Genomic DNA, 114,279 nt, shown 5'->3' on the forward strand with positions numbered 1-114,279 from the left:
GCCAAGATAACCTCCGCAAAAGCTATCTTGAATCACATCTCGCAGCGATTGTGAATCCAGTTTGTCAACAGGGCCTATCTAAATGGGGGTATAATGCTTAAAACTGTTCACGCGCTCGCACTCGCGGGTGCAGCCGTTTCGCTCGGCGGCTGTGCTACCGTTCTCAATGGCGTCAACCAGGAGGTCGCGTTCGATTCCGATCCTGGCGGGGCTGTTGTCGCGCTTAGCTCGGGCCAGACCTGCACCACACCGTGTGCATATGAACTTCGTCGCGGCGATGATCTGCGTGTCGACTTCAATCTTGCAGGTTACAAGCCCGAATACGTCTATGTGCAGAGCCGCATGGGCGGTTCGACCTTCGGAAACATTATCGCCGGTGGGGGCATTGGGGCCGTGGTCGATGGTAGCAACGGCGCTGCCAATCACCTCGCACCCAACCCGGTCTATATCCGCCTGGCGCGTATTGGTTGCGACGAGGAAGCCGTGTTGCTCGACAAGAAGGGCGAAGTCGTAACGACCGTCGCCGAACATAACGCCAAGGTCGGAGAAGACGTTCGCAAGGGTCTCGAAGAACAAGGCGTGGTCGCGAAGGATATCTGACTTCTTCGACGATCATCGAAAGCGGCCCGCCTGTGCAAAAGCGCAGGCGGGCCGCTTAATTTGCTTCTTTGCGCCAAATTAGACGCTGACGGGCGCTTCATCATCATCATCATCGTCTGACACAAGCAGAACAATCATCCCGATGCCAGCTATAGCGGTGATTATAGCTGCTCGAACCAGGTCACTTCCGCCTTCTTCCTCGTAGGAGCTGGTCTGGGCAGTGGCGGCTACTGGTGCCAAAGCGAGCGAACCGGCTGCTGCTGCTAGTGCAATTTTCGGAAATCTCATGTGCGATCCTTTCAATTCTCTAGGGACATCAATATGATTTGTCCCATCAAGCTAATCACCAATCACCCTGGTATGTTCCTGATTCTATCGAGGATAGAGAACCGGTTGGCTATCAATCATGCACATTCGGTGGAACGGGCTCGGGTTTGAGAGCCTTCGACTGGCTTGTCTTCTGCTGCATTTAAACAGGGTTCAGTGCTGCTTCAGTTCGCTTTCGCCAAATTCGAACTCATGATGAAATTTCTGGTTTCTTTTGTGCTCGCGCTTCTCGCTATTGGGCTTGGTGCTGAAACCAGTACCGCCAATTCGGCCACCAACGCATGGCAGATCGGACCTATCATCGATGGCCGGAGCTACTCGAAAAATATGCCTCTCTATCTGTACGAGGGCAGGGATGGTCCTTGGTTCGACTTTCCCGGTCCTAGAAAGAGTGACGGCCATGTCCATTATGTCACCATAGCCTCCGGTCCGCTGAACAGGGCAAAACGCATTACGATGCGGTATCGCATTGATTCGCCGCCGGATGTAAAATTCAGACCTCAGGAAGCTCCGGGCGAGGAAGCGACGATGTCGTTGTATTTTCAGCGTCACGGTGACCGCTGGACGCGAGATTATCCCCATTATCGATGGTATTCCCCTGCTGCTCGCGTCGTAAAGTTGCGCCCTGGTGTGCATGAGATCAGCATTGGGCTTGACGAACCGTGGATCGCAATGATGGGCGGGAACAGCCACACCCTGCCCGGGCCTTTTGCAAAGACTTTAACCGATACTGCTCGGATCGGGTTTACTTTCGGCGGATCGACGGGTCGCGGGCATGGAGTTTACGCGACAAGGCCGGCTCGCTTCACCCTTCTGGAATTTGAGGTCCAGTAAGGCTAATCTCCAGTATCCTTTGAGGCTTTGAGATGCGATCTGCGAATACGATCACCCTCAAGAGATTTTGATCGAAAGTCATCGGCCCTCGGTAAGCCACTTTCCCCCGGCACCATTCCCGCTTGTCGCACGCGTGCCTATTGCCTAACTGCGGCACTATGACGTCGACTAACGAAATACGCCGCTCCTTCCTCGACTATTTTGCATCGAAGGATCATGCCGAGGTCCCGAGCGCACCACTCGTTCCGTTCAGCGATCCTACGCTGATGTTCGTCAATGCGGGGATGGTACCGTTCAAGAACGCTTTCACCGGTCTTGAAACACCACCCGCCTCGCGCGCGGTCAGCGCGCAGAAGTGCGTTCGGGCCGGGGGCAAGCACAACGATCTCGACAATGTCGGCTATACAGCCCGGCATCACACATTCTTCGAAATGCTGGGCAACTTCAGCTTCGGCGACTATTTCAAGGAACAGGCGATCGACAATGCCTGGAACCTGCTGACGAAGGAGTGGGGCCTCAATCCAGAGCGGCTGTTGGTCACGGTCTATCATACCGACGATGAGGCCTTCGACCTGTGGAAGAAGCGCACCGGTTTCGCCGACGAGAAGATTATCCGCATTCCTACCAAGGACAATTTCTGGGCCATGGGCTCCGACGGACCATGCGGCCCGTGTTCGGAAATCTTTTACGATCACGGCGATCATATCTGGGGCGGCCCTCCGGGATCGCCGGAAGAAGACGGCGATCGTTTCGTCGAGATCTGGAATCTCGTCTTCATGCAGTTCACGCAGGAGAACGACGAAATCGTCGGCGACCTGCCCAAGCCCAGCATCGATACCGGCATGGGCATCGAACGTGTCGCTGCTGTCATGCAGGGCGTCCATGACAATTACGATACCGATACCTTCAGAGCTTTGATCGGTGCCAGTGAAGCACTCACCGGAGTGAAAGCGGAAGGCAACCAGACTGCCAGCCATCGGGTCATCGCGGACCACCTGCGCTCGACGAGCTTCCTGCTGGCCGACGGGGTGCTGCCCAGCAATGAAGGCCGCGGCTACGTTCTGCGCCGCATCATGCGCCGCGCCATGCGTCACGCCCACTTGCTGGGGGCGAGTAAGCCGCTGATGCATCGCCTTGTTCCTGAACTCGTAAGCGAAATGGGGGCTGCCTATCCGGAGTTGGTACGCGGCCAGGCGCTTATCCAGGAAGTCCTCGAACGCGAGGAAGCGCAATTTCGTCGCACGCTCGAAAAGGGCCTCAAGCTGCTCGACGAGGCGACTGGCGAGATGGGTGAGGGTGGCACGCTGGATGGCGGAACTGCGTTCAAGCTCTACGACACATATGGATTTCCCTACGACCTCACAGAAGACGCATTGCGCGCACGCGGAATAGGCGTGGACAGGGCCGGCTTCGACAGCGCGATGGCTGAGCAGAAGACGGCCGCGCGTGCTGCGTGGAAGGGATCCGGGGAAGCGGCCAGCGAAGATGTCTGGTTCGACATTGTCGAACGCGAAGGTTCGACCGAATTCACCGGCTATTCGTCCAGCACGGGTGAGGCGGCGGTGGTGGCGCTGGTGAAAGACGGCAAGGAAGTGGACACTGCGTCCGCGGGCGATGAGGTAATCGTTCTCACCAATCAGACGCCGTTCTACGGCGAGAGTGGCGGCCAGACCGGTGATGCCGGACGAATCTGGACGCCCGAGGGCCTTGAGATCATCGTCTCGACAACGAACAAGCCGCTCGGACGACTACACGCTCATGTGTCGAAGGTCGGCAAGGGCAGCGTGAAAGTCGGCGATGCAGTGCATCTCGAGATCGACGCCGAACGCCGTGACCGTATCCGCGCAAACCATTCGGCGACGCACCTGGTCCACGCGGCACTGCGTAATCGCCTGGGCGGACATGTGACACAGAAGGGTTCGCTGGTTGCCGACGATCGCTTCCGGTTCGACTTTTCGCATCCCAAGCCGCTCAGCGACGAGGACATTGCCGCGATAGAAGCAGAGGTGAACGAGGAAATTCGCGCCAACGAGACGGTTGGCACGAGGCTCATGACGCCGGATGATGCAGTAGCCGCGGGTGCCTTGGCCCTTTTCGGTGAAAAATACGGCGACGAGGTTCGCGTCCTTTCCATGGGCCGCAAAGGCGGGGGGGGGCGTAATTACTCGGTCGAACTGTGCGGCGGCACCCATGTCGAAGCGACTGGTGACATCGGCCTGTTCAAGATCGTTGCCGAAAGCGCGGTCAGTTCGGGTGTGCGCCGTATCGAGGCATTGACCGGCGAAGCCGCACGCCAGTGGTTGCTGGCACGGGATGATGCCGTGCGGGCCATTGCCGGGGCGCTCAAGACTTCTCCCGATGAAGCAGCAGCGCGAGTCTTGACCTTGGTCGAGGAACGTAAGCGACTTGAAAAGGAACTTGCCGAAGCAAAGCGCGCGCTCGCCTTGGGTGGGGGAGGTTCTGCCAATTCTGGCTCCGCCGATGAGGACCTCGGCGGGGTCACATTTTCAGGTCAGATCATAGACGGACTCGATCCGAAGGAGCTACGTCCACTGCTCGACGAGGCCAAGAAGCGCATGGGTTCCGGAATCGCTGCAATCTGCGCTGTGAATGACGGCAAGGGTGCCTTTGCGGTTGGCGTGACCGATGATCTTACCGACCGGTTTAGCGCGGTCGACCTGGTACGCGTCGGTGTGGAAGCGCTCGGCGGCAAGGGCGGCGGCGGTCGGCCCGATATGGCCCAGGGCGGTGGACCGGACGGTTCGAAGGCCGAAAAAGCTATCGCCGCTGTGCGCGAGACTTTGACAAGAGAAGACGCCTGACCGGCACTAACGGTCAGGTATTACCCTGTTCTACTCCATTTCTGCGGAATTGATCAGGCGCCGGGCGTCTTTTTGGTTACGCCGCTCGAACCTTGTTCGATGTCGTAGCCTTCAGTGTCGCCGGGTTTGCCGCGATCTTCGTTCGGTGCCTTGTCCTTTCGTGGATCGGCAACGTTCTGGGGCTTGAATTTCTCGTCATTTGGAAGTGGCTTTGTCGGGTCGATGTCACTCATATCCTTTCCTTTCGCCTCATCAACGCATAGGGAAAGGAAGGGTTCAACCGTCCAACGTACTCGAACGCAGCTTCGGCTTGTAGGCAAGTGCGCCCTCTTTCTCGATCAGATCACGGAACTCATCCCGCTTTTCGTGGATCGAAGCGATTACCGGACCCATGGCAACACCGATGTCGACCAATACGGCTTCCGAAAGCTGTAGCGCCGCTTCGAGTGTTTCGGGAACGGCGTGGCTGGCACCGGCGCGATAAAGCTCGGCAGCATGGGCGATGTCGCGGGCACGAGATACAATAAGCAGATCCGGATATTCGCTACGAAGCTTGGATACCAGACGTGCGGCAAGCACCGGTTCGTCCATGGTAAGCACGATGGCTGGAGCATTTTCGACGCCCAATCTGGCCAGCGATCCACCGCGAGCCGCATCTCCGAACGTCGCCCGATATCCCTTACGTTTGGCAAATTCGATAAGGTCGGCATCGGAATCTATTGCGATATAGGGTTTGCCATGCGCCTTGAGCATTTGCGCCACCAATCGGCCAACGCGCCCTATTCCCACAACTATGACTTTCCCGTCGCCTTCGTCGTCAGGTGGAAGCTCCGGCGCTGGTTCGACGCGGCGGGCGACGATACGACCGAGGCGTGCCAGGAGCGGTGTGAAGGTCAGGCCGATTGCGGTCACAATCTGCCAGAACTGCGCAGTGCCAGGTTGAATCAGGAGTGCCGAGCTGGCGGCGGCAAGCACGATCAGAGTTGTCTCGGATGGGCTGGCCATCAAAATCCCGGTTTCGGCTGCCGTACTACGCCGTGCGCCCATCAATCGCAGGAGTACGCCCGTCAGGATTGCCTTGAACAGGAGTACGCCAACCACCGCAGTCGCGATCATCCCGAGGTATTCCCAGATGGTCGCCAGATCGATGCTCATCCCCACAGTAATCAGGAAGATGCCCAGAGCGAGCCCTTTGAACGGCTCCATAATGCTTTCGACTTCCTGATGATACTCGGTCTCGGCAATCAGCAGGCCGGCCAGCAACGCACCCACTATCGGTGACAAACCTACGGCCGCCGTTGCAAGGCTGGCCCCGATAACCACCAGCATTGCAGCGGCGAGAAACAGTTCAGGACTTTTGGTCCTTGCTGCCTGGGCAAACAGACGCGGCAGGGCGATACGGCCGGCGATCATCATGACCGCGATCACTGCCGCGCCTTGCCACATCGTGGTAAGCAGACCCTCCCAACCCTCCGAAGCGGCATTGGGCGCCATTGCGCCGAGGATGAAGACGATCGGAACGATCATGATGTCTTCGAACAACAACATCGAGAGTGCAGCGCGGCCAACGGGACTCGCGGTGCCTGAAATTGGCAGGACGATTGCAGTCGAAGAGAATGCGAGAGCAAAGCCGAGCGCCAGCGCTCCGGTCCAGAACTGGCCCATCATCGAGAGCACTATTGCAAGAATCACACCGCCAATGAGTAATTCCGCTGCCCCAAGTCCGAAGACTAGCCTTCGCAACTGCCATAGGCGCTTGAAGGACAACTCCAGCCCGATTGCGAACAGCAACAGGATGATGCCGAACTCCGCAAAAGGTTCGAGCGCCTCCGGATCGGATATCGTTATGTGTTCGAGCCAAGGTCGCTCGAATACGAGCTGACCCAGGCCATAGGGACCCACTGCGATGCCGATAAGGATGAACCCGATAACGGGAGTAATCCGGAAGCGCGTAAAAACGGGTATGACTAGTCCCGCCGCGCCGAGGATCACGAGCGCGTCGGATATTGCCGGAGATGCTAGGTCGCCCGAAGCCATGAATAAGCTCTAGCCAGCCATCATTGCGAAGTCACGAATGTAGACGATGTTAGCCTCCACCAGGGTGTGCGGGGCCGAGCGGTTCGCGGCGCGGGCGAGGCTTGCCGGGGTGTCTTCGGTCTTCATCCCATTCGATTCGGTAAAGGTCGAAGCGACGATCGGCCAGATTGCGCACGGTACCTTCGGCCCGGGCCCATTGGAGGTCGGCCAGGTTGATATCGCTGATCGTCAACGTTTCCACGTTTTCGGTCGCCTCGGCAGCTATGCCATCGCGGGCGAAAGGAAAATCGCACGGTGTCAGAATGCAGCTTTGCGCATACTGGATGTCCATATTGCCCACGTTGGGTAGATTTCCGACATTGCCGGACAGCACGACGAAACACTGATTTTCGATAGCCCGAGCCTGTGAGCAATACCGAACGCGCAAATATCCCTGACGACTATCGGTACAGAAGGGCACGAAAATGATGCGAGCACCTTCATCGGCAAGGCGGCGGCTGAGTTCGGGGAACTCGCTATCGTAGCAGATCTGCACACCGATCGGGCCGCAGTCAGTCTGGATTACCTCGACCTTGTCGCCGCCCTTGATGTTCCACCAATAACGCTCGTTGGGGGTGGGATGGATTTTTTCCTGCGCATGGACCGATCCGTCGCGCAGGCAGACATAGGCGACGTTGTGGATGTCTCCGTCATCCATGCGCGTCGGGTGGCTGCCGGCGATGATATTGATGTTGTAGCGCATCGCCATTTCGGAAATATCGTCACGCAGGCGAGGGGTGTATTCGGACAATCGCTCGATCGCCTCGACCGGCGAGAGTTCCTTCTCTTCGAAACTCAGCAGCATCAGCGTGAAGAGTTCGGGAAAAACTATGAAGTCCGCTTCATAATCGCTTGCGACATCTACGAAATATGTCACGTGGCGCATGAATTCGTCATAGTCAGCCACTTGCCGTGCCTGCAGCTGGCACGTCGCTACACGGACAGCTTCGACCCCTCGTGGTAGCCGCTTTTTCACCGGCTGGTCGCGCTCGACATAGGGATTGCGCCAGACCATCATGATAGCGTTTGCCATGCTGGCCTTGTCCTCGGGCAGATAGCCCTCCATCACCCGCTCGGGCTCGAACCCGTTGGCGAGTTGGAAGCGCAACACAGGGTCGTGCAGCTTTCCTTCGACCACCTTCTCCAGATACTCCTGCGGCCCTTCGACCTTCCGCCGACTGCGGCGATAGTTCGGCATTCGGCCCGCAAAGACGATGCCGGTCAGGTCGCGGTCTTCGGCCAGAGCGCGGCGCTCTTCGTACAACCGTCTTCCGATGCGAACGCCGCGCACTTTGGGATCGACGCACATTTCGTAGCCGTAAAGCCAGTCGCCCGTCGGATCGTGGCGGCTGCCGTAGCCATTGCCGGTAATTTCGTCCCAATCGTGGTCCTGGAAGGCCAAGGCTTCGGCTACCTGCATGGTGGCGCAATAGCCGACCACCTTCTCGTCGAGCAGGGCGACAAAGCAACCTTCGGGAAAGTTGTTGATCTGGCCGCGAATCTCGCCGTGCGTATAGGCTGGCATGTCTTCGTAGACGCGCCGCACCAGGTCCGCGATGCCGCGGATGTCCTTTATTTTCGCGTTGCGGATTTCGAGCCGCTTCTGGCCGAATTTCTCCGAACCCTTCCGGCGAACTGCGCGCTTCTTTGTTGGCTGTCTGGCCATTTTACCCCGTCAGTTTTTGTCGACCCCAAAGAAAAACCGGGGCCGGCACGAGCCGACCCCGGTGATCTGGCTTATCTGGATAATGACCCAGAGGCGTTCCGGTTTCAGGCCGACTTTGCCATTTCCGCTTCCAGTCCCTCGACAATCGCTTCGAAGAACTGCTCGGTGGTCATCCAGCTCTGGTCTGGACCGATGAGCAAAGCGAGGTCTTTGGTCATCTTGCCGCTTTCCACGGTCTCGATGCAGACCCGCTCCAGCGTTTCGGCGAACTTCACCACTTCGGGCGTGTTGTCGAACTTGCCGCGATACATGAGACCGCGCGTCCATGCGAAGATGCTAGCGATCGGGTTGGTCGAGGTCGCCTTGCCCTGCTGGTGCTGGCGATAGTGGCGGGTGACGGTGCCGTGTGCAGCTTCGGCTTCTACCGTCTTGCCATCGGGAGTCATCAGGACCGAGGTCATCAGCCCGAGCGAGCCGAAGCCCTGAGCGACGATGTCCGACTGTACGTCTCCGTCGTAGTTCTTGCAGGCCCAGACGAACTTGCCACTCCACTTGAGTGCCGCTGCGACCATGTCGTCGATCAGGCGGTGTTCGTAAGTCAGGCCGTGCTTTTCGAAATCTGCCTTGTATTCTGCATCGAACACTTCCTGGAACAGGTCCTTGAAGCGGCCATCATACTTCTTGAGGATGGTGTTCTTGGTCGACAGATATACCGGCCACTTGCGGTCAAGGCCGTAAGCGAAGCTCGCGCGGGCGAAGTCGCGGATGCTGTCGTCGAGGTTGTACATCGTCAGGGCAACGCCCGGGCTGGGGAACTCGAACACGTCGATGTCGATGTTTTCGCCGTCTTCGCCCTCGAAGACCATGCGCAGTTTGCCCTTGCCGGGGATGAGCGTGTCTTTAGCGCGGTACTGGTCGCCGAAGGCATGACGACCGACGACGATCGGGTCGGTCCATCCAGGGACAAGACGCGGAACGTTGTCGATGACGATAGGTTCGCGGAAGACTACGCCGCCGAGGATGTTGCGGATCGTGCCGTTCGGGCTGACCCACATCTTCTTGAGGCCAAATTCCTCGACGCGCTGCTCGTCGGGGGTGATGGTGGCGCACTTCACGCCGACACCATATTCCTTGATCGCGTTCGCTGCATCGACGGTAATCTGATCGTCGGTCGCATCGCGGCTCTCGATAGAAAGGTCGTAGTATTTGAGATCGATATCGAGATAGGGAAGGATCAGCCGTTCGCGGATCCACTTCCAGATAATTTTGGTCATTTCGTCGCCGTCGAGTTCGACGACCGGATTGGCTACCTTGATCTTGGCCATGGGTTTCCTGTCAGTTCGAATGGATTTGGCGGCGCTTTAGCAGAGCGGGCGAACAGGGCAAGGAGGGGGAGTTCGTTAGGCCTTTGCACAAGTTCCTGAGCCGTCCGATGGTGGTGTGGAGAAAATTGCTGGAATTCGCGTGCAAAAAGCTGGTAATGGTGTGGGCTTCAGGGTGATCGCATTTTCGCACGGAATATTCCGATTAGTAAATGTTGTTGGGATCCTGGGTGTCGCATGAAAATGCTCTCACTCAAGCTTTAGTCAGCATGGAAATTGCGCCTAGCTAGCTATGATCTACGCTTGAAGAGTGCCTCGGAGTAGACTGTTGTCAGCACATTTTCTCTCGCCGATTGTTCGTCGTGGGCTTGTGCATTCTTTGCGCTTTGAACTCGTGTTCGTATTGCTGTTTGGAACAGTATTTCCTCTATTGGCTCTTACCTTTCTGGAAGGAGGCAGATTTGTCAGTTTTGACATTGCTGCGAATTGGATCGCCCAGCCTGGTGTGGCAAACTCCTTCATTGGAAGCGTTCTCTGCGGCATCGTTTCGATCATCATTCTAAGAAGGTTGCGCTATTATCCGGGCGTTGCCGTTGCTCGGTCGATTTTGCCGGTGCTTGCGTTGATGTTCAGCCTGCTGATCGGCGTCATCGCTGGCCTCAGATTGGAGTATTACAATAAACTGCTGCTCTTGTGTTTTCTCGGCATCTTCACCACGCGTTTTGCGATCACCGCGATGCGCAGCCGGGCAAAGGGGTTGCTTTATTATTTAGTGCCCGGTGGTCGGGTCGATATAATAAGCCAGTTGCGGTCGGCTCCGGTTATCACACTCAAATCTCCATCGCTTGAAGGTCTGCCGGATTGCGCTATCGTGGCCGATCTTCACGCAGATATTGGAGATGAGTGGGAGCGCTTTCTTGCTGATGCTGCGATTTCGGGTCGCCCGGTTTATCACTATAAACATGTATGGGAGGCAGAGACCGGCACAGTCCAAATAGACCACCTATCCGAAAATAGCTTTGGCGCTCTCGTGCCTGGCTTTGCATATCAGAAAATAAAACGCGCGGTCGACCTGGTCCTCGTCGTTGGGGCGTTGCCGATAGCCATTCCGCTGCTGGGTGTTTGCGCGATCATGATCAAGCGCGACAGCGCAGGGCCAGTGTTCTTTCGTCAGCGGCGGATGGGCTTTCGAGGTGAGGAATTTGAAGTCCTCAAGCTGCGCACCATGTCGCAAGGGCACAACGGTAAGAATCGCAATCTTTCGATTACCAAATCAGCCGATCAACGTATCACGAAGGTCGGTGCATTCTTGCGTCATACTCGGCTGGATGAACTACCCCAAATCTATAACATTGTTCGGGGTGAGATGAGTTGGATTGGTCCGAGGCCCGAAACAGTGAGCCTTTCGGAGTGGTATGAAAGCGAAATTCCCTTCTACCGCTATCGGCACATGGTTCGACCAGGGATCAGTGGATGGGCACAAGTCAACCAAGGGCATGTGGCAGAAGTTGGTGAGGTTGATGAGAAACTTCAGTACGACTTCTACTACGTAAAAAATCTCTCGTATTGGCTCGATATTATCATTGCTCTGCGAACGGTGAAGGTCGTCCTGTCCGGCTTCGGGGCAAAGTAGGGAGTTGCCGACAGACCTTAGGGTTGAAGTCGATTATTCGGAATAGCTTTGATCAACCTGTTAGTTTAGGTTCGGCACATAGTAGCAAGGAGCGCATCGCTTTTCCCATATGGCGATGAGTAACCGAGTCCGCTCATTAGGCTGCGAGTCTCTCTACTCGCCCGATGAAATTCGCAAGGGAGCTGTGGATGATTTGAACCTTATCGCCTTCAGCTACGTTCAGGACCCATTAAAGGGATCCCCAAGGAGTCGATAATCTGATTCACAGTCAACGCTGAGGAAGCGTTGTCCTGAGTGACCTGATCTGGTTGTCGGAGGCGCAGATGAGCCGGATCGATCCGCATTTTCCGTTGTCGTATGGAGTGCCGCGGGTTGATGATCGGCGGATTGTCAGCGGGATCATCTTTGTAATCAGGAATGGGTTGCGGTGGCGGGACGCGCCAGGCGAGTGTGGTCCGCATAAAACGATTACAACCGCTTCAGCCGTTGGGGCCGGCTGGGTGTGTTCAACAAAATCTTTGCTGCGTTGGCTGCGAAGGGTGGCAAGCTGGATCGGCTAATGATTTGATGCTACTCACCTTAAGGCTCTTGAACAGCGGCCAGCTGTTTAAAAAAGAGGTTCTTCCCAGACGTATCGGGCGCACCAAGGTCGGCTTGAACTCAAAGCTTCATGCAGTCTGCGATGGCCACGGGCGACCATTGGTCATGCCACTGAGCGAAGGCCAGATGAGCGACTTCAAGGGTGCCGCGCGAGCGTATTGTGTTTTGAGTACAAGTTGATATCGCTCAAAATTGAACGATGCAAATGCATTAAAAACAGTAGGAATTATGTGCAGGGGTGACTGTTGCAGCTTCCTGTGTGATAGCTTGCCCGCTTTGGAGTCGGTTAATGAGTAGGCGTCAATCAGGACTCGATGAAAGCGCTCGTTTTAAGGTGCTTCGTCTCCTTGAAGATAACCCGAACCTGTCCCAACGAGAGTTGGCGAAAGCTGTTGGGGTCAGTACGGGCAGCGCGCACTGATGGGAATCAATTTGCCAAATCGCCTTCGAATTCGAACGACTATGCTGTCATGGAGTTGGTGTTTAACGTAGCCGTGGGTCCGATGTCCTGCGGCTGGTCAAATGTTGGCAGTTGGTATGCCTTGGTAGAAATTTCTACGCCTGACAAAGGCGGCAATGTAGCGATCGGCGATGTAAACCTGCTCGACTGTTCAAATACCTTTACCAATATCGAGGGTGCGCGCATCAGTGCAGTCGGCATGACTGATATGATCATCGACTCCTCAAGCAGTGGATTTTGGTCGGGCGCCGCGAACACTTGCTGCCCATCAAGAATTTCAGCGATGATCGCGCGCCGGATAATTTGTGCTATCGGGCATTTGCGACATCTAAATCAATGAAAGTTCACTTTCATAACAGCCTCACAGGATTAAAGTTAATCTCAATACTTACAACGATTTGTGAAACTTAATGCAGACAACAAAATTTAGCACCTCAGGAGACCTAGATGCTAACTGGATCTACAATTCTTGTTACCGGCGGTACCGGCTCATTCGGAAACACTTTTGTTCCGATGACACTCGCCAAATATAATCCAAAAAAAATCATCATCTTATCTCGTGACGAGATGAAACAGTGGGAAATGGCGAAGCTGTTTAACGGTGACAATCGTGTCCGATTTTTTATAGGCGACGTGCGCGATAGAGAGCGGCTTTATCGGGCGTTTTCCGGGGTTGATTACGTTGTACATGCGGCCGCGACCAAAATTGTGCCTACTGCCGAGTATAATCCATTCGAATGCATCAAGACGAACGTTAATGGCGCGATGAACGTGATCGACGCCGCGATTGACAAGGGGGTAAAGGGGGTAGTGGCGCTTTCGACCGATAAAGCCTCTAGTCCCATCAACCTCTATGGCGCTTCAAAATTAGCTTCGGACAAACTCTTTGTCGCAGGCAATGCCTATTCCGGAGAGCATGCAACCCGCTTCAGTGTGGTCCGCTATGGCAACGTTATGGGTTCACGCGGCTCGGTCATCCCGTTCTTTGTATCAATACGTGAGAACGGCAAATTGCCAATTACTGATTCCAGGATGACACGATTCATGATCAGCCTCGAACAGGGTGTGGAACTAGTTTGGCACGCTTTCGAAGACATGGTTGGGGGGGAAGTTTATGTGAAGAAAATTCCTTCAATGAAGGTAACCGACATCGCGCATGTTATCGCGCCGGAAGCGAAGCAAGAAATCGTGGGCATTCGTCCAGGAGAAAAGCTGCACGAGCAGATGATCGGTATCGAGGATGCGCCCTTTACCTTTGAATACGACGAGCACTTCAAGATCCTACCTGCGATCAACGATTGGGCTGCTGACGAGAAGCGAATACAGCAAGGTCGAAAGGTCAGAGAGGATTTCTCGTATACGAGTGAGAACAATCCCGAGTGGATGCCACCAAAAGAGCTGGCCTCCTGGATTGAACAGAACCAGAAGAAAATTGGGACAATATAGTGATACCATACGGGCGTCAGAGCATTTCACAGCAGGATGTGGATGCCGTTGTTGCAATATTGGAGTCGGATTATCTCACCCAAGGCCCAGCGGTGCCCCGGTTCGAGCAGGCAGTCGCAGACCGAGTAGGTGCTGCACACGGGGTGGCAGTAAACTCCGCTACATCTGCGCTTCATATCGCTTGTGCGGCCCTTGATATTGGGGCGGGAGATTTGTTGTGGACCTCACCGATAACTTTCGTCGCTTCTGCGAACTGCGCACGTTACCTCGGCGCGGATGTCGATTTTGTCGATATCGACCCTGATACCTTTAACATGTGCCCAGAGGCGTTGGCCGCGAAGCTAGAGCGGGCAAAAGCGGCTGGCCGACTCCCTAAGATCATCGTCCCGGTGCACATGGGCGGTCAGTCAACTGCCGCCAAAGAGATCGCGGACTTGGTACGCCCATATGGTATTCGTATCATCGAGGATGCAAGCCACGCAATAGGGGGCAGTTATCTTGGCCAGCCGGTTGGCTCATGTAGATATTCCGATATTACCATCTTCAGCTTTCACCCAGTCAAGATCATTACCACTGCAGAAGGTGGTATGGCGCTTACCAATGATGCGGAGCTTGCGGCGCGGATGGAGCGGCTCCGTTCACATGGCATAACGCGTGATCCCGCGCATATGACCCATGAACCAGATGGGCCCTGGTACTATCAACAAATCGAGTTGGGCTGGAATTATCGGATGACTGAGATGCAGGCGGCGCTTGGCATTAGCCAGCTGTCACATTTGACTGAATTTGTCGATCGCCGTAACGCGTTGGCGTCGCGGTACGACACGCTTTTGTTGGATCTGCCGGTTTATCTTCCTGGGCGTTTGAAGAGTGCCTATTCGGCATTTCACCTCTACATTATCAGGCTGAAAGACAAAACCCGCCATCGCGCAGTCTTTGGAGCTTTGCGGGAGCGAGGCATAGGTGTCAACTTGCATTACATACCCGTGCATCTTCAGCCCTACTATCGCAATCTCGGCTTCAACGATGGCGATTTCCCGCTGGCAGAGGACTACTACAAGCGAGCTATCAGCATTCCTCTTTTCCATGGCCTTGATGACTTGCAACAAGACAAGGTCGTAGCCGCAATTTCGGCGGCATTAACTTGATCATGACGGTGGAGACCAACCTTGTGGTTCTTCAGGCCCGCACTGGATCATCGCGCCTGCCTGGCAAGGCGCTACTTCCATTAGGTGGAATGCCTCTGTCTATACTTGCCGCAAAGCGCGCCGCAAACACAGGTAAGCGCGTGATATTGGCCACCTCTGTTGAACAGTCCGACGATGTTCTTGCGCAAGAAGCAGCGGCTTGGGGAGTCGAGGTGGTTCGAGGCCCGCTTAAGGACGTGCTTGCGCGATTTCTTAAAGCCATAGAGGGACTGCCAGACAACGCGTTAATTACCCGTTTGACAGGTGACAACCCCGTCCCCGATGGAGCGTTGATCGATGAAGTCGAGGCGGAATTTCTGGATCGCGACCTTGACTACATAACTACAACGCACCCGGTGTCTGGTTTGCCCTATGGCGTGAGTGTCGAAGTGACCCGAGCTGGACATCTTCGAGAAAGTGCTCGAAACGTGATCAGTGCTAATGCGCGCGAGCATGTTACAAGCGATGTGATTGCACGCTATGGTGCTACGCCATTCTTGGGAAGGGCATCGGTCGGGAAGAGCAGCTTCAGGATGACCGTTGATTGCTTTGACGACTACCAGACTCAGCGACGCGTTTTCGCAACTACCACTACTCCCCTTACGGTCCACTGGTCTGATCTCGTCGCTCAGGCGGCTTGTGGGCTTTACCAGCCTTCAGGTCTAGGTTCTCTCTCTAAGATTGTCATGGGGACTGTCCAACTTGGTCTTGATTACGGGGTGACTCTTGGCCGTGCGGTCACTCGCTCGGAACGTGAGGTGATGATCAAGACAGCAATCGGTGAGGGTGTTGAATCGTTGGATACCGCCCGCGCTTATGGGCAAAGTGAAGATGTAATCGGAAGTGTATTGGCTACCGGATGGAGCGGGCGCTGTCAGGTTGTGACGAAGCTCGACCCGCTGCTTGAACTAACAAATGCGCACAGCGCAAAGGAATGGCAACTCGCAGCAGAGGCATCGGTCATGCGATCTTGTGTCGCTTTGGGGGCCAAGTGTTTGGATACTCTGCTGGTTCATCGTGCTGCGCATTTGACGGTTGCAGATGGAGCGGTTTGGGCCTTACTTTTGCGGCTACAGGAACAGGGTGTGATCGGGCGGCTCGGTGCTTCCGTACAAACCACTCATGAGCTTGAGCTTGCACTGAACACTCCTGGCGTTGAGCATGTTCAGCTCCCTTGTAACTTACTGGATTCACGCTGGCAGCCTTACTATGATCGTCTGGAAAAGCTAAAAGACAGCGGTAAGTTGCAAGTGCATGTTCGCAGCGTGTTCCTTCAGGGTCTGCTACTTTCAGATAAGATTGAAGACTGGCGCAATGCTAATGTCCACGCCCCAGAACAAATCATAGATTGGCTGACTGAAGCGACTAAGGTCAATGGTAGGATAAACAAGGCAGACCTTTGTCTTGGATGGGCGCTAGCTCAGAACTGGGTCGACGGCGTGGTAGTCGGTGCAGATAATCTAGCTCAGCTGACGGAAAACTTGAAACTTGGCCGACGCATGCCGCTGACTGCCGAAGCGATCGAGCATTTGGTCGCCACAAGACCTTCGGTTTCTTCGTCCACTCTCGACCCGGCCCAATGGAGGAAGGCAAATTGACACGACAGTTCAATATTGCAGAATCGTATTCGCTTGCCAGGAGAAAGGTGCTTGTAACGGGCGGGTACGGATACCTTGGTGCTGCGATGGTCCGTGCTTTGGCCGGTGCCGGAGCACATGTGCTTATCAATGGTCGCAGTGGTAGGAAATGCCAGGCCTTTGCCGATGAACTCACCGAGGCCGGGTTTGCTGCTAGCGCGGCGCCTTTCGATGTTTCAGATACGAAAGGAGTGTCCCAATTCTTTGCCGAACTTGACGGATCTGCCCTTCATGGCTTGATAAATAACGCCTACGCAGGGGCTGCCGGTACAATCGAAACCCTTGATGAAGCAGCCTACGGCGCGGCCTACGACGTAACTGTGACTGCGGCGCACAGACTTTTGCGAACGAGCCTGCCCAACCTACGTCGCGCTGTTACAGAAACGGGCGCCGCGTCCGTCCTGAACATGGCATCCATGTACGGATTGGTTAGTCCTGTACCTGGGAATTACGAGAGGCCTGAGGTCGCGAATCCGGCTTCCTATGGTGCGGCTAAGGCCGGGCTGGTTCAGTTTACACGATATGCGGCATGTGAATTCGGACCGTATGGAATTCGCGTGAATGCATTGGCACCTGGGCCATTTCCTTCTCATACTACGCAAGAGGCAAGCCCGGAGTTCGTAGAGCGCCTTGCGCGCAATGTGCCAATGCAGCGCGTTGGATTGGCAGACGAATTGGGAGGGCCAACCGTGTTTCTGCTTTCGCAAGCTTCATCATTCGTAAATGGTGCAGTCTTGTGCGTCGATGGCGGCTGGACAAGTTGGTGAGATATAGGCGTGCACATTGCATTTCGCTGCGACGCATCGCTTGAGATTGGAAGCGGCCACGTCATCCGCTGCCTTACGCTAGCGAACGCTCTCCGCGAACGAGGGGTCCGATGCACTTTCATCACCCGCAATCAGCCGGGCAATATCAGCCCACGAATTGAGGAACAGGGCCACTCAATCGAGGCTCTTTCTTTAGAGCCAGAGGTTGGGCTTGGCGTCGGCCAAGAGATGGCCAAAGACATCCGGTGGCTCGGAGTATCTTCTCAACAAGAGGCCAAGCAAAGTCGTGATGTGATAGAACGGATCAATCCCGATATGATCATTGTCGATCACTATGCGCTTGATTATGAGTGGCACCAGCGCACTTGTGGCGGCCGGCCTGTCATGTCCATCGATGATCTTGCTGATCGGCGACATGACTGTACCATTTTACTGGATCAGAATTTCGGTCGAAATGCCCGTGATTATGATGGGCTGGTGCCGACTAAAGCTCTAAAACTGATCGGGCCGGACTATGCTTTGTTGCGGCCTGAATTCCAGAAGGCACGCGCGGCTAGCGTTGCGCATCGCAATTCGAATTCCCGTCCTTTGCAGGTGCTGATTTCAATGGGCGGTACTGATAGTGACAACAGCACTGGGCGAATTTTGGGTGTCCTTTCGAGGTCTGACCTTTCTAACCAGATTGCGGTTACGGTGGTGATGGGCGCTACGACACCACATCTGGCGGCGGTTCGTCAGCAGGTAACGCAATTGCCGTTTCGCACGAAAGTTGTTTCCAATGTAGAAGACATGGCCGCACTATTGAAGGACATGGACTTAGCAATTGGCGCAGCTGGCGGCAGTGTTTGGGAGCGCTGCTGTTTGGGTGTCCCCAGCTTATTGCTGAATATCGCTGACAATCAGCGGCCCGCTGCTCAGGCATTGGATGAAGCCGGTGCTGCAGTTGCACTCGGGGATATCGAAGTTGTTGGCTGGGAAGACAGGCTTGTCGTAGCGCTGAGGCGGTATTCCAGACCTGAAGAGTTGCGTAGAATGTCTGGGGTGGCAGCGGAGCTTGTCGATGGTTATGGGGCTTCGCGAGTCGCATCGGAGGTTATCGCGCGCTTGCTGGTGGTGCGTGAAGTAGTTGAAAGTGATTCTAGAGATATCTGGGAGTGGCGGCACGAAGGCGGCGCGGCGCGTTTCTATTTATCGGGTAAAGAAACTCCCTATGAAGAGCATTTGGCTTGGCTCAGGGGCGCAATAGGAGCGCCGGGGCGTTTCCTTCTGATGGTCGAAAAGGGTGCGGAGTCGATAGGGCATATCCGATTGGATTTAAACGGGAAAGAAGTCAGGGAAGCCACTGTTAGTATTTCCATTTCACCGAGAATTCGAGGCAAGAGACTGGCACAAGCCATATTGATCGCAGGGATGAACTTTGCTGCGGATAGAGGCTTCACTAAGTTAAACGCTGCCGTCCACAGCGACAACGTGGCCTCGCATCGGCTATTCCTAAGCTGTGGCTTTTGCGAAGCTGGACATGATCAAGACTTCATCTTGCTGGCGAAGAAAATTGTTCGAACAGACGTAGCGATCAACGGAGCTAATGGCGAATGACAAACATCCTCAACATTGCAGGTAAGTTTATTGGCACTGACTACCCTCCATATGTAATTGCCGAGCTTTCGGCGAACCACAATGGAAATATCGACGCTGCGTTAAGACTAATTGGTGAAGCGAAGAGGGCTGGAGCCGATGCCGTCAAGCTTCAGACCTATCGGCCCGATACGATCACGCTTGATTGTAACCGACCCGAATTTCTGATCAGAGGTGGCCCTTGGGAAGGTCGCCGATTGTATGATCTATATGAAGAGGCGCATACCCCGTGGGAATGGCACAAGGATCTATTCGGCGCTGCGCGCAATCATGGGATCACTATTTTCTCATCACCATTTGACTGTACTGCAGTTGATTTTCTCGAGGATCTTGGGGCGCCGGCCTACAAGATCGCCAGTTTTGAAGCCGTTGATCTGCCGCTCATTCGTTACGTTGCTGCCACTGGCAAGCCGATGATTATCTCGACCGGAATGGCGAACGTCGAAGAGATCGAGGAGGCAATCGAGGCTGCTCGCGAAGGTGGGTGCAGGCAACTTGCGATCCTTCATTGCGTGAGCGGGTATCCTGCCCCGGCCGAGGATTATAACCTTCGCACGGTTTCAGATATGGTCAATCGGTTCGGCCTTGTCATTGGGCTCTCAGATCACACGCTCGACAACACAACGGCGATCGCCAGCGTCGCATTGGGCGCTAGCATTATCGAGAAGCATTTTACGTTGGATCGCTCGGGGGGCGGGCCAGACGATAGCTTCTCGCTTGAGCCCCCCGAGCTTGCTCAGCTTTGTCAGGGCGCTCGCACTGCATGGAGTGCGCTAGGCGGAATCGACTATGGGCGCAAATCAAGCGAGACGGGCAACGCGATCTTTCGGCGCTCGCTCTGTGCCGTACAAGATATCCGTAAAGGCGATGTGATTACTTCGCAGAACATTCGGTCTGTCCGGCCTGGATATGGTCTGGCGCCGAAGCACTATGATGATGTTATAGGCCGGGTCGCTGCGCGGGACATGGAATTTGGCGAACCGCTTGAATGGTCCTGCATTGAACCAGAATAACCTTCAAGCGATGCCCCTTTTTCAGAATGGATCAACATGGAAGCCGCCAAGAGCTATTTGAAGACGATCGCATCGAGCGCGTGGATCCGCCTGCTCGGCGGCAGGGGTGAGTTTTATGAGCTGGCAGATCGGACTGCGCTGGTCCGTGAAGGCGATTTGTCTAAGGAGGTGTGTACGCAGCTAGTCGATCGCATCGACGATATTCTTTCAGTCCGCTCCCAACCTCGAGTATGGCGAGACAAAGTGGATTCGGATGCGCGCATCTGGGGATTTGAGCAGGATATTGGCGACCTTGTCGATCAGTTTCAGATTTCCCGTCGGATTGAAGCGATCGAAAAGTATCTTGGTCGACCTGTGCGGTCCTGGTTCCTGATGGCAAATCGTGTCGTGCCTCAAGAGAGCAACCAAGGTTCGGGGGGCGGTTTTCACCGCGACTCTCCGTTCTCACATCAGGTAAAATGCATTTGGTACCTTACCGATGTCGCCAGCGATAACGGACCGTTCGAATTCATTCCGGGGTCGCACTCCAATGCGATACCTTCACGTGACCGCTATCCGCTCGGCCATTATCGGCTTGAGAATATTCACAAAGATGATCGTTTGGTGGAAGTGTTAGCGGATGCAGGTTCCTTGCTTGTATGCGACACCAAGTGCATTCATCGCGGGAAACCCATTGAGACTGGCTCCCGCTATGCAGTTACTCTCTACACTTCACCCCACAAAGATGGTTGGGAGCGACAACTGCGGGGGCTTGGTTTGGATTTTCCGCCCAAACAGAAAGTCTTTGATGAATAGTGTACAGGATTTGTCCCTAAAGTGTAAGACTCTGATGGCTGAAATTGAGTGAAGATTGTTGCGCTGTATGGCATGAATTCCAAAAGTGCCGGACAAATTTCTGCTGCGATTTTTCAGGAAATTTGGATTGTTATAATGTGGCTTGCTCAAGTTCCGATTTGTGCACGGCAAGAGTGAGAGTGGAAATTCATCTGCTTATGGCCCCTTTGGTATCTAACGGATGGCGTTTGTGATGCTAAAGCTTCTTGCATTACGTGGGGCGCCCCTTTTCATCAGACCTCTAGCTATTTTTCTAGAAGGCTTGCTGGTGCCGGGGCAGAATGTCTTGGTGCTCGTAATTCCGACAGCAATGTTGGCGCTGACCATTTCGTCTGTCCCCGTACACTTGGCGTATTACCAAGGCCGTGATGCCGATTCCTCCGCATCAGCTCGAGAGTATGCCTCGGCGTTAGGCCTTATTTTGGCGATAGCTGTTCCAATCCTGGCTGGCACCCTGCTTGCTTTGGACGCCTATTTAGGTGGTGTCCTGGTCGCTGCGACATGTATGGTATTCCTCATCGAGAAACTGTCCGATGAAAGCTCGCGCATGCTGGAATTTCGTCGGCAGTTCAGTGGGTGGTTCTTTGTACAGATTTTAAGATCAGTATGGCTGATCCTCCCAATCCTGTTCTTCAAGTTCGGGGCGACATACCAGCTTGCATTTCTTGCCACATCTTTCGGCTTTGTGCTGATTGCCTTAGCAGTGTTCATGCGTGTGACTTGCCTGACACCGTGGCCGAAACTTACCGGAATGCGCGTCATACGGGCCAACATTGTTTTTCTTGCTGCCAGCTTCCTGCCTGCATCCTATCGCCAGATACCTCGCATTATGATTACACGCCTATTCCCTGATCAAGCGCACATCTATCTGGCGACCGCGCAGCTGGCGCAGGCCGTGGGACTCATGTTCAATGTCAGGTTCCAGATACCTTACCGAAAGGTAATCGCGCAAAAGACCGCGCTTTTTCAGCGTCGGCGCCATCGTCTAATGATGCGCTACCTACTTTTTCCAGCGTTGATCGCGCCGCTTTGGCTTTTGATATCGTTTTGGGTTTCACCGCTACATATGACCGATGCCCAGTTCGCTGCATTCATAGTGCCATTGATGGTCGCTGATGCTCTGACCTTCGCAATACTAGCGGTCCATATGGACTATCTTCAGTGGCTCCGGCGCGAAGTCAGATTGTTGCCGACCTACCTGACAAACGGCGCGCTTCTCGGCATTCTGCTCGGATTTCTGCAACTTCCGATCGTTGTCGCAAGTGAGAATATCGTTCTTACCGCTTCGGCGTTCACGCTTCTTGGGTTGTTTTGGATTATCGTCATCATCAGGCTCAATTTCAGATTGCTCAATGCAAGCCGTCTAGGCTAGCGGACACTTATGGAGCGAATGTGGACATTGGATGGCCTTCGTGGGTTAGCCGCAATTTCTGTCGTGATTTATCATGGCCTGTACTGGTATTCGGACAAGCTCTACAGCTCTGTCGGTAAATTCGCGGTTTATCTTTTCTTCGTCTTGTCGGCGATGACGTTAGCAAAGGTGTATCGCAATCGGTTCTCCTCTGGAGTTGATGCAATCTCTCTTGCGACATTCTACAGAAATCGTGTCGCCCGAATTATCCCGCTGCTACTATTTGTGGCGCTGCTCAGCTTCGCCTTCGCTGTCATTGGTGGCAATTCGCCATCGGTGGAGGGTAGCAAGATGTTGCTAACGGCAACTGGAGCGTTCGGCCTTGCTGCAGCCGGCGTACTTTCAAATTCCGTGGGTGCATGGTCACTAGGTATAGAAATCGCATTTTACGCGGTTTTTCCTATAATTGCGGTTCTGACCTATAACGCTAGGCTCCGAACCCTTGTGGCGGCTGCGATCGCATTGAATCTGCTCCAATTCACGCATAATTATTTCGTTTTCGCGGAGTACAATGAAGCCAGTTACTGGCCCGTCTACGTGATGCCATTAAGCTTTGCTGCTTATTTCGCATGGGGCGTGGTCCTCGCCATGCTCCCACGTAAGCCAATGACCTTCGGCTGGTTAGGACTACCGCTGATTTTCCTCGTTGTCTGGATATCTTTGCTGGCCGACTTTTCAACGGCGTCGTTGCTGGCATGGCCAGGTGCGCTTTTAACGCCTTTGCTGCTTGCGGGCGGAACCTATCTTGTGTTCTGCTGGAAGACCCCTGATGTGCTTCTGCCCTTGTTCAGTTTTCTAGGATCGATAAGTTATTCAATTTACCTACTTCACCCGCCCGTGTATTTTCTTTTGACCCGCACCTTTTGGCCGGCAGGCAGCGGCAACGCAGCATTATTCGTTGCCTTACTCACTTCAATTTCGATTGTCGTAGCATGGTGTGTCCACAAGGTATTTGAACAACCCATGCGGCACCTGATCCGCAATCACTGGGTTCGCGTAAATTTGGCGGTTAACTAATATGCACCGCGAAAAGGCTGAAGTGCGAATATATCGTATGCAACCAGCGCAGCGAACCGGCGTCCCGACCTCCAGAATGGGTTGGCTAAAGTTTACCTTTGGGGAGAAAATTCTCCTTATATATTTTGTAACATTCTATTTCGTTCCGATTATAGCGGACTGGCTTATCGATCTACGTGTCAAATACTACCTTGTGGGAGGGCAAGACTTCACCAGAGCCTTTCTATTTGCGTTGGTGTATTTGATCGTGATCCTCTTCTTGCGAAAGCTTCGAGCTGACAGGGATGTTACTGGGTATCGACCACGGGTACGAAGAAAAAAGGGCAACAGGTCGCGTTTGAAATTTCTTTTCGCTCCTGTCACAGTGAACGTGATTATATTCTCATTTTTGGCAATTTCCTACCAGTTCGCACAGGAGTTTGAGACTTCTTTTCGACATACTGCCTCCTATTCAGCGTCCGGTTTAATTCCGGTGCTGACCTTTGCTTTGAAGACTATCGCGACCATTTATGTTTTTTGTTCGACTTCGAACAAGAATTTAATCTATCTCGCGCCATTATCGATTTTCGCATATATGGCTGCTATTTATTTCTCATTCGTCGGTTCTTACGATATAATTTACGGGTTTATTGCATTATATGCATTGATCAAGAATTCGGGTGCGTCCCTATTGCGTATCGCAAGAAAGATTTTTTCAAAATTCGGCGCGATCGCCATTGTCGCAATTGTCCCGGCTGTCGTATTTGCTGGAATGTGGAACAAGATTGGCTTTGATGAGGCTGTTACCTACTTCTCCTCCGGTGGGTTGATGACTGCCGTTGAGTTGTTTCTGAATCGATTGTTCTACCATTCTTACTCGCTTGCCTATCAGTTAGGCGACATCAAGCGCTCGCTTGCGCTCGGTTGGCAGGCGGTTGATATAGTCAGCTTCCAAAGCTCGCGCAGATTTCTTGTGCTGATGGGGGAGAGTGTATCAAACGAGACTTTGCAGACCGTAAGCAGGCTTAATTATCTTGAGATTTCGGGATATCGAGTTGGCGGTGATGCCGGTGCATCGCCTGGACTGCTTGGTTCGATCTTCTATCTCCCGGGCAGTGTTTTCATGCTGCCGCTGCATATGCTCTATGTACTTTTTATTGTACGAATATTCGATAATGTTATGGGTGCACATCCATACCAACCGCCTGCTTATTTAGGTGGGCTGGTCATCTTTCAAGTATTAGTCGATTCCATTGCTGATAATTTAAACCCTTTCAGTATTGGGTTCATCGCTCTGGTAGCGTTTTTTGTGTTGTCCTTGCAGGCCAAACATGTTCCGGACCTTCCGACAAAGGCGCTGCGCCACCATGATTGGAATTAGGCTTGGTCTACATTGCTTCTTTTGGACAACGTCATGAGTCGTGCTGATTTAAATAGTTACGTCGACCAAATCCACGCGTTTCATGGTCGGACGATATATGCCGGGGCTGAATCGAGTCTGGCTAAGAAAAATTTTGTTTTCCGAGCCATCACTGCCGGTGCTGTGGGCAGGGCATGAAATCGTCATTACAAGTTGATCAGCTGCTTGAAGAAGTCCAAGCGTTCCACGGGCAATCCATCTACAAAGGGTTGCGATCGGGGATTGCTAAGAAGCGGCTGATCTATCGGCTACTATTCCCGATTGTGGAACTGGGTTCTCGGTCCAGGATGTGCAACTTTGGTATGTTATTTGGGCTGATTCTTTTTCATCCTCACTTTTCCCGCCCGCAGACTGGAAAGTCGATCTTCGAGTATGGACCCACTCGAAATAACATTTCGGCCTTTGATCGTTTAAACGCTTGTTTGCCCAACGAGTTGACTGACGAGGTGGATCTGAACGGCCTTTCTATTTCGTTTGGGGCGCGGATTTCGACCGCGATCTCTATTTCAAAGGTCTGGAGTGCTGCTTGCGCGTTGCAACGAAAACGGAGTCCAGATCCCCTCCCGCACCTTCAATCGGCAATCGCAGTTGCTTCTTTCCTGCTTTATACTCAGCGGCCCCATTTTCTGCACATTCACCTGCTATGCGTCGCGTCGGACCACTCACCAGTTGCCATGGCACTTCTTTTTCTTGCGCGCCGTATGGGAGTGAAGACTTGTTACATTCAGCACGCCCCCGTGACAGAGAGTTTCCCTCCCCTCAATTATGACCTTTCTCTACTTTACGATCAGTCTTCTGTTGCGGCCTACGAGCGATCTGCGCGCGCGCGCGGCGTAGCTATGGATGAGAATATCGAGATTCTGCCGCCCTATGGAGAGGAGTTTCAGCACCCCAAGGTGAAGCAGCCACCCTACACGGTCGGGATTTGCCTGAGCTCGATTCCGCAGGTCGAGCGGGTAACGAAGCTTGTGGATCAGATCGGCAGCAAACCTTCAGTTTCTGGTGTATTGATCAGGTGTCACCCGCGATTTCGTCTCGAAATTTCCAGATCACAAGCCGGTTCGTCGGTCTCGCTACAGGAGCAAGGCCAGTCTCTGGCATCGTTCCTCGATGAAGTTGATATTGTTTTGGTCCCCAATAGCGGCGTTGCAATGGAGGCGCTTCATCGGGGCAGGCCCACATTCTTTACGGACGGGATGGATGAACTCCCGTCGGATTATTACGGTTTCGTCGAAGAAGGCGTTTTGCCCGAATTCCGCATGCAATTTCTAGAAGATGCTGGAGCTGCTATGGCTCATTTTGATGCAAGTTGGAAAGCGCGATTTGCCAATCATGATGCAACTGTCGAATCTTCTATTGTATCAGCGAAAGAACGTGTTGCCAAAGCAATCACAAAGTTGCTTGAACAGAGCGAAAAATGAGTGCGCTTGAAGATGAGAGGTGCTTCTGATTCCTCAGTTCGGCTGAGATTGCATCGCACGAGGGCCGAAAGTGTTCTTGGGCCGATGTGTTGTCGGTAGGATAGCAATGTGGTGATTGAAATGTGCAATGAAAACTCGGTTCCGTCGACTACAGTCCTGTCAGGAGAGTTGCCATTGGTGAGCATCATCACTCCGACGTATAATTCTGCTGAATATATCGGCGAGACCATCGCATCCGTTTCTAAGCAGGACTATCGAAACTGGGAACACATCATCGTTGATGATGCATCGAGTGACAACACTGCGCAAATTATCCAGCAGGAAATGGTTATCGATAACCGGATCAAGTTTATCCAGCTTGATACAAATTCGGGTTCTGCAGTTGCTAGAAACACTGCTATCGACATCGCTTCGGGGCGCTATATTGCCTTTCTCGATGCCGATGATCTTTGGCTTCCAAACAAATTGTCGATTCAAATCAATTATATGCTGAGAACGGGCGCGCCATTTACTTTCTCTAGATACGACTTAATCGATGGTTCTGGTGCGGCGATCGGGAGGGGGCGAGTACCAAAAGAAGCGACATACAAGAGCTTGTTGCGCAATAATGTGATCGGCTGCCTCACGGCGGTGTATGACGTTGACCAGCTTGGCAAAATCAAGATGCCACTTATCAGAAAGCGGCAGGATCTCGGTTTGTGGCTTCGCATCTTAAGGCAAGTGTCTCGCGCGGAAGGGTTGACGGAAACGCTGGCGATGTATCGTGTGCGACCCGGGTCGATCTCGCACAACAAGTTGAATGCCGCGAAGTATACCTGGCGGCTCTATCGAGAGGTTGAGAAATTGCCGTTGCCGAGCGCGCTCTATTACTTCTTGTGCTATGCGTTCAACGGGTTTCTGAAGACACGCCAGAAGTTATTGCCAACCGAGCTCAGCCTGATGCGCAAGCCAATGAGATAATTCTCGGAATGAGTTTAGCACCATGAGTGAACGGATTGTTCTCGTCGGGGCCTCGGGGCGAGTTGGTCAGCTTGTTTCGGTAGCTTGGCAGCAACAAAATTTTCAATCACCACAATTCGTGCGGCAATTTCGTGGCGAAGGGGTGGCGAATAAACCCGATCAGCTAAGCTGGGATCCAATGGAAGGCTCGGGTGCGTTGCGCGATTGGACCGAAACTTACGGCGAAATTAGTGCAATGATCGTGCTTGCCGGAACAACGCCTAGGACCGGACAGGACTTATCGCTCAACGCTACCATCGCTGATCGCTGTATTGTTGCTAGTCGCGATGCAGAAGTTCCGCGTGTGCTCATGGCATCGTCGTCCGCAGTCTATGGGATCGGCGGTAATAACGGCCCAATTTTGGAGTCGAGCATCTGTAAACCTTTGGGCGCCTATGGTGAAGCGAAGCTTGAGATGGAGCGAGTCTGCATCGAATGGCGACAGCGTGGTGTCGATGTAAGTTGTCTTCGTATCGGCAATGTTGCTGGTGCTGATGCTTTGCTGCTCAATTTGATTGAGGCAGACGAAGGAGCGCCTGTGATGATCGATATCTATGATGATGGTATGGGTCCAATCCGTTCATATTTGGGGCCAGAGAGTTTGGCGAATGTTCTCAGCGCGCTTGCAACTTCTTCACGGAGCTTGCCTTCAGTCATCAACATTGCGGCTCCCGCACCGATAGCTATGGAAGAACTTGCGAATAGCGCAGGACATCTATGGGCACCTCGGTACGTAGCTGATAATAGCACGCAGCGCATTGTATTGGATTGCTCTCTGTTAGGTGAATTTTATTCATTCTCATCAGAAGAATGTAAGCCCGCGGAGATGGTCCGTCAGTGGAAGAACGTTCTAGAAAAATGACATTGTCTAAAAGAATCTTCGATTTGATTTGTTCGATCGGCCTTGCTTTGATCCTGAGTCCCCTTTTTATATTGATCTACGTATGGATCTTTTTGTTGGAGGGTAAGCCGGTATTTTATGTTTCTGAGCGCATGAAGGCACCGACTGAAGCGTTTCGAATGGTCAAGTTTAGGACCATGAGGGTTGTGCCTGAAGACCGGGGTGTCTCTGGCGGAGACAAGTCCGATCGGATTACTCGAAGCGGACGATTCTTGCGCGCTACTCGGCTCGATGAGCTGCCCCAACTATGGAATGTGGTTAAGGGAGACATTAGTTTTGTGGGCCCTAGGCCTCCATTACGCGAATATGTCGAACGTTTTCCCGGAATTTATGATGAGGTGTTGAAATCACGACCAGGAATAACTGGCCTCGCTTCTTTAAACTTTAGTAAGAGAGAGCGGGAACTGCTGAGCCAATGCAAGAACCCCGAAGAAACTGATTTGGTTTACTGTCAGAGGTGCATTCCCAGAAAGGCGGAACTAGATCTCATTTATCAACGCAACCAGAACATTTGTTTTGATGTCGCCTTAATGTGGAGGACTGCGCTCAAAGTTGTTTTCTAAGACCAATCAATCTCCGCCTTGATCCGGGAAACTCTACCAAACGAAGCTTGATTTCTTAAGCTCAACAATTTCCTTCAATCTACGCTCAGTGCCTGGGTCAATTTTTTCCGGTAGATCGCCTATTCTAAAGTAGCCCACTTTTGAAATCTCCAAGTCGAGCAAGTCACAGGACACTTCGCCTTGAGTCTCACAAATGTAAACCAGCACATGATCATATTTGCTGACCGCATGATTGAAGAAGATGCCATGTAATTTTGGAGATGAGATCAATTGGAGCCCGGTTTCCTGCTTAAGCTCTCTCGCCAGTGCATCCTCGACAATTTCGTTTGGCTCCACCCCTCCTCCAGGAAAATGCCATCCGCTGGTGTAGGTATGGCGAACGAGCAATACTTCTCCACCTTCATTCACGACCACTGCACGAACTCCCAGAGTCAAGCCTCGGCTCATTCGGAAAAGCAGGTGGAGAAATTTGACCCAAAGACCCTCGACCATACCTTTGCGGTTGGAATTCATTGGCTGATCCTTGTGATCTCGGCTTGCCTTTCCGCAGGCTCGCTTTTGCGCGATGCTTCCCAAACCAAATCTGTTAGCTGTTTCTCCAGGGGCGTGTATTCAAGCGGGAGCTCGCTAAGTATTTGCCGTATTGCTATAAGATCGAAAGACTTGCAGGCTTCAAGAAGCCTATTAAGAAATGGCAAGAGTTGCTCGGGAGACATTGCAATCTCTTTGGCAGACATAACACGGGGATGTTCTGTCGCTTGCGGATTGTTTCCAATCAGCAACTCCTCATAGAGCTTTTCCCCTTTCCGCAGCCCTGTGAAGCATATCGGGATATCCCCTTCTTCGGGAGCGACCTCGTCAGGATGATCAACAAAGTATGGCGTAAGCCCATGAAGCTTCACCATAGTTACAGCCAAGTCTGCGATCCTGACTGGATCGCCCATATCAAGAACAAAAACATCGCCACCGCTCGCCATAGCGCCCGCCTGAATAACGAGTTGGGAGGCTTCTGGGATAGTCATGAAATAGCGATTGATGTCCGGGTGTGTCACAGTCACAGGGCCACCTGCCTCAATCTGCGACCGGAACCGCGGAATGACTGAGCCCGATGATCCGAGCACATTACCAAAGCGCACCATTGAGAAGTTGGTTGCGCTTCCGTCTTGTGCAAACGCTTGGCAAATGAGTTCTGCAATGCGCTTAGTGGCGCCCATGACATTCGTTGGCCGAACAGCCTTATCGGTTGATATGAGGATGAAGCTGGTGACGCTGTTCTCGTGCGCTAGCCTTGCGATGGTCAAGGTGCCGAATACATTGTTGCGGATGCCCTCAACGACGTTTTCTTCGACGAGGGGGACATGTTTATAGGCGGCTGCGTGATAGATCGTTTGAATCTTGAATGCCTTGATTGCCGTTTCAAGCCTCTTGGCATTTTGGACGGAGCCGAGAACCGGAATAAGCTTGGTTGGTGATCCGAGCGTCTTCGCCATTTCGCGAAGCTCTTGCTCAATTGAATAGAGCGCATATTCAGAAATCTCGTAGAGGATAAGCTCCTCCGGTCTCTGGGCGAGGATCTGGCGGCACAGTTCGCTACCTATCGAACCTCCGGCACCCGTAACCATGACGACCTTGCCTGTGATAGTCCGCTTTAAGAGCTTCTCATTCGGAGCCACAGCGTCGCGGCCCAAGAGGTCCTCAGCAGTCACATTGCGCAGCTCAGAAATCTTGGCTTTCCCGCTGATTATGTCAGATAGGCCGGGTATGGTTTTGACTTCTAGGCTCATGCTCTCAAGCGAGGTGAATATTTCACGGCGCCGAGAGTGGGAAAGATTGGGCATGGCAAGTAGCACAACCTCCAATGCCGCTTCCTCGGTGAGTTTAGAAATTGCTTGCGGAGAGTAGACCGGAAACCCACTGATTGTGAGTCCTTGGAGGTGACAATCATCATCGACGAAAGCTATGGGGGTATAGTCGCGACCGTGGAAAAGGGAGTTGAGCAGTTCAAGGCCCGCCTCGCCTGCTCCATAGATAACGACCGGCCTCTTTGTGACCTGCATCGGCTTGCGGAAAACTTGGCGCACCGCAAACCGTAGGCCTCCGATCGCCAACAAAAGTAGCAGTCCAGATATAATGGGTACAGATCGCGGAATGCCCGAGGTCAGCAAGCTGTTGGTCACGAATAAGGTAATCGCGAAGACCAAAACGCCTTTGGCGATTGATGTCAGGATCTTGCCTGTCACAAAGCGGACAAGCGTGCGGTAGAGTCCGGCCAGCCAAAAGGCTCCAATTGCTACCCCGGCAGAAATAGAGACTGGCAGCCAAATCTTCAGATTGTAGAGAAATTCAAAGCTCTCCAGCCGGATCGCCATCGCTGCGAGGAAGCAAAAGAGGATCAACCCAGTATCGACGACAATCTGCAACGCCACCTTTTGCCTGCGGCTTAAGGTAGAAAGAAGCCTAAGTTGCTCAATCATTCAAATTGTTCCGCATAAACTTTTGCACTTCAAAACGTGTTTCTCGGTAGGGCAAGCTAAGGGCGCGCGCAACTCAATCACCGAGCATCTCACAATGCGCAACTTGAATGAAATTGCAGCGTGTCTGATTGCGATCAGACCCTTGACCTGACTTGTGAACAAACCGGCTTAGTATTGGGTCTGCATTGGTGCCCATTGGCTTTAGACACAGACGTTATACTCGGCCTCCTCAAGGAAGTGGGCGAGCACATTTTTCGACTTCCAGCCGCCCGCCCGCATGATGAGGGTTGTATCGAACTCCCTTTTGAATAGGCGCTGTGTAGCGCCCACTCGCATCGAGCGCCCGCTGAATAAAGCGACCTGTTTCACGCGTAGTCCGCGGCGTTGCGCTGCCTCCTTGATCACCCGTTTTTGCCGGTGTAGCCTTGAGCAGCGATCAATTACTTTGCCAATGGGAATGGGGCAGGACAGTCACCCGATCTCCAGCCCTCGGTACACAGGTCATTCTCGAAGCAAATCGGACGTATGCTTTGCAGTGAACGCTAGACATCCATGTCCATATGGGTGTTCCCGGAGTGAGCTGGGCGTTAGGGCTCGTCAAACGCCCCATAAGTGCATCCTAGGCTCTCCCCCAAACTTTAAACAGTGAGGTTGCTTTGCGCTCCCATCGGTTACAAGAGATGCGCGCGATTTCGGATTCACTGGTTAAAATTGGCATTATTGGGTCAGCGCAAATGACAGTCAGTCGTAGACATACAGCCATGATGGCTCTCAGCACGAAGACGTGGGTGTTCTTAGGGGGGTTTGCGCTGGTGGTCGCATTAACCGGGGGTGCTTCGCGGTATGATGCTATTCAAATCGTTCCCCTACGCGCCGTGTCCGGACTGTTCCTTATACCCGCGCTCTACTATCTCTCGCTGAAAGATTTGAAGAAGGAAGCGTTTCTCGTTAGTCTCTTCGCATTTCTTGTATTTTTGGTTGCCGCGCAACTTGTGCCTCTACCGCCCTCGATCTGGCCAAACTTTCCCGAAAGGGGTGTGCTTTTATCCTTGGATGTTGCACTTGGACTGGAAAACGTTTGGCGACCGTTAACCTTATCTCCAATGCGGACTTGGAATGCGCTTGGCAGCCTAGTCGTCCCATTTGCAGGTTTATTTCTTGCGCTTGCTCTTGGGGCTACTTCCCGCGCTCTTCTGCATCTTTTAGCTGCCCTTGGTGTCCTCAATGCTATCTTAGGGCTGTTACAGATTGTCGGAGGGCCTTCCAGTGTCTTTTATTTATACGAAATTACAAACAGGGGCGGAGCAGTCGGGATTTTCGCCAACGAAAATCATGCCGCCATTTTCGCAGCTTGTTCGATGCTAATTGTTGTCGAACTTGGACTGCGGGATCGATTCGAGCGTCACTCTGGATGGACGAGGGTGGTTTTTCCTGCCGCCTTTTTATTGATTCTGCTAACTGCTCTGGTGGGTGGGTCGAGAGCTGGTTTCGCGGCAGCAATTGGCACTCTGGTAGTTACATTTACGATGCTCGTTTTAGCCCCTGAAGCTCGCAGAGAGCGCTCATCCGCCGACTCTGTGGGACACCGGGCTTACATGCATCCAAAACTATTGGCGCTGCTTCCTGTTCTAGCGATATTCCTTACTGTCGGGGCTTTTATCGCACTGGGTCGTTCGCCGGCCTTCGCCGACATACTCGCGCGGGACAGCTTTGCAGATCTACGATGGTCCCTTTGGCCGGTGATTGTGGAGATGTTAGGTGATCATTGGCTCGCCGGTGCGGGATTTGGCTCGTTTGAACAGGCATATAAGATTTACGAACCATCAGAACTGTTGATGCCGAGGTACATCAATCAGGCTCACAACGATTGGGTGCAGTTGATTATTGAGGGGGGCGCATTTTCGGGCGTTCTTCTGGTTGGGCTCGTAGTTTGGGTCGGAAGATCCGTTGTCAAGTTGGTAAACAACCGAAACACAAGAGTATCAGCGCTATTCTGGCTCAGCATCTTTACGGTGATCGCAGGCGCATCTCTCATAGATTATCCCCTGAGGACTCCTCTCTTTCAACTCTATGGTGTTTGGGCTCTACTAGCACTTTCAAGAGATGTGGGTGAGTTAGAAGCAACATAAGCGGGTTGCGAAAGGGCGGTTTGCTATTTAGCGGCTACTCCGAACTCTGAATTGCGCTACGGCGCGCAACATGAAGAAGATAAAGTTCGTGCGAATACGAGATAATATTTTACCTGTCCTCGCGTCGGCACTCCTCTTGACGGCATGCGCAACCGACCGATCCTATGGCGCAGCGCCCGGAATCGAGATTGCCGAGCTCGAGGAGTTGCCACCACCTGCCACCGAGAATCTCTATGTGATCGGTCCTCAGGAAGTTCTCGAGATCGAGGTCGTTGGCGCAGAACGATTAAGCGGCACTTATCTAACAGATGGGCGGGGGCGAATCTCATTTCCGCTCGTAGGATTGCTTAATCTTGGTGGTTTGGCGCCCAGTGATGCAGCAGATAGCATCGCGCAACTTTTGAGGGGCGAATATTTGCTCAATCCTCAAGTGCGCGTCATACCTAGTGAAATCCCACCCCCCACAGTCTCTGTTGGAGGTCAGGTGAACAAGCCTGGCGAATACACTGTGCTCGGTAGGCAATCTCTGCTGCGTGTGGTTAATCAGGCAGGTGGAGTAGCTGAATATGCCAAATTGGATGACGTTCTCATTCTCAGAACGGTTGAGGGGCAGCGCTATATCGGAGCGTATAATATTGAAGCAATCCAGCGCGGCAATTATGCGGACCCGACCGTTTATCCCAATGATATCGTTATCGTCGGTGATTCGCCCAATCGCCGAAGGCTGGACAGCATTTTAAGATACGCGCCATTGCTCTCAAGTTCAGCTATTTTGATTGATCGGATTGGCCGTTGAATACTTATAATCCTAACGATCCTGAATTTCAGGGCCATGAGTATCCACAGCGTTTTGCGAATGTGGTTGAGGGCGATGACGGGGTGTTCGCGCTAGACCTTGAGCGCTATTGGCACGAGGCTCTCGACCTCAAGTATTGGCTCGCCGGAATTGTCGGGCTTGGCGTTTTGCTCGGAGTTCTCGCTACTCTGTTGGCTACTCCTCTCTACCGCGCAAGTGCACGCCTCGAAGTATCTCAAGTCACCACCGACGTGACCAATCTCGATACCGTCCAAGGCGATAATCTTGTCTCTGAGCTCCAGTACCTCAATACACAGTACGAATTGCTAGTGTCGAAATTCATGGCCGAACGAGTTATGGAGGCGGGCAATCTAACGCGCGACGAAGCATTCCGAAAAGCATTCTCCCTTGATGAGGATGAGGCTAGTCTACGGCGGACGATCGAAGAAGTTCTCCTCGACAATGTAGGCATCGAGCCGATCACACAGTCGAGTCTAGTTGACGTTAGGTTTTCCAGTCCGGACCGTGTCGTCTCAGCTGAGATTGCAAATCTCTGGGTTCAGGAGTTCGCGGCGGCTAATTACGAGAAACGGTTTGGGGCAAATATTGAGGCGCGTGATTTCCTACAAAGTCAGATCGCGGAACTTAGAGAGCGCCTCGCTCAATCCGAACAAGAACTCGTCGAATATGCAAACGCTAATGAAATTCTGGTCCTGAATGCGGGAGGGGAAGCTGGTTCCGAAAGTGCGGGCCAGACTCTGGTGGGTACTGATTTGCAAGCTCTTAACGCTGCACTTGCAGATGCAGTTGCCGATCGGATCAGTGCACAGGCTGCTGTTGTCGGAGGCAATTTCCCGAGCTCCGATCCGCGCAATGAGTTGCTTTCAAGCCTGAGTAAAGCAGAGGCCGAACTTGCGGTATTGCGTGCCAACTTCGGACCGGAATATCCAGAAGTTCAGGAGAAGCAAGCCGAAGTTAACTCGCTGCGCTCCGCAATCTCAGGCGGTGGCAGGGATCTGCTGCGGTCCGCTCGCATCAGGGAAGCGGAGTTACGCGATCAGGTTGGTGAAGTGAAGCGCCGGTTTCTCGGGCAGCAGGGTCAAGGTATTCGCTACGGAATCCTGAAACGCGAAGTCGATACGAATCGCGAAATTTATGATGCTCTTCTGCAGCGTTTCAAGGAGCTGGAGGCCTCGGGTGCTGGCCAGAACAATATCCAGATTATCGATTTGGCTGAGGCACCCCTGAATCCTTATGCGCCTTCACTTGTCCAAAATCTGCTGATTGCGCTCGTCGTGAGTTTAGTTCTCGCCGCTGGTTTGGTTTACCTGAAAGTGACGTTGAGTCAGACTTTGCAGGACCCAGAGGATGTTCGTAGGCGTCTCGGACTTGCTCTGTTGGGTGCTATTCCCCGTAATGCCGAGGGCGCGATAATTGAGCGCATAACCGAGCGATCATCGGAGATAAACGAGGCGTACACCACCGTAAGAACGAACCTGAATCTCCTGACGCCTCAAGGTGCGCCAAAAGTCCTGATGTTCACCTCCTCGGTGCCTGCCGAAGGTAAGAGCATTTCCAGTGTGGGAGTTGCGACAAGTTTTGCGCAACTTGGTAAGCGAACGCTTTTGATCGACGCTGACCTTCGCAATTCGAAGCTTCGCGATACCCTGGCCATAGACCATTATAATCAGGGTGGATTGGTATCCTTGCTCGCCAGCCAGGAAACAGACATTTTTTCGCAGATTATCTCCCTGGAGGAATTTGGTTTTGATTTCCTTCCAATGGGTCAGGTGCCGCCCAATCCAGTAGAACTGCTTGCTGGCGATAAGTTTGCGCAGGTCATTGAGGCTACCAGAGGGGTTTATGATCAGGTCCTGATCGACGGCGCACCAATGCTGGCACTGGCTGACGCGATTGAAATGTCGAGGGGTGTGGACGGTGTGATCTTCGTGATCGAGACCGAGAAAATCAAGCTCCGGGGAATCGAGAATGCCCTTGGCCGCTTGATGCGTTCGGGAGCGCAAGTCTATGGCGCAATTGTGACCAAGGTGAGCCAGAAAAATTCAGCCTATGGCTACGGTTACGGCTACGGTTACGGCTATGGCTACGGCTATGGTGATGAAGATCGTTTGGAGAAGGCTTGACCGCCGAGACATTACTCGATGAAAGTAGCAAATCCCCTGCGATTGATTTTCGTTTCCGTCTTCTGCCTGATATTGGCGGTGGTCTTAGCTATACAGACCGCCAGCATCGCCCTGACAAGCGAAGCGCCAGAAAACGCAGCTAGGTTGTTCCCGTTAAACGGTTTGGCGCAAGAGAATGTCGCATCGGCAATATTTTCTTCGTCAGTAGCTCTCTCGGGGGAACCGCAGAGCGCTGCGCAGTTGGGTGAGGGCTGGGCTCGCACATCATATAGGTACGAGCCTCTGACTCCGGAATCGCATGCAATCCTTGCTCTTGCTCAGCAGGACTCACAGGCAAGATCAATCCTTATAGGACTGGCGGCGCAATTGAACCGGCGTGAGCCGACACTTCAGGCGTTGGTACTTCAGGAACACGTCGCCTCGGAGAATTACGCCGGCGCGGTGGAAACTCTCGATGGCATCTTACGTGTCCGACCTTCAAGATCCAGTGAACTGTTTCCAGTCTTGCTGTCGGTGTTCGCGCAATATGGTGCGGTTGAGGAGTTTGCCGAGGTCCTCGATGGCACGTCCCAATGGCACCAGCAGTTCTTAAATTATGCGGTGAAACAGCCTACGGCTTTAGCTAATCTTGTGCAATTGCGTAAACAAGCAGACTTTAACGAGCAGAAGTTCGATCAATCGCTCTTGCGCAACCTGGCTCAGCAGAATGAGCTACAGTCGGGCTATGATCTGTACACCCAATTTGCTCAAAGTGGCAGGCGATCGTTGGAGGATGGTATCCTGAGCTGGGAATCGACATATGCTCCATTTGATTGGCACCTGAAAGCTACGGCTGATTTTCGTGCCCAACCCAGCTTGAATAGTGCGGATTTAGAACTTTACGTTCGTCCAGGCTCCGGAGGCGTGTTTGCGACGCGGATTATCAAATCTCCACAAGCTCCCTTTTCAATTGTCGCTGAACATCAAATCACCCCCCGTGATTTATCCGAAGATGTTCAAATTAGTCTGAGATGCACTCAAAATCCTGAGCCATTTTCCCAAGGAGAATTTAGTGGGGATGGGCTGAATCTGTCTATTGAAAATCTTCCTGCCAGTTGTCTTTTCATGGAGATCGCTCTTCAAGCACGCGCTTGGTCTGGGCAGGCGGCATTGAAGGGCACGATCTCACCCTTGAAGATCGGCCTATAGCCAGGGAAATCTTCCCGCCCTTCGGGAAGTATTTCCTCCCTACTCTTGGGATCGGCTGGAGAGTGTGATTTTTCCGCCACATTTGCCGAGAAGGGGATGCAGCAGAAAGTTGATGTTCACAATAACTTCATTTTTCAGGAATATATGGCGAAGCCAAGGGTGCTCTTTCGTTGGGAAGGGGTTGAACTCTGGTAAGGGATGGGATAAACCTTCCTAAGAATCAACTGAATGAGGGCTATCCAGCGCGGTGGCCGAACCTAGGAGAAATTAGAACATGAAGAAGTTTATGCTCCCGATCGCCGCAGTGGCAATGGCGGCAACGCCGGTCGTCGCAACTGCAGCAGATGCGCAGCGCAGTTCGCAGCCGGCTGAAGATGTGTCGGAAATGGGTGGTTCTGCTACGATCCTCGCCATTCTGGCCGCTGCAGCTGTAATCGCTGGTATCATTATTGCAGTTGATGGCGATGATGACGAGGAACTTCCGGTCAGCGTCTAATCTGTTCAAATTATACGGAAGTCGGCCTCGCGAAAGCGAGGTCGGCTTTTTTGTGGCTTGCAAACATTTGAAATGGCTTTGCCGTTTTTCTGTCTAAGGCAACGAGTGATGCTCACTCATACATTAAATCTCGCGCTTCACGATGTGAGCGAAATGGGTGGCGTTCTGCCACAGTGAGATTCTGTAAATATAGGAGCGCGGTTGCGTCGCGCTATGCTGGCAAGCTGCTATGACTCAAAGCCGTGAATTGCATCGCCAGGCAATCTTTTGTTCGATGGTGGGCGTACCAAGGTTCGAACTTGGGACCCCTACGATGTCAACATAGTGCTCTACCACTGAGCTATACGCCCGCACCATCGATCTACCGATTTAATCGGCAGGCGTGCCCTTTAGCGAGGCCTTTCTGACCGCACAAGGGGCAAATTTGCCTATATTCTCAAAGCTGCGCGCTCATCTTTTCTTCAAGCACGCGATCCACTTCAAGAACCAGGTCCCGCAGATGAAAGGGCTTGGAGAGCACCTTGGCATTCGGCTGTTCGCGACTAGCTTTAAGCGTGACCGCAGCGAAGCCGGTAATGAACATTACCTTGGTGCTTGGACTGATCTCGTTGCAGCGCTGAGCGAGCTCGATCCCGTCCATTTCGGGCATAACGATGTCGGACAAGAGAAGATCGTAGTTTCCCTGTTCAAGCAGGGGGATCGCAGCTGTGCCGCGGTCCACTGCATCTACGACGTAGCCCGCATTATCGAGTGCGCGTTCGAGATAGGTTCGCATCGCGTCGTCATCCTCGGCGAGCAGGATCTTCTTCTGGTGTGGCTGACTCATAAGTTTCCCATAGCGCAAACTGCTTAAAGAATCTTCCGATCTGTTCACCATTGTCCCTCAACGGGGCAAGCCTGTTTGACTTCGCGGCAGGTACGGGACAGCATGATGCAATGTTGCCTAGCGATGTGGCGCCCACTCTTTGCGATTCTCCGCTTACGCAGCACCGCAGTGGCGTATTCTCGCTTCATGTCCCCAAGAAACCCACCGTACCGATCCTTATCGCCGCGCCACATGGTGGGCGGGATTACCCGGATGCCGTTACCGCCAATTTCAGAAGTGCTATGTCGCGAATGCGATTGGAAGACCGCCATGTGGATACGCTGGCTCTTGAGATAGCGAATCAGACTGGAGCTGCCGTGTTGTGCGCTGAGGCGCCGCGAGCCATGATCGACCTGAACCGCGCGCCCGATGATGTCGATTGGTCGATGGTAATCGGAGGGAGTCCGGAAAACACGCGGCATTCGTATGCCAATCGTCGGGCACGTAGTGGTCTCGGGCTCGTACCACGCAAGCTCCCTGGGCTCGGCGAGATCTGGAAGCGTCCCCTGCAACGTGCAGAACTCGACCGTCGGATTGATAGAATCCATCGGCCCTATCACGAGGCCTTGGGGGCAACGCTCGAGCAGCTGCGGGACAACTGGGGATCCGCATTGTTGATGGATCTGCATTCCATGCCTCCGCTCAAGCCGTCACAAGCAGATTGGTCTGCCCCTGAAGTGGTGATCGGCGATCGGTTCGGATCCAGCTGCGATGGGCGAATTTCCGCCAGCGCTCTCAACTACTTTGGAGAACATGGGCGCCCTGTTGCACACAACAGGCCCTATGCGGGGGGTTATGTCCTCGACAGGCACGGTGCACCACGCAGAGGCATTCATGCAATTCAGGTTGAGATATGCCGAACCACGTATCTGGATTCAGGTCTTGATCGACCGAGCGCCCGCCTGCCAGGCGTGGCGCGGTTGATCGCGGGGTTGGTGAGGACGCTGGCTAGCGAGGTAAATGACCTGATATTGGACAATTCCTTCCGCCAAGCTGCGGAGTAGAGATGACAGAATAAAAAACCACCTCGCGCATCATGCACGAGGTGGCCAAGGTTCAGGGAGGAAATGCATCAAAGATGCATCGTACCGGACGGGTCATGAGGGGATACGCCATCCGGTAACAAGGACATAGGTATCGCCATTGTCGGCTTCAATGGGGTGATCCGGTAGCGTAGCAGCATACCGCAGCTATTGAACGGACGATCCCATGCTACGAGGTCTATTGCATTTCCAACATGGGTTCGAAATGCATCCGCCAATCTAGGGGCGCGCTGATTTCTCCGCCAGACAGAGACTGCAATCTCTCCACTTCTTCGCTAATCATGACAACCCGCTCATCCCAACCGTCGTGGGTTCGTCTGCGCAATAGCCCGCCGCCATGGCGCGGACCGTAGAGACGCATCATCCTGATTGCAGCTTCTGGCTCATAACCGGCATTGGTCAACAGCCACGGCATTAACCTGTCGGCATCGCGTTCAGAATTGCGCGCCCTACCTTCTCCGTTGCCGAGCTGTTTTAGAAATGGGATATGTCCCAGTAAATTATGGGCCATTTCATGCGCAAGAATTGCGGCGAATTCATCTTCTGCATAGGCGAAACCTGGAAAATTTTCTCCGACAAGAACCCGGGTTCCGTCGGCCGCTGCGCCATCATCTCCCGATATCAATTCGAAAACGGAGGCACATGAGTCGACCGCGTCAATATCGTCCACCAACAGCACGCCTTCCGCACTTCTCCAAGTAAGGGATACGATACCGTCAAGCGCCGATTGGTCGATCAATTGACGAAGGGCCGTCGCGCGATACCAAGCGGGTTTGCCGGGATCGCCGATTTGATCGATTTCGACGCCATCAATCGCCAGTAAAATGTCGTTCTGCTTCAGACCTGCCAGATGGGCGGGAGAGCCTTTCGCGACAGACTGGATACCAATGTCTCCAGACAATCCTAAGACCGAGCGCACGTCGTCAGCGTCGGCATAGGCGCGCGCATCGTGGATCATCAGGCCGAGGGTTGGCTGTTTCCGATCGCAATAGCGAGCATTCGAAACACCCAGACGATATCCAATTTGGTATAATCGGTCTTCCTTGATCTGAAAGTCGACGGCCGGGTGGTTTTCGCCAGCGAGACTTTCTTCTTCGAGACCGGTAGTAGTGGTCGCACAACCGCCAAGACTGAGGACCGCCGCCAGACAGGTAGCGAATACAAGGTAGCTGCGCTGTCTGTTCTGCGGGACGTACGAGCATTCGTGCGTCCCGCGCCATTTCGAATAGAATTTATGCGCTACCATTGAAGCTTACATTGAAGCATTCGCCTGGGCATTCGGCTTCGGAGCAGTGCCTTGCTGAACCTGCCGTGCAAAGATTACACGCATCAGTTCGAGCGAGAAGATGTGCGCGTTGACCAGCATCATGATGCCGTTCTTGTTCCACTCCGCAGCTTTTTCGGCGCTAATTTCGCGGAGCTTTTCCTGGTCGACCATCTTGAAGCCGCGATAAACGAAGGGTTTATCTTCGCCTTCGCGCTGAATTGCGACTTCGCCGTCCATCAGTAGACCGGCATCCTTGATTTCGGTCAGGAAAGCCTGGGTGCGCTGAGCAGATTGCTCGAAATGCTGACAGAATTCCAGAACGCGCTGGGTCGCATCGGTCGTCTTGCCTTCGTCGTCGAAGAGACGCTCCCCTTCGTCGAATTCGCCGACCGCATCGCTGGTGGGGTCAAACATAAGCGAAAGGTCCGTCGCGTCTGCCTTGAGTCTGGCGAGCATGAAAGGATATCGCCGAATATACGCAGGAAGATAAACCTGCTCGGTAACCTTGCCGGCTTCGTCGACGAAAGTGTTCACACCTTCGTTGAGGCCCATGAGAGCCAACGGCAGCGGATTGTCACCGCTCGAGAAGACGATCGGGAAATTACGCTGGGCCTGAACGAATTCGTCGACTGTCAGTGGAATGGCATGAGCCTTGGCCAGCCATGGCGCAGCATCAATGCTGCGCGTACGGTAATTCTTGTGATCCTGGCTGTTCAGCGGCATCAAGTCGTTGAAAAACAGGGGCAGTTGGGGCTGCTGCGGCGCGCTCGCCATGAGAATTCTCCGAGTGTCTTTACGTTTCTGAGTAGGGCGGACGGTGCCGGATGAGCATCACACGCCGGAAGGTGCGGCCCTTACGGGGTTGGACCTTCTTGCGCAAGCGGGACGAGTTTGCCGGGGTTGAGCAGGTCATGCGGGTCCAGCGCATGCTTGATGCTCCTCATGAGTGATAGTGCAACCGGATCGCCCAAGCGGTCCAGTTCGGAGCGTTTGATCTGCCCGATACCGTGTTCGGCACTGATCGACCCACCCCATTCCGTCACGAGATCGTGAACATAGATACTGATTTTTGTTCCCTGGTTACGCTCCCATTCCCCGCGAGGCGAACCCGGCGGTGCAAGGACGTGGAAATGCACGTTGCCGTCACCCAAATGGCCGAAAGCTACAGCCTTCGTTCCCGGAAACCTCTCTTCCACACGCGGTGCGACTTCTTCCACGAAATCTGCCATTCGCGACACCGGAACAGATATATCGTGCTGCATCGCCGGTCCGATGGCCCTCTTGGCAGGCGAAATGGAATCGCGCAGAAGCCAGAAATCTTCGGCCTGGGTTTCATTGGCGGCAATCACTGCATCTTCGATGATATCCAGATCCAGAGCTGCGGCGAGTGTCTTTTCGGTGATGGTGCCCAGTCCATCGGATCGGTCCGATCCCGATACCAGTTCGATCAGCGCGTTCCATGGATAGTCCTCTTGCAGCGGCGATCGTGCGTCGGGCAGATAGTCGAGGACGGCGGCGAGGCTATGTGCGGGGAGCACTTCGAAGCCTTCAAGCGCATCGCCTGCCATTTCCTGGACATGCCGCAGCAACCGACGGGCATGCTGAATGGAACGGAGCCCTATCCAGATGACCCGGCGCCCGCCGATTTCGGGCAGCAATCGAAGAGTGGCAGCAGTCACGATTCCCAGGGTACCCTCCGAACCGATCAGGATCTGCTTGAGATCGAAGCCGCGATTATCCTTCTTGAGCGGCGTGAGAGTGTCGAAGACGGAGCCGTCGGCCATCACCGCCTCCAGACCAAGAACCTGATTGCGCATCGTACCATGGCGCAAGACCTGGGTGCCGCCGGCATTGGTCGAAACAAGGCCTCCGATCGTTGCCGATCCCTTGCCGCCTAACGTCAGGGGAAACCGGAGCCGTCGCTCTTGCGCTGCATCATGCAGGGTTTGCAGGATAACCCCAGCCTCGCACGTAATCTGACTAGCCATTTCGTCGAACGAGCGGATCCGGTTCATCCGGCGAAGTGAGAGGAGCACCGTTGTGCCTGATGAATCCGGCGTGGCACCGCCGGACATGCCACTGTTGCCACCTTGGGGGACGATCGGGACGCCATGTCCCGCGCAAAGTCTAACGAATGCTGCGACCTCTGCCGTTGTGGCCGGCGAGGCAAGGCCGAGAGCCTTGCCTGTATACCGCCCACGCCAGTCGGTTAACCAGGGCTCGATTATATCGGGATCCCTCGTAAATCCACGCTTTCCAAGCAGGTTGGCGGCTTCCATGACGAATTGATCGAGATTCTTCATCCATCGGCTCATGCCTCAATGGTCAACTCTTGTCATCGGCATCGATCCAATTAAGCCGATATTCAAACGTATGGGATCAAACGGACACCGTGACGCAAGCCGCAGGGCTCATGAACCGGATGAAGGAGGGAAACAGCACCACCGATGCCAAGCTTTTTCGTCCTCTTTGCGCCGTTCGCGCTTCTGTTGCCACTGGGACTTTTTGGTGCCCCTGGCGCTGAACAGGACGTTCGTGGACAGGTGGCGAACCAAAGCGACGAAAACGACAGGCGGGTTTCGCCGTTGCCGCTTTCGCCGGATGCTCCGGGATGGTCGCCGATTTTGGACGGCATAGGCCCTTCGACCAGCGAACAGGTCCGGATCGAACGGCGGGTGATATTGCGAATATCGCCGGCTCCAAGCCGGCTCCGACGCGATTTCACGACCGACTTGGTGACAAGCCAGCCGCGTACCCGTGTCGTTGCACGACCTGCAGGCAAATGTGTCGATGCCGCATCTATCGGCGGTGTTGCCGATCGTGGAGATCATCTTTTAATGTTCATGCGCGACAGACGAACAATTGCTGCGCAGCTCGAAAAGGGCTGCTCACCGCGCGATTTTTATCGCGGCTTCTATGTCGAGCGCAGCGACGACGGACAGCTTTGCGTGGCGCGAGACCGGATCATGAGCCGGTCGGGTGCCAAGTGCCGCGTGACAAAATTTAGCCGCCTTGTGCTGGAACGCAGCTACTAACCCTATTGAAACCTACTGAGTTTGAATGGAAAGTGACCAGTTTTCGGTCACTTTATTCCAACTGCTAACGTGTCCGATGTTCACCTCTTCACTTTACTCGGAAATGAGTTAACGGGCTTTGCTCAACAGCAGATTGGACGAGACCTGATGCATGCCGCGCTGCAAGAATACGACGAATTCAAGGATTATGTGGCCGCCTATTCAGGTCTTGGAGAGGAACTCCTTCACCTGCACGCAGGAATGGCGATCTTCTTTCTGTTTGCGTTGGTGTTCCGGCGACGGCTGAGATCCTACGTACCAATAGCAGCAGTGTACTTTTTCGCTTTATTCAATGAGGTAGTAGATTTTTGGCAGCCTGATCGTCCGTCCGGATTTTTGCCATATATAATAGACATTCTGCATACGATTTTTTGGCCCACCATGCTGTTTCTTCTCGCTCGGCGCGGAGGGAAATTGATACGTATGTAGTCGTGCTCGGGAGCGACGGTTTCCCGCTCTTTAAGCACTCAATCGGGCGAAAACCTAATCATCGAATAGAAGCATGTTGAATGCCCTACAATTCGGAATGCTCAATGTCGTAATTTCCGCTCCGTTATCGGAAGTCGTGCTCAATAGAAATTGACTAATCTGTCAGTCAAAGGTCCGGATGCCCAGTCTGGCTGATGGAACCCGCTCACGGTCGGAACTGCGGATTTCCTTGACTTCTACGGGGAAGTTCGCAAAAGCCGCGCACGGTGAAGATCAGCTTTTCGCGATCTTTTGCATTTCCAACATTAGGGGCGTTTGATAGCCGCATGAGTTTTGCCGATCTCGGCCTTTCCGAACAATTGCTAAAAGCCGTGGAAGAAGCCGGTTATACAGTGCCGACTCCCATTCAAGAGCAAGCCATTCCTCCGGTTCTGATGATGAAGGACATCGTCGGGATTGCGCAGACCGGCACGGGCAAAACCGCCAGTTTCGTGTTGCCAATGATCGATATCATGGCGAGTGGCCGCCGTCGGGCGCTCATGCCTCGTAGCTTGATTCTTGCACCGACGCGCGAACTCGCCGCGCAGGTTGCCGAGAATTTCGAGAAATACGGCAAGAACCATGACCTCAAGCTGGCGCTCCTGATCGGCGGTGTTCAGATGGGCGACCAGATCAAGGCGCTGAACGATGGGGTTGATGTTCTGATCGCCACCCCCGGGCGGCTGATGGATTTGTTCGAGCGCGGAAAGATCCTGCTTAACGGCTGCGAACTGCTCGTCATCGATGAAGCCGACCGCATGCTCGATATGGGTTTCATTCCCGATATCGAGTTTATTTGCTCCAAGCTTCCAGAAGCGCGTCAGACGATGCTGTTTTCGGCCACGATGCCCCCGCCGATCGAAAAGCTGGCTAAGAAGTTCCTCAACAATCCCAAGCGGATCGAGGTCAGCCGGGCGGCGACTACCAATAAGGACATCACGGCCTTCAAGATTCCGGTGAAAAATCGCCAGAAGCATGAGACGCTGCGCTGGTTGCTGCGAAATGACCACGTTGAAACGGCGATCATTTTCGCCAATCGCAAGACCACTGTGCGGGAAATCAACAAGAGCCTTCAGCAGCATGGCTTCGCCAGCGGGGAAATCCATGGCGACATGGACCAGTCGGGCCGCATCAGGGAACTCGACCGTTTTAAGTCGGGGGGCATAAATATCCTCGTTGCCTCGGACGTTGCGGCACGTGGGCTCGACGTCAAGGGCGTAAGCCACGTTTTCAATTTCGATACACCTTGGCATCCCGACGATTACGTTCACCGTATCGGGCGAACGGGCAGGGCGGGAGCAAAGGGTCGCGCCTTCACTTTCGTTTCCGAGGAAGATGCCGAGGCGATCCATAACGTCGAGAAGCTGACCGAAACCAAGATTCCCGTTTTTGGGAAGAGTGATGTTCGGGTCGACCTCATCGAGCCGGCGAAATCGGATGATGGCGCGGAAGAGCGGCCGCGCGACGATAAGCCGAAACGTGAAAACAAGTCGAAACGTGCGGACAAGCCAAAGCGCGCGAAGCAAGAGACAAAGTCGGAAGGTGTAAAGTCCAAGCCTGCCCGAAGCAGGAGCGAGGCTGAAGATACGCCGACCGCGCCTGGTGAATGGAACGGTCCAAAGCCGGGTTTCCTCGAAGTGTCGGCTATCTGACTTAACGTTTTGCTTACTATGTCTCGCGCATGATGCGGGACTATGCAAAGCCTCGCTCAACCTGCGCTGTCGACATTGGTGCTGCTTTGCATGACCGGCACTGTTTTCGGATTACTGGCCTTTGTCACGAAGCGTCGCGCATTCGGTGACGCTGTCGTTCGCTCGCGATCCGAATTCATCACAAATCTCGGATTGACTATCATCAATTCAATCTTGCTGGTGCCACTGTTCGTATTTCCAGAAGGCGCATTACGCTCTGCGATTGGAAGCCCGAATGTCCTTGCCACATCCTGGAACAGTATCCCAGATCCCCTGATATTCGCAGCGGCGGTGCTCGTTTTCGATTTCGTCGTCTATTGGCGGCATCGGTTAGAGCACACGAGGTTCTTCTGGCCGTTCCATGCTACCCATCATGCCGATACGGCAATGCATTGGCTCTCGGTCCTGCGCAAGCATCCCGTGAGCAAGTTGCTAAGCGTGAGTGTAGATATTGCTTTGCTGCTCTTGCTGGGTGTGCCTGAATGGGCGATCGGACTGGCGGGTATCGTGCGCGGTTGGTGGGGATTCTTCATCCACGCCGATGTGCCGTGGACGCTAGGCGTCTTTGGTCATGTCCTCATTTCCCCTGCAGCACATCGCCTGCATCATATCCGTGACGAAGCGCTGATGGGCAGCAACTATGGAAACACGGTCACGTTGTGGGACAAGATGTTCGGCACCTATGTCGACCCGTCACAGTACCTAAACTGTGAAACCGGTATTGCCGAGGGGACCCGGGGGTTGGGCGGTGAGCTCCTGAGACCCTTCGAGCAGCGCTATTGGCGTCGAAAGCGCGAAGAAGAGACGGCCGAAATCGAACCTGCGATCTAGTCGTCGGCCAATTTAACGAAGCTGTCGAGCACTCGCTTTGCACCAGCTTTTTCGAATTCGATCTCCAGCTTGTTTCCTTCCTGGTCAGTAACGACACCATAACCGAACTTATCGTGAAAAACGCGCGCACCGATAGCGATGTCGGTGCGGGGTTTGGCCGCAAAGCTTGCTGCGCTCTTGCCCGGCTCGGCCAGACGTTTGGGTGTACTATCGTATCCGGTTGAAAGGGCTCGCTGCCAACCCGGTCCGCGTGCGGTGCTGCGATCAGGGCGCGCGTTCGAGACATGTGCGAAGGGGTCCTCGTTCTCGGTCCAGTTAGCGCGCCATAGCGAGGCACCGCCACTCATGGTGGTTTCGCTTTCGATGTGCTCGTCGGGTAGTTCTTCGATGAAGCGGCTGGGGATGGAGCTGGTCCACTGGCCATATATTCGCCGGTTGGCCGCGTGAAAGATCGAGCAGCGCCTTTTTGCGCGCGTGATCGCGACATAGGCCAGACGGCGCTCTTCCTCCAGGCTCGCAAGGCCGCCTTCCTCGATAGCGCGTTGGCTGGGGAAGACACCTTCTTCCCAGCCGGGTAGAAAGACATGGTCGAACTCGAGTCCCTTTGCCGCATGCATAGTCATGATGGTGACCTTCTCGCCATCATCTGCCCGATCATTATCCATCACCAGGCTGACATGCTCGAGGAAATCGCCGAGGGTTTCGTATTCTTCCATCGCCCGGGCAAGTTCGGTCATGTTCTCGAGGCGCCCTGTGCTTTCAGCGCTGCGATCCTTCTGGAGCATCTCCTCATAACCGCTTTCGACAAGAACTGTACGTAACAGTTCGGAGGGCGAGACCTTTTCCTCCAGCTCCCGCCAATGGACGAACTGGCCAAGCAAGCCGATCAGCATGTTTCGCGCACGAGCAGGCAATTCGTCGCTATCAGCAAGATCGAGCGAAGCCGCGGCTAACGGCGTCTGGGTCTTACGCGCATGACGGCGCATGGCCTCCAGCGTCTTGGCTCCGAGTCCACGCTTGGGTTGATTGTAAATCCGCTCGAAGGCGAGGTCGTCTGCGGGCTGGGCGATGGTGCGAAGATAGGCGAGGGCGTCACGGATTTCGGCGCGCTCGTAAAACCGGAAACCGCCCACGATGCGGTAATTGAGGCCGGTCTGGATAAAGCGGTCTTCGAATTCGCGGGTCTGGTATTGCGCCCGGACAAGGATCGCGACCTGGTCCAGCGGAGCTCCTTCGCTCTCGAGACGCTCGATCGCCTCGCCGACACGACGCGCTTCTTCGGGCGCGTCCCAGACGCCGACGATCCGGACTTTTTCACCGGCAGGCAGTTCGGTCCACAGTGTCTTGCCTAGTCGCTCACTGTTAGCGTTGATCAGTCCAGATGCTGCTGCAAGAATTTGCGGGGTGGAGCGATAATTCTGTTCCAGCTTGATTACCGCTGCGCCGGGAAAATCCTTCTCGAACTTGAGGATGTTCGCGACTTCTGCGCCGCGCCACGAATAGATCGACTGGTCGTCATCACCCACGACACAGATGTTCTTGCGGGCCTGAGCCAGTAGTCGCAGCCAAAGGTATTGGACCTGATTGGTGTCCTGATATTCGTCAACCAGGATGTATTTGAAGCGCTGCTGATACTGCTCCAGCACGTCATGATGCTGCCGGAAGATATTCAGAATGTGCAGTAGCAAATCACCGAAATCGCATGCATTCAATGCTTTGAGGCGGTCTTGATACAGCCTGTAGAACTGCGTGCCGCGACCGTTGGCATAAGCTTCGTTTTCGACCGCATCGAGATCGCCCGGATTGAGGCCGCGGTTCTTCCAGCGATCGATCAGCCCGGCAAGCTGCCGGGCGGGCCAGCGCTTTTCATCCAGGTCGTTTTCCTGGATCAGTTGCTTGAGCAATCGCAACTGGTCGTCGGTATCGATGATCGTGTAGTTACTCTGCAGCCCGACAAGTTCTGCATGTCGCCGCAGCATCTTCGCGCCGATCGAGTGGAACGTCCCTAGCCAAGGCATGCCTTCGACCGCATCGCCGATATGCCGTCCGACGCGGTGGCGCATCTCGCGGGCAGCCTTGTTGGTGAAGGTGACACAAAGGATCTCACTCGGCCACGCCCGGCGGGTTGCGATGAGATGTGCGAGTCTTGCGGTGAGCGCAGCAGTCTTGCCGGTACCTGCTCCAGCAAGCATCAGCACCGGCCCCTCGGTTGTCAAAACGGCCTCGCGTTGGGGAGGGTTCAATCGCGCCGCATAGGGCGGAATCGTGTCGTTTCCGGCGCTTTCGGCAGAGGCTGGTAATTCGGGCATCGTTCCGGAACAGCTAGGGAACGCGCGTCCGCAACACAAGCCCTGCCGCCCGAAAGAGATTCGGAACTATGCCCCCTCCTGAATAGTATTGGTGGCAATGATCCTCTCAGGAGACATTACTATGAAAAGCATTATTCTCGCGAGCGCTGCCGCGCTTGCCTTCACCGCCGCTCCGGCCGCCGCACAGGATGCGGTAGCGGTCAATGCCGATGGCGATGTTTACGTCCTGACGGACGATCAGCAGATGATGTATGATGGCTGGCCGACAGATCGCCGTACGACATATGATGCCTGGCCACCCGAGGTGCAGGAATACTACTGGACGCTCGACGATGACCAAACCACCGCCTGGTGGGTGCTCAACGACGACCAGCGTGTCCGCGTGTATGAGATGACGCCGGAGCAGCGCACCATGGCCTGGCAACAAATCAACGCCCAGTTGAACGCTCAGAATAACGCGAGCGCAACTGGTACAACGGCACGCACCACCGCCTCTGCGACAAGCTCTGCATCTCCGCGGTTCGTACGAAACGAGGTGATTCAGACAACGCCAGCCGATTACCAGGCGACATCGAATGGCGATGACCTGCCAATTTGCAAGCCTGACCAACAGGACGGCTGCATTAATGGCTGGGAAAAGAACAAGACCGGCAATCGTCCGCTGGAATATTGGCCGGGACGCCCCGCTAGCGAAATCGATGAGCCGCTTCCGGCAACCCGTCCCGACACTGACGACGATATGTGATCGAAATGTTCCGCCGCGCTAATTACTAGCGGCGACGCTTGGAGGGGGCGGGTCCACTTTGTTGGGCCTGCCCTTCTTCCGTACTCTCTCAGTTGGCTAGGGAGAGCAGGGTAATCTTGGCCTTTCCGACAACGCGCTCAGCTTCGATTTCGAGCTTCTTGATCGCGATTTCCTCGTTCTTGCGGGTTTCAAGCGCAATCCAGGTCGCCGGCCCGATCCATCCGAGCCGGACCATCCGATCCAGCGCCACCTGGCCTGCTCCTGTCTCATAGGGCGGATCCAGCAGAATGAGATCGTGGACAGTTTTTGCAGGCCCGAGACTCATCACCGAACCCTGCTGCACCTGAGCACGACCGCGAGCATCGAAAGCCTCTACATTCGCCCGTATCGCCTTCACTGCGTCGGCATCCTGTTCGACGAACAGGCAGTGCGCCGCACCACGGGAAAGTGCCTCCAGCCCGAGTGCACCTGAACCGGCAAAAAGGTCGAGCACCGAAAGTCCCTCGAAACTGCCGAGACGGCTGTTGAGCATGCTGAACAGCGTTTCGCGAGTACGATCGGCGGTGGGGCGGGTGGCATCACCTTTAGGTGCGATCAATTTGCGTCCTCGCCATTCCCCGGCAATGATCCTCACTTGCGCCCTCCGCGCGACAAGTCGCGCTTAAACGCTTCTACATCGCCGCGTTTCAATTCGATGGCCTGGCCGCGGGGTAGGTCGCCGAGATGGAAAGGGCCGTACCCGATGCGCAGGAGACGATTCACCTCCAGCCCTAAGTGCTCGAGAATGCGCCGAACTTCGCGGTTCTTTCCTTCCCGCAGTGTCATTTCAATCCAGCGGTTACGCCCAGAACCCCTCTCCAGATTGGCCTCGATCTGCCCGTAGCGGATACCGTCGATTTCTACTCCTTCGATCAGCTCGTCCAATTGGCTTTGCGTAATCTCGCCGAAGGCGCGCGCGCGATATGTGCGCGGGACTCCTGAAGAGGGCAATTCCATCGCGCGCTTCATTTCACCGTCGTTGGTAAGGAGCAAAAGACCTTCGGTGTTGAAGTCGAGGCGACCGACCGGCATTACTCGGCCAGCATCCTTGGGCAGTGCATTACGCAGCGCGGTGTAAATTGTGGGGCGCCCCTTGGGATCCCTCTCTGCAGTGATGAGGCCCGACGGTTTGTGGAAGGCAAACAGACGGGTGTCTTCAGCATCGCCGACAGGCTTTCCGTCCACGGACACGCCGCGCAGACTCTCCAGCTTGATGGCCGGGGTGTCCAGCACCTTGCCGTCGAGTGAAACGCGCCCGTCGGCGATCATCCGTTCGATTTCGCGGCGACTGGCAACACCCGCGCGCGCGAGCAGCTTGGCGATACGGTCGCCGGCTTCGGGGAGTCTGTTGTCGGACATAGACGCGCGGTTAGGCCCTCAGTTGGCGGCGCGCAAGGCTTCCTCGACTGTCTCGTGATAACGCCTGATTCCGCCTTCCATCGTGCCGAGCGTCAGTTCCGGAACCGCTCCCGTTTCCAGACCTTGCTGGCCAAGCTCTGCGGCGCGAAAATCTTCGGCGGCAAAAACTCCGCCGTCAAGCAGCGCCCAGCTGCGTTCCCAGTGGTCGCGCGCCTTGTCAGTACTTGGATGCTCGGGGATGAGCATGAAGTCCTCCACCAGGGTCCGGTTCTGGGCCTGTGGCATCATGACCATGAGGTTGATGTAATCGGGGCTGGGGATGACAAGTGCGCCAGGCATCAGCTGGTATGCGAAGGTCACGACCCGACGAAGTTGTGCCATGTCAGTGAGATCGACGCCCTCCATCTCCTCGAGCCTGCCGACGGCGCTGCGTGCATGATGCCCGATCATGTCACCGCTCGTGACGCCGTCCTTGAAGAATGGGCCGATAGTTTGCGCGTGGAGGCGCGTAACGTGGTAGCTTTCGAGGAAGGCATCCATGATGAGCTTCCAATTGCCTGCTACTTCGTGGGTTTTCCGCCTGAAGAGAACGTGTTCACCCATGCCGAGAGCGTCGAAGTCTTCTCCCAGCTTGTCGGCGAGAGTGAAATCCGCGGTTTCCTCTTTCGGACAGAACCATATGACCCCGCCTGTTTCGCGTGAGGGCAATTCCACCAGCCCCATCTCGCTCTTGTCGAGTTGGGGGAAGGTGTCCGGCCGGGGCAATGCGAGGAGACGGCCATCCACTGCATAGGTCCAAGCGTGATAGGGGCAGACGAGCTTCTTGGTGCACTTGATCTCGCTGCCTTCGACAAGACGGGTGCCGCGATGGCGGCAGACATTGAGGAAGACGTGGGCTTTTCCCGCAGCATCGCGGGTGATCAACAGCGGTCGTCCTGTCGCATCATGCGGCACAGCCATTCCGGCATCCGGCAGCAGGGCACTGGGGCATAGAATTTGTGGCAGCCGGTCGTAAATCGCGCTTTTCTCACGCGCCCAATATTCAGGGTCGGTATAGACGTGGGCGGGCACGCTTGTCTGACCGATGCCGTCACGCTCCTTGTTGTCCGCAATATCCTGTGCAAGCGCCAACATGCCGTCGGTCGGCCTGCGTCCATCGAGTAGCGTGGAGGGAACTCCCATCGCGCCTATTCCTTTCTCTCTCCGAGCGCTAGTGTCGCAAAAAACAGATCAAAACGAAAGGACGCTAGGGCATGGCCGAAGCGGTTGAAGAAAAGAAGAAATCCGCGTGGAAGGTGCTGGCTCTTGCGCTGACCAATCGCAAGACCGGTTTCATGCTTCTGTTCGGCTTTGCCAGCGGACTTCCTTTCGCTCTCTTCCTCGGCACGCTCTTCGCCTGGTTGACCGAAGCAGAGGTCGACCTCGAGACCATGGGTATCTTCTCTCTGATCGGGCTTGCCTATGCCTTTCAGTTCCTCTGGTCGCCGTTGATCGACAAGGTGAACATTCCGATCCTGCGCAAGCTGGGGCGACGCAAGCAATGGATCGTGCCTGCGCAAGTTCTGCTCGGCACTATCCTCGTCACGATGAGTCTTCTGGAGCCGAAGAGCCAGCTGGGCTGGTTCAGCCTGCTTGCTGGCATTGGTGCGTTCGCCAGCGCGACGCAGGACATCGCCATCAACGCTTGGCGCATCGATGTGGCGGACGAGCGTGCAACCATCGACATTCTCTCGACGGTCTACCAGATGGGCTACCGCCTGTCCTCGCTCGTCGGCGGCGCGCTGGGTCTGGTCATCGCTGCACGGATCGGTTGGCCGGAAACCTATGCGCTGATGGGTGCCATCTTGCTGGCAGTCGGTTTCGTCGGGCTGTGGGCGCCGAATGCAAAGGAAGAGGCGGCCGATGTGGCCAGCGAGAGCGAATTGCAGGTTCGTGCGCTGCGCAAGGCAGGGGAGCTGGCACCTTCGATTCGCAATCGTGCGCTGCTGTTCGTGGGCCTGCTTTGGGCAGGAGCTATCGGCGTGGTCCTGACCTTCATGATCATGTCGATGACTTATGCGCCGGAAGACCGGCCCAATCCCACGGAATTCACCATTAACGTCGGTCCGTGGATCATCGTGGCGACAATTATCCTGCCCGCCCTGATCGCCGGGTGGCTGGCCAGCAAGAAGCGCCGGGGAGAGCATCTTCTGGCGCAGGACATGGAACCGGCGACGGGCAGTTCGTTCGCGCTGGACCACCTGTATCGCGCGCTCGTCCTTCCACTCGTCGAATTCGTCGGGCGCATGGGCTGGTCGCTGGTTCTCATCCTCGCCGTGGTGCTGACCTATCGCATCTGCGACGCGATCTGGGGAACCTTCGCCTATCCTTTCTATTTGGGTGAACTCGAATACACGAACGATGACGTGGCATTCGCCTCGAAGTTCTTCGGCGTGGGCGCGATCATCGCCGGTCTTGCGCTGGGTGGGCTGTTGCTGACCACCATAGGCCGGATGGCGACCCTGCTGATCGGCGGCGTCATGGCAGCACTGACCAACCTGCTCTATGCCGATATGGCGATTGGCGGCGCGAACATGCAGGCGTTCAGCGATTTCGTGGGCTTCACCTACCTGATCGAGCAGGTGCCGGGCATCGGCGATGCCGCGCTCGCGAAGCTGACCATAACTATCGCTTTCGAAAACCTCGCAATAGGTATCGCTGGCGCAGCATACGTTGCTTGGCTGTCCTCCATCGTGTCCAAGAAGTTCAGTGCTGTGCAGTATGCGCTCCTGTCTTCGCTGACCCTGCTGGTGGGGACTCTGGGGCGGGGCGCATTGGGGGAGATGATCGAGAACCAGGGCTATTTCGATGTCTTTGTCCTCACGACCTGGATCGGTCTTGGTGCTGCAGTGCTGGTCTGCTTCGAATGGTACCGCGAAAGCCGCGGGAAGAGGGCGGCTGGCATCATCGCGCCGGAAGCCGGAGAGGTGCTTCCGCCGAAGTGATCAATCGGGCAATTCGCCGTTAAGTCGCAGGACTTCGCCGGCAAGGTAGAGTGAGCCTGCGATCAGGACCGGCAAACCATCATCGGGGAGCGTCAAAAGGGCTGAGGGCACGTCCTCCGCCAGCGGCACACCGGCGCCGAAGACATCCGGGCCGTGCCAGTCGTGGCCGGGAACAGGGACCACGGTGATGCTTGCTATGGCGCCGCTCAGCGGCTTCACGATCGCTGCCGGGTCTTTCGCATCTAGCATGCCGACGATCAGGTGCAGGCGCTGACCTGCAAAATGGCGCCCCAGTGTATCTCCTGCGGAAGGGTTGTGTCCGCCGTCCAGCCAGACCTCGCGATCTCCCGTCAGCGGACCGGGAGCAAGGCGTTGCAGGCGGGCTGGCCAGTACGCCTGACGAATCCCAGCAGCAAAGGCTTGGCGCGTAACTTTGATGCGGTCCTGATGTCGCAGCATCGCTATTGCCAGACCAGCGTTCTCCGGCTGGTGGGGGCCGGGCAGGGTGGGGAGCGGCAGAGAGAGTTCGCCGTGCCGATCCGTATAATGCAGCCCGTTTGTGCTGGCATTTATCGACCAGTTCCGCCCGCGCATAGCAAGCCGGGCACCAGTCCGCGCGGCGGCTGCCTCGATCTCGCGCTGCGCCGGTTGGGGGTAGTCCAGCGTGACCAGCGCGCAGCCTTGCTTGGCGATCCCGGCCTTTTCGAAGGCGATGCGGGCGAGAGGCACTTCCGGCGCCCCGTACTCGGGTGCGAGCAGGAAGCGCTCGTGATCGATCCCCAGCGCCGCGATCCCGCAGGCGGCCAGCACGTCCGGTTCCAGCACATTGGTCGCATCGAAGCGGCCGCCGAGGCCTACCTCCACCACGCAGGCGTCGGCGGGGACGCGCGCGAATTCGGTGAATGCGGCGGCGATGGTGACTTCGAAGAAGCTGGGGTTCAGGTCCTCGCCCGCATCCAGCACTTCGGCGAGGAGGTCCGCCAGTCTCGCGTCCGTAATCAGGTCGCCCGCAACACGGATACGCTCATTATACCGGACGAGATGCGGGCTGGTGGTAACGTGAACCTTGTACCCCTCAGCCTCCAGCATCGCGCGCAGGAATGCGCAGGTCGATCCCTTGCCGTTGGTCCCGGCGACATGGAACACTGGCGGCAACCGGAGATGCGGATTGCCGAGGCGCTCCAGCAAAGCCCGGATCGTCTCCAACCCCAACCGCCCGTCGGGCACGCTCAGCCTTGCCAGCCGGTCGAGCTGGGCCTGCACCGAAGCATCGTCGGAGCGGGCAAAATCCCGCATGCGAAAGGTCAGGCCGCCTTGGCGGGCGCCAGGTAATCGAGCACCGTCGCCAGCGTATCGCGCAGATCGTGGCGGTGGACCACCATGTCGACCATGCCGTGCTTGTGGAGGTATTCGGCGCGCTGGAAACCGTCGGGCAATTGCTCGCGGATGGTATCCTGGATCACGCGCTGCCCGGCGAAGCCGATGAGCGCGCCCGGTTCCGCGATATGGACGTCGCCCAGCATGGCATAGCTGGCAGTGACGCCGCCCGTGGTCGGATCGGTCAGTACCACGATATAGGGCAGGCCGGCTTCCTTGAGACGGCGCGTCATCACAGTCGCCTTGGGCATCTGCATCAGGCTGAGAATGCCTTCCTGCATCCGCGCCCCGCCCGCAGCGGTAACGACGACATAGGGCGCACGCAGCGTCAGCGCACGTTCGGCGCCCTGGCAGAAGGCCGTACCCACCGCCATTCCCATGCTGCCGCCCATGAAGGTGAAATCCTGCACGCCCACGACTGCCGGCTTGACTTCGATCGCGCCTGCGCCGACGAGGAAAGCATCCTTGTGCGGGCTCTTGGCGCGCGCTTGCTTGAGGCGATCGGTATATTTCTTCGAGTCGCGGAACTTGAGCGGGTCTTCCTTCACGTCCGGGATCGGAAGCGTCTCGAAGCCTTCATCGAGCAGCATGGCGAGCCGCTTGTCCGCGCCGATACGGCCATGATGGTCACAGCGTGGGCAGACATCCATGTTCTCGGCATATTCCTGACCGAAGACCATCTGTTGGCAGCCGGGGCATTTGACCCAGAGATCCTTCTCGGTCGCGCGCTTGGGAAGCCAGCTGATATTGTTACGGACGCGTGTAAACCAGTTCATGCCTAACCTTCTTTCGAGGGGGCCTTTGCCGCCGAATGCACCGCCTTGGCAAGGCCTGCCGTATATTCGCGCAGTTTCGACGGTGCGCCGGAGCCGTGTTCACCGACCAGTTCGACCAGTGCGGATCCGACCACGACTCCATCGGCGACCTTCGCGATCTCGCCTGCCTGTTCCGGTGTACGCACGCCGAAGCCGACTGCGATGGGCAGGTCGGTTGCGGATCTCAGGCGGGCGACTGCCTCCTCGATGGAGGTTTGCGCGGCCTGCTGCTTGCCGGTGATCCCGGCGACCGAGACATAGTAGAGGAACCCGCCCGAGCCTTCGAGCACCTTGGGCAGGCGCTTCGCATCGGTGGTCGGGGTGGCGAGCCGGATGGGCGCGATACCGAACTCGCGCAACATCGGTCCTAAGGCCTCGTCCTCCTCGGGTGGAATATCGACGCAGATCACTCCGTCGACTCCAGCTGCAGCGCATTGACTACCAAACCATTCCGGACCTCGTCGGATCATTGGATTTGCGTAACCCATGAGCACTAGCGGCACACTCTTGTGACGCTCGCGAAATTCGAAGGCGATGGCGAACACGTCATGCGTAGTGGTGCCCGCGGCAAGCGAGCGGATATTCGCTGCCTGGATCGCCGGGCCATCGGCCATCGGATCGGTGAAGGGCATGCCCAGCTCAATCACGTCCGCGCCGCCCTCGACCAATGCGTCGAGATTGGCAGCCGTGTCGCCATCGCCTGCGGTTATAAAGCAGACGAGTGCGGGGTGGGGCTTGGCGAATACGGAGGAGAGGCGATTCGGTGTGGGCATGGTGTCAGGTTCGTTCCCTTAATCCGGCAGAAGTCTGAGACATGGACCGGGTGTTACACTGTCCAATGGCAAAAAAGTTCAGGGGCGGCGGACCCCTGAAAAGGCGGCGATAATGGGTGTGTTTGGTGGTCGTCATGCGACTATAGTCGCACGAATGGGCTGCTGTAGGACAGTATCCATCCCGTTATCGTCACGCCGGCCCCCGAGCCGGGATTCCGCTGCCTTTTGCGCGACGCTGGAAGAAGCCGGACCCCAGATCAAGTCCGGGGTGACGCTGATGGGGGGCGGTTTAGCGAACTTGGATGTGAGGCAGTCAGTCATGAGGGACGGTTGTCGATCCATCTCGCATAGCCAAGCAAGAGCAGCACGGGGAGACCAATTAACAGGAAACCGGGCCTTTGACCTGAGAGGTCATAAGCGATGAGATCGGCTACAATCGGATGTTCTTGAAAATAGAGGACTAGACCGAGACCACCCAATAGAACGCAGCCGAAGTACAGTCCAAGCGCTGCTGCGTTCGGCGGATTGGAAGCGGAACCCTCGTTATTGTCGCTTGGAGCGTTGGCCGAAATGTAGCTAACCAGCCGGTCCAAGGCTGCGAGTAAAGCTAGAAGAACGACCAAAGTCAGTATACCAGGCAATGCGATCTTTGCGGCTGCCTCACCATCGATTTCGCCTGTTATGATGAAAATCGGCAGGATGAAGAACAATACGGTCGCGAGAAGCGCAACTCCCCTCACATCTCCACTCCCAACCTCTCGGCCACGGTGAAGATGTCCTTGTCCCCGCGCCCGCACAGGTTTGCGAGGATCACGCTGTCCTTTGGCATTTCCTTCGCGCGCTTCTGCACCGCTGCGATGGCGTGGCTGGGCTCCAGCGCGGGGATGATGCCCTCGGTGCGGCAGAGGAGCTGGAAGGCCTCCAGTGCCTCCTCGTCCGTAATAGCGGTGTATTCGACGCGGCCATTGTCCTTGAGCCAGGCGTGTTCGGGGCCGATGCCGGGATAGTCCAGCCCGGCGCTGATCGAGTGGCCCTCGGTGATCTGGCCGTCATCGTCCTGTAGCAAATAGGTCTTGTTGCCGTGGAGCACGCCGGGGAAGCCGCCGAGCAGGCTTGCCGCGTGCTCGTCGCCATCCAATCCGTGACCCGCCGCTTCGACACCGAGCATCTTTACGTCGGGATCGTCGAGGAAGGGGTGGAACAGGCCGAGGGCGTTCGAGCCTCCTCCGATAGCTGCAACCAGCAGATCGGGCAGGCGGCCGATGCGGTCTTGCATCTGTGCGCGCGCTTCTTTGCCGATCACGCTCTGGAAATCGCGCACCAGCTCCGGATAGGGATGCGGCCCGGCTGCGGTGCCGATGATGTAGAAGGTGTCGTGGACGTTCGCGACCCAGTCGCGCAGCCCTTCGTTCATCGCGTCCTTGAGCGTGCCGCGCCCGCTGGTGACCGGCACGACCTCCGCGCCAAGCAGCTTCATGCGGAAGACATTGGGCGACTGCCGCCGCACGTCCTCTGCGCCCATATAGACCACGCAGGGCAGGCCGAACCGCGCGCAGACGGTGGCAGTGGCGACACCGTGCTGGCCGGCGCCGGTTTCCGCGATGATCCGCGTCTTGCCCATGCGGATCGCCAGCAGGATCTGCCCGATACAATTGTTGATCTTGTGCGCGCCCGTGTGATTGAGCTCGTCGCGCTTGAACCACACCTGTGCGCCGCCGATCGCGTCGGTAAGCCGTTCGGCGAAATAGAGCGGGGAAGGGCGGCCCACGTAATGTTCCAGCAGGTCGTCGAACTCGCGCTGGAATTCGGGATCGGCCTGCGCTTTGCGGTATTCGCGCTCGAGATCGAGGACCAGCGGCATCAGCGTCTCGGCGACATAGCGCCCGCCGTAATCGCCGAAATGCCCGCGCTCGTCAGGCTGGTTGCGGAAGGAGTTGGGATTGCTCGACATGGGACCCCCCATGCCGAGGTGCCGCGCGCAAGTCGAGAGTGGGTTTCGTTTCCCCTCGACAAGGGGCAATCGCTTCGCCATGCGGCGCGGCCATGAGTAACGATTTCAAACTGCCCGAAGACTGCACCGACATGCGCGAAGTGCGGATCGGCGTGGATACGACCGACCGCGAACTGATGGAACTGCTGGACCGCCGTTTCGGCTATATGCGCGCGGCGGCTCGTATCAAGGAAGACCGCAATGTGGTCCGCGATGAAGCGCGCAAGGCCGAGGTCATCGACAATGCGCGGGTCGATGCTGCAAACCGCGAATTGCCTAGTGAAAAAATCGCCGAAATTTGGGAACTTCTGGTCGAAACCTCGATCGCTTACGAACTCGCCGAGTGGGACCGGATCAGGGCTTAGGCCCGCGACCGAGCGAGGAGAGCACTCCGCGCAGCGTGCGCACTTCGAGGTGGTTCCAGCCCGGCTTGGTCAGCACGCCGCGAAGTGTCCTGCGGGTGGCATCTGCACGCGGCTCGGGGAGGAAATATCCCTTCGGTTCGAGCATAGCTTCGAGATGGGCGATGAGGCCTTCCAGCTCTTCCTGCGGCGCGGGCGGCAGGATTTCTTCCTGCGTCGGCTGGACGAGGCTTTCGTGTTTCGACCATTCATAGGCGCACAGGATCACCGCCTGCGCGAGATTGAGCGATCCGAATTCAGGGTTGATCGGCACGGTGAGGATCGCGCGGGCGAGCGCGACATCCTCGGTCTCCAACCCTGAACGTTCGGGGCCGAACAGGATCGCGCTGCGCCCCTCGGCCTTCGCAATTTTGAGGGTCGCTTCCTCGGGCGTATAGACTGGCTTGGTGACGCCGCGCTTGCGGACGGTGGTGGCATAGACATGCGCGCAATCCGCCACGGCTTCGGCAGTGCTCGCGAAGACCCGCGCCTTCTCCAGCACGACATCGGCCCCGGCGGCGGCAGGTCCTGCATCGGGATTGGGCCAGCCGTCGCGCGGTTCGACCATGCGCAGTTCGGTCAGCCCGAAATTGAGCATCGCCCGCGCCGCCTTGCCGATATTCTCGCCAAGTTGCGGACGGACGAGGACGATGACGGGCTTGCGGCTGTCAGGCCCGTTCATTCGCGGCTTCCTGCACCGTGCTGGCGAATTCCTCGAAATCGCGTGCCTCGCTGAAATCGCGGTAGACGGAAGCGAAGCGGATATAGGCCACGCTGTCGATCTGGCGCAGGCCGTCCATCACCATTTCGCCGATACGCTGCGAAGCGATTTCCGCCTCGCCGGCAGTTTCGACCTGGCGCTGGATGCCGCTCACCAGCTGGTCGATCCGTTCATGCGCCACGTCGCGCTTGCGGCACGCCAGCGAGATCGACTGTTCGAGCTTGCCCCGGTCGAATGGCTGGCGGCGGTCGCCCGATTTGATCACGGTGACTTCGCGAAGTTGCACGCGTTCGAACGTCGTGAAGCGCGCGCCGCAGCTGGAGCATTGGCGGCGGCGGCGGATCGAGGTCGAATCCTCGGTCGGACGAGAGTCCTTCACCTGACTGTCGTCATGGGCGCAGAATGGGCAGCGCATTTCTTATCCGTAAATCAGGGGCGCAGGCGCTTGTAGAGCATGAAGCCCGCACCGGCGACGAGGCCGATGGGCCAGGTAACCACGGGCAGGATGCCGCCTGCAATTGCGCCGATGGCGGCACCAGTCAACACAGGCTTGGTCGAAGGGTGATTGAGGCCTTCCTTCGCCATGCCCTTGATCTCTGCAGTGGCGTCCGGAACAAGGTCGTGGTCCTGATGCTTGGTGCGGCGATCTTCCGGCTCGCGGTCGTCTGGATCTATGGCCATGAAATTCTCCTCAGCGTCCGGGGTAGACGGGGAAAGCATCGCACAATTCGGCCACCCGGTCACGCACGCTCTGTTCGATCTGGCCATCACCTTCGGGTCCGTTGCGCGACAGGCCGTCGACGACTTCGCAGATCAGCTTGCCGATGGTCGTGAACTCGGCTTCGCCAAAGCCGCGCGTGGTCCCGGCGGGCGTGCCGAGACGGATGCCGCTGGTCACGAAGGGGCTGCGCGTGTCGTAGGGAATGCCGTTCTTGTTGCAGGTGAGCCAGGCACGGTCGAGGCCGGTTTCCGCCGCTTTGCCGGTCACATCCTTGGCCGTGAGATCGACCAGCATGGAATGATTGTCCGTTCCGCCGGAAACGACGCGTAGGCCGTTCGCCTCTATGCTCTTCGCCAGCGCATGCGCATTGGCGACGACATTGGCGGCATAGTTCTTGAACTCCGGCCGCAGGGCTTCGCGAAAAGCGACCGCCTTGGCCGCTATGACATGCATCAGCGGGCCGCCCTGCATGCCGGGGAAGACCGCCATGTTGATCGGCTTGGTCAATTCCTCGTCATTCCACAGGATCACGCCAGATCGCGGGCCTCGCATGCTCTTGTGGGTGGTAGTCGTCACGACATGGGCGTGAGGGATAGGCGAGGGGTGCGCTCCGCCTGCAACCAGCCCTGCAATGTGGCTCATATCAACCATCAGATAGGCGCCGACCTCGTCCGCGACCTTGCGGAAGGCTGCCCAGTCCCAGATACGCGAATAGGCGGTGCCGCCCGCGATAATGAGTTTGGGCTTGTGCTTCTTGGCGATCGCCATGACATCGTCCATGTCGATCAGCTCGTCGCCTTCGCGCACGCCATAGCTGACCGGGTTGAACCACTTGCCGCTCATGTTCACCGGCGATCCGTGCGTCAGGTGGCCGCCCGAATTGAGGTCGAGACCCATGAAGGTATCGCCCGGCTGCAGCAGCGCGAGGAATACCGCCTGGTTCATCTGGCTGCCGGAGTTCGGCTGGACGTTGGCGAAATTGCAGCCGAACAGTTCCTTGGCGCGTTCGATCGCCAGCGTTTCGACCACGTCGGCATAGTCGCAGCCGCCGTAATAACGCTTGCCCGGATAGCCTTCGGCATATTTGTTGGTGAACACGCTGCCGGTCGCTTCGAGGACCGCGGTGGACGCGATGTTCTCACTCGCGATCAGTTCGATCTTATCCTGCTGGCGCTTCAGTTCGTTGCGGACTGCCGCATGGATTTCGGGATCGGCTTGTTCGAGCGTGTCGTTCCAGAAACGGTTGTCGGTCATGCTTGTCCTTAGCAACTTGGGTTCGAGAGCTTGTCGACGCGGCGCTGGTGGCGCCCGCCGGTGAATTCGGTTTCGAGAAAGGCGGTGACGCAGGCCTTGGCCATGTCCACCCCGATGAGCCGCGCGCCCAGCGCAATGCAATTCGCGTCGTTATGTTCGCGGCACAGGCTGGCGGAAAGCGGTTCGGAAACGAGTGCGCACCGGAGTTTCGGATTGCGGTTCACGCTCATCGAAATGCCGATGCCGCTGCCGCACAGCGCGATGCCGCGTTCTGCCGTGCCGTCTGCCACGACTTCTGCCAGCCTGTAACCGAAGTCGGGATAATCGACGCTGTCGGTGGTTTCGGGCCCGAGGTCGGCGACTTCGTGACCCATCTCGATAAGCCAGTCGCGCAGAACTTCTTTCAGTTCGATGGCGGCATGGTCGGATGCAAGGGCGATACGCATGGTGAGCCCCATAGGTGCTGACGGCGATTCTCTCCACCCCGTTCGCTACCCTCTTACACACGAATATGCCGCCGGACGCAGAACTTGGTCAAATTCCTTAATAAATTGCGATTAGGGCCATAGGTATGACGATGCTCGCTCCTTCAATGCTGGTGCCCGCCGCGGCATCGAGACTCTCGGTCGAACCGCTCCAGAATTCGTCGATCGACAGGATCCTGCACGCCGTTCGTGTGCATCTAGGTACCGAGATCGCCTTCGTTTCGCGCTATGTCGAAAATAACGAGAAGGAACTGACGCATGTCGATTCCGATCTTGATTTGCCGATGGGGCCGGGCTTCCGCGATCCGCGCGAAAACAGTTATTGCTGGCATATCGCGGAGGGGCGGCTGCCCGAGCTGATACAGGATCCGGCGGACCATCCCTTTACCGGCACCATGGCGATCACCGAATTCCTGCCGGTAGGTTGCCACCTCAATACGCCGCTGCGCTTGTCCGATGGCACGCTATACGGAAGCTTCTGCTGCCTGAGCCGAAATCCCGACCGGAGCATGACGCAGCGCGATGTCGATGTGCTTCGAGCCTTCGCCGCCCTGGCAGTCGAGCAGATCGAGGACAATCTGGAAAAGGACCAGCGCCTGAGCAGGCTGGACGCACGGATCAGCGGGCTGATCGAGAGCAGCGGGATGCAGATCGTCCAGCAACCGATTCATTCGATCGGGGCGGGAAAGCCGGTAGGGGTGGAGTGCCTCGCTCGTTTTCCCGACGCGATGATACGCAGCCCCGACAAGTGGTTCGACGAGGCTGCGGAGATCGGGCGAGGAGTGGAGCTCGAGTTGCTCGCAATTCAGTGCGCGCTTGCCAGTGCCGATCTGATCCCGTCCGATTTCTACGTCTCGGTCAATGCGTCGCCTGAAGCGATAATGTCCGGCGCGCTAGAGGCCATTCTTGAAAGCGCAGGTCCAAGAAACATCGTCGTCGAGGTAACCGAGCATCAGCAGGTCAGCGATTTTGCAGCATTGCGCGAGGCTCTCGAGCCGATCTCCCGCTACGCCCGCATCGCGATCGATGATGTCGGGTCGGGATATGCCGGATTGCGACATTTGGTCGATCTTTCACCGGGCCTGCTGAAACTGGATATGAGCCTGACGCGCGATATCCATGAAGATGTGGCCCGACGCGCGCTAGTGGGAGCAATGGTTCGTTTCGCCGAAGCGATAGGATCGAAACTCATTGCCGAGGGCATCGAGTGTCCTGCCGAGGCGACCGTTCTGCAGGATCTGGGTGTCGAATACGGGCAGGGGTATCTCTACGCGAAGCCGATGCCGATTCAGGAAGCTGTTCGGTACCTGAAGAGAAACTGACCAACTTGCAGAGGTCTATCCCGTGAGGGGAGACCGCTTTTCATTCGCGTCAATTCCTACCGGAAATTTCGTCTGCGGTCTGCACTATCTGCACCAGCGAATATGGCTTGGTCAGCGTGGGAACCTGGGCGAAGTCTTCCGGGTGTTCCGCATCGCCATAGCCGGTTGCGAAAACAAAGGGGATTCCCTTGTCTTTCAGTTGATAGGCGAGAGGATAACTCTTCTCTCCATGTAGGTTCACGTCGAGAATCGCGAAATCGTAATTCTCATGCGAGAGAGTTTCCGTCGCCTCGCTCAACGAACTGGCGACCACTACAGTTGCACCTTGGTCGATCAACATATCTTCAAGAGCGAAAGCGATGATCGGTTCGTCTTCCAGGATCAGGACATGCTTGTCGGACAGATTCATATTCTACCCTCGATACGGCAGTGAAGACCGGTGTCGCGATAATCGATACTCGTGCGGCTCTGAGGGCTTCCGAGCCCTCGCTTGATCAGCCTCGTACCGAAGCCACTCCTGCTCGGTTCGTCGACAACGGGACCGCCATGCTCCTGCCAGTCGATAATCAAGGATTTTTCCTTACCCGTATTCTCGGTGTTCCAGGTGATATCGACGAATCCCTCGTCATTTGAAAGCGCCCCGTATTTCAAGGCATTGGTACTCAGTTCATGAACGATCATGGAAAGTGCAACAGCCGCCTGAGGGGCGAGCACGACGGATGGGCCATCGAGCGAATAGCGTGCGGAATCGAAACCTGCAGCCGCTTCGAGCGAGCCTTCGACGATCGTTCGCAAATCGGCGGATTCCCAGCTTCGTTCGGTAAGAAGATTATGCGCGCTCGCCAGAGCTGCGATACGATCCGTGAATACTTTCAGGCCGTGCGAACCTCCGTTGTCACGGAATGATTGGTGCGCAAGGCTCTGAACGACCGCCAGGGTGTTCTTTACCCGATGATTCAGTTCATTGATGAGAACCCGCTGGTGCTCTTCGAAGGCGACCTCTTCGGTGACGTCGTGGCCCTGCACCAGAATCCCCCGAAAGCCTTCCGCCCCATGGATCGGCTGGTAGATGAACTCGAGGAAGCGTGCTTCCAGCTCGTCATTGTCTCCGGTCTTGAGCAGGACCCTTTCCCTCTTGCCGAAGTAGGGCCGATCATTCTCGTGGACCTTGTCGAGCAGGGTGACGAAGCCTTGGTCGATAACTTCGGGCAGGGCCTCTGCCACGGTCTTGCCGACGAGGTCGCGCTGACCGACCAACTGGCGATATGCGGCATTCGCCATGATGAACCGATGGCTCCGGCCGCTGACCACCGCCACGAAGCCCGGTGCCTGTTCAAGGAGCGCGCGGAAGCGTTCGAGCTGTTTTGTCGCACCCTGATATCGCTGTTCGACCGCCTCGGCACGGCGTGCCACCCCGGCAGCATCCCGCTCGGAGCCGGACTGATCCATACCCGTGATCTTAACGGTGTGTTGGAGAACGTATTCGACGTTCCCTTCACCGTCGAGAAAGGGCGTATGGGTCGCGCTCCACACATGCGTGTCGAAACCGCCTTCTGCATTCGGTATCTGGTAAGGGATATGAGCGATCTCGTCCGGTTCGCCGGTTGTGAGAACTCTCTCGAACGACGACTTCAACTGGCGATAGCTCTCGCCTTCGCTGGGGAAGGCTTCGAACATGCCCCTGCCTTCGATTTCGCCCAAATTCCTGCCCGTCACCCTCAGATAGGCATTGTTGGCCCAAAGTATGTTCAGCGATGGATCGAGGATGACATAGGGGTTGGGGGAATGGGCAAGCACTTTCTGGAAGTCGATATTCATTCCCGGCACCAGTCTGGCGAGGCTTTGCGGTCTGCCACAAAGCCTTCGCTCAATTCGCCCAACCACATGCAGTGAGGAAAGCGCGGGAGAGAATACCGTTCCTGTCTTTTGATAAGCAGGTCGGCGCAGTGTGACACTTCGGTCACAAATCGTCCTGACGGTGCAGTCCTACTATTGATCGAGGAAGCTGCGCATCTTGCGGCTGCGGCTGGGATGCTTGAGCTTGCGCAGGGCCTTGGCCTCGATCTGACGGATACGTTCGCGCGTGACCGAGAACTGCTGGCCCACCTCTTCGAGGGTGTGGTCCGTGTTCATCCCGATGCCGAAACGCATGCGCAGCACGCGTTCTTCGCGCGGGGTGAGGCTGGCCAGGACCCGGGTGACCGTTTCCTTGAGGTTTGCCTGGATAGCGGCATCGACCGGGATGATTGCGTTCTTGTCCTCAATGAAATCGCCGAGGTGGCTGTCTTCCTCGTCGCCGATCGGGGTTTCGAGGCTGATTGGCTCCTTGGCGATCTTCATCACCTTGCGAACCTTTTCGAGCGGCATGGAGAGTTTCTCCGCCATCTCTTCGGGCGTGGGTTCGCGGCCTTGATCATGCAGGAACTGGCGCGAGCAGCGTACCAGCTTGTTGATCGTCTCGATCATGTGGACCGGGATGCGGATCGTGCGCGCCTGGTCGGCGATCGAGCGGGTGATCGCCTGCCTGATCCACCAGGTCGCATAGGTGCTGAACTTGTAGCCGCGGCGGTATTCGAACTTGTCGACCGCCTTCATCAACCCGATGTTGCCTTCTTGGATCAGGTCGAGGAATTGCAACCCGCGATTGGTGTATTTCTTTGCAATCGAAATCACGAGGCGCAGGTTCGCCTCGACCATTTCCTTCTTGGCGATACGCGCCTCGCGCTCGCCCTTCTGGACCATGTTCACGATGCGGCGGAATTCGGGCAGGGCCATGCCGGTGGCGCTGGCGATATCCGAAATCTCGGTGCGGATACGGTCGATCGCGTCGGCTTCCTTATCGGCGAAGGCAGCCCACTTCTTGTCCTTCTTGACGCGGTCGTCCATCCAGTTGTCGTCGAGTTCGTTACCGATATAGGCATCGAGGAAATCGACGCGCTTGACCTTGTGACGCTCGGCCAGGCGCAGCATCTGGCCGCCGAGTGCGGTCAGGCGGCGGTTGAAGGCGTAAAGATTGTCGACCAGGAATTCGATCTTGGTCGCATGGAACTGGACGCTTTCGACTTCTGCGGTCAACTGGTCGGAAAGCGCTTCGTACTTCTTTTCCTTGGCGGGCGGGAAAGCATCGCCGCGGCCCAGCACATCGACGCGCTCGGCCTGGAGCTTCTCGAATTTACCGAACAGGTCCTTGATCCGCGCGAAGCGTTCGATGGCATCGGGCTTGAGCGCCGCTTCCATCTGGGCGAGCGACATGGTGTTGTCCTCGTCGTCATCGTCGTCTGACTTGGACGAACCTTCCTCGCCGTCTTCGCTCTCGGAATCGGAATCGTCATCCTCCTCCTCGTCATCGTCGCGGATGGTCGGACCGGCGGTTTCTTCCGAAATCTCGCCGTCGTCGTCATCGTCCTCCGCGCCTTCTGCCAGCTTGTCTGCCGGTGGCTCCTTGGAAAGCATGGCATCAAGATCGAGGATCTCGCGCAGTTGCATTTCCTCGTTGTTGAGCGCTTCGGACCACTGGATGATGGCGTGGAACGTGATCGGGCTCTGGCACAGGCCCATGATCATCATGTCGCGGCCGGCTTCAATCCGCTTGGCGATGGCGATTTCGCCCTCGCGGCTGAGCAGTTCCACCGCGCCCATTTCGCGCAGATACATGCGGACCGGATCGTCTGTCCGTTCGCCGGCGGCGAGCTTTTTCGGCGCGGCCTTCTTGGTTTCCTTCTCCTTCGCGGAGGAAGGTGCGGGCGCAATTTCCTCGATCTCGTCTTCCTGTTCGGCATCCTCGTCGTTCTCGACGATCTGCACGCCCATTTCGGACAAGGCGGACTGGATGTCCTCGATCTGGTCGGAACTCATCTCGCCCTGCGGCAGGGCATCGTTGAGCTCGTCATAGGTGACGTAGCCCTTTTTCTTCGCCTTGGTGATGAGCTTCTTGATCGACGCTTCATTGAGATCGATGAGGGGAGCGTCGTCCTTGTCGCCAGACTTCGATTTGGTGGCCATAAACTGCAATCGGTCCGTTCTATGCACCGCCCGCAGGTTCTGTACCCTGCGCGCTGTCTCTATCCTTCGTGGCCGACGAAGCGGCCCTTCGACTTGCCATGTGTCCGAGTCGCGCCTCGAATTCCAGCTTCCGCTTCAACAAACGCTGTTGTTCGGCGAAAGCTCCTTCGGGGTCGGTTTCGAATCGCGCAGTCGCCTCTGCGAGCGCAGCTTCGAGCGCCGGCCTTTCGACCAGCAACGACACGGCTTCAGCCAGATCCTCGCGCGCATTAACCGGGTCGGTGCCTTTATCTAGAAAAGCGAAACGGGTGTTTGCCGGTGGGGCGGGTAGGCCTTCTGGCAGCGATATGGGCGATTGGGCGTGCGAATCAAGCATTTCCGCAGCGGCAAGTAAGGAATCTATCGCAGGGCCGACATTTCGGTCACGCGCGGCGAAGCGCGAAAGGGCCGCTTCGTGCCGGGCGATCTCGCCGGGATGGCGCAAAAGTCCGTGGATTACAGCGCTTGAAAGGGTGTCACGCGAACCGCCCGACATGGCGTGTTTCAGCCGGGCAGCAGTCTCGGGGGAAAGGCGGGGCGGGGGCGGTTTGAAACCGCCTTGCCATTGTCCACGCGGCTTGAATTCCCGGGGAGGGCGGGGCGGAAAGGCGAAATTGGAGAATCGCTCGAGCAGTTCGCGCTTGTAGAGCGCCTTGATATCGGGGTGCTGGATTGCGTCGACATGGTTCAGCAGGCGCTCCTTGAGCCCGGCTTTCTCTTCGGGAGAATTGAGCGGCATGGCATCGCGCTCGAAGGCCCAAAGCGTATCGAGCAGGCTTTCGGGATTGGCGAGAAGTTCCTCCATTGCGGCGGTGCCCCTCTCGCGCAGGAGATCGTCCGGGTCCTTGCCTGCGGGCATGCGCACGATGGCGAGCGAATGGCCCGGACGAAGCATCGGAAGCACGCGTCCGATTGCGCGCATGGCTGCGCGTTGCCCGGCGTTATCGCCGTCGAAGCACAGAATCGGCCGTTCCACCTGGCGCCAGAGAAGCTCGATCTGGTGCTCGGTCAGCGCCGTGCCGAGTGGCGCGACGGCTTCCGCGATACCGGCATTCGCGAGCGCGATAGCGTCCATATAGCCTTCAACGACCACGATACGTCCGCTCTGACGGGCGGCAGGCGCGGCGCGGTGCAGATTGTAGAGCGTGCGTCCCTTGTCGAAGAGCGGCGTGTCGGGGCTGTTGAGATATTTCGGCCCATGCGCCTCCGCATCCAGGATGCGTCCGCCGAATGCGATCACCCGGCCGCGCGTGTCCTGGATGGGCAGCATCAGGCGGTCCCTGAAACGGTCGTAGGGATCCTTGCCCTCGACCTCGATCCGCATCCCCGCTTCGACGAGCATGGATTCATCGAAGGGCAGGGCGTTCTTGAGAGCCTGCCGGTCGGACGGTGCGAAGCCGAAGCCGAATTCGCGCACCACTCTGTCGGAAAAGCCCCGGTTCTTCAGATAGGTCCGCGCCTCGGCGCCTTCGGATGAGGAGAGTCGATCGACGAACCACTGCTGCGCCGCGGATGTGACATCATGCAGGCTCGCCCGCTTTTCCGCCCTTTCCGCAGATCGCGGGTCGGGTGCCGGAACTTCCATCCCGGCTTCGGCGGCCAGTTCCTTTACCGCATCCATGAAGGGCATGCCGCGCTGGTCGGTCAGCCAGCGGATTGCGTCGCCATGTGCCTCGCAGCCGAAGCAGTGGTAGAATCCCTTTTCGTCGTTGACGTAAAAGCTGGGCGTCTTCTCGTTGTGGAAGGGGCAGCAGGCTTTGAACTCGCGCCCCGCCTTGGTCAGCCTGACCGTGCGGCCGATCACAGCGGACAGCGTCGTCCGCATGCGCAATTCGTCCAGCCATTGGGGTGAGAGGGCCATGCCCTTTCCCTACAACGGCGGGCTGCCAATCGCTAGTTCGCGCGCGGTGCCCCTGCCGGTTTTTCTTCGGCGGGGAAGGGACCCTTGGCGACCGCCTGATTGCCATCGACCTCCAGCAGATAGGCATCGGCGGGACCCGCAGGGGGCAGGGTGGATTGCCACCAGAACGTCAGCGACGAACCCGGCTCCCAACTGCCCTGCGTCACACGCCAGATGATGCGTCCATCATCGCTGGTGATGGAAATCGCATCCTCACTGCCGAGCGCTGCCATCGCCTCGGCATTCGAATAGCCGACTGCGCGGTTGAAGCCGTGGGCTCTCTCCGTAGTTCGAAAGAGAGTAGGCGGGCTTTCGACCACCTCGGGCCCTTCGGTCGGCTCCGCTTCGGGTTCCTCTATATCGATAAGCGTCACGCGGTGGACATAGGTGTAGATGGTGCCTTCGGGCATTTCGCCCGGCTTGCATTCCTCGGTGCTCTCGGGACAGGCGACGAAGCTCACCATCTTGCCGATTTCACGATTTCCGGCGCTCAATACGGTTTCCACCTCAGGGCCCTGAGGCCCGACGATTTTCGCACCGAGCGTGGACAGGTCGAGGTCGGCCGCGGCCAGCGTACGGGGCTGGGCGACCGTGGGCGTCGGGGTGGGTGCAGGCTCGGGTTCGCTCTGGGAACAGGCCGCAAGGGCAAGCGGCGCGATCAGTAGCAGCTTCCTCAAGACAGGGCCTCCTTCACCAGCCCGCTCGCCTTGCTCATATCCAGGGTGGCGCCGTGGCGCGCTTTCAGTTCGGCCATGACCTTGCCCATGTCTTTCATACCTTCCGCACCGGTATCGGCCTTGATCTGCGCGATGGCGGCGCGGGTTTCGTCTTCGCTCATCTGCTTGGGCAGGAATTCCTCGATGACGGCGAGTTCGGCCTTCTCCTTGTCCGCCAGTTCCTGGCGGCCGCCGCTTTCATACATCTCGATCGATTCGCGGCGCTGCTTGGCCATCTTCATCAGCACATCGGTGACCAGCTCGTCATCACCCGGCTTCTTGTCCGAAGTCCGCAGCTCGATATCGCGGTCCTTGATCTTCGCCCCGATGAGGCGGAGCGCCGCGGTGCGCTCCTTTTCCTTGGCCTTCATGGCGGTGACTGTTTCGGACTGGATCTGTTCGCGGAGCATTTTGTCTCTTCTTGTTTAAACTGTGGATGTTTCGCCCTTCATTTAATGGAAGGTCGCGGAAAGCCAAGTGTTCCGCCGGGCAAGGTCATAAAGCGGCGCTTGACGGGACTCGTCGCTGGCCCTAGCGGCTGGGACTTAGCACACATCGCTGGAAACCCCTTACCCGGAGCGCCCATGGCCCTGTCCGCATTTTCGCACGCGCAACCCAAAGATGCGACGGGAGTCCTCGTTCTGGCAGATGGCACCTGCATCTGGGGCAAGGGCTTCGGCGCGTCCGGCAGCGCGGTGGGCGAAGTCTGCTTCAATACCGCGATGACCGGATACCAGGAGGTGATGACCGATCCCTCCTACGACAGCCAGATCGTCACCTTCACCTTCCCGCATATCGGCAATGTCGGCGCGAACGAGGAAGACGTGGAGAGCCGCGGGCTGGGCGCAGTCGGCCTCGTCGTGCGGCAGGACGTGACCCGCCATTCGAATTTCCGTGCCCGCGACGAATTCGTGGAGTGGTGCGTGCGGCACGGCAAGATCGGCCTGTCCGGCGTGGACACGCGGGCGCTGACCCGGCGCATCCGCATTCAGGGCGCACCCAACGCCGTAATCGCACATAATCCGCGCGGCCAGTTCGACATGAAGGCGCTCAAGAAGCAGGCCGCCGAATGGAGCGGCCTGGAAGGGCTCGACCTCGTGCCCGGCGTGACCCGCGATACGCACGAAGACTGGAAGGGCGGCTACTGGCAGCTCGGCACCGGCTATGCAGAAGCCGACAATGCAAAACCACATGTGGTGGCGATCGATTATGGCGCGAAGGACAATATCTTCCGCAACCTCGTGAAAGCGGGCGCGAAGGTCACGGTCGTGCCGGCACGCACCAGCCTTGATGACATTCTCGCGCTGGAACCGGACGGCGTGTTCCTTTCCAACGGTCCAGGGGATCCGGCGGCGACAGGCGAATATGCCGTGCCGGTGATCAAGGGACTGCTAGAGCGCGACGTGCCGCTATTCGGTATCTGCCTCGGCCACCAGATGCTCGGACTTGCCGTAGGGGCGAAAACCGCCAAGATGTTCCAGGGCCACCGCGGCGCAAACCACCCCGTCCAGCGGGTCGGGGAAGGGTGGGGCGAAAGCACCGGCCTCGTCGAGATCACCAGCATGAACCACGGCTTCGCGGTCGACGGCGAAACCTTGCCCGACGGTGTGGAGCAGACCCACGTCTCGCTATTCGACGGCACCAATTGCGGGATCAGCATCAAGGGCAAGAAGGCGTTCGGGGTGCAGTATCACCCCGAGGCATCGCCGGGGCCGCAGGATAGCTTCTACCTGTTCGAGAAGTTTGTGGGGATGTTGGTATGATGAATCTGCCAACTATTCTTCGTCAGACTTCAACAAAGCGAACTAGCGCACTCTCTGAAGGGTCGAAGTTGTGTGGAATTATTCTTGCAATTTGTGCGGCACCATTGTTCGTCGTCGAAGGTTGGATGGCAATTTGGTTGCTCTCGATAATTTCGCTCGTGGGCCTCGGGACGTTTGGTCTGTGGTTTTATAAAGAATTGAAAGGCAAAAATCTTCCCACGGAAGAACACACAGAAAACATGGCAGCTATCTCTTTGATGGGACAAAACCGCGACGGAAAAGAGCCGATCATCGAAGCGATTATGGACGAAACTCCTGTGGCAAACCCCCGACTTGGACAGGGGGAGCAAGCGCAATGACAAATTTTGTCTACGTTCTTTCCTACAAGGCATTCGCGGCTAACCCAAGCGATAGCCAAGTACAGATTTTTATGAAGTCACACCGTGACATCGATAGGTGGTATCTGCCGTTTTTGGGTACATACATTTTTAAGTCTCATCGCGGAGTGCAGGAGCTGGCACCCGAGTTTCGGCAATTTTTCGGAGAGACTTTTTTCACACTCACTTACGCCGTTCCTCATTTCATGGGCGGTTCTCTCCCTTCAAGCGTGTGGCACTGGATAAATGACCTGCCGCCTCCCCCTCCTACGCTGGGAAGCTCTTCATAATGCCCAAACGCACTGACATCTCCTCTATCCTCGTCATCGGCGCTGGCCCGATCATCATCGGCCAGGCCTGCGAATTCGACTATTCCGGTACGCAGGCGATCAAGGCGCTGAAGGAGGAGGGCTACCGGGTCATCCTGGTCAACTCCAACCCCGCCACGATCATGACCGATCCGGAAATGGCCGACGCAACATATGTCGAGCCGATCACGCCCGAGATCGTAGCCAAGATCATCGCCAAGGAGCGGCCCGACGCGGTGCTGCCGACGATGGGCGGGCAGACCGCGCTTAACTGCGCGCTGGCGCTCTATCATGACGGCACGCTGGAGAAATACGGGGTCCAGATGATCGGCGCCGATGCGGACGCCATCGACAAGGCTGAGAACCGCCAGCGCTTCCGCGAGGCAATGGACAAGATCGGCCTCGAAAGCGCGCGCAGCGGCGTGGCCAAGACCGTGGACGAGGCTTACGCCGTGCTGGAACGCACCGGCCTGCCTGCCATCATCCGGCCCAGCTTCACGCTTGGCGGGACCGGGGGAGGCATTGCCTACAACCGGGCCGAGTTCGAGCGGATCGTGCGCGAAGGTCTCGACGCTTCGCCCACCACCGAAGTCCTGATCGAGGAATCGCTCCTCGGCTGGAAGGAATACGAGATGGAGGTGGTGCGCGACCGCAAGGACAATTGCATCATCATCTGTTCGATCGAGAACGTCGATCCGATGGGCGTGCACACGGGGGATTCCATAACCGTCGCGCCGGCGCTGACGCTGACCGACAAGGAATACCAGATCATGCGCACCGCCAGCATCGAGGTGCTGCGTGAAATCGGTGTGGAAACAGGTGGTTCGAACGTACAGTTCGCAGTCAATCCGAAGGACGGGCGCCTGATCGTCATCGAGATGAACCCGCGCGTTTCGCGATCTTCCGCACTGGCATCCAAGGCCACCGGCTTCCCCATCGCGCGGGTCGCTGCGAAGCTGGCGGTAGGCTATACGCTGGACGAGGTGCAGAACGAGATCACCGGCGCGACTCCGGCCAGTTTCGAGCCGACGATCGACTATGTCGTCACCAAGATCCCGCGCTTCGCCTTCGAGAAATTCAAGGGGGCAAAGCCTGAGCTGTCGACCGCAATGAAATCGGTCGGAGAGGTGATGGCGATCGGCCGATGTTTTGCGGAATCGGTCCAGAAGGCCTTGCGCGGCCTCGAAACCGGCCTCGACGGCTTCAACCGCGTGCCAGAACTCGAAGGCGTCAGCCGGGAAAAGATCACCGCTGCATTGAGCCAGCGCACACCCGACCGCATCCTCCGGATCGCGCAGGCTTTCCGCGAGGAATTCACCGTCGAGGAAGTGGCCCAAATCACCGGTTTCGACCCGTGGTTCCTGCGCCAGATCGAAGCGATTATCTACGAAGAGAACATGCTGGGCCATAATGGTCTTCCGCGTGACGAGGCGGAAATGCGCCGCCTGAAAGCAATGGGCTTTTCCGACAAGCGCCTCGCCACGCTGGCGGTGCGTTCGGTCGGTGTTGCGGGCGGCATGGCCGAAACGCAGGCGCGGCGTTCGGGCCTGCTGCACGATGCCCTTCGCGCCATGGCCGGTGCGACTTCGGAGCAGGAAGTGCGCAAGCTGCGCCACAAGCTCGGCGTCTATCCGGTCTACAAGCGGATCGACAGCTGCGCCGCCGAATTCGAAGCGGTGACGCCCTATATGTACTCGACTTACGAGGCCCCAAGTTTCGGTGAGCCCGAAGACGAGGCCGAGCCGAGCGACGCCAAGAAGATCGTCATCCTCGGCGGCGGTCCCAACCGGATCGGGCAAGGTATCGAATTCGATTACTGCTGCGTCCACGCCTGCTTCGCGCTGGCAGAAGCCGGGTTCGAGACCATCATGGTCAACTGCAACCCGGAAACGGTCTCCACCGATTACGACACTTCCGACCGCCTCTATTTCGAACCGCTGACCGAGGAAGACGTGCTGGAGATCATGCGCGTCGAAATGTCCAAGGGCGAAGTGGTCGGTGTGATCGTTCAGTTCGGCGGGCAGACCCCGCTGAAACTGGCCGCCGCGCTGGAGCGCGAGGGGATCCCCATCCTCGGCACCAGTCCCGATGCGATCGACCTCGCCGAAGACCGCGAACGCTTTGCCCGCCTAGTCAACCAGTTGAAGCTCAAGCAGCCGCTCAATGGCATAGCAAAGAGCCGCGACGAGGCGGTGGCTGCCGCTTCGCGCATCGGTTATCCTGTTCTCCTTCGCCCGAGTTACGTGCTTGGTGGCCGAGCCATGGAAATCGTCGACAGTGAAGCGCAGCTCGATGATTACATCGCGACCGCGGTTAATGTTTCGGGCGACAGCCCAGTGCTGGTCGACCAGTACCTGCGCGACGCGGTGGAATGCGACGTCGATGTGGTAGCCGACGGCAATGAAGTCCGCATAGCAGGCGTCATGCAGCATATCGAGGAGGCGGGTGTCCATTCGGGTGACAGCGCCTGTACCTTGCCGCCCTACAGCCTTCCTGCGGAAATCATCGAGGAGATGGAGCGTCAGGCGACTGCGCTCGCCGAAGCGCTGGAAGTGCGCGGCCTGATGAACGTCCAGTTCGCGGTGAAGGATGGCGAGGTTTACCTGATCGAGGTCAATCCGCGCGCGAGCCGCACGGTGCCCTTCGTCGCCAAGGCCATCGGGCGGCCCATCGCCAAGATCGCTGCCCGCGTGATGGCGGGTGAGCCCCTGTCCAGCTTCGAGCCCTTCGACCTCAAGCCGGGCCACATGGCGGTGAAGGAAGCCGTTTTTCCTTTCGCGCGTTTCCCCGGTTCTGACCCAGTGCTTTCGCCCGAGATGAAATCCACCGGCGAAGTGATGGGCATCGACCGCAGCTTCCCGGCCGCGTTCTACAAGTCGCAGCTCGGTGCGGGAATGCAGCTGCCCACGCAGGGAACGGTGTTCGTTTCGGTGAAGGACAGCGACAAGGAGGTCATCCTCCCCGCCGTGAAGACGATCATCGAGAAGGGTTTCCGCGTCATCGCGACAGGAGGCACCCAGCGGTTCCTGTCAGAACAGGGCCTGGAAGTGGAGCGCGTCAACAAGGTAGCCGAAGGTCGTCCGCATATCGTCGATGCGATTATCGACGGAGAGGTCGCGCTGATTTTCAACTCGACCGAAGGCTGGCAGTCGCTGCTCGACAGTCAGTCGATCCGCGAGGCCGCTCTCGAAAAGAAGCTGCCATACTATACGACGGCGGCGGGCAGCCTGGCCGCAGCGCGGGCAATTGCGGAGGTTTCGACCGAGCAACTTGAAGTGCGTTCCCTGCAAGACTATTATAGCTGACAAGAAACAAACGCGTACCCTCCAAACATTCGGTCACGATACGCACCGCAAGTTCGCGGTGCACGGTCGAATTGTCCGGATCGGTAGGCAAAGCAGGAAGGATTGAAGCCCATGGAAAAAGTGCCGATGCTGGCCGAGGGCTATGAAAAGCTGACCGCCGATCTCAAGGCATTGCGTGCCGAGCGGCCGAAGATCGTCGATGCGATCGAGGAGGCGCGTGCGCATGGCGATCTTTCGGAAAACGCCGAATATCACGCCGCCAAGGAACGCCAAGGCCAGGTCGAAGCGATGATCGGCGATCTGGAAGACAAGATCAGCCGCGCGCAGATCATCGATCCGACCACGCTTTCCGGCGACAAGGTCGTTTTCGGGGCGACCGTTACGCTGCTCGACGAGAACGACAAGCCGGTGAAGTACCAGATCGTCGGACAGACCGAAGCCGATGCTGGCAAGGGCCGGATCAGCTACACTTCGCCGATCGCTCGCGCACTGATCGGCAAGCAGGTCGAGGAAGAAGTCGAAGTCACCGTGCCGAGCGGGGACAAGTTCTACCTGATCGACAAGATCGAATTCGTCTGATCCATATATGAAGCGCCGCCGACCATGCGGCGCTTTCCGATCAAGCGGTATTCTTGGCCCTGTTTACGGGTTCGATGGTCTTCACCATCGCCCAGTTCGTGATCTCGACGCCTTCGATCTCGAAGGTGCGCTTCTTCATCGCCGTATAGCCCGCGCTTTCGAAGGCCGGCTTCGCGATCTCGCTCGCTTCGGTGAAGAGGTGGGTGATCCCGTGGTACTTCGCATATAGCGCTGCCGTTTCCAGCAGGCTCGAGGCGATGCCCTCGTTGGTATGGTCGGGATGGCAGTAGAGATGATCGAGGTGGCCGGTCTGCTCGAGCATGGCATAGGCGACCGGGACCTCGTGGTCGTCCGTGGCGATGAATATCTGTGTCCCGGCATCCGCCTGCGCCTGATAGACTTCCGGACCTGCGAAATTCGACAGCCAGGCTTCGACCTGCTCTTCGCTGTAGGCGTCCGGGCCGATTGCGCCGATGGCCGCGCGTCCGAGCTCGGCGAGCGCTTCGGCATCGCCTTCTTCGAACGAGCGGATCGAATAGCCCATTGCCGAACCCTCAGGCTTCCGGATCGAGCAGCTTGTGCAGGTGGACGATAACGTACTTCATTTCGGCATCGTCCACGGTGCGCTGGGCATTGCTGCGCCAGGCGTCCTCGGCGTCGTCGTAGTTCGAGTAAACGCCCGCAACATGAATGCTCTCCGGGTCGGAGAAGGTGACGCTGCGCGGATCGGTAACCCGGCCGCCCATCACCAGGTAGAGCGTCTGTTTGCTCTCTTTTTCTTCCATTGGTCCGTTCTTTCTCAAGGGAGGAGATAACGGCCACGCCCATAGCGGAAGCGGCGCGACAGGCAACCCTGTCACGCCGCTACTGCAAGTTGGTTTAGGAAGCGTTTAGTCCGTCAGGCGCGCACGCAGATCGCGATAGGCACGCGACGACTTGCGACCGGCACGGCGCTTGCTTGAACGCAGTTTGTCGCCCATGGAATCGAGACGGTATCCGGTGTCGCGTTTGAGGCGGCGGGCCTGCGTACCGGCAGCATCGCCGAAGTCTTCGATCTTGTCGCCCGCTCCTTCCAGCATCGAAAGCCCGTAGGCGAGGGCAGTATCCGCTGCATAGGCCGCGAATGCACCACCGCGCCTGCCGAGATCGCGTCCACGGCGCGTCATCGCACCGATAACGAGACCTATGGTGATTGCACCGGCAATGGTGGCCACCGGGTGCCGCTTGGCGAAATCGACGGCACTGTCCGCGACATCCTTCGCCTGGTTCATCAAGCTGCGTTCCTCGTTCCGCTGCTCGCCTGCTTCAATACGGGCGCGGAGCTGGTCACGCTTTTCCTGATCGGTAAGCTTGCCGTCGGCGCTGATCGGGGTGACGTTGGTTTCGGCGGTGTCTGCCATGATTTTCCTCATTATTTCGTGTTCGCTAACCCAACGGTTTCAGCGACCGAAGTGTTCCGCCGGTTCGTCCCGAAGGTCCCACCCGTCGCCTTCTTCTTCTTCTTCGGCCTCGGGACCAAATCCGAAGATCGAAAGGATAGGGTTGCGGGCAAACCACACCACAATGGCGGCGACCAGGGCCGCAAGGGCGCCTTTGTTATCTTCCGCCACATCGATCGCCTCTTCATAGAGATCGATCGCACCTTCCTTGGCGCGGTCGATGATCCGCGTTCCGATGCTCTTCTGAACAAGGTCCGTCTTGAGGTGCTGTATGTCGGCTTCGAGAAGGGCCCGCGCGGAATCACGGAGGTACTTGTCTTCCAGCATGCGGATCTTGCGATCGCTCATTTTTCCTCATCCGAAAAAGCCGCGCGAATGTCGTCGATCCGCTTCTTGAGCATGCGCAATAACACGATGCCCACCACGATGAGTGTGAGCGAGACAATGGCCGTGGCGATCCACGGACCCACCAGCGGCATCAACGCGATAACGACACCTACGGTGAGGGCGATCAGCGCAAGGTGCAACACGCCGAAAGCGCCGAAGCCGAGGGCGACGGCGCTTTTCAGCCGGTTGGCGGTATAGCCTGCACGGCTCTTCTGATAGGCGACCTCCGCCTCGGCGTAGGTCTTGCCATCTTCGAACAGGGCAAGAAGATCATCGGCAAGGGAAGGGCCGTGTGGCGCCTCGTCCTCGTGATGAACATCGTGCTCGTCAGGCGTGTCGAGCGGGCTTTCGTAGCCCGCCCGGTCCCTTGGTTCTTCGTCCAGCATCCCGCTCCCTGTTTCCGGAGCGATCAGCGACGAAACAGGCGCGAGAGCAAGAAACCGGCCACGGCCGCGATGCCGATCGCGGTTCCCGGGCTCTTGCGGACAAATTCGCGGCTATCTTCGACAAGATCGTCGACGCTCTTCTGGTCGAGCTTGGCGGCATAGTCCTCGAGCGCAGTGGACGCGCTGCGGGCATATTCACCATATTTCGCGCCGAGCTTTTCGTCGACCTGATGCGCGTTCTCATTGATCGTGCGGCTGAGCGAACGGAGGCCTTCGCTGGTCTTGACCTTGCCTTCGGTGGCAAGCTCCCGCCCCTTGACCTTGGCGTCCTTGCCGTAGGTCTTGGCTTCGCTGACCCAGTCCTGGCTCTTGTCCTTGGCTTGACCGCGATAGGAAGCGGCACGCTCGCGACCCTCAGCTTTAAGCGCGGCGGCACCGGCCTTTGCTTCTTCCAGGGCGGCGTTGAAACGGCTCTTGGCTTCGGCGCGGTGCGGATTGGACGCGCCGGTCTTCGATTCCTGTGTCGTGGCAGTGTTGGTCACGGGGGTCATCTCCTTGGCTGCACCCTTCTTGGCCACGGTCTTGCGCGGCTTCTTCGCGGTGCTGGTTTTACTTGCGGTGGTAGTTTTGCGTTTCTTTGGCGTTCCGCCTGCGGTCGTATCGGCCATGCTTCTGTCCTAGCCCTCAATTCGTGATCGTATCCGGGCTCTGGAAAGCGCCCGGTCTTCTATGGTGCAACGCGGCTTGCGCGGGTGTGTTCCGGCGCATAGAGCGCTTCGCGTATTCCCCGATTTGGGGGTGTTTTACACCATTACAACACCAGAGGCCGGAGACTGTTCCGAAATGACCGCAATTATCGATATCCACGCTCGCGAAATTCTCGACAGCCGGGGCAATCCGACGGTGGAAGTCGATGTACTTCTGGAAGACGGCAGCTTCGGCCGCGCGGCAGTACCTTCCGGTGCATCGACCGGTGCGCATGAGGCGGTCGAACTGCGGGACGGGGACAAAGGCCGCTATCTCGGCAAGGGCGTCACCAAGGCAGTCGACGCGGTGAACACCGAAATCCGTGATCTTCTCGTCGGCAATTTCGATGCCGAAGATCAGCGCGACATCGACCATTCGATGATCGCGCTCGACGATACGCACAACAAAGGGCGTCTCGGCGCGAACGGCATTCTCGGCGTCAGCATGGCGACCGCCAAGGCAGCGGCAAACGCACGCGGCCTGCCACTCTACAGCTACATCGGCGGTGTTTCCGCGCATGTCCTGCCGGTTCCTATGATGAACATCATCAACGGCGGCGAACATGCCGATAACCCGATCGACATCCAGGAATTCATGGTCATGCCGGTGGGGGCGGACAGCTTCGCCGAAGCGGCTCGTTGGGGGGCGGAGATTTTCCACACGCTCAAGAAGAAGCTGGGCGAAAAGGGGCTGGCGACCTCGGTCGGTGACGAAGGTGGCTTCGCCCCGAATCTTGCGAGCACCCGAGACGCGCTCGATTTCATCATGGCGTCGATCGAGCAGGCCGGCTTCAAGCCCGGTGATGACGTGGTACTTGCGCTCGACTGCGCCTCGACCGAATTCTTTAAGGACGGCAAATACGAGATCTCGGGCGAGAACCTCTCCCTCGACGGGCCCGAAATGGCCGAATATCTCGACAAGCTCTGCCGTGATTATCCGATCCGTTCGATCGAGGACGGCATGGCCGAGGACGATTTCGAGGGCTGGAAGGCGCTGACCGATCGCATCGGCAAGAGCATCCAACTCGTCGGCGACGACTTGTTCGTCACCAATCCGCAGCGTCTGCGCGAAGGCATCGACCAGGGCCTCGCCAATTCCCTGCTTGTGAAGGTCAACCAGATCGGCACGCTCAGCGAGACACTGGACGCAGTCACCATCGCCAACCGGGCGGGCTACACGGCCGTCATGTCGCACCGCTCGGGTGAAACAGAGGATGCGACGATTGCGGATCTGGCGGTTGCCACCAATTGCGGCCAGATCAAGACCGGCAGCCTCGCACGGTCGGATCGGCTCGCGAAGTACAACCAGCTCATCCGTATCGAGGAAGAACTGGGTGACAGCGCTCTCTATGCCGGTCGAGATTGCTTCGGCAAGATCATCTGCTGACCATCAATCTTCCTTCCGGTTCTTGGGATGTAGCCAGTACTGGTACACCCCCCAGGCATTGATCAGCAGGAGGACGCCGTTCATCGTGGCAAGCGGAATGGCGTCCTCGGTCAGACCGATGTAGATCCAGAGCGCCGAGACGATACAGAACAGGATGAAGCCCCAGGCGGTCGCCCGCCGTCCCAGGTCGAAGGCGATCATCGAGGCCGCCGCGACCGTGCCGATCGAAGCAATCCATTCCAGCGGCCCGTTCATGATTTTCTGTCTCGCATAGAGCCGAGGACGGACGCGGCGTGATTGTGTTCCAAAAACCGCTGTTTATTCAGGCCTCGGTTCGACCTAGCTCGCGAACCGGCTCCGCAGTTCGAGCAGGGCGAGGGCAGCCTTGGCAGCTTCTCCGCCCTTGTCCTTCTGCTTCGGATCGGCGCGAACGAGAGCTTGCGCGTCGTTCTCGACCGTGAGGATGCCGTTGCCGATCGCAATACCGTCCATCGTCAGTGCCATGATGCCGCGTGCGCTTTCCCCAGCCACGATCTCGAAGTGGTAGGTGTCGCCGCGGATCACCACGCCGATGGCGACAAAGCCGTCATAGCGTCCGCTGTCCGCAGCAAGAGAGATCGCGCCGGGTATTTCCAGCGCGCCAGGGACGGTCAGGACCTCTACCGAATGCCCTTCGGCCTCCAGCGCGGACTTCGCACCTGCTATCAACTGGTCGTTGAGATGGTCGTAGAAACGGGCTTCGACAATCAGGAAATTGGCCAAAGGCTTACTCCGGAATGGGCATGTGATCGACGATGTTCAGGCCATAGCCTTCGATCGCGACGACATTGGGTTGTGAATTGCTGAGCAGGATCATGTCTTCCACACCCAGGTCTGCAAGAATTTGCGATCCGATGCCCACGTTACGTTCGGATTCGTTCTGGCCATAGCCCGAAGCGGGCCGGCCGGTGATAATCACGATGACGCCCGAGCCATGTTCGCCCATCGCCTGCATGGCGCGCTGGAGTGTGCGCTTGCGCGGACCAGGCTTGCCGAGCACGTCGTCGAAAATCGAGATCGGGTGAACACGGGTGAGGGTGGGCTTTCCCTCCTGCACCTCGCCCTTCTGCAGGACATAGCTCTCGCTGCCGTCGATCTTGTTGCGGTAGGTCAGCATCCGCCAGCTTTCCCCGTAATCGGAATCGAAGCTGTCTTCGGCGATGCGTTCTACCAGATGATCGTACCGCATGCGGTATTCGATCAGATCCCGGATCGTCCCGATCTTCATGTCATGCTTGCGCGCGAAGGCGACGAGATCGTCAAGCCGGGCCATCGTACCATCGTCCTTCATGATCTCGCAGATCACGCCCGATGGATTGAGCCCCGCAAGGCGCGAGATATCGACTGCAGCTTCGGTATGTCCAGCGCGGACCAGAACGCCTCCGTCGCGTGCGGTAAGCGGGAAGACATGCCCCGGGGTAACGATGTCCTCGGGACCCTTGGTAGGATCGATGGCGACCGACACCGTTCGCGAACGATCCGCGGCACTGATGCCGGTCGTCACGCCCGTCTTCGCCTCGATCGAAGTGGTGAAGGCGGTCTGCATGCTTTCGCGGTTGTCGCGGCTCATGGGCTGGAGGCCAAGCGCCTTCACGCGCTTGCTGTCCAGCGACAGGCAGATCAGCCCGCGGCCATAGGTGGCCATGAAATTGATGGCATTGGGCGTTGCCATCTGGGCCGGAATAATGAGATCGCCTTCGTTCTCCCGGTCTTCGTCATCGACAAGGATAAACATCCGCCCGTTGCGCGCCTCGTCGATGATTTCCTCGGCACCGACTATGACCGGCGTTTCGTCATTGGCCTCTAGAAAAGCGGCCAATTTGTTGAGCGTATCAGTGGTCGGGTTCCAGCCATCATCCGTACAGTCGCGCAAAGTATTGGCGTGAAGCCCTGCCGCACGTGCGAGGCCAGCCCGGGTCATCAACCCGTTGCCGACCAGGGTGCGAACTTTTTCGATCGTATCCATACCCGCCCATATATCACATCACAATGTGAATTCAATTCACAAATCACATTACGATGCATTTAAAGTCCTATTGCTCGTTGGCCTCGCGGCCATCGTGGCGTGGCGATCACGGCTTGTAGGGTGAGTTTCCAGGGGAGGAGTGAGTTTCTTGGCGCCGACTAGCTGGGCAAGAAAACAGACGTTGGCCAACATCTCTAAAAGGGGATAAGTATCTGAAAGGTTTGGTGGACGCACTAGGGCTCGAACCTAGGACCCGCTGATTAAGAGTCAGCTGCTCTACCAACTGAGCTATGCGTCCACACTCACGGCATGTCTCCGTGCCCGGCCCGGTGGTACGGGCGGCCCCGACTCGGGGAGGCGCTCATATAGCGGCTGTTCTGCGAATGAAAAGTCTCAATGTGGACTTTCAGTCGGCATTTCGACCTTTACCGGCGCGAGGCCTCAGCTGCTCCGTCATCCAGGAGGATCAACCTGGCACCGAAAGGGTCTGTTGGGTCATCCTCGATTCTTGCCAGTCTTTCGAATTCCAGCTTGCGGACACCTCCGAAGCATTCACTGAGGGTGAAGCCGGTTATCTGCGGCAGATCGTAGACCGGAAGGGCGAAACCCTGTTCGGCGCTCCGGTGCAGGATCCGCAGGATGGTGTTCGAAAGTTTTTCGTCATCTTGGCCTTGATGATCCGGGTGGAGGTCGTCTGCCCCTTGATGGCGAGAATCCACTCTCCCTGCAAAGGTGTAGTTGTCCGTTTTCATTGCGCGATCCCTTTTCACAAGGTCCGGATTCCACCGGGCTCCTGCGATCGGGTGTCCACATAGTCGCCGATATGCGCTAAGATAGTCACGCGGCTGGGGGACAGCCACGGCGGTTCAGCGCGAATGCGAACATTTTCGGCAGATATCGAACGGATGGAGGATTGCGAGGCAATCCTTGAATACGTATACTATTCTTGCCGAGAAGAGGGCGCGGCCTGGTTCAGCTATCATTTCACTCCAATTTTCGAATCACCCACTTCGCATAACGCTTTCATCTGGGCGCGGGGCTATCCTCTCGATCTCCAGAAAAAGTATTTCGGAGAGGGATATCGCCAAATCGATCCGGTTCCGCGGCTGACCCTGGAGCATGGCCACATACTTACTTGGCGAAAAGCAATGCAGCTTGCCAAAGGCGATCCCACTGCCAAACGATATATCGAGGAGTTCGGGATCGAGAACTGGGCGGGTTTCGCGCTATACGGTCCACGCAACCGGGATGCGTTCGCTGCGCTGACTTTCCTCGAAGATCCCGAACTGTTCGAAGCAGGGCGTCTGGCACATCTGCACACGTTGCTCCAAACGGCACATCTCCTGATATGCAAGGTGATGGATAATGCAGAGCCAGAAGTGATTTTGTCCGCGCGCGAACGAGAAGTTCTCACATGGATGGGGCGCGGCAAATCGGCGACCGAGACTGCGGAAATTCTGAACATTTCGCCGGAGACGGTCAAAACCTATGTAAAGCGGGTGTACGAAAACTCGAAGCGAATGACCGGGTGACAGCGACCGTTCGGGCACTGAAACTCGGTCTCGTGAAGCTCTAGGCTTCAGCTGAGGATCAGGCCCGTCCGAGGCGACTTCTGGTTCCATCTGTGAACCATCATCAGCACGCCGATGCAGATCATGTTGGTCATCATCGAGCTGCCGCCGTGACTGATGAAGGGCAGCGGTATGCCCACCACCGGGGCGAAGCCCATTACCATTAACAGATTGATCGCGACGTAGAAGAAGATCGTGGCGGTCATGCCGGCCGCCAGCAGCTTGGCAAACCGGTCGGTACTCGCTTTCGCTACCTTGAGACCCCAGAATAGGATCAGGCCAAAGGCGCCGATTGTGAACAGGCCGCCGGCAAAACCCCATTCTTCGGCCATGGTCGCGAATACGAAATCCGTATGCGGCTCGGGAAGATAGTTGAGGTGGCTTTGCGAACCTTCATTGAAGCCTTTGCCGAACATGCCCCCCGATCCGATTGCGATCTTTGACTGGGTGATTTGATAGCCGTCGCCCAAGGGATCATTTTCAGGATCGAGGAAAGTCAGAACGCGCTTCTGCTGATAGTCCTGAAGCCCCACAAAGAATGCGACGGGTGCCAAAGCGATTGCCGCTATGCCCGAGAGCACGAACCAGCGCAGTGGCAGGCCAGCCAGAAACAGAACGACAAAGCCGCCGAATGCTATGGCAAGCGACGTACCGAGATCGGGCTGCAGAAGTACGAAGGCCATTGGCAGCAAGATGATCGCGGCGGCAGGCATGAGAGCTCGCCACGTCGGCACCATGCCGACGGGAAGCGAGCCGTAGTATTGAGCCAGTGCAAGCACGACTGCCGGTTTCATGAGTTCCGAAGGCTGAATGCGGATCGGGCCGAGTTCAAGCCAGCGCTGGCTCCCGCCTCCGACCTGACCGACGATTTCGACTGCGATCACGAGCAGCAGGATGGCGATATAGGCCGGGTAGGCGAGCAGCCCGACTACATCTCTTCCAAACCGTGAAATAACGACTGCCATGACAATGAAAATGGCAAAACGGATCAAATGCGACTGCGCGTAAGCCTCGAAGTTGCCGGCCGCCGCCGACGTGAGAACAAGTGCACCGAAACCAATCAGCGCGAACAGCGGGAACAGCATCATCCACGGCTGCCGGGCCACGGGCGCTGGAACGATATTGCTCATTCGACCTGATCCTCAGTCATGGAGGACGGGCCGCTGGGCGTTGAAGGAGACGGCGAACCTTCGGCCCGGGAGCTGCGTTGTTGCTGAGCCAGTTCTTCCGATTGACGTTGCGCCAGACGCGCTTCGGCATCAACCTGATCGAAGATCTGTTCGGTGCGCAACGGTACGGGTTCCACAACTTCGCCAGCTGCTGCGGCGTACGCGCGGTACTTGGCCTCGAGCCGCTGCGAGGCGGTGCCACCCCATTGTTCTTCCAGAGGACGCAAGGCCTCCATTCCCTTCACAGGGTCGAAGAGGAAAGTCATCACATCCCGAGCGATTGGATAGGCTGCGCCCGATCCTCCGCCATGTTCAATCACGACGGCGCCAGCATATTTCGGCTTGTCGAAGGGCGCGAAGAAAACGAAGAGCCCATGGTCGCGATATTTCCACGGGCCACTCCTACCGTCCGAAACGCTGAGCGAGACGACCTGTGCCGTTCCCGTCTTGCCCGCCATCTGGATGCCTTCGATCGGCAATCTTGCGCGGCCGGCAGTGCCTGGGCCGTTGACCACATCGCTCATTGCCTGACGAACGTAGTCGATTTCGTCCGAACTGAAATCGAAGTGCTCGAACTTTGGCCTGCGATCATCCATCCGAAGATGCGGCATCACCTTGTACCCAGTCGCAAGTCGTGCACTCATCACGGCAAGCTGGAGTGGATTCACAAGGTAATAGCCCTGTCCGATCGAAGCGTTGACGGTATCGTAAGGTTGCCAGGCCTGATCGTATTTCCGCTGCTTCCACGCAGGGTCCGGGACCGTTCCGTAGAACTGGCTGGCAACGGGCAGGTCGAATTCTTCGCCCAGGCCCATTTTATGCGCCCATTCGGCTACTTTCTGGAAGCCGATCTGTTGCGCGAAGTGATAGAAATAGCTGTCGCAGCTCTGATAAATGGCCTTGGCCATGTCGACCCGGCCATGATTGCTCCAGCAGTTGAAGAACCGGTTTCCGATCCTTCGGCCGCCGCCACACATGATCGCTTCGTCCGGCTTCACACCTGCATCGAGGAAAGCCATGCAATGCATCGGCTTGACGGTAGAACCGGGCGGGTAAAGTCCCTTGAGGACCTTGTTGCGCAGTGGCACGCGCTCGTCCTCGCGCAGCATGGAGTATTCGACCCGGCCAATCCCAGCAGAAAAGCTGTTGGGATCGAAGCTCGGCATGGAAGACATGCACAGTATGTCGCCGCTTTCACAATCCATGACGACGCAGGAGCCGCTTTCAAGTCCGATGCGGCGCGCGGCGTAATCCTGCAAAGGCCCGTCGATCGTCAGCCGTACCGAAGCGCCCTGCCTGTCTTCCCGCGTTTCGAGGTCACGTACAATCCGGCCCGAGGCAGTTACCTCGACACGGCGCGCGCCGGGTTCACCTTGCAATTCCTCCTCGAATTGCGCTTCGAGCGCGTCCTTCCCGATCTTGTAGCCGGGAGTGATGAGGAGGGGATCGGGATTTTCCTCATACTCCTCCGCCGAGGCCGGTCCCACATAGCCGATAAGATGGCCGACGCTGGGGCCTGTGGGATAAAACCGTGAGAAGCCGCGCTGCGGCACGACCCCGGGCAGATCGGGAAGGCGAACGCTTATAGCAGCGAATTGATCGTAATTGAGCCCGGTAGCCACCTCGATTGGCTGGAACCCGCGCGCCTCTTCGATACGCTTCGATATGTCGGCCAAATTGTTTGTCGACAAATCGAGGATATTTGACAGCACGCCGAGCGTCTTTTCCGGATCAGCCAACCGATCCGGAATGACATCGACGCGAAAGTCGGCGCGGTTGGAGGCTAGCGGCGCACCGTTCCGATCGAGTATCCAACCCCGCCGGGGAGGGATGAGCGACAGGTTCACCCTGTTGCTTTCGGACTCCAGCACCCAGCGTTCATTTTCTGCAATGGCGATATAGGCCATGCGGGACGCGAGGATCATCCCGATCCCGCCCATGCCCGCACCGATCACGAAGGTGCGCCGATCGAAAGTGTTGTCGAGAGTGGTCTGGCTGACCAGTTCGCGCGGTTTCGCACCAGTTCTCCGGCGTCCGAACAAACCCATCAGACCCGCCTCCAGCGCCTCAGACGGAGTTCGTCGAGACGGGATACGAAGACGGCTACGAGTGGATAGATCAAAACTGTAAACACGAGTTGGGGCACGATAGCGACGAGCGAGGGCAGGGTGGGCGTGGCACCGGAAAGTAGCCAGCCTGCGCAGAGATAGCTGCCCGCCAATATACCGGCTGTGAACCAGTCCTGCCAGAATGCGCGCCATGGCCAGCGCATTTCCACCGCTTCGATCACGAGTAGAGTGACGGACCAGGTAAGGATCGCGAAGCCGAAGGGTTGCCCGCTGTAGAGATCATCGAACAGCCCAAGCGGGAAACCGGCCCACACGGGGAGCAATCCAGGCCTGACGAGCCGCCAGGCAAGAAGCATGAGAAAGCCCAGCGGGGGTACTATCGGCAGAGCAGAGGCAATCGGAAAGATCGGCAGAAGTGAACCGATCAGGATAGAGCCCCATGGAATGATATTGGCGAGCAGCGGCGAATGCGAACGATTGATGCGGCTGCCGTAGGCATCACTCCGGGCGCGCGGTTCGATCCGCTCCATCAGTCGCCCAGCTCTTCTTCGATCGGTGTCTGCGAGCCGACTACGGCTTCAGGTTCGAAGATCGGTTCTACCGAGACGAAATCGGTCGCCGCAGGATCGCTTACGATGCGCGCGAGTGCCCCGTCGTCGGTCAGTTCGGTTACAATGGCGACAGCTATGCCCGGTGGATAATAGCCACCGGCACCGCTGGTCACGAACATGTCACCCACCGCCAGCGGGTTGATGCCGAGATTGATGAGCTTGATACGCAGGAAGCTGTCCCCGCGGCCTTCGGCGAAAGCGACGGTTTCGTCGCCGGCGCGGATCACAGGCAAGACGCTTTCGCTGTCGGTCAGCAGCAGGACACGCGAGGAGGTCGTCCCGGTTTCGAGGATGCGACCCACGACGCCCCGCGCCGAGCGAACCGGCATTCCCACTTCTACTCCGTCCTCGGAGCCTGCACCGAGATAGGCGAAGCGGCGCGTGCTCGACGCAGTCGAACCGACGAGCCGCGCCACTGCCACGGGCTTGCGCTCTTCGTCCTGCAGATCGAGAAGGCCTTTGAGACGTACATTCTCGCGCCGGAGTGCCTCTGCTTCTGCGAGGCGAATGCGCGCAAGTTCCATCTCGCGCTTCAATTCTGCGTTCTTCGAACCAGCGCGGTAATAGCCGCTGATCGAATCCCACAGAGATTTCGAGCCGGTTCGTGCCACTGCGACCGTCTCCGTGGCCGGAGAGGCGGCATCTTGCGCGGCACCTCTCGGTCCGTCGAATATATCCGGCTGGAAAAAGGATATGCCAAGCAGAACCGCACCGATCAGCGCACCGGCCCCGGCGACGATGTAGCCGGTGAAAAGATTGTATTGCGCTCGCTTGGAATAGCTGGAGCGCCGCTGGCCGCTCGGCGCCATGGCCGGGTCCCCCTTATGCGGTCATCAAGACCCCGCGATAGATCGGATCTTCCATCGCACGTCCCGTTCCCAGCGCCACGCAGGACAACGGGTCTTCCGCGATCGTGACGGGAAGACCGGTTTCTTCGCGAAGATATTCGTCGAGCCCGCCGATCAGCGCTCCGCCGCCGGTGAGCACGATACCTTGGTCGACGATGTCGGCCGCCAGTTCTGGCGCCGTATTCTCCAGTGCGATGCGCACACCTTCGACGATCGCGCCAATCGGTTCGCTGAGCGCTTCGGCGATGTGACCCTGGTTGATCGTAATTTCCTTGGGCACGCCGTTGACGAGATCGCGGCCCTTGATGGTGATCTGTTCGCCAACACCGTCTTCGGGCGGACGTGCGACGCCATAGTCCTTCTTGATACGCTCGGCAGTGCTTTCGCCGATCAGCAGGTTGTGGTGTCGTCGGACATAGGAGACGATGGCTTCATCCATCTTGTCACCGCCGGTGCGGACCGAAGTGGTGTAGGCGAGACCACGCAACGATAGCACCGCGACTTCCGTCGTCCCACCGCCGATATCGACGACCATGGAGCCGACTGGTTCGGTAACCGGCATGTCGGCACCGATGGCCGCAGCCATGGGCTCGAGAATCAGATAGACCTGGCTGGCACCGGCATTCGATGCCGCATCGCGGATTGCGCGACGCTCGACGGAAGTCGAACCCGAGGGGACACAGATGGTGATTTCGGGATAACGCATCAGGCTCTTGCGGCCATTCACCTTGCGGATGAAGTGCTTGATCATTTCCTCTGCCACGTCGAGGTCGGCGATCACGCCGTCACGAAGGGGGCGGATGGCTTCAATCGAGTCGGGCGTCTTGCCCATCATCATCTTCGCATCATCGCCAACGGCTTTGACGCGCTTCATGCCGTTGATCGTTTCGAGCGCAACCACGCTCGGTTCGTTCAGGACGATGCCCTGATCCTGTACGTAAACCAGCGTATTGGCGGTCCCGAGATCGATCGCCATGTTCTGCACGCCAAATTTGAAGATATTATTCCAGAGGCCCATATTCGTTCGATAATCCGTGTGATGTCGGGGTCAGTCGACGGTTGTGAGGAGCCGCGCGCATCCACCCGTGAGGAAACGGTGGCGGAGCCTTAGCGATATTACGCGCCGAAAGCCAAAAATTTCCTTAGGGCAATTGGGGGATAGGCAAACGCGCCGTCTCGGATTCCTCGCGCTTCGTCGCTATCGTTGCCTGTCCATGCCTGAAATACGACGCCTGCCCGATACTCTCGTCAACCGCATCGCTGCCGGAGAGGTGGTCGAGCGCCCGTCTTCCGCGCTCAAGGAGCTGGTAGAAAACGCAATCGACGCAGGTGCTTCGCGCATCGCGGTCAAGCTGGTCGAGGGCGGGCTGGCGAGCCTCGAAGTGACCGATGACGGCTGCGGAATGAATCCGGATGAAATGGCTTTGGCGCTGGAACGACATGCGACCTCGAAACTACCCGATGAAGCCATCGAACAGGTGTCGACGCTTGGCTTTCGCGGAGAGGCCCTGCCAAGCATAGCCAGCGTCTCACGGTTCACGCTGGAGAGCCGCCCTCAAGGTGCGGAGCAGGGCTGGAAGCGTGTGGTCGATCATGGCGAATTGATCAGCGAAGGTCCGGCTGCACTGCCACCGGGGACGCTAGTGCGGGTGGAGAATCTGTTCGGCAAGATTCCCGCGCGCCGCAAGTTCCTGCGTACCCCGCGCAGCGAGTATGCAGCCTGTCTGGATGTGGTAAAACGCCTCGCGATGGCGCGGCCTGATGTTGCAATCACGCTCGACCACGGGGATCGCCGCATCCTTGGCCTTCGGGCCGGAGAAGGGCTGGCCAATCGCGTTGCCCAGGTGGTTGCTCGCGAACTCAAGGAAAACGGCGTCGCTATCGATCTGGATCGAGGATCGATGCGACTGACGGGGATCGCGGGTCTGCCTACCTACAACCGTGGCATCGCCGATCACCAATACCTTTTCGTCAATGGCCGTCCGGTGAAGGACCGGCTTCTGACAGGCGCAGTGCGCGGCGCATACGCAGATATGCTTGCGCGTGATCGCCACGCCGTGCTGGCGCTGTTCCTCGACCTTCCCCCAGAGGAAGTGGACGTAAATGTCCACCCCGCCAAGACCGAGGTACGCTTTCGCGATGCGCAGGTGGTGCGCGGATTTATCGTCTCCGGTCTCAGGCAGGCGCTGGCAACCGGCGACAAGCGGAGCGCGCAGTCTCCCGATGCGGGAGCAATGTCGCGCTGGCAGCAGGAACCGGAAAGGGCGGAACCGGCGCCCGCGCTACGTTCCATCTTCGAAGGGCGCGACTGGTCGGCGCCGCGACAGGGGGTTTCCGAACCGGGTTCCACCTGGCGCGGCCCGGATACCGAGGTCATGGCCGCGCCGCGCGGCCGGGCAGAGGAAGCGGCTCCGGTGGCAAGGGAAGAAGCAGACTATCCCCTGGGCATCGCACGCGGACAGGTGGCGAACACTTATATCGTGGCCGAAGCGAAGGATGGCCTGGTCCTCGTCGACCAGCACGCTGCACACGAGCGCCTTGTGCTCGAGCGGCTGAAGGCGGCGGGTGCCGAGGAAGCGGTGGCCCGCAGCCAGGCGTTGCTTATTCCCGAAGTCGTGGAACTGGAAGAAACAAGCTGCGACCGGCTGGAAGAAGCGGCAGGAAGTCTGGCGAAACACGGGTTGGTCATCGAACGCTTCGGCCCCTCGGCCATGCTGGTGCGGAGCCTGCCGCATGCCATCGCGCGAACCGATCCCGAGAAATTGCTGCGCGATATCGACGACGATCTGGCCCTGAACGGGGAGGCGCTGCATCTTGGCGAGAAGCTCGACCTCGTGCTCGCCACGATGGCCTGCCACGGTTCAGTGAGGGCAGGGCGCGTATTGCGCGTCGACGAGATGAATTCTCTTTTGCGCGAGATGGAACGCACCCCGCGCTCGGGCCAATGCAACCATGGACGGCCCACGTGGGTTAAGCTCTCGATGGAAGATGTCGAAAAGCTGTTCGGGAGACATTGATGCGCTGGATTGCCTTGGCACTGCCCTTCGCGCTTCTGGCCTGCGACGAACCTACGCCTGCCGAAAAAGAAGCTGCGCGCCAGCAGGCCGTGGCGGAGGTCAAAGCCAATCAGAAACCGCCGCCGGAAGAACTCGTGCTCGATCCCATCCGCTATCCGGAAATTGAAAAATACGATTTATATGGTGCGGGATGCAGCTTCGTGCCCGATGGCGGCGGGCTCGGAGCGGTTGCGATCGGGATGGCGGACAAGGGTTACATGATTCGCAAAGGTGAATTGATGATATTCGCGGCGGATATGGGTAGTGACGAGCTACCGTACCTGGCGCGGCGTAAATACGATGGCCGGGAATATTCCTTTGTGCTCGATCTCGAGGAAGCGGGCGGAACACAAAGCGGGCACGAGACCACCGATTATCGAGGCACGCTGACTGTCAGGGATGGCACCGACGCTGTGGTATACAAGGCCAAAGGCCTGACCCAGTGCGGAGCCTGAGTTAGTCAGAACCTTCCGGATCACGGGTCCGGATCAGGCCATTGGAAACCATTTCAAGCACGATTTCATCGTTCTGGTTGAAGGTGCGGATACGGCTTTTGAAAATGCCCATTTCTGGCCGTGACGCGCTGCGGCGCTTTTCGATCACTTCGGTTTCGCAGCGCAGTGTATCGCCGGGATAGACAGGTTTTTTCCAGCGCAGCTGGTCGATCCCCGGCGAACCAAGACCGGCCGATTTTTCGCTTTTCATGTTTTCGACCATCATGCGCATGGTCATGGAACATGTGTGCCAGCCGCTGGCCGACAGCCTGCCGAAATGTGTTTGTGCGGCGGCCTCGTCGTCCAGGTGGAATGGCTGGGGATCGTATTTCGAGGCGAATTCCATCACCTCTTCGCGTGTAACCTCGTAAACACCGAAGTTGCTGGTCGCGCCGATTTCGAGATCTTCGTAAAATTTCATTCGTCGATCTTTGGTCCAGTCCGAGATGCGTTGCAATATGCAATTTATAAAGGCGTTGGCTCCGATCCTGTATCCGAAAGCTGGCGCGAACCAGCAGGATAAACTGGTCGAATGTGTTCACCCTGCTGGCCGCTGTCTGGTCAAGTGAGTTTCAAGCGCGGAATTTGGGGACACCGGCACTGCTGTCGAGCTCCGGAATGATACGATAGCGAGCGAGCACCAGACTGAAGAGACCGAACAGCATCAGGCCGATCGCGGTCAGCGTAAAGATGAAACCTTCCCCGGCAAGGCTTGCCACGGCATCGCCCAGCGTTTTCACCTGGCCTGCGCCGCTCGACATGAAGCCCGCCTTGAACAGCGACCAGCCGATAACGGTATAGACCACGCCGCGGGCGATGTAGCCTGCGCCGCCGAGCCAGCGCGTCGCGTCAGGGGCGCGGCCTGAAATGCGGTTCATGAATTCGCCGGTCATGCCCTTCTTCACCTGAAAGACGGCAGCGGCGAAAAAGGCGACACCAAGCAGGCCAAGAATTGCTCCGCCGAACTCCATCGACAGCACGCCCGAGGCAGCTTCCTGTGCACCTCCATTGCCGCCGGGGCTGCCGCTGGTGGCGAACTTGTAGGCGGAATAGGCAAGTACGAGGTGAGCGATACCGCTACCGGCGTGGCCGATACGTTTGGCCCAACCTTTGCTGTCCGATCCGGTGTTCTCGATATCGAACAGGGGGGAGCAGAAGCGGAACAGTGCATAGGCAACAAGTCCGACGACCATGATCCACAGGATCAATGTCCCGGCGGGGTAATCATCAATCGCGCGGAAGATCCCGTTGGTGCCTTCGGCAATCTTGCTGGAGCTTGTCAGGGCGATGAGCCCGAGTACGAAATACAGGATCGCACGGCTGAAATACCCGACCCGCACGAGCCAGCTGAACTTTTCGGACTTGTCTATCACCTTGGAATCTCCCCTGGTTTGCACGGCTAACGGCAGGGGAGGATGTGCGTTCCGCCTCGGTGATCAATTGCCTGTGGACAGGGCGGGACGAAAGGTGTCAATCGAGCCGTCGGCACGGGCGGCCTGAGGCAGGCCTACGAGATGGCGCAACAGCGGGGCGACATCGGTATTGTCGAAAACTGGCATTGCGGCGCCGTTCCGGAAAGCCGGACCGTTGGCGATGAAAAGCGACAGCATCTCTGGCGCGTAAGGATCGTATCCGTGGTTGCCACCCGTCCAGCTGGAGGTAGGTGCGGTGGGCGTTATCGTCCATCCTGTCTCCGGAAGACACAGGTAAGGCGGGATGCGGTCATGCGTGCCGTAGTTGTAGCGGGCGGGAATGTCTTCCTTCGCCCAGCAGGTCATGTGTTCGTGGTCCGCAAGGATAGCTTCCCGGAACGCGTCGGCTTTCCCTTCCGCCGGTTCGAAAGTGGCATAGGCGCCTCCTTGCACCAGTCGATAGAGAGAACTGTCGAGGATTTCGTCGAGTGCGATCACGCGATCCGAACTCGTGGCGGCCATGCCGTGGTCGGATACGATCACGAGATTGGCGGGCTGGCCGAATTCACGCAGTCCTTCGACGAGCATGCCGATATGCGCGTCGACATCGCGCAGCGCGGCGTTCACTTCCTCGCTGTCCGGCCCTGCATCATGGCCCGCGGTGTCGACCGTGTCGAAATAGAGCGTCAGGAACTCGGGCCGGATATCCGCCGGACGGCGCAGCCAGTCGAGTACGGAGTTCACGCGCTGGGTGTTCGAGACCTGCATCGAAAACTGCTGCCAGTCGCTCGGCAAGGTTCCGTCTTCGACCGGGCCCCAGCCCTGCGCAGTGCCGCCCCACGGAACAGCCGAACCGGGCCAGAACATGGCCGCGGAGCGGATACCCGCTTCTTCCGCTTCGACCCAGACGGGCTTGGCGTCGTTCCACCAATAGGGATCTACGGTGGCCATGGTGAAAACCTCGTCGGGACGGGTTTTGTCTTCCATGCGGTTGGCGGTGATACCGTGGTGATCGGGCACGAGCCCGGTCACGAGCGTCCAGTGATTGGGGAAGGTCTTGGTGGGGAAGGACGGACGCATCGCCGCGCTCACGCCGCCGGCTGCAAGCGAGGAAAGCGTCGGTGTAATTCCGCGATCGAGATAGGAGGGATGGAAACCGTCGATAGAGACGAGGATCGTCACCGGTTCGCGCTGTTCCGCCTGTACCGACGAGACGCTTTCGACCTGCGGAGCGCAGGCCGGGAGAACAGCAGCCGCAGCAAGGGCGAGGGCAGTGACGAACTTCTTCATGGCGACCTGTTTTCCCGCTATCAGACGTTGAATTTGAACAGCATTACGTCGCCATCCTTGACGAGGTATTCCTTGCCTTCCTGGCGCAGCTTGCCCGCCTCGCGTGCACCGCTTTCGCCGTTCAGCGCGATGTAGTCATCGTATGCAATTGTTTCAGCACGAATAAAGCCGCGCTCGAAATCGGTGTGGATTTCACCCGCCGCCTGCGGGGCCTTGGCGCCTTCGGGGAAGGTCCATGCGCGTGATTCCTTCGGCCCGGCGGTGAAGAAGGTGTTGAGGCCGAGCAGCTTGTAGCCCGCCTTGATCACGCGGGAGAGCCCGCTTTCCTCTAGGCCAAGCTCGGTGAGATATTCGGTGCGGTCTTCCGCATCCATCGACACCAGTTCGCTTTCGATCGCGGCGGATACGACCACCGCTTGCGCACCTTCGGCCTTGGCCTTTTCGAACACGAGGTCGGAGAAGGCATTCCCCTTGGACGCGTCTTCTTCACCCACATTGCAGACGTAGAGCACCGGCTTGGCGGTGAGCAGCTGCGCCTGGCGAAGGACGCGGGCTTCTTCCTCGTCGTTCGGTTCGGTCAGGCGGGCGGGCTTGCCGTCTCGCAGCAAGGCGAGCGCCTGTCCCAGCACGCTGGCGGTGATCTTCGCTTCCTTGTCGCCGGCCGTGGCGCGCTTTTCAGCAGCGGGGACTCGCTTTTCCAGGCTTTCGAGATCGGACAGCATCAGTTCGGTTTCGACCACCTCGGCATCGGCAATCGGATCGACCTTGTTCGACACATGCTGGATGTCATCGTCTTCGAAACAGCGCAGGACATGGACGATGGCGTCCACCTCGCGGATATTGCCGAGGAACTGGTTGCCGAGGCCTTCGCCCTGGCTGGCGCCTTTGACGAGGCCAGCGATGTCGACGAAAGCAAGCTGTGTCGGGATGATCTTGGCCGAACCCGCGATTGCAGCGATCTTGTCCAGACGCGGATCGGGTACGGAGACCTGGCCTACATTCGGTTCAATCGTGCAGAACGGATAGTTCGCAGCCTGTGCGGCCTGCGTTTCGGTCAATGCATTGAAAAGGGTGGACTTGCCGACATTCGGCAGGCCGACGATCCCGCAACGGAAACCCATCTAAAACTCCGGAAATAATGGTCTGGCCGCGCCCTTAGCGGCGACAGGCGGGGAATGCCAGCATGTCAGACATTGTGCACCGCCTTGATCAGCGGCCCATACCCGCTTTCTCCCAGCCATCCGACCTGTGTTTTCGCCGTTACCTCGTTTATCGCGGTCTGCGGGATGTCGCCTCCGCTGACCGGCAGGCGGACCGGGCGCGTTCCGGGCGGCATGCCGAGGACGCGGGCCATGGCGCGGGGTATGTCCATCGGATCGGCACTGCGGCCCGAACCGTCTTCCTCGCCCATCCGGGCAACAACCTGCGGATAGCCTTCGAGGTGCTGCTCTGCCGCGCGCGCCTTCAGTTCGGCGGAATAACGATTACGGTTTACCCAGACCTTGGTCGGATAGCCGCCCGGTTCGATGATCGTGACACCGATGCCGTGTGGCACCAGCTCATAAGCCAGTTGTTCGCCCATTGCTTCCACGGCGAATTTCGTTGCCGAATAGTGCCCCGAATAGGGAACGATCACGCGGCCCAACTGGCTCGAGATGTTGAAGATGTGCCCCTGCTTGCGCGCCCGCATTTTGGGCAGCACTGCGCGCACCATGCGGTGATAACCGAAGACATTGGTGTCGAAGGCGAGCCGGGTCGCCTCCATGTCTTGGACCTCGGCCGGGCCCGTGATGCCGATGCCTGCATTGTTGACCAAAATGTCCAGCCCGCGACCCAGCTCGCGTTCGGCTGCGCCGACTGCATCGGCTATCTCCTGATCGAGCAGAACGTCGAGCCGCATGACGCGAATGTCCAGCTTCTCGTCGCTGGCCAGTTGCTTGAGTTCCTCTGCTTCGGGCCGCGGCGTATTGCGCATGGTCGCGAAGACCGTCGCGCCGAGCCGCGCGAAATGCTCCGCGGAAAGGCGACCGAAGCCGGATGAGCAGCCGGTAATGAGAATGGCTTTACCCGACAGGTCGGGAGCGGGGGCTTCTACCTGATCCAACTGGGCGCGAGCCGCGGTCGCGGCGATCGCTCCAGTTGCGGCGGCACCGACGAGCAAGGTTCGACGATCGAGATTAGGCATGGGCGGGTCTCCTCTGTTCGGGAGAACCTTAGCAGATCATTCCTGCATACGCAGGGCGATGTCGTTCATGAAGCGCACATCATCGCCTTTCGCCAGCCATTCGGCCTCTGCGGCGATTGCGCCGAGCATGGTGGCAAGCTGGTCCATCTCGCCTTTCGCATAATTGCCAAGAACATGGCCGGTAACCCGATCCTTGCTGCCGGGATGACCGATGCCTATGCGGACGCGGCGGAAATCCGGGCCCAGATGCTGGTTGATCGAACGCAGGCCATTGTGACCCGCCAGCCCCCCGCCTCGGCGCACCTTCACCTTGAAGGGCGCAAGGTCGAGCTCGTCGTGGAAGACTGTAAGGTCCTCGATTTCCAGCTTGTAGAAGCGCATCGCCTCGCCCACCGCGCGACCGCTCTCGTTCATGTAGGTCGCAGGTTTGAGCAGAACGATCTTCTCGCCGCCGATACGGCCTTCCTGCACCCAGCCGGAAAACTTCTTCTGGACGGGGCCGAAGGCGTGAATTTCGGCAATGGCATCGCACACGATGAAACCGATGTTGTGCCGGTGCATCGCATATTGCGGTCCGGGATTTCCAAGGCCTGTCCAGATTTGCATGTGTCGCCCTTAGCATGCTGCGCGTGCCCCTCAAGCGCCGGGCGCAGCATCTCGGTGGGTAGCGGCGGCGATGCGCAGGCGCGCTTTGACTGCCGTGATCAAGAACCGGGCCGACGGGAGGCCCGGCAAGGGCGACTGCCCGCCCGCAACGGGTGCGGCTTGCCGCACATCTAGCGAGGACGAAGCTGCGGATGCAGGTTCGGAATACAAGAACGCCGGCCTCTTTCGAGACCGGCGCCTTGGTGATTTGCGAATGCAAGAAGCGGATTAGTCTTCGCTCTTGTCTTCCTGTTCCTGCTCGGCGTCCTCGTCCGCACCCTGTTCGGTTGCGGGAACATCCTGCGCATCGGTATCGCCTTCATCTTCGCCTTCGGCGCCTTCGCTCTTCTTGAGCGCCGACGGAGCGACGAGGGTGGCGATGGTGAAGTCGCGGTCGGTGATGGCGCTTTCGCTGCCAGCCGGAAGCGTTACTTCGCTGATGTGGATCGAATCGCCGACTTCCTTGCCGGTGACGTCGATTTCGATTTCACCCGGGATCTTGTCGTTTTCGCAGACCAGTTCCAGCTCGTGACGGACGATGTTCAGCACGCCGCCCTTCTTGAGACCCGGGCTCTTCTCTTCATTGATGAAGACCACCGGCACCTGCACTTCGATCTTGCCACCCTTGGCAAGACGGAAGAAATCGACGTGCTCGGGGCGGTCGTTGACGGGGTGAAGCGACACGTCCTTGGGAAGGGTTTTCACCTTTTTGCCACCCAGCTCGATTTCGACGATCGAGTTCATGAAGTGGCCGGTGCCGAGCTGCTTGACCAGCTCCTTCTCTTCCACGTGGATCAGTGTGGGTTCTTCCTTGCCGCCATAGATCACGGCGGGGACGCGGCCTTCGCGACGCAGTGCACGGGAGGCTCCCTTGCCAGCCCGTTCGCGCGTCTCGGCCGGAAGTGTCAGAGCATCGCTCATGTCGCTTACCTTTCGAATGCAATTAGGTTACTCGGTCCGCCACGCCTCCAGGGATGACCATGACGCCGAAGCGCGCGCCTATAGCGGCGGCGGGTGGAAAAGCAAGCGCGAAGGCTATTGGACGCGCCGAACGGTGTAACCTTCGCGTGCCAGAAGGGCAGGCAATCCCTCCTGACCCAAAAGATGTGCCGCGCCCACCGCTATCAGGGGTCGTTCGTTTCTCTCCAGCAAGGGCAGCAGGCGGGACATCCAGGCCTCGTTGCGCGAAGTAAGCAATGCCGCGCGGAGTTCGGGATCGGCTAGCAATCCTTCGCCGGAAGCCTTTTCGAGGGCAGGGAGGTCCCCGGTTTTCCATGCTACCGTCATTTCGGAGGCGCGGTCTTCGCGGTCGGAAGCCTCCGCAATCACCGCTTCGAGCAGGTCGACCTGCTCGGTTTCAGGCAGGCTGTCGAACAGGGACAGCTGCCCGCGTACACCTTCGAATTCCACCACTGTTCGCCCGGCGAATTCGGAGATTAGTGCGCGATCGGCGCCATATTGCGGCTCACCTGTGGAAACCTGTTGGGCAAGCGTGAGGGCCGCAGCCCAGCTCTCCATCCTGTCGAGTTGGTCGGGCGGAATTCCGCTTTCGGCAAGGAGCAGGTCCAATTCCGCTCGTGCAGAAGATCCAATCCTCGCTTGGATGGAGGAGGCGGGAACAGCGTCGAATGCCATGGACCGGAAAATCCGTGCCATTCCTTCGCTGTCGGAAAGGTCGGCCACCTCGACCAGCAGCAGGTCGGCCTGATCGATAGCGGCATCGAGACGCTGCGATCGCCATTCGACATCGGGCGGCAGGGCGTGGACGGTTCCGAAGAGCCAGCCCTCCAACTCTCCGTCTCGCCCGGTGATTTCGTAGAATGCAGGAAAACCCTCCACCGAAGCCGCGGCGGAGGGTTCCGATGCATCGCTACCGCATGACGCGAGCAGCAATGCGAGAGTTGCGGCAAGCAGTCGGCCAGGGATCACTGGAGGCGGGTCACCTCGATGTCGCGTGAACGCAGGTAATCCTGCACGCTCTTCTCACCCGCCAGATGGCCTGCACCGACCGCGATGAAAACTGCACCCGGTTCGTCCATCCGCTCGTCGATCCATTCGGCCCAACGCTCGTTGCGCTGGTAGAGGAGCGCCGCTGCCACGACCGGGTCGGTAAGTCCGCGATTCATGATCTCTGCCAGGCCATCGGCATCGCCTTCCAGCCATTCGGCGACCATTTCGTCCATCATGGCGACGAGGCCATCCATGTCGCGCGCCGACGCCATCAGGAATTCGATCTGGCTTTCCTGCGGCAGCGTATCGAACAGGTCGATCTGCTGGTCTGCGGTTTCCAGCGCGCCGCGGGTGGCGGTTTTGGAGGCCGCCGCTTCTACCACTCGCTCGACACCGCTGGCCGGATCGTAACCCTTCTGCATCAGCGGCAGTACCGCCATGGTCATGCCGGCAAGCCACGGCTCGAACCGGTCGAACGCGGCAGGAGGCATCCCCAGCTTGCCGAGCGCCTGCTCATAGACCGCCCGATCCTCGTCGGAGAGCAGTTCGCGCAGCGTCTGGCCCTCGGGCAGCATTGCCTTGGTCATGATGGACGCCTGCATCGCGGGGTCGTTCATGGCATCGGCAGGAATTTCGGTGATGAGCGTGTCGGCACTTTCAAGAGCGGCCGCAATGTCCTCGTCATACCATTCGACGTCCCTCGGAAGGACATGGACAGTCCCGAACAGATAGATGGTCGTGTCCTCGTCGCTCACTTTCCAGAGAGCGGGGCCAGCGGGTGCGGGTGAAGGCGCGGTTGCCGCAGCGGCGGTCTCGACATCCTGGGCGTTCGCCGTGGCGCAACCGCCAAGCGCGAGTGCAAGGCCTGTGCATGAAGCAAGAAGTAAACGTTTCATAGGATTGTCTCTCTTTTCCAGGAGATTAGTGTGCATAATGGGTACTTGATCAAATTCAGGCACGGCGGGATACTGCCCAAACCAGCCCCCATACGATCATCACGATGACGAAAACGGTCATCGGTTGTTGCGGAGGAAGGTAGCCTGCACGCTCACCCACCCACCATACTGGCGCGATCATCGAGTAAGCGTAGATCCCGGCGAGGGCTCCTTTGCTGTTGGCGGCATTCTCGTGTTCGTCAATCGAACGGTGCCAGAGCCATCCGAGAATGGGTAGCGCCACGATATAAGCAGCCGAAAGTGCAAGGGCAGGAGTGCGCGGGATAGCTTCGTTGCTGAGGAGGCTGGCGGGGTCGCCATTTATCAATCCGCTCATCGCAAAACCCATCCCCAAGAGTACACCAAATCCGAGCGAAAGGGCAAAATACCTGCGTGTGCGCCGGGTAGAGGCCGAAATCGGCTCGTCGGCAGGTCCCAATGGCTTCAGCTTCCAAAACCACCATCCAGAGGCCACGACAATGAGGGTGCCGACCGAAAGAATGCCGGCTGCTTTTAAAGGATTCGCTGTTCCGTCCACGACCGCCATTGTCCCACCGGTGACCAATCCAGCAGAGAACAGGAACAGGGCACTGGCGATTACCAACTTCGTGACGCGCAAAACTGCGGGGCGCAGGCTGGAGTTCTCCGCGTCGATATCAGGCTTGTTCATCATCGAAAATGTCCTCGATCGGCATGTCGAATAGTCGGGCGATGCGAAATGCGAGTGGCAGGGAGGGATCGTGTTTGCCGGTTTCGATGGCATTCACGGCCTGGCGCGAGACATCGAGTTGGACGGCGAGTTCGGCCTGGCTCCATTCACGCTCGGCCCGCAGGACGCGGAGGCGGTTCTTCATTGCATTATCGCCTCGATAATTTTCCTTGGCCAAGTCGATAAGAAACGGGGCCAGATGTCAGGTTATCCTGACTATATGTCGCGATTCGCTGACAATGTCAACACTACCTGACATCGTGTCGCGAAAACCTGTCATTCTCTCTCCCGCCACACTGCGGCATTGACCCGTTTTCACGCTTCCGCCATTGCCCCGCGCATGGACCGTAATCCGCAAAATTCCTTTCAGGACATGATCCTCGCGCTGCATGATTTCTGGAGCGCGAACGGGTGCCTCATCCTGCAGCCCTACGATATGCGTATGGGCGCGGGCACCTTTCACACCGCTACCACCTTGCGCGCGCTGGGGCCGGAGCCGTGGAATGCGGCATTCGTGCAGCCCTGCCGCCGTCCGACCGACGGGCGCTATGGCGAGAACCCGAACCGGCTGCAGCACTATTACCAGTATCAGGTCATCCTGAAGCCGAGCCCTCCGGACATACAGGACCTCTATCTGGAAAGCCTGCGCGTTATCGGCATCGATCCGCTGAAGCACGACATTCGTTTCGTGGAAGACGACTGGGAAAGCCCGACGCTGGGCGCATGGGGGCTGGGCTGGGAGGTCTGGTGCGACGGGATGGAAGTCACCCAGTTCACCTATTTCCAGCAGATGGGCGGCTTCGACTGCAAGCCCGTGGCGGGCGAACTGACCTACGGACTCGAACGCCTCGCCATGTATATCCAGGGCGTCGACAACGTTTACGATCTCGACTTCAACGGGCACGGCGTTTCCTATGGCGACGTGTTTCTCGAGAACGAGAAGCAGATGTCGAAGTGGAACTTCGAGGTCGCCGAAACCGATGCCTTGTTCGACCTGTTCAACAAGGCCGAGGCCGAGTGCAGGAACGCGCTTGCCAATGAAGTACCCATCGCCGCCTATGAACAGGCGGTCGAGGCCAGCCACATCTTCAACCTGCTGCAGGCACGCGGCGTGATCAGCGTGCAGGAACGCGCCAGCTACATGGGCCGCGTCCGCGATCTGGCGCGCGGCAGCTGCGAAGCGCACATGGCCAAGGAAGCGCCCGTCTGGGCCGAGAAATATCCGGAGTGGAGCGCATGAGCGACTTTCTCCTCGAACTGCGCAGCGAAGAAATCCCCGCCCGCATGCAGGCGGGTGCACGCGCCGAACTGGAAAAGCTGTTCCGTCGTGAAATGGAAGGCGCAGGCATTTCTCCGAGCGAGGTCACCGTCTGGTCGACCCCGCGCCGCCTCGCGCTGATTGCGCGCGGGCTTCCCGAAGCCACCCAGGCGGTCAGCGAGGAATTGAAGGGCCCGCCGGTCGGCGCGCCGGATCAGGCGCTTGAAGGCTTCTGCCGCAAGGCAGGGGTCGACAAGGCCGATCTCCAGACGCGCGACGTGAAGGGCAGGGCGACCTATTTCGCCGTGAAGAACATCCCCGGCCGGGCCACCAGAGACCTGCTGGCCGAGGCGATCCCGGCGATCATTCGCGATTTCAGCTGGCCCAAGTCGATGCGCTGGGGCGCGGCCTCCATCAGCACCGAGAGCCTGCGCTGGGTGCGCCCGCTATCGGGCATCGTCGCGCTGCTGGGCGAGGAACTGGTCGAGTGCGAGGTCCACGGCGCCACTTCGGGCTGGGTCACCCTCGGCCACCGCTTCCACCACTCTGGCGACATCACCATCGGCAGCGCCGCCGACTATGCCGAAAAGCTGCGCGCCTGCCACGTGATCGTGGACCACGAAGAGCGGCAGGACCTGATCCGCTCCGGCGCAGCAAAGGTCGCATCGGAAGCCGGCCTCAAGCTGGTCGAGGACGAAGGGCTGGTGATCGAGAATGCGGGCCTGACCGAATGGCCGGTCCCGCTCCTCGGCCGGTTCGAGGAGGATTTCCTCGAGGTTCCGCCCGAGACGATCCAGCTCACCGCGCGCGTGAACCAGAAGTATTTCGTCTGCGAAGACGACAGGGGCAACCTCGCCAACGCCTTCATCTGCACCGCCAATATCGAGGCGGAAGACGGCGGCGCGCGCGTGGTCGACGGCAACCGCAAGGTCCTCGCCGCCCGCCTGTCCGACGCGCGCTTTTTCTGGGATGTCGACCGTAAGAAGTCGCTCGCCGAGCACGCCAAGGGGCTGGAGCGCATCACTTTCCACGAGAAGCTGGGCACCGTCGCCGACAAGGTCGAGCGCGTGGCCAAGCTGGCCCGCTGGCTGGTGGAAGAAGGGATTGTAAAACCAACTTCCGTTCGCCCTGAGCCTGTCGAAGGGCTGTCCTTCACTGCAGAGTCTGCGCCGGAAGAAAAGAGCGGTGCTTCGACAAGCTCAGCACGAACGGTTTCGGAACTGGCGGACATGGCCGAACAGGCCGCACGCCTCGCCAAGGCCGACCTCGTCACTGAAATGGTCGGCGAGTTTCCCGAACTGCAGGGCCTGATGGGCGGCTACTACGCCCGTGCCGAGGGGCTGCCTGATGCAGTCGCCGGCGCCATCCGCGATCACTATAAGCCGGTCGGGCAGGGCGACGACGTGCCCACCGCGCCGGTGACGGTGGCCCTGAGCTTGGCGGACAAGCTGGATACGCTTTTCGGGTTTTTCGAGATTGGAGAATTGCCGACGGGCTCTAAGGACCCGTTCGCACTTCGTCGTGCGGCTATCGCGGTCATTCGCCTTGTGGAAGCCAATCAGGTTCGCGCGCTGGTGAGCGAAATCGCACGGTCATGGAGCACCGACAAAACCGTTGGACCAGGGCTGCAAGTTGAAGATTTTTTGCAAGACCGCCTCGGCGTGATGATGAAAGACGCCGGTGTACGTTACGACGTTGTGCAGGCTTCCACTGATCTTGGTACTCGTCTTGATGGAGATGTCTGGCGTGTTCGCCGACGCGCTGCCGCACTGCAATCGTTTCTCGGAACAGAAGACGGCGCCAACCTCCTCGCAGGCTACAAGCGCGCTGCCAATATCCTCAAGAAGGAAGACTGGCACGGTATCGAGGGCGAAATCGCGCATACCGGTGAGGAAGACCCGCTGAGCCAGGTCGACGATCCCGACATGAAGGCTGTCATCGATGCCAAGATGTCGGACCGCCATGCGAAAGAGCTTTCCTACGAGCCGGAGCCTGCCGAAAAGGCGCTCATGGATGCTCTCGCAAAGTCGGAACCTGCTGCCGCTGTGGCCATTGATGCGGAAGACTTCTCCGGCGCAATGGCGGCGCTCGCCGCGCTTCGTGCACCCATCGACCGTTTCTTCGAAGAAGTGACGGTAAATGCGGATGAAGAAAACAAGCGGGCACATCGGCTGGATCTGCTTGCGGCTTTCCGTGCTGCAGTGCACAAAGTGGCGGATTTCTCTCGTATCGAGGGATAGCGAATTCAATTCCCAGGACACTGTCAACTGTGTCAACCTGGCCCAGCAAAAACCGGAAGCGAAATGAACGAAACAGTCTTCACCTTCGGCGGCAATGCCCCGCATTCGAATGCACGGCAGAAGGACAAGACCGTTAGCGGGGGCAAGGGCGCAAATCTTGCCGAAATGGCGAGTATCGGACTGCCGGTTCCTCCCGGCTTCACCATCGCGACCGAGGAATGCCTGAAATACCTCGCCGGCGGCAGCGACTTCACCGAGAAGCTGCGCGGCGACGTTGCCGAGGCGCTGAGCCACGTCGAAAGGACTGTCGGCAAGGGTTTCGGCGATGCGTCGGACCCGCTGCTCGTCTCGGTCCGCTCCGGTGCCGCAGTCTCGATGCCCGGCATGATGGACACCGTCCTCAATCTGGGCCTCAACGACATAACGGTAGAGGGCCTGGCGAAGACGTCGGGCGATGAACGCTTCGCCTGGGACAGCTACCGCCGCTTCATCCAGATGTATGGCGATGTCGTGCTCGGCCTCGATCACGGGCTGTTCGAGGAAGCGCTGGAGATCGCCAAGGAAGACAATGGCTATTATTCTGACACGGAACTGAGTGCGGAGGACTGGAAGGCGCTGGTCGCCGAATACAAGGCTATTGCGGAGCGTGAGCTGGGCCATGAATTCCCGCAGGACCCGGTCGAACAGCTATGGGGCGCGATCGCGGCCGTGTTCGACAGCTGGGATACGGAACGCGCCAAGATCTACCGACGGCTCAACAACATTCCGCATGACATGGGCACGGCGGTCAACGTGCAGGCAATGGTCTTCGGAAACATGGGCGATACCAGCGCCACCGGCGTTGCCTTCACCCGCGATCCTTCGACCGGCGAGAAGGCCTACTACGGCGAATGGCTGGTCAATGCGCAAGGCGAAGATGTGGTCGCGGGCATCCGCACGCCGCAATATCTCACCAGGGCGCGCCGCGAATCCGCCGGGGCCGACAAGCCGAGCATGGAAGAAGCCATGCCAGAAGCCTTCGCCGAACTGGCGCATGTCTTCGAGCTGCTCGAGAAGCATTACAAGGACATGCAGGATATCGAGTTCACCGTTCAGCAGGGCAAGCTGTGGCTGCTGCAGACCCGCAATGGCAAGCGCACTGCAAAGGCCGCGCTCAAGATGGCGGTCGACATGGTGGCCGAAGGGCTGATCGACGAAAAGACCGCGATCCTGCGCATCGATCCGATGGCGCTGGACCAGCTGCTCCACCCTACGCTGGATCCCGACGCACCGCGCGACGTGCTGACCACCGGCCTGCCAGCCTCCCCGGGGGCGGCCAGCGGCAAGATCGTGCTCGATGCCGATACGGCGGAACTCTGGGCGGGGCGGGGCGAGAAGGTCATCCTCGTGCGTGTCGAAACTTCGCCCGAGGATATTCACGGCATGCATGCCGCCACCGGCATCCTGACTGCGCGCGGCGGGATGACAAGCCACGCCGCCGTGGTGGCGCGCGGGATGGGCCGTCCATGTGTATCGGGTGCCTCGCAGGTTTCCATTGCGCGTGAAGGGCGCACGCTAACCATCGGAAATCGTGAGCTGAAGGAAGGTGACGTCATCACGCTGGATGGCGGAAACGGGCAGGTGATGGCAGGTGAAGTCGCCACCAACGAACCAGAGCTGGCCGGCGATTTCGGCACGCTGATGGAATGGGCGGACAAGCATCGGCGTATGAAGGTGCGGACAAACGCGGAAACCGAGGCCGAATGTCGCATGGCGCGCCAGTTCGGCGCCGAGGGCATCGGGCTTTGCCGCACCGAACACATGTTCTTCGACGCGGGCCGCATCAGCGCGGTACGCCAGATGATCCTCGCCGACGATGAAGCCGGGCGCCGGGCGGCGCTCGCCAAGCTGCTCCCCGAGCAGCGCAGCGATTTCGTGACCATCTTCGAGGTGATGGCAGGCCTGCCGTGCACCATTCGCCTGCTTGACCCGCCGCTCCATGAATTCCTGCCCTCGGGCGATGCCGAATTCGCGGAACTCGCCGAAGCGACCGGCAAGAGCGTGGACCAACTCCGCCGCCGCGCGGGCGAATTGCACGAATTCAATCCGATGCTCGGCCATCGCGGATGCCGCCTGGGGATCACCTATCCCGAAATCTATGAGATGCAGGCGCGCGCGATTTTCGAGGCGGCATGTCAGGTTGCCAAGGACAGCGGCGAAGCGCCGGTGCCCGAGGTGATGATCCCGCTCGTGGCGACGCGCCGCGAACTTGAACTGCTCAAAGACGTGGTCGACCGTGTGGCAGGCGAAGTGTTCGAAGCCACCGGCTGCACGGTGGAATATCTCGTCGGAACGATGATCGAACTGCCGCGCGCCGCTCTGATGGCCGGGGAAATCGCCGAAGTCGGCGAATTCTTCAGCTTCGGTACCAATGATCTTACCCAGACCACCCTCGGCGTGAGCCGCGACGATGCCGGCCGCTTCCTCACCGATTATGTCGACAAGGGCATTTTCGCGCGCGACCCGTTCGTCAGCCTCGATATCGACGGGGTGGGGCAGCTTGTCGAACTGGCGGCGGAGCGCGGACGGACGACCCGCGCCGACATCAAGCTCGGCATTTGCGGCGAACATGGCGGCGATCCGGCCAGTATCGCGTTCTGCGAGAAGACCGGCCTTGATTACGTCAGCGCTTCGCCCTACCGCGTGCCCATCGCACGGCTTGCCGCAGCACAGGCGAGTCTTCGTTAATCTTTCCAACCAGTTAGTGTGATTATCTCGAAATTTTCGAGTACCCGTCCGTTGCCATTGCGCGTGTCGAGAAATGCAGATCGGGCCCGCTCCAGCGCAGCCTTGCCCAGCGGAGAAGCGGCGCTCGAGAGGCTTGATGTCAGCCCCTGGTCGCGCAGGTCGGACACCAGCCGATCGAGCGATGGAAAGGCGACTTCCAGGCTCCGGCTGTCGACCACCTGCCGCCTGAACAGCGCGCGCTGCATCAGGGCAGAACCCGCCGCATTGTCGACCAGCGGATGCATGCGCGGGGCAGGGCGGTCCGGTTCCGCTGCAATCACTGCGCGGCGCAGATTGGCAAGACTGCCCGCCCCGATGATGGAAGCGATGAGGATGCCTCCCTCCGCCAGTGCGGCGCGAAGATGGAGAAGGGCGCCAGGCAGGTCGTTGACCCGGTCCAGCGACGCGAGGCTGACGATCAGATCATAGGGTCCGCTCTCCAGCGGGGCTTCTTCGTCGATGGTGCGGACATCGGCTTCCTCGACGGACGATCCCCGTCCGCGCAGCGAAAGCGCGAGAGTGCCCGTCCAGTCGCCGATCACAAGGACCTTGGCGGGTTCGAAGCGCATGAATTCCAGCCGGTCGAGCACATCCTCGACCATGTCGTCGAGTACATACCGCGCCGCATCGCGCTGGGACTGACGGACGAGCGCGCGGCGATATCCTGCCTTGCGACGCTGGCGACTGAATATGCGAGGAGGTGCCTTGGTATCCATCGCCGCCCCCGATGCCGCGCTTGCAACTGCCGTGCAAGCCGTGCAGCGAGTTCCTATGGGGAGAGTAACCATGCTTCGGCGGGCTGTGGGGGAGGGCATGGCCCCATTCGTGGACCTGGTCTATCCGCCGCGATGCCCGGCGTGCGGGGAAGGCACTGGCGAACAGGGCGGACTATGCGTCACCTGCTGGTCGGACCTCGCCATTCCCGGAAATCCCTCATGCGCGTTATGCCAGCGGCCATTCGGGGATAGCGGGCCAGCGGAAGGTGCGATCTGCGCGCCATGCCTGGGTAATCCGCCGGTTCACGACGGTATAGCAGCAGGCACACTCTACACCGATACCTCGCGCAAGCTGGTTCTGGCGCTCAAGCACGGCCGACGAATCGCGCTTGCTCCGCTGCTCGCCCGGTTGATCGCCGCCCGAATCGTGTCATGCGAAGAAGAGCGGCTTCTGATCCCGGTTCCATTGCATCGCTGGCGGTTGTGGCACCGTGGGTTCAACCAAGCGGCACTGCTAGCCCGCGAACTGGAGAAGTCAGGACACGGCCTCCTGACGGTCGACGGTCTTGTGCGGACAAAGCGCACCCCGAGTCTCGGCGGGATGGGTGCGAAAGCGCGGGCGAGAGCTCTGGCCGGTGCAATTGCAGTGCGCAGGCCCGATGCGGTCAAAGGGCGCCATATTCTCCTTGTGGATGATATTCTCACCAGCGGCGCCACCAGTACGGCGTGCGTCAAAGCGCTGAAGCGTGCAGGCGCGAAAAGCGTCGTCATAGCGTGCTTCGCGCGGGTTCTCGACGAGGCGCTCGATCATGCGCGATAAACGAAACGCCCGGAGTCCGAAGACCCCGGGCGCCACGTGACGAAATACACCGGACCCGTCTTGCGACTAAGTGCAGCCCCCCAGCATGCACCAGATCCTATCCCTCATCGTTACCGGATGCGCCGCGTGTAAACCCCCATGCGGCTGCGGATCCGGGACCCCCTGAACCTGGCGCTCTGCTGGCACCGATGCTCCGGCGGGCAAGCCTCACGTGCTTGCTGGGTGATACATCCTCTAAAATTTGCGTTCATCAAACAGCGATCTGCCGCTAGTGTCGATTTTGGACATCTCTTGTGGTGATCCTGCAACAACCTGTCGCATATATACAATTTCAGGAGCATTCGTGGCCCGAGATCAAAAAGAAATCGAACAAGGCACTACGTTTGTACCGAAATTCGATCCGCAGGGCCTGCTGAGCGCGGTCGTGCAGGACGTTACGACGGATCGAATCCTCATGATCGCCTACATGGACCGGGAAGCGCTCGATGCGACCATTTCCACAGGTGTGGTACACTTCCACTCCCGGTCGCGCGGGAGGCTGTGGAAGAAGGGGGAAAGCTCGGGCAACGTTCTGAATGTCGAGGAAGTACTGGTAGATTGTGACCAGGACGCGCTGGTCCTGCGTTGCCGCCCTGCGGGGCCGACTTGTCATACCGGCAAAGTCAGCTGCTTCTATCGCTTGCTGGAAGATGGCATTCTCCGGCCCGTCAATTCTTGACGCTTACGTAAACGTTGGGTTAGAGATGTCGACATGACCCAGCCGCTTTCCAATACCGATAACGAACGCCGCCATGCCGGTGCCCATCTCGACCGACCTGACAAGCTCGAGCGCGAGCAATTTTCGATTTCGGACCTGACCAGCGAATTCGATTGTACGGCCCGGGCCCTCAGGTTCTACGAAGACGAAGGCTTGATCGCACCATCACGGGTGGGGCTGACGCGAATTTATTCGAAGCGCGATCGTGCTCGGCTGGCATGGATCATGCGGGCCAAGAACGTGGGCTTTTCGCTCACCGAGATTCGTGAGATGATCGATCTTTACGATCTCGACGATGGCCGCGCCGAGCAGCGCCGCGTGACATTGGAAAAATGCCGCAAGCATGTCGCCAAACTGAAGGCGCAGCGTGCCGATATCGACAGCTCGATCAAGGAGCTCTCCGAATTCATAAAGCTGGTCGAAGACCAGCTCGACTGACCCCGCTTACTCCCCGGCGAGACGCCACCCGAACGACACTCTCTCCCAAGGACGAACAATGCCCACCTATACTGCACCCGCCCGCGATGCCCGTTTCATCATCAACGAATTGTTGGATCTGGCCAGCTATGGAAACCTGCCGGGATTCGAAATGGTCTCGGAAGATGTCGTGGAAGCCGTCATCAACGAAGGCGGCAAGTTTTGCGCCGAGGTGCTCGCACCGCTCAACCGCGTCGGTGACGAGCATGGCTGTGTCCGCAATGAAGACGGGTCGGTCACCACGCCTCCAGGTTTCAAGGAAGCATTCGACCAGTTTCGCGAAGCGGGTTGGGGTACGATCTCCGCTCCCGAAGAGTTCGGTGGACAGGGCATGCCGCATGTTCTGGGCTTTGTGATGGAAGAGTTCATCTCCAGCGCCAACCAGGCCTTCGGCATGTATCCGGGTCTCACCAATGGCGCGATTTCGGCACTTATCGCGAAGGGCTCGGACGAGCAAAAGACGATGTACCTTCCCAAGATGATCTCGAACGAGTGGACGGGTACGATGAACCTGACCGAGCCGCATTGCGGAACGGACCTTGGCATGATCCGTACAAAGGCAGAGCCACAGGGCGATGGCAGCTACTCGATCACAGGCACCAAGATCTTCATCTCGGCCGGTGAGCACGACATGAGCGAGAACATCATCCACCTCGTTCTCGCCAAGACCCCGGGCGCGCCCGACAGCACCAAGGGCATCTCGCTTTTCGTGGTGCCCAAGTTTCTCGTGAACGAGGACGGTTCGCTGGGCGAGCGTAACGGTGTGATGTGTGGCTCGATCGAAGAGAAGATGGGCATTCACGGCAATTCGACCTGCGTCCTCAATTATGACGGCGCAAAGGGCTGGCTAGTCGGTGAGGAGAACAAGGGGCTTGCCGCCATGTTCATTATGATGAACGCCGCGCGCCTCGGCGTCGGCATCCAGGGGCTGAGCCAGGCCGAAGTCGCCTATCAGAACGCAGTCGCTTATGCGCTCGACCGTCGGCAGGGCCGCGCGTTGACCGGTCCGGCCGAACCCGATCAACAGGCCGATCCGATTTTCGTCCACCCCGACGTCCGCCGCATGCTGATGGACGCGAAGGCTTTCACCGAAGGCATGCGCGCGCTCGCCCTGTGGGGCGGTTTGCTGGTCGATCTGATCCACAAGGCCGAAACCGAGGAAGAACGCGAAGAAGCCGACCTGCTACTCGGGCTGATGACTCCGGTGATCAAGGGTTACGGCACCGACAAGGGCTATGAAGTCGCCACCAACATGCAGCAGGTCTTCGGCGGCCATGGCTACATCGAGGAATGGGGCATGAGCCAGTTCGTCCGCGACGCGCGAATCGCCCAGATTTACGAAGGCACCAACGGCGTGCAGGCGATGGATCTTTGCGGTCGCAAGCTCGCCCAGAAGGGCGGGGCCGGGGTGCAGGCTTTCTTCAAGCACGTGGGCGAGGAAATCGCTGCGGCGAAGGAAGTCGACGAATTGAAGGACATGGCCGAACAGCTTGAGAAGGCCCTTGGGCAGCAGCAGGCAGCGACCATGTGGTTCATGCAGAATGCCATGCAGAACCCCAACCACCTTGGCGCAGGTGCGCACCATTATATGCACATTATGGGCATCGTGACCCTGGGCCTGATGTGGCTGAAAATGGCCAAGGTGGCGCAAGCGAAGCTCGGCAGCGCCGGCGATGACAAGGCGTTCTACGAGCAGAAGCTGGCCACTGCACGCTACTACATGGACCGTTATCTGCCCGACGCTGGTGCGCTGCGCCGCAAGCTGGAAGCCGGCAGCGACAGCCTGATGGCGCTGGGCGAGGATGCCTTCCAGACGGCCGCCTGATAGCGAGCTATGGCAAAAGAGAAGGGCGCCTTCCGCGAGGAGGGCGCCCTTTCTTTGCGTTGAAAGTCTGCCAAATCCTATTCGGTTGGCAGGAAGTCCGGCACCGATAGGTAACGCTCGCCTGTGTCGTAGTTGAAACCGAGGATACGGCTGCCTGCATCGAGTTCGGGTAGTTTCTTGGCGATCGCGGCAAGCGTGGCGCCGCTCGAGATGCCTACCAGCAAACCTTCCTCTGCGGCGCACCGGCGAGCCCACTGCTTGGCATCCTCCGGTTCGACCTGGATTGCCCCGTCGATTGCCGAGGTGTGCAGATTTTCCGGCACGAAGCCTGCACCGATACCCTGGATGGGATGGGGGCCCGGCTGACCGCCACTGATTACGGGCGAGGCGGTCGGTTCTACGGCATAGGCCTTCATGCCGGTCCAGGTTTCCTTCAGTACCTCGGCGCAGCCGGTGAGGTGGCCGCCGGTGCCGACGCCGGTAATCATTACGTCGATCGGCTCGTTAGCGAAATCCGAGAGGATCTCGCGTGCCGTGGTGCGCTTGTGCACCTCGAAGTTGGAAGGATTGTCGAACTGGCTCGGCATCCATGCACCCTCGGTCTGCTGGACCAGATCGTGCGCACGTTCGATCGCACCTTTCATGCCGCCTTCCTTGGGTGTCAGGTCGAAGGTCGCGCCATATGCCAGCATGAGTCGTCGACGCTCGAGGCTCATGCTTTCAGGCATCACAAGGATAAGCTTGTAGCCCTTGACCGCGGCGGCCATGGCCAGACCGATGCCGGTATTGCCGCTGGTCGGCTCGAT

At 57.9% G+C, this 114,279-nt stretch carries 108 protein-coding genes, 2 tRNA genes and 1 pseudogene (1 of these 111 only partly in view); 50 read left to right on the top strand and 61 right to left on the bottom strand.

What is annotated here, in order from left to right:
- Positions 1-93: 93 nt before the first annotated feature.
- The gene (locus K3180_RS05080; protein ID WP_221538669.1) at positions 94-600 is read left to right on the top strand and encodes a hypothetical protein; all 507 of its coding nucleotides are present in this window, start codon (positions 94-96) and stop codon (positions 598-600) included.
- Between the two features lie 78 nt (positions 601-678).
- On the opposite strand, the gene K3180_RS05085 is transcribed toward K3180_RS05080, so the two are convergent.
- A complete protein-coding gene (locus tag K3180_RS05085; protein ID WP_221538670.1) occupies positions 679-888 on the bottom strand; it encodes a hypothetical protein in 210 nt (69 codons plus the stop codon).
- A gap of 231 nt (positions 889-1,119) precedes the next feature.
- Here K3180_RS05085 and K3180_RS05090 point away from each other — a divergent pair, with 231 nt between their 5' ends.
- Complete coding sequence (locus tag K3180_RS05090; RefSeq protein WP_247710336.1) at positions 1,120-1,761, top strand: hypothetical protein; 642 nt, start codon at positions 1,120-1,122, stop codon at positions 1,759-1,761.
- 158 nt (positions 1,762-1,919) lie between these two features.
- Positions 1,920-4,583, top strand: a complete 2,664-nt coding sequence (alaS, locus tag K3180_RS05095) for an alanine--tRNA ligase (protein WP_221538672.1) — start codon at positions 1,920-1,922, stop codon at positions 4,581-4,583.
- Between the two features lie 53 nt (positions 4,584-4,636).
- Here alaS and K3180_RS05100 read toward each other — a convergent pair whose 3' ends face one another.
- The 4 genes from K3180_RS05100 to K3180_RS05115 all read right to left on the bottom strand — a co-directional run bounded on the left by K3180_RS05100 (position 4,637) and on the right by K3180_RS05115 (position 9,650).
- Entirely contained in the window at positions 4,637-4,816 is a 180-nt protein-coding gene (locus K3180_RS05100) for a hypothetical protein (protein ID WP_221538674.1), read from the bottom strand.
- Positions 4,817-4,859: 43 nt separating this feature from the next.
- Entirely contained in the window at positions 4,860-6,620 is a 1,761-nt protein-coding gene (locus K3180_RS05105; RefSeq protein ID WP_221538676.1) for a cation:proton antiporter domain-containing protein, read from the bottom strand.
- A 49-nt stretch (positions 6,621-6,669) separates the two neighbouring features.
- On the bottom strand, positions 6,670-8,325 hold the full coding sequence (locus K3180_RS05110) for a carbon-nitrogen hydrolase family protein (RefSeq protein ID WP_221538678.1): 1,656 nt from the start codon (positions 8,323-8,325) through the stop codon (positions 6,670-6,672).
- A 104-nt stretch (positions 8,326-8,429) separates the two neighbouring features.
- Positions 8,430-9,650: an NADP-dependent isocitrate dehydrogenase gene (locus tag K3180_RS05115; protein ID WP_221538679.1), complete on the bottom strand. Its 1,221-nt coding sequence runs from the start codon at positions 9,648-9,650 to the stop codon at positions 8,430-8,432.
- 325 nt (positions 9,651-9,975) lie between these two features.
- Between K3180_RS05115 and K3180_RS05120 the strand changes: the two genes are divergently transcribed.
- The 18 genes and pseudogenes from K3180_RS05120 to K3180_RS05205 all read left to right on the top strand — a co-directional run bounded on the left by K3180_RS05120 (position 9,976) and on the right by K3180_RS05205 (position 28,570).
- Positions 9,976-11,280, top strand: coding sequence for a sugar transferase (locus K3180_RS05120; RefSeq protein ID WP_221538682.1), 1,305 nt, complete (start codon positions 9,976-9,978; stop codon positions 11,278-11,280).
- A gap of 290 nt (positions 11,281-11,570) precedes the next feature.
- A pseudogene (locus tag K3180_RS12880) lies at positions 11,571-12,027 on the top strand (IS5 family transposase); the annotation flags it as partial.
- 142 nt (positions 12,028-12,169) lie between these two features.
- Positions 12,170-12,301 (top strand): winged helix-turn-helix transcriptional regulator, encoded by a 132-nt coding sequence (locus K3180_RS13020; RefSeq protein ID WP_221538686.1) that lies wholly within the window; start codon positions 12,170-12,172, stop codon positions 12,299-12,301.
- 49 nt (positions 12,302-12,350) lie between these two features.
- The gene (locus tag K3180_RS12955; RefSeq protein ID WP_221538688.1) at positions 12,351-12,680 is read left to right on the top strand and encodes a hypothetical protein; all 330 of its coding nucleotides are present in this window, start codon (positions 12,351-12,353) and stop codon (positions 12,678-12,680) included.
- 107 nt (positions 12,681-12,787) lie between these two features.
- A complete protein-coding gene (gene pseB / locus K3180_RS05140; RefSeq protein WP_221538691.1) occupies positions 12,788-13,786 on the top strand; it encodes a UDP-N-acetylglucosamine 4,6-dehydratase (inverting) in 999 nt (332 codons plus the stop codon).
- On the top strand, positions 13,786-14,934 hold the full coding sequence (pseC, locus tag K3180_RS05145) for a UDP-4-amino-4,6-dideoxy-N-acetyl-beta-L-altrosamine transaminase (protein ID WP_345719426.1): 1,149 nt from the start codon (positions 13,786-13,788) through the stop codon (positions 14,932-14,934). Before pseB ends, pseC begins: the two co-directional genes overlap by 1 nt.
- 2 nt (positions 14,935-14,936) lie before the next feature.
- Positions 14,937-16,571, top strand: coding sequence for an aldo/keto reductase (locus K3180_RS05150; protein ID WP_221538693.1), 1,635 nt, complete (start codon positions 14,937-14,939; stop codon positions 16,569-16,571).
- Complete coding sequence (locus K3180_RS05155) at positions 16,568-17,377, top strand: SDR family NAD(P)-dependent oxidoreductase (protein ID WP_221538695.1); 810 nt, start codon at positions 16,568-16,570, stop codon at positions 17,375-17,377. Before K3180_RS05150 ends, K3180_RS05155 begins: the two co-directional genes overlap by 4 nt.
- A 9-nt stretch (positions 17,378-17,386) precedes the next feature.
- Positions 17,387-18,973, top strand: coding sequence for a UDP-2,4-diacetamido-2,4,6-trideoxy-beta-L-altropyranose hydrolase (pseG, locus tag K3180_RS12990; RefSeq protein ID WP_221538696.1), 1,587 nt, complete (start codon positions 17,387-17,389; stop codon positions 18,971-18,973).
- The gene (gene pseI / locus K3180_RS05165; protein WP_221538698.1) at positions 18,970-20,025 is read left to right on the top strand and encodes a pseudaminic acid synthase; all 1,056 of its coding nucleotides are present in this window, start codon (positions 18,970-18,972) and stop codon (positions 20,023-20,025) included. The genes pseG and pseI overlap by 4 nt, the downstream gene beginning before the upstream one ends.
- 36 nt (positions 20,026-20,061) lie before the next feature.
- Positions 20,062-20,820, top strand: a complete 759-nt coding sequence (locus K3180_RS05170) for a phytanoyl-CoA dioxygenase family protein (protein WP_221538700.1) — start codon at positions 20,062-20,064, stop codon at positions 20,818-20,820.
- 232 nt (positions 20,821-21,052) lie between these two features.
- Positions 21,053-22,231: a hypothetical protein gene (locus tag K3180_RS05175; protein WP_221538702.1), complete on the top strand. Its 1,179-nt coding sequence runs from the start codon at positions 21,053-21,055 to the stop codon at positions 22,229-22,231.
- Between the two features lie 18 nt (positions 22,232-22,249).
- Positions 22,250-23,287, top strand: a complete 1,038-nt coding sequence (locus K3180_RS05180) for an acyltransferase family protein (protein WP_221538703.1) — start codon at positions 22,250-22,252, stop codon at positions 23,285-23,287.
- 76 nt (positions 23,288-23,363) lie between these two features.
- Positions 23,364-24,647 (top strand): hypothetical protein, encoded by a 1,284-nt coding sequence (locus K3180_RS05185; protein WP_221538705.1) that lies wholly within the window; start codon positions 23,364-23,366, stop codon positions 24,645-24,647.
- 173 nt (positions 24,648-24,820) lie between these two features.
- Positions 24,821-26,107: a hypothetical protein gene (locus K3180_RS05190; RefSeq protein WP_221538707.1), complete on the top strand. Its 1,287-nt coding sequence runs from the start codon at positions 24,821-24,823 to the stop codon at positions 26,105-26,107.
- 177 nt (positions 26,108-26,284) lie between these two features.
- A complete protein-coding gene (locus K3180_RS05195) occupies positions 26,285-27,067 on the top strand; it encodes a glycosyltransferase family 2 protein (protein ID WP_221538709.1) in 783 nt (260 codons plus the stop codon).
- A 22-nt stretch (positions 27,068-27,089) separates the two neighbouring features.
- Positions 27,090-27,968 (top strand): NAD-dependent epimerase/dehydratase family protein, encoded by an 879-nt coding sequence (locus K3180_RS05200; RefSeq protein ID WP_221538710.1) that lies wholly within the window; start codon positions 27,090-27,092, stop codon positions 27,966-27,968.
- Positions 27,965-28,570 carry a sugar transferase gene (locus K3180_RS05205; protein WP_221539005.1) on the top strand — a complete coding sequence of 202 codons (606 nt, stop codon included), beginning with the start codon at positions 27,965-27,967 and terminating at the stop codon, positions 28,568-28,570. The genes K3180_RS05200 and K3180_RS05205 overlap by 4 nt, the downstream gene beginning before the upstream one ends.
- A 33-nt stretch (positions 28,571-28,603) precedes the next feature.
- Here K3180_RS05205 and K3180_RS05210 read toward each other — a convergent pair whose 3' ends face one another.
- Both K3180_RS05210 and K3180_RS05215 read right to left on the bottom strand, forming a co-directional pair.
- Complete coding sequence (locus tag K3180_RS05210; protein ID WP_221538712.1) at positions 28,604-29,083, bottom strand: NUDIX domain-containing protein; 480 nt, start codon at positions 29,081-29,083, stop codon at positions 28,604-28,606.
- Positions 29,080-31,044 carry a polysaccharide biosynthesis protein gene (locus K3180_RS05215; RefSeq protein WP_221538714.1) on the bottom strand — a complete coding sequence of 655 codons (1,965 nt, stop codon included), beginning with the start codon at positions 31,042-31,044 and terminating at the stop codon, positions 29,080-29,082. Before K3180_RS05215 ends, K3180_RS05210 begins: the two co-directional genes overlap by 4 nt.
- 680 nt (positions 31,045-31,724) lie before the next feature.
- Between K3180_RS05215 and K3180_RS05220 the strand changes: the two genes are divergently transcribed.
- From K3180_RS05220 to K3180_RS05240, 5 genes are all read left to right on the top strand, one after another.
- Complete coding sequence (locus K3180_RS05220; RefSeq protein ID WP_221538716.1) at positions 31,725-33,173, top strand: O-antigen ligase family protein; 1,449 nt, start codon at positions 31,725-31,727, stop codon at positions 33,171-33,173.
- A gap of 70 nt (positions 33,174-33,243) precedes the next feature.
- Positions 33,244-33,969, top strand: coding sequence for a polysaccharide biosynthesis/export family protein (locus K3180_RS05225; protein ID WP_221538719.1), 726 nt, complete (start codon positions 33,244-33,246; stop codon positions 33,967-33,969).
- Positions 33,966-36,113, top strand: coding sequence for a GumC family protein (locus tag K3180_RS05230; RefSeq protein ID WP_221538721.1), 2,148 nt, complete (start codon positions 33,966-33,968; stop codon positions 36,111-36,113). Before K3180_RS05225 ends, K3180_RS05230 begins: the two co-directional genes overlap by 4 nt.
- Before the next feature lie 18 nt (positions 36,114-36,131).
- Complete coding sequence (locus K3180_RS05235) at positions 36,132-37,301, top strand: hypothetical protein (protein WP_221538723.1); 1,170 nt, start codon at positions 36,132-36,134, stop codon at positions 37,299-37,301.
- Between the two features lie 274 nt (positions 37,302-37,575).
- Complete coding sequence (locus tag K3180_RS05240; protein WP_221538724.1) at positions 37,576-37,797, top strand: hypothetical protein; 222 nt, start codon at positions 37,576-37,578, stop codon at positions 37,795-37,797.
- 275 nt (positions 37,798-38,072) lie between these two features.
- Here K3180_RS05240 and K3180_RS05245 read toward each other — a convergent pair.
- Together K3180_RS05245 and cpdR are read right to left on the bottom strand one after the other, a co-directional pair.
- A tRNA-Val gene (locus K3180_RS05245) sits at positions 38,073-38,147 on the bottom strand.
- 86 nt (positions 38,148-38,233) lie between these two features.
- Positions 38,234-38,623, bottom strand: a complete 390-nt coding sequence (cpdR, locus tag K3180_RS05250) for a cell cycle two-component system response regulator CpdR (protein WP_221538726.1) — start codon at positions 38,621-38,623, stop codon at positions 38,234-38,236.
- 110 nt (positions 38,624-38,733) lie between these two features.
- Here cpdR and K3180_RS05255 point away from each other — a divergent pair, with 110 nt between their 5' ends.
- Complete coding sequence (locus K3180_RS05255) at positions 38,734-39,666, top strand: N-formylglutamate amidohydrolase (protein WP_221538728.1); 933 nt, start codon at positions 38,734-38,736, stop codon at positions 39,664-39,666.
- 217 nt (positions 39,667-39,883) lie between these two features.
- On the opposite strand, the gene K3180_RS05260 is transcribed toward K3180_RS05255, so the two are convergent.
- From K3180_RS05260 to K3180_RS05270, 3 genes are all read right to left on the bottom strand, one after another.
- On the bottom strand, positions 39,884-40,951 hold the full coding sequence (locus K3180_RS05260) for a M48 family metallopeptidase (RefSeq protein WP_221538730.1): 1,068 nt from the start codon (positions 40,949-40,951) through the stop codon (positions 39,884-39,886).
- A gap of 6 nt (positions 40,952-40,957) precedes the next feature.
- Positions 40,958-41,746: a SapC family protein gene (locus K3180_RS05265; protein WP_221538733.1), complete on the bottom strand. Its 789-nt coding sequence runs from the start codon at positions 41,744-41,746 to the stop codon at positions 40,958-40,960.
- 80 nt (positions 41,747-41,826) lie between these two features.
- Positions 41,827-43,287, bottom strand: coding sequence for an FAD-binding oxidoreductase (locus K3180_RS05270; RefSeq protein ID WP_247710337.1), 1,461 nt, complete (start codon positions 43,285-43,287; stop codon positions 41,827-41,829).
- A gap of 309 nt (positions 43,288-43,596) precedes the next feature.
- On the opposite strand from K3180_RS05270, the gene K3180_RS05275 reads away from it, so the two are divergent.
- The 4 genes from K3180_RS05275 (at position 43,597) to K3180_RS05290 (ending at position 47,036) form a co-directional block, all read left to right on the top strand.
- Positions 43,597-44,007: a hypothetical protein gene (locus tag K3180_RS05275; RefSeq protein ID WP_221538736.1), complete on the top strand. Its 411-nt coding sequence runs from the start codon at positions 43,597-43,599 to the stop codon at positions 44,005-44,007.
- 69 nt (positions 44,008-44,076) lie between these two features.
- Positions 44,077-44,475 carry a hypothetical protein gene (locus K3180_RS05280; protein WP_221538737.1) on the top strand — a complete coding sequence of 133 codons (399 nt, stop codon included), beginning with the start codon at positions 44,077-44,079 and terminating at the stop codon, positions 44,473-44,475.
- Between the two features lie 326 nt (positions 44,476-44,801).
- A complete protein-coding gene (locus K3180_RS05285; RefSeq protein WP_221538739.1) occupies positions 44,802-46,166 on the top strand; it encodes a DEAD/DEAH box helicase in 1,365 nt (454 codons plus the stop codon).
- 90 nt (positions 46,167-46,256) lie between these two features.
- Entirely contained in the window at positions 46,257-47,036 is a 780-nt protein-coding gene (locus K3180_RS05290; RefSeq protein WP_247710338.1) for a sterol desaturase family protein, read from the top strand.
- Here the strand turns inward: K3180_RS05290 and K3180_RS05295 are convergent.
- Complete coding sequence (locus K3180_RS05295; protein ID WP_221538744.1) at positions 47,033-49,345, bottom strand: ATP-dependent helicase; 2,313 nt, start codon at positions 49,343-49,345, stop codon at positions 47,033-47,035. The genes K3180_RS05290 and K3180_RS05295 overlap by 4 nt on opposite strands.
- 121 nt (positions 49,346-49,466) lie before the next feature.
- Between K3180_RS05295 and K3180_RS05300 the strand changes: the two genes are divergently transcribed.
- Positions 49,467-50,090, top strand: a complete 624-nt coding sequence (locus K3180_RS05300; RefSeq protein ID WP_221538746.1) for a hypothetical protein — start codon at positions 49,467-49,469, stop codon at positions 50,088-50,090.
- 88 nt (positions 50,091-50,178) lie between these two features.
- On the opposite strand, the gene rsmD is transcribed toward K3180_RS05300, so the two are convergent.
- The 3 genes from rsmD to K3180_RS05315 are packed head-to-tail and all read right to left on the bottom strand — an operon-like array spanning position 50,179 to position 52,670.
- The gene (rsmD, locus tag K3180_RS05305; protein ID WP_221538748.1) at positions 50,179-50,724 is read right to left on the bottom strand and encodes a 16S rRNA (guanine(966)-N(2))-methyltransferase RsmD; all 546 of its coding nucleotides are present in this window, start codon (positions 50,722-50,724) and stop codon (positions 50,179-50,181) included.
- Positions 50,721-51,488 (bottom strand): pseudouridine synthase, encoded by a 768-nt coding sequence (locus K3180_RS05310; protein ID WP_221538750.1) that lies wholly within the window; start codon positions 51,486-51,488, stop codon positions 50,721-50,723. Before K3180_RS05310 ends, rsmD begins: the two co-directional genes overlap by 4 nt.
- An 18-nt stretch (positions 51,489-51,506) precedes the next feature.
- Entirely contained in the window at positions 51,507-52,670 is a 1,164-nt protein-coding gene (locus K3180_RS05315) for an aromatic ring-hydroxylating oxygenase subunit alpha (RefSeq protein ID WP_221538752.1), read from the bottom strand.
- 71 nt (positions 52,671-52,741) lie between these two features.
- Here K3180_RS05315 and K3180_RS05320 point away from each other — a divergent pair, with 71 nt between their 5' ends.
- The gene (locus K3180_RS05320; RefSeq protein ID WP_221538754.1) at positions 52,742-54,472 is read left to right on the top strand and encodes an AmpG family muropeptide MFS transporter; all 1,731 of its coding nucleotides are present in this window, start codon (positions 52,742-52,744) and stop codon (positions 54,470-54,472) included.
- On the opposite strand, the gene K3180_RS05325 is transcribed toward K3180_RS05320, so the two are convergent.
- The 5 genes from K3180_RS05325 to trpB all read right to left on the bottom strand — a co-directional run bounded on the left by K3180_RS05325 (position 54,473) and on the right by trpB (position 59,388).
- Positions 54,473-55,768, bottom strand: coding sequence for a bifunctional folylpolyglutamate synthase/dihydrofolate synthase (locus tag K3180_RS05325; protein WP_221538756.1), 1,296 nt, complete (start codon positions 55,766-55,768; stop codon positions 54,473-54,475).
- Positions 55,769-55,776: 8 nt separating this feature from the next.
- A complete protein-coding gene (gene accD, locus K3180_RS05330) occupies positions 55,777-56,625 on the bottom strand; it encodes an acetyl-CoA carboxylase, carboxyltransferase subunit beta (RefSeq protein WP_221538758.1) in 849 nt (282 codons plus the stop codon).
- 2 nt (positions 56,626-56,627) lie between these two features.
- Positions 56,628-57,437, bottom strand: coding sequence for a tryptophan synthase subunit alpha (gene trpA, locus K3180_RS05335; protein WP_221538760.1), 810 nt, complete (start codon positions 57,435-57,437; stop codon positions 56,628-56,630).
- 317 nt (positions 57,438-57,754) lie between these two features.
- Positions 57,755-58,147, bottom strand: coding sequence for a hypothetical protein (locus tag K3180_RS05340; RefSeq protein ID WP_221538762.1), 393 nt, complete (start codon positions 58,145-58,147; stop codon positions 57,755-57,757).
- Positions 58,148-58,173: 26 nt separating this feature from the next.
- Positions 58,174-59,388, bottom strand: coding sequence for a tryptophan synthase subunit beta (gene trpB / locus K3180_RS05345; protein WP_221538764.1), 1,215 nt, complete (start codon positions 59,386-59,388; stop codon positions 58,174-58,176).
- Positions 59,389-59,480: 92 nt separating this feature from the next.
- Between trpB and K3180_RS05350 the strand changes: the two genes are divergently transcribed.
- Positions 59,481-59,792 (top strand): chorismate mutase, encoded by a 312-nt coding sequence (locus K3180_RS05350; protein ID WP_221538765.1) that lies wholly within the window; start codon positions 59,481-59,483, stop codon positions 59,790-59,792.
- Here K3180_RS05350 and K3180_RS05355 read toward each other — a convergent pair.
- From K3180_RS05355 to rpiB, 5 genes are read right to left on the bottom strand one after another with little or no spacing between them, the layout of a single operon-like run.
- Entirely contained in the window at positions 59,782-60,510 is a 729-nt protein-coding gene (locus K3180_RS05355; protein ID WP_221538767.1) for an RNA methyltransferase, read from the bottom strand. The two genes, K3180_RS05350 and K3180_RS05355, sit on opposite strands and share 11 nt — an antisense overlap.
- Positions 60,497-60,964: a transcriptional regulator NrdR gene (nrdR, locus tag K3180_RS05360; protein ID WP_221538768.1), complete on the bottom strand. Its 468-nt coding sequence runs from the start codon at positions 60,962-60,964 to the stop codon at positions 60,497-60,499. Before nrdR ends, K3180_RS05355 begins: the two co-directional genes overlap by 14 nt.
- 14 nt (positions 60,965-60,978) lie before the next feature.
- Positions 60,979-61,230 (bottom strand): hypothetical protein, encoded by a 252-nt coding sequence (locus K3180_RS05365; RefSeq protein WP_221538771.1) that lies wholly within the window; start codon positions 61,228-61,230, stop codon positions 60,979-60,981.
- Between the two features lie 10 nt (positions 61,231-61,240).
- Positions 61,241-62,524, bottom strand: a complete 1,284-nt coding sequence (glyA, locus tag K3180_RS05370; RefSeq protein ID WP_221538773.1) for a serine hydroxymethyltransferase — start codon at positions 62,522-62,524, stop codon at positions 61,241-61,243.
- An 8-nt stretch (positions 62,525-62,532) separates the two neighbouring features.
- The gene (gene rpiB, locus K3180_RS05375; protein WP_221538775.1) at positions 62,533-62,970 is read right to left on the bottom strand and encodes a ribose 5-phosphate isomerase B; all 438 of its coding nucleotides are present in this window, start codon (positions 62,968-62,970) and stop codon (positions 62,533-62,535) included.
- A gap of 125 nt (positions 62,971-63,095) precedes the next feature.
- Here rpiB and K3180_RS05380 point away from each other — a divergent pair, with 125 nt between their 5' ends.
- Positions 63,096-64,331 (top strand): sensor domain-containing phosphodiesterase, encoded by a 1,236-nt coding sequence (locus tag K3180_RS05380; protein WP_221538777.1) that lies wholly within the window; start codon positions 63,096-63,098, stop codon positions 64,329-64,331.
- Between the two features lie 49 nt (positions 64,332-64,380).
- Here the strand turns inward: K3180_RS05380 and K3180_RS05385 are convergent, their stop codons facing one another.
- From K3180_RS05385 to K3180_RS05410, 6 genes are all read right to left on the bottom strand, one after another.
- Positions 64,381-64,740, bottom strand: a complete 360-nt coding sequence (locus K3180_RS05385; RefSeq protein ID WP_221538779.1) for a response regulator — start codon at positions 64,738-64,740, stop codon at positions 64,381-64,383.
- Positions 64,737-66,149 (bottom strand): PAS domain-containing protein, encoded by a 1,413-nt coding sequence (locus K3180_RS05390; protein WP_221538781.1) that lies wholly within the window; start codon positions 66,147-66,149, stop codon positions 64,737-64,739. The genes K3180_RS05385 and K3180_RS05390 overlap by 4 nt, the downstream gene beginning before the upstream one ends.
- A gap of 171 nt (positions 66,150-66,320) precedes the next feature.
- Positions 66,321-68,333 (bottom strand): RNA polymerase sigma factor RpoD, encoded by a 2,013-nt coding sequence (gene rpoD / locus K3180_RS05395; RefSeq protein WP_221538783.1) that lies wholly within the window; start codon positions 68,331-68,333, stop codon positions 66,321-66,323.
- A gap of 19 nt (positions 68,334-68,352) precedes the next feature.
- Complete coding sequence (gene dnaG / locus K3180_RS05400) at positions 68,353-70,233, bottom strand: DNA primase (protein WP_221538785.1); 1,881 nt, start codon at positions 70,231-70,233, stop codon at positions 68,353-68,355.
- A gap of 32 nt (positions 70,234-70,265) precedes the next feature.
- Positions 70,266-70,949 (bottom strand): hypothetical protein, encoded by a 684-nt coding sequence (locus K3180_RS05405; RefSeq protein ID WP_221538787.1) that lies wholly within the window; start codon positions 70,947-70,949, stop codon positions 70,266-70,268.
- Complete coding sequence (locus K3180_RS05410; RefSeq protein ID WP_221538789.1) at positions 70,946-71,398, bottom strand: GatB/YqeY domain-containing protein; 453 nt, start codon at positions 71,396-71,398, stop codon at positions 70,946-70,948. Before K3180_RS05410 ends, K3180_RS05405 begins: the two co-directional genes overlap by 4 nt.
- 174 nt (positions 71,399-71,572) lie before the next feature.
- On the opposite strand from K3180_RS05410, the gene carA reads away from it, so the two are divergent.
- The 4 genes from carA to greA all read left to right on the top strand — a co-directional run bounded on the left by carA (position 71,573) and on the right by greA (position 77,320).
- Positions 71,573-72,751, top strand: a complete 1,179-nt coding sequence (gene carA, locus K3180_RS05415; protein WP_221538792.1) for a glutamine-hydrolyzing carbamoyl-phosphate synthase small subunit — start codon at positions 71,573-71,575, stop codon at positions 72,749-72,751.
- Positions 72,748-73,110 (top strand): hypothetical protein, encoded by a 363-nt coding sequence (locus K3180_RS05420; RefSeq protein WP_221538793.1) that lies wholly within the window; start codon positions 72,748-72,750, stop codon positions 73,108-73,110. Before carA ends, K3180_RS05420 begins: the two co-directional genes overlap by 4 nt.
- A 307-nt stretch (positions 73,111-73,417) precedes the next feature.
- Entirely contained in the window at positions 73,418-76,741 is a 3,324-nt protein-coding gene (gene carB, locus K3180_RS05425; protein ID WP_221538795.1) for a carbamoyl-phosphate synthase large subunit, read from the top strand.
- Between the two features lie 111 nt (positions 76,742-76,852).
- Positions 76,853-77,320, top strand: coding sequence for a transcription elongation factor GreA (gene greA / locus K3180_RS05430; RefSeq protein ID WP_425594516.1), 468 nt, complete (start codon positions 76,853-76,855; stop codon positions 77,318-77,320).
- Positions 77,321-77,360: 40 nt separating this feature from the next.
- On the opposite strand, the gene K3180_RS05435 is transcribed toward greA, so the two are convergent.
- The 6 genes from K3180_RS05435 to K3180_RS05460 form a co-directional block, all read right to left on the bottom strand.
- Entirely contained in the window at positions 77,361-77,864 is a 504-nt protein-coding gene (locus K3180_RS05435; RefSeq protein ID WP_221538798.1) for a GNAT family N-acetyltransferase, read from the bottom strand.
- A 10-nt stretch (positions 77,865-77,874) separates the two neighbouring features.
- Positions 77,875-78,105: a DUF4170 domain-containing protein gene (locus K3180_RS05440; RefSeq protein ID WP_221538814.1), complete on the bottom strand. Its 231-nt coding sequence runs from the start codon at positions 78,103-78,105 to the stop codon at positions 77,875-77,877.
- A 105-nt stretch (positions 78,106-78,210) separates the two neighbouring features.
- Positions 78,211-78,720, bottom strand: coding sequence for a hypothetical protein (locus K3180_RS05445; protein WP_221538816.1), 510 nt, complete (start codon positions 78,718-78,720; stop codon positions 78,211-78,213).
- 39 nt (positions 78,721-78,759) lie between these two features.
- Entirely contained in the window at positions 78,760-79,107 is a 348-nt protein-coding gene (locus tag K3180_RS05450) for a hypothetical protein (RefSeq protein WP_221538818.1), read from the bottom strand.
- Positions 79,104-79,532, bottom strand: coding sequence for a phage holin family protein (locus K3180_RS05455; protein ID WP_221538819.1), 429 nt, complete (start codon positions 79,530-79,532; stop codon positions 79,104-79,106). Before K3180_RS05455 ends, K3180_RS05450 begins: the two co-directional genes overlap by 4 nt.
- Before the next feature lie 23 nt (positions 79,533-79,555).
- Positions 79,556-80,200, bottom strand: a complete 645-nt coding sequence (locus tag K3180_RS05460) for a DUF883 C-terminal domain-containing protein (protein WP_221538820.1) — start codon at positions 80,198-80,200, stop codon at positions 79,556-79,558.
- A gap of 175 nt (positions 80,201-80,375) precedes the next feature.
- Between K3180_RS05460 and eno the strand changes: the two genes are divergently transcribed.
- Positions 80,376-81,665, top strand: a complete 1,290-nt coding sequence (gene eno / locus K3180_RS05465) for a phosphopyruvate hydratase (RefSeq protein WP_221538821.1) — start codon at positions 80,376-80,378, stop codon at positions 81,663-81,665.
- Positions 81,666-81,668: 3 nt separating this feature from the next.
- On the opposite strand, the gene K3180_RS05470 is transcribed toward eno, so the two are convergent.
- The 5 genes from K3180_RS05470 to K3180_RS05490 all read right to left on the bottom strand — a co-directional run bounded on the left by K3180_RS05470 (position 81,669) and on the right by K3180_RS05490 (position 84,422).
- Positions 81,669-81,920, bottom strand: coding sequence for a hypothetical protein (locus tag K3180_RS05470; RefSeq protein WP_221538822.1), 252 nt, complete (start codon positions 81,918-81,920; stop codon positions 81,669-81,671).
- 84 nt (positions 81,921-82,004) lie between these two features.
- A complete protein-coding gene (ribH, locus tag K3180_RS05475) occupies positions 82,005-82,427 on the bottom strand; it encodes a 6,7-dimethyl-8-ribityllumazine synthase (RefSeq protein ID WP_221538824.1) in 423 nt (140 codons plus the stop codon).
- A gap of 4 nt (positions 82,428-82,431) precedes the next feature.
- The gene (ribB, locus tag K3180_RS05480) at positions 82,432-83,670 is read right to left on the bottom strand and encodes a 3,4-dihydroxy-2-butanone-4-phosphate synthase (RefSeq protein WP_247710340.1); all 1,239 of its coding nucleotides are present in this window, start codon (positions 83,668-83,670) and stop codon (positions 82,432-82,434) included.
- A 222-nt stretch (positions 83,671-83,892) separates the two neighbouring features.
- Positions 83,893-83,968, bottom strand: a tRNA-Lys gene (locus tag K3180_RS05485).
- A gap of 127 nt (positions 83,969-84,095) precedes the next feature.
- On the bottom strand, positions 84,096-84,422 hold the full coding sequence (locus tag K3180_RS05490) for a hypothetical protein (RefSeq protein ID WP_221538827.1): 327 nt from the start codon (positions 84,420-84,422) through the stop codon (positions 84,096-84,098).
- 123 nt (positions 84,423-84,545) lie between these two features.
- Here K3180_RS05490 and K3180_RS05495 point away from each other — a divergent pair, with 123 nt between their 5' ends.
- Entirely contained in the window at positions 84,546-85,202 is a 657-nt protein-coding gene (locus K3180_RS05495; protein WP_221538829.1) for a helix-turn-helix transcriptional regulator, read from the top strand.
- 47 nt (positions 85,203-85,249) lie between these two features.
- Here K3180_RS05495 and rodA read toward each other — a convergent pair whose 3' ends face one another.
- Genes rodA through K3180_RS05520 form a run of 5 tightly spaced genes read right to left on the bottom strand, consistent with a single transcriptional unit; the run spans position 85,250 to position 90,956 of the window.
- Positions 85,250-86,371, bottom strand: a complete 1,122-nt coding sequence (rodA, locus tag K3180_RS05500; RefSeq protein ID WP_221538831.1) for a rod shape-determining protein RodA — start codon at positions 86,369-86,371, stop codon at positions 85,250-85,252.
- A complete protein-coding gene (gene mrdA / locus K3180_RS05505; RefSeq protein WP_221538833.1) occupies positions 86,368-88,458 on the bottom strand; it encodes a penicillin-binding protein 2 in 2,091 nt (696 codons plus the stop codon). The genes rodA and mrdA overlap by 4 nt, the downstream gene beginning before the upstream one ends.
- Positions 88,458-89,009 (bottom strand): rod shape-determining protein MreD, encoded by a 552-nt coding sequence (locus tag K3180_RS05510; RefSeq protein WP_221538835.1) that lies wholly within the window; start codon positions 89,007-89,009, stop codon positions 88,458-88,460. The genes mrdA and K3180_RS05510 overlap by 1 nt, the downstream gene beginning before the upstream one ends.
- A complete protein-coding gene (locus tag K3180_RS05515) occupies positions 89,009-89,899 on the bottom strand; it encodes a rod shape-determining protein MreC (protein WP_221538837.1) in 891 nt (296 codons plus the stop codon). Before K3180_RS05515 ends, K3180_RS05510 begins: the two co-directional genes overlap by 1 nt.
- A gap of 13 nt (positions 89,900-89,912) precedes the next feature.
- Complete coding sequence (locus K3180_RS05520) at positions 89,913-90,956, bottom strand: rod shape-determining protein (RefSeq protein ID WP_221538839.1); 1,044 nt, start codon at positions 90,954-90,956, stop codon at positions 89,913-89,915.
- A gap of 196 nt (positions 90,957-91,152) precedes the next feature.
- Between K3180_RS05520 and mutL the strand changes: the two genes are divergently transcribed.
- Together mutL and K3180_RS05530 are read left to right on the top strand one after the other, a co-directional pair.
- Positions 91,153-92,955, top strand: coding sequence for a DNA mismatch repair endonuclease MutL (gene mutL / locus K3180_RS05525; RefSeq protein WP_221538841.1), 1,803 nt, complete (start codon positions 91,153-91,155; stop codon positions 92,953-92,955).
- Positions 92,955-93,449: a hypothetical protein gene (locus K3180_RS05530; protein WP_221538843.1), complete on the top strand. Its 495-nt coding sequence runs from the start codon at positions 92,955-92,957 to the stop codon at positions 93,447-93,449. Before mutL ends, K3180_RS05530 begins: the two co-directional genes overlap by 1 nt.
- A gap of 1 nt (position 93,450) precedes the next feature.
- On the opposite strand, the gene K3180_RS05535 is transcribed toward K3180_RS05530, so the two are convergent.
- The 11 genes from K3180_RS05535 to K3180_RS05585 form a co-directional block, all read right to left on the bottom strand.
- Positions 93,451-93,909, bottom strand: coding sequence for a MaoC family dehydratase (locus K3180_RS05535; RefSeq protein ID WP_221538845.1), 459 nt, complete (start codon positions 93,907-93,909; stop codon positions 93,451-93,453).
- Positions 93,910-94,060: 151 nt separating this feature from the next.
- A complete protein-coding gene (locus K3180_RS05540; protein WP_221538847.1) occupies positions 94,061-94,861 on the bottom strand; it encodes a DUF1206 domain-containing protein in 801 nt (266 codons plus the stop codon).
- Between the two features lie 63 nt (positions 94,862-94,924).
- Positions 94,925-96,190 (bottom strand): alkaline phosphatase family protein, encoded by a 1,266-nt coding sequence (locus tag K3180_RS05545; protein ID WP_221538849.1) that lies wholly within the window; start codon positions 96,188-96,190, stop codon positions 94,925-94,927.
- 20 nt (positions 96,191-96,210) lie between these two features.
- Entirely contained in the window at positions 96,211-97,311 is a 1,101-nt protein-coding gene (gene ychF / locus K3180_RS05550) for a redox-regulated ATPase YchF (RefSeq protein WP_221538850.1), read from the bottom strand.
- A 65-nt stretch (positions 97,312-97,376) separates the two neighbouring features.
- Positions 97,377-98,375, bottom strand: coding sequence for an SDR family oxidoreductase (locus K3180_RS05555; RefSeq protein ID WP_221538852.1), 999 nt, complete (start codon positions 98,373-98,375; stop codon positions 97,377-97,379).
- Between the two features lie 36 nt (positions 98,376-98,411).
- On the bottom strand, positions 98,412-98,981 hold the full coding sequence (pth, locus tag K3180_RS05560; protein WP_221538854.1) for an aminoacyl-tRNA hydrolase: 570 nt from the start codon (positions 98,979-98,981) through the stop codon (positions 98,412-98,414).
- A 267-nt stretch (positions 98,982-99,248) separates the two neighbouring features.
- Positions 99,249-99,941 (bottom strand): 50S ribosomal protein L25/general stress protein Ctc, encoded by a 693-nt coding sequence (locus K3180_RS05565; RefSeq protein WP_221538856.1) that lies wholly within the window; start codon positions 99,939-99,941, stop codon positions 99,249-99,251.
- Between the two features lie 114 nt (positions 99,942-100,055).
- Positions 100,056-100,949, bottom strand: coding sequence for a TraB/GumN family protein (locus K3180_RS05570; protein ID WP_221538858.1), 894 nt, complete (start codon positions 100,947-100,949; stop codon positions 100,056-100,058).
- A complete protein-coding gene (locus tag K3180_RS05575; protein WP_221538860.1) occupies positions 100,946-101,866 on the bottom strand; it encodes a TraB/GumN family protein in 921 nt (306 codons plus the stop codon). The genes K3180_RS05570 and K3180_RS05575 overlap by 4 nt, the downstream gene beginning before the upstream one ends.
- A gap of 55 nt (positions 101,867-101,921) precedes the next feature.
- Positions 101,922-102,578: a hypothetical protein gene (locus K3180_RS05580; RefSeq protein ID WP_221538861.1), complete on the bottom strand. Its 657-nt coding sequence runs from the start codon at positions 102,576-102,578 to the stop codon at positions 101,922-101,924.
- Complete coding sequence (locus tag K3180_RS05585; RefSeq protein ID WP_221538863.1) at positions 102,562-102,759, bottom strand: helix-turn-helix transcriptional regulator; 198 nt, start codon at positions 102,757-102,759, stop codon at positions 102,562-102,564. Before K3180_RS05585 ends, K3180_RS05580 begins: the two co-directional genes overlap by 17 nt.
- A 195-nt stretch (positions 102,760-102,954) precedes the next feature.
- Here K3180_RS05585 and K3180_RS05590 point away from each other — a divergent pair, with 195 nt between their 5' ends.
- The 3 genes from K3180_RS05590 (at position 102,955) to ppdK (ending at position 108,839) form a co-directional block, all read left to right on the top strand.
- Positions 102,955-103,854 (top strand): glycine--tRNA ligase subunit alpha, encoded by a 900-nt coding sequence (locus K3180_RS05590; protein ID WP_221538865.1) that lies wholly within the window; start codon positions 102,955-102,957, stop codon positions 103,852-103,854.
- Positions 103,851-106,112, top strand: coding sequence for a glycine--tRNA ligase subunit beta (glyS, locus tag K3180_RS05595; protein ID WP_221538867.1), 2,262 nt, complete (start codon positions 103,851-103,853; stop codon positions 106,110-106,112). The genes K3180_RS05590 and glyS overlap by 4 nt, the downstream gene beginning before the upstream one ends.
- 63 nt (positions 106,113-106,175) lie before the next feature.
- Positions 106,176-108,839, top strand: coding sequence for a pyruvate, phosphate dikinase (ppdK, locus tag K3180_RS05600; RefSeq protein WP_221538870.1), 2,664 nt, complete (start codon positions 106,176-106,178; stop codon positions 108,837-108,839).
- Here ppdK and K3180_RS05605 read toward each other — a convergent pair.
- The gene (locus tag K3180_RS05605; RefSeq protein WP_221538872.1) at positions 108,836-109,594 is read right to left on the bottom strand and encodes a methyltransferase domain-containing protein; all 759 of its coding nucleotides are present in this window, start codon (positions 109,592-109,594) and stop codon (positions 108,836-108,838) included. The two genes, ppdK and K3180_RS05605, sit on opposite strands and share 4 nt — an antisense overlap.
- 97 nt (positions 109,595-109,691) lie before the next feature.
- On the opposite strand from K3180_RS05605, the gene K3180_RS05610 reads away from it, so the two are divergent.
- From K3180_RS05610 to K3180_RS05625, 4 genes are all read left to right on the top strand, one after another.
- Positions 109,692-110,414: a ComF family protein gene (locus tag K3180_RS05610; RefSeq protein WP_247710341.1), complete on the top strand. Its 723-nt coding sequence runs from the start codon at positions 109,692-109,694 to the stop codon at positions 110,412-110,414.
- 343 nt (positions 110,415-110,757) lie between these two features.
- Positions 110,758-111,132: a phosphoribosyl-AMP cyclohydrolase gene (gene hisI, locus K3180_RS05615; protein ID WP_221538874.1), complete on the top strand. Its 375-nt coding sequence runs from the start codon at positions 110,758-110,760 to the stop codon at positions 111,130-111,132.
- A 33-nt stretch (positions 111,133-111,165) separates the two neighbouring features.
- A complete protein-coding gene (locus tag K3180_RS05620) occupies positions 111,166-111,609 on the top strand; it encodes a MerR family transcriptional regulator (RefSeq protein WP_221538876.1) in 444 nt (147 codons plus the stop codon).
- A gap of 58 nt (positions 111,610-111,667) precedes the next feature.
- A complete protein-coding gene (locus tag K3180_RS05625) occupies positions 111,668-113,473 on the top strand; it encodes an acyl-CoA dehydrogenase C-terminal domain-containing protein (protein ID WP_221538878.1) in 1,806 nt (601 codons plus the stop codon).
- A gap of 77 nt (positions 113,474-113,550) precedes the next feature.
- Here K3180_RS05625 and cysK read toward each other — a convergent pair whose 3' ends face one another.
- Positions 113,551-114,279 carry the 3' portion of a cysteine synthase A gene (gene cysK / locus K3180_RS05630; RefSeq protein ID WP_221538880.1) on the bottom strand. It continues 192 nt past the right edge of the window, so the window shows 729 of its 921 coding nt (coding positions 193-921); its start codon lies beyond the right edge, outside the window — the gene reads right to left on this strand; the stop codon is at positions 113,551-113,553.

Source organism: Qipengyuania huizhouensis, assembly GCF_019711635.1.
Classification (GTDB): domain Bacteria; phylum Pseudomonadota; class Alphaproteobacteria; order Sphingomonadales; family Sphingomonadaceae; genus Qipengyuania; species Qipengyuania huizhouensis.

Bases quoted from the DNA above. Each gene is read 5' to 3' on its own strand.
- K3180_RS05080 (WP_221538669.1), top strand. From the start codon at position 94: ATGCTTAAAACTGTTCACGCGCTCGCACTCGCGGGTGCAGCCGTTTCG.
- K3180_RS05085 (WP_221538670.1), bottom strand. From the start codon at position 888: ATGAGATTTCCGAAAATTGCACTAGCAGCAGCAGCCGGTTCGCTCGCT.
- K3180_RS05090 (WP_247710336.1), top strand. From the start codon at position 1,120: ATGATGAAATTTCTGGTTTCTTTTGTGCTCGCGCTTCTCGCTATTGGG.
- alaS (WP_221538672.1), top strand. From the start codon at position 1,920: ATGACGTCGACTAACGAAATACGCCGCTCCTTCCTCGACTATTTTGCA.
- K3180_RS05100 (WP_221538674.1), bottom strand. From the start codon at position 4,816: ATGAGTGACATCGACCCGACAAAGCCACTTCCAAATGACGAGAAATTC.
- K3180_RS05105 (WP_221538676.1), bottom strand. From the start codon at position 6,620: ATGGCTTCGGGCGACCTAGCATCTCCGGCAATATCCGACGCGCTCGTG.
- K3180_RS05110 (WP_221538678.1), bottom strand. From the start codon at position 8,325: ATGGCCAGACAGCCAACAAAGAAGCGCGCAGTTCGCCGGAAGGGTTCG.
- K3180_RS05115 (WP_221538679.1), bottom strand. From the start codon at position 9,650: ATGGCCAAGATCAAGGTAGCCAATCCGGTCGTCGAACTCGACGGCGAC.
- K3180_RS13020 (WP_221538686.1), top strand. From the start codon at position 12,170: ATGAGTAGGCGTCAATCAGGACTCGATGAAAGCGCTCGTTTTAAGGTG.
- K3180_RS12955 (WP_221538688.1), top strand. From the start codon at position 12,351: ATGGAGTTGGTGTTTAACGTAGCCGTGGGTCCGATGTCCTGCGGCTGG.
- pseB (WP_221538691.1), top strand. From the start codon at position 12,788: ATGCTAACTGGATCTACAATTCTTGTTACCGGCGGTACCGGCTCATTC.
- K3180_RS05150 (WP_221538693.1), top strand. From the start codon at position 14,937: ATGACGGTGGAGACCAACCTTGTGGTTCTTCAGGCCCGCACTGGATCA.
- pseI (WP_221538698.1), top strand. From the start codon at position 18,970: ATGACAAACATCCTCAACATTGCAGGTAAGTTTATTGGCACTGACTAC.
- K3180_RS05170 (WP_221538700.1), top strand. From the start codon at position 20,062: ATGGAAGCCGCCAAGAGCTATTTGAAGACGATCGCATCGAGCGCGTGG.
- K3180_RS05175 (WP_221538702.1), top strand. From the start codon at position 21,053: ATGCTAAAGCTTCTTGCATTACGTGGGGCGCCCCTTTTCATCAGACCT.
- K3180_RS05180 (WP_221538703.1), top strand. From the start codon at position 22,250: ATGTGGACATTGGATGGCCTTCGTGGGTTAGCCGCAATTTCTGTCGTG.
- K3180_RS05185 (WP_221538705.1), top strand. From the start codon at position 23,364: ATGGGTTGGCTAAAGTTTACCTTTGGGGAGAAAATTCTCCTTATATAT.
- K3180_RS05190 (WP_221538707.1), top strand. From the start codon at position 24,821: ATGAAATCGTCATTACAAGTTGATCAGCTGCTTGAAGAAGTCCAAGCG.
- K3180_RS05200 (WP_221538710.1), top strand. From the start codon at position 27,090: ATGAGTGAACGGATTGTTCTCGTCGGGGCCTCGGGGCGAGTTGGTCAG.
- K3180_RS05205 (WP_221539005.1), top strand. From the start codon at position 27,965: ATGACATTGTCTAAAAGAATCTTCGATTTGATTTGTTCGATCGGCCTT.
- K3180_RS05210 (WP_221538712.1), bottom strand. From the start codon at position 29,083: ATGAATTCCAACCGCAAAGGTATGGTCGAGGGTCTTTGGGTCAAATTT.
- K3180_RS05215 (WP_221538714.1), bottom strand. From the start codon at position 31,044: ATGATTGAGCAACTTAGGCTTCTTTCTACCTTAAGCCGCAGGCAAAAG.
- K3180_RS05220 (WP_221538716.1), top strand. From the start codon at position 31,725: ATGCGCGCGATTTCGGATTCACTGGTTAAAATTGGCATTATTGGGTCA.
- K3180_RS05225 (WP_221538719.1), top strand. From the start codon at position 33,244: ATGAAGAAGATAAAGTTCGTGCGAATACGAGATAATATTTTACCTGTC.
- K3180_RS05235 (WP_221538723.1), top strand. From the start codon at position 36,132: ATGAAAGTAGCAAATCCCCTGCGATTGATTTTCGTTTCCGTCTTCTGC.
- K3180_RS05240 (WP_221538724.1), top strand. From the start codon at position 37,576: ATGAAGAAGTTTATGCTCCCGATCGCCGCAGTGGCAATGGCGGCAACG.
- cpdR (WP_221538726.1), bottom strand. From the start codon at position 38,623: ATGAGTCAGCCACACCAGAAGAAGATCCTGCTCGCCGAGGATGACGAC.
- K3180_RS05255 (WP_221538728.1), top strand. From the start codon at position 38,734: ATGTTGCCTAGCGATGTGGCGCCCACTCTTTGCGATTCTCCGCTTACG.
- K3180_RS05260 (WP_221538730.1), bottom strand. From the start codon at position 40,951: ATGGTAGCGCATAAATTCTATTCGAAATGGCGCGGGACGCACGAATGC.
- K3180_RS05265 (WP_221538733.1), bottom strand. From the start codon at position 41,746: ATGGCGAGCGCGCCGCAGCAGCCCCAACTGCCCCTGTTTTTCAACGAC.
- K3180_RS05270 (WP_247710337.1), bottom strand. From the start codon at position 43,287: ATGAGCCGATGGATGAAGAATCTCGATCAATTCGTCATGGAAGCCGCC.
- K3180_RS05285 (WP_221538739.1), top strand. From the start codon at position 44,802: ATGAGTTTTGCCGATCTCGGCCTTTCCGAACAATTGCTAAAAGCCGTG.
- K3180_RS05290 (WP_247710338.1), top strand. From the start codon at position 46,257: ATGACCGGCACTGTTTTCGGATTACTGGCCTTTGTCACGAAGCGTCGC.
- K3180_RS05295 (WP_221538744.1), bottom strand. From the start codon at position 49,345: ATGCCCGAATTACCAGCCTCTGCCGAAAGCGCCGGAAACGACACGATT.
- K3180_RS05300 (WP_221538746.1), top strand. From the start codon at position 49,467: ATGAAAAGCATTATTCTCGCGAGCGCTGCCGCGCTTGCCTTCACCGCC.
- K3180_RS05310 (WP_221538750.1), bottom strand. From the start codon at position 51,488: ATGTCCGACAACAGACTCCCCGAAGCCGGCGACCGTATCGCCAAGCTG.
- K3180_RS05315 (WP_221538752.1), bottom strand. From the start codon at position 52,670: ATGGGAGTTCCCTCCACGCTACTCGATGGACGCAGGCCGACCGACGGC.
- K3180_RS05320 (WP_221538754.1), top strand. From the start codon at position 52,742: ATGGCCGAAGCGGTTGAAGAAAAGAAGAAATCCGCGTGGAAGGTGCTG.
- K3180_RS05325 (WP_221538756.1), bottom strand. From the start codon at position 55,768: ATGCGGGATTTTGCCCGCTCCGACGATGCTTCGGTGCAGGCCCAGCTC.
- accD (WP_221538758.1), bottom strand. From the start codon at position 56,625: ATGAACTGGTTTACACGCGTCCGTAACAATATCAGCTGGCTTCCCAAG.
- trpA (WP_221538760.1), bottom strand. From the start codon at position 57,437: ATGCCCACACCGAATCGCCTCTCCTCCGTATTCGCCAAGCCCCACCCC.
- trpB (WP_221538764.1), bottom strand. From the start codon at position 59,388: ATGTCGAGCAATCCCAACTCCTTCCGCAACCAGCCTGACGAGCGCGGG.
- K3180_RS05350 (WP_221538765.1), top strand. From the start codon at position 59,481: ATGAGTAACGATTTCAAACTGCCCGAAGACTGCACCGACATGCGCGAA.
- K3180_RS05355 (WP_221538767.1), bottom strand. From the start codon at position 60,510: ATGAACGGGCCTGACAGCCGCAAGCCCGTCATCGTCCTCGTCCGTCCG.
- nrdR (WP_221538768.1), bottom strand. From the start codon at position 60,964: ATGCGCTGCCCATTCTGCGCCCATGACGACAGTCAGGTGAAGGACTCT.
- K3180_RS05365 (WP_221538771.1), bottom strand. From the start codon at position 61,230: ATGGCCATAGATCCAGACGACCGCGAGCCGGAAGATCGCCGCACCAAG.
- glyA (WP_221538773.1), bottom strand. From the start codon at position 62,524: ATGACCGACAACCGTTTCTGGAACGACACGCTCGAACAAGCCGATCCC.
- rpiB (WP_221538775.1), bottom strand. From the start codon at position 62,970: ATGCGTATCGCCCTTGCATCCGACCATGCCGCCATCGAACTGAAAGAA.
- K3180_RS05380 (WP_221538777.1), top strand. From the start codon at position 63,096: ATGACGATGCTCGCTCCTTCAATGCTGGTGCCCGCCGCGGCATCGAGA.
- K3180_RS05385 (WP_221538779.1), bottom strand. From the start codon at position 64,740: ATGAATCTGTCCGACAAGCATGTCCTGATCCTGGAAGACGAACCGATC.
- K3180_RS05390 (WP_221538781.1), bottom strand. From the start codon at position 66,149: ATGAATATCGACTTCCAGAAAGTGCTTGCCCATTCCCCCAACCCCTAT.
- rpoD (WP_221538783.1), bottom strand. From the start codon at position 68,333: ATGGCCACCAAATCGAAGTCTGGCGACAAGGACGACGCTCCCCTCATC.
- dnaG (WP_221538785.1), bottom strand. From the start codon at position 70,233: ATGGCCCTCTCACCCCAATGGCTGGACGAATTGCGCATGCGGACGACG.
- K3180_RS05410 (WP_221538789.1), bottom strand. From the start codon at position 71,398: ATGCTCCGCGAACAGATCCAGTCCGAAACAGTCACCGCCATGAAGGCC.
- carA (WP_221538792.1), top strand. From the start codon at position 71,573: ATGGCCCTGTCCGCATTTTCGCACGCGCAACCCAAAGATGCGACGGGA.
- K3180_RS05420 (WP_221538793.1), top strand. From the start codon at position 72,748: ATGATGAATCTGCCAACTATTCTTCGTCAGACTTCAACAAAGCGAACT.
- carB (WP_221538795.1), top strand. From the start codon at position 73,418: ATGCCCAAACGCACTGACATCTCCTCTATCCTCGTCATCGGCGCTGGC.
- greA (WP_425594516.1), top strand. From the start codon at position 76,853: ATGGAAAAAGTGCCGATGCTGGCCGAGGGCTATGAAAAGCTGACCGCC.
- K3180_RS05435 (WP_221538798.1), bottom strand. From the start codon at position 77,864: ATGGGCTATTCGATCCGCTCGTTCGAAGAAGGCGATGCCGAAGCGCTC.
- K3180_RS05440 (WP_221538814.1), bottom strand. From the start codon at position 78,105: ATGGAAGAAAAAGAGAGCAAACAGACGCTCTACCTGGTGATGGGCGGC.
- K3180_RS05445 (WP_221538816.1), bottom strand. From the start codon at position 78,720: ATGGCAGACACCGCCGAAACCAACGTCACCCCGATCAGCGCCGACGGC.
- K3180_RS05450 (WP_221538818.1), bottom strand. From the start codon at position 79,107: ATGAGCGATCGCAAGATCCGCATGCTGGAAGACAAGTACCTCCGTGAT.
- K3180_RS05455 (WP_221538819.1), bottom strand. From the start codon at position 79,532: ATGCTGGACGAAGAACCAAGGGACCGGGCGGGCTACGAAAGCCCGCTC.
- K3180_RS05460 (WP_221538820.1), bottom strand. From the start codon at position 80,200: ATGGCCGATACGACCGCAGGCGGAACGCCAAAGAAACGCAAAACTACC.
- eno (WP_221538821.1), top strand. From the start codon at position 80,376: ATGACCGCAATTATCGATATCCACGCTCGCGAAATTCTCGACAGCCGG.
- K3180_RS05470 (WP_221538822.1), bottom strand. From the start codon at position 81,920: ATGAACGGGCCGCTGGAATGGATTGCTTCGATCGGCACGGTCGCGGCG.
- ribB (WP_247710340.1), bottom strand. From the start codon at position 83,670: ATGGATACGATCGAAAAAGTTCGCACCCTGGTCGGCAACGGGTTGATG.
- K3180_RS05490 (WP_221538827.1), bottom strand. From the start codon at position 84,422: ATGAAAACGGACAACTACACCTTTGCAGGGAGAGTGGATTCTCGCCAT.
- K3180_RS05495 (WP_221538829.1), top strand. From the start codon at position 84,546: ATGCGAACATTTTCGGCAGATATCGAACGGATGGAGGATTGCGAGGCA.
- rodA (WP_221538831.1), bottom strand. From the start codon at position 86,371: ATGAGCAATATCGTTCCAGCGCCCGTGGCCCGGCAGCCGTGGATGATG.
- mrdA (WP_221538833.1), bottom strand. From the start codon at position 88,458: ATGGGTTTGTTCGGACGCCGGAGAACTGGTGCGAAACCGCGCGAACTG.
- K3180_RS05510 (WP_221538835.1), bottom strand. From the start codon at position 89,009: ATGGAGCGGATCGAACCGCGCGCCCGGAGTGATGCCTACGGCAGCCGC.
- K3180_RS05515 (WP_221538837.1), bottom strand. From the start codon at position 89,899: ATGGCGCCGAGCGGCCAGCGGCGCTCCAGCTATTCCAAGCGAGCGCAA.
- K3180_RS05520 (WP_221538839.1), bottom strand. From the start codon at position 90,956: ATGGGCCTCTGGAATAATATCTTCAAATTTGGCGTGCAGAACATGGCG.
- mutL (WP_221538841.1), top strand. From the start codon at position 91,153: ATGCCTGAAATACGACGCCTGCCCGATACTCTCGTCAACCGCATCGCT.
- K3180_RS05530 (WP_221538843.1), top strand. From the start codon at position 92,955: ATGCGCTGGATTGCCTTGGCACTGCCCTTCGCGCTTCTGGCCTGCGAC.
- K3180_RS05535 (WP_221538845.1), bottom strand. From the start codon at position 93,909: ATGAAATTTTACGAAGATCTCGAAATCGGCGCGACCAGCAACTTCGGT.
- K3180_RS05545 (WP_221538849.1), bottom strand. From the start codon at position 96,190: ATGAAGAAGTTCGTCACTGCCCTCGCCCTTGCTGCGGCTGCTGTTCTC.
- ychF (WP_221538850.1), bottom strand. From the start codon at position 97,311: ATGGGTTTCCGTTGCGGGATCGTCGGCCTGCCGAATGTCGGCAAGTCC.
- K3180_RS05555 (WP_221538852.1), bottom strand. From the start codon at position 98,375: ATGCCTAATCTCGATCGTCGAACCTTGCTCGTCGGTGCCGCCGCAACT.
- pth (WP_221538854.1), bottom strand. From the start codon at position 98,981: ATGCAAATCTGGACAGGCCTTGGAAATCCCGGACCGCAATATGCGATG.
- K3180_RS05565 (WP_221538856.1), bottom strand. From the start codon at position 99,941: ATGAGCGATGCTCTGACACTTCCGGCCGAGACGCGCGAACGGGCTGGC.
- K3180_RS05575 (WP_221538860.1), bottom strand. From the start codon at position 101,866: ATGAAACGTTTACTTCTTGCTTCATGCACAGGCCTTGCACTCGCGCTT.
- K3180_RS05580 (WP_221538861.1), bottom strand. From the start codon at position 102,578: ATGATGAACAAGCCTGATATCGACGCGGAGAACTCCAGCCTGCGCCCC.
- K3180_RS05585 (WP_221538863.1), bottom strand. From the start codon at position 102,759: ATGAAGAACCGCCTCCGCGTCCTGCGGGCCGAGCGTGAATGGAGCCAG.
- K3180_RS05590 (WP_221538865.1), top strand. From the start codon at position 102,955: ATGGACCGTAATCCGCAAAATTCCTTTCAGGACATGATCCTCGCGCTG.
- glyS (WP_221538867.1), top strand. From the start codon at position 103,851: ATGAGCGACTTTCTCCTCGAACTGCGCAGCGAAGAAATCCCCGCCCGC.
- ppdK (WP_221538870.1), top strand. From the start codon at position 106,176: ATGAACGAAACAGTCTTCACCTTCGGCGGCAATGCCCCGCATTCGAAT.
- K3180_RS05605 (WP_221538872.1), bottom strand. From the start codon at position 109,594: ATGGATACCAAGGCACCTCCTCGCATATTCAGTCGCCAGCGTCGCAAG.
- K3180_RS05610 (WP_247710341.1), top strand. From the start codon at position 109,692: ATGGCCCCATTCGTGGACCTGGTCTATCCGCCGCGATGCCCGGCGTGC.
- K3180_RS05620 (WP_221538876.1), top strand. From the start codon at position 111,166: ATGACCCAGCCGCTTTCCAATACCGATAACGAACGCCGCCATGCCGGT.
- K3180_RS05625 (WP_221538878.1), top strand. From the start codon at position 111,668: ATGCCCACCTATACTGCACCCGCCCGCGATGCCCGTTTCATCATCAAC.